Origin of the sequence: Serpentinimonas barnesii (genome assembly GCF_000696225.1) — a bacterium.
In the GTDB taxonomy this organism is placed as follows: domain Bacteria; phylum Pseudomonadota; class Gammaproteobacteria; order Burkholderiales; family Burkholderiaceae_C; genus Serpentinimonas; species Serpentinimonas barnesii.
This window is the reverse complement of record NZ_BAWN01000013.1, coordinates 107,837-198,940: the sequence shown is the minus strand read 5'-3', so window position 1 is coordinate 198,940 and position 91,104 is coordinate 107,837. Positions and strand designations below refer to the sequence as shown.

Annotated in this window: 86 protein-coding genes and 1 tRNA gene (1 of these 87 running past the window's edge); 59 read left to right on the top strand and 28 right to left on the bottom strand. The window is 66.9% G+C overall.

The features are described from left to right. A partial coding sequence (locus SRAH_RS12875; RefSeq protein WP_206741110.1) for a hypothetical protein occupies positions 1-263 on the top strand: 263 nt, incomplete at its 5' end. 9 nt (positions 264-272) lie between these two features. On the opposite strand, the gene SRAH_RS04920 is transcribed toward SRAH_RS12875, so the two are convergent. After that, positions 273-1,685: a Fic family protein gene (locus SRAH_RS04920; RefSeq protein ID WP_029462239.1), complete on the bottom strand. Its 1,413-nt coding sequence runs from the start codon at positions 1,683-1,685 to the stop codon at positions 273-275. 166 nt (positions 1,686-1,851) lie between these two features. Between SRAH_RS04920 and SRAH_RS04915 the strand changes: the two genes are divergently transcribed. The 4 genes from SRAH_RS04915 (at position 1,852) to SRAH_RS13240 (ending at position 4,163) form a co-directional block, all read left to right on the top strand. Then, positions 1,852-3,183 (top strand): ATP-binding protein, encoded by a 1,332-nt coding sequence (locus tag SRAH_RS04915; protein ID WP_029462238.1) that lies wholly within the window; start codon positions 1,852-1,854, stop codon positions 3,181-3,183. A 153-nt stretch (positions 3,184-3,336) separates the two neighbouring features. Beyond that, positions 3,337-3,537: an antitoxin PaaA2 family protein gene (locus tag SRAH_RS04910; protein ID WP_052369093.1), complete on the top strand. Its 201-nt coding sequence runs from the start codon at positions 3,337-3,339 to the stop codon at positions 3,535-3,537. Positions 3,538-3,599: 62 nt separating this feature from the next. Further along, entirely contained in the window at positions 3,600-3,908 is a 309-nt protein-coding gene (locus tag SRAH_RS04905; RefSeq protein ID WP_045476174.1) for a type II toxin-antitoxin system RelE/ParE family toxin, read from the top strand. A gap of 9 nt (positions 3,909-3,917) precedes the next feature. Then, a complete protein-coding gene (locus SRAH_RS13240) occupies positions 3,918-4,163 on the top strand; it encodes a hypothetical protein (RefSeq protein ID WP_149028929.1) in 246 nt (81 codons plus the stop codon). Here SRAH_RS13240 and SRAH_RS04895 read toward each other — a convergent pair. Both SRAH_RS04895 and purU read right to left on the bottom strand, forming a co-directional pair. Next, complete coding sequence (locus SRAH_RS04895) at positions 4,144-5,028, bottom strand: LysR substrate-binding domain-containing protein (protein ID WP_029462234.1); 885 nt, start codon at positions 5,026-5,028, stop codon at positions 4,144-4,146. The genes SRAH_RS13240 and SRAH_RS04895 overlap by 20 nt on opposite strands. Further along, a complete protein-coding gene (gene purU, locus SRAH_RS04890) occupies positions 5,028-5,876 on the bottom strand; it encodes a formyltetrahydrofolate deformylase (protein WP_029462233.1) in 849 nt (282 codons plus the stop codon). Before purU ends, SRAH_RS04895 begins: the two co-directional genes overlap by 1 nt. Before the next feature lie 110 nt (positions 5,877-5,986). On the opposite strand from purU, the gene glmU reads away from it, so the two are divergent. After that, positions 5,987-7,390 (top strand): bifunctional UDP-N-acetylglucosamine diphosphorylase/glucosamine-1-phosphate N-acetyltransferase GlmU, encoded by a 1,404-nt coding sequence (glmU, locus tag SRAH_RS04885; protein ID WP_029462232.1) that lies wholly within the window; start codon positions 5,987-5,989, stop codon positions 7,388-7,390. A 33-nt stretch (positions 7,391-7,423) separates the two neighbouring features. On the opposite strand, the gene SRAH_RS04880 is transcribed toward glmU, so the two are convergent. After that, a complete protein-coding gene (locus tag SRAH_RS04880; RefSeq protein ID WP_029462231.1) occupies positions 7,424-7,882 on the bottom strand; it encodes an SH3 domain-containing protein in 459 nt (152 codons plus the stop codon). Between the two features lie 68 nt (positions 7,883-7,950). On the opposite strand from SRAH_RS04880, the gene glmS reads away from it, so the two are divergent. Beyond that, positions 7,951-9,873 (top strand): glutamine--fructose-6-phosphate transaminase (isomerizing), encoded by a 1,923-nt coding sequence (gene glmS / locus SRAH_RS04875; protein ID WP_029462230.1) that lies wholly within the window; start codon positions 7,951-7,953, stop codon positions 9,871-9,873. A 161-nt stretch (positions 9,874-10,034) separates the two neighbouring features. Here the strand turns inward: glmS and SRAH_RS12595 are convergent, their stop codons facing one another. After that, positions 10,035-10,262, bottom strand: coding sequence for an addiction module protein (locus tag SRAH_RS12595; protein ID WP_197537853.1), 228 nt, complete (start codon positions 10,260-10,262; stop codon positions 10,035-10,037). A gap of 238 nt (positions 10,263-10,500) precedes the next feature. On the opposite strand from SRAH_RS12595, the gene secA reads away from it, so the two are divergent. The 4 genes from secA to SRAH_RS04850 are packed head-to-tail and all read left to right on the top strand — an operon-like array spanning position 10,501 to position 15,986. After that, complete coding sequence (secA, locus tag SRAH_RS04865) at positions 10,501-13,263, top strand: preprotein translocase subunit SecA (RefSeq protein ID WP_029462228.1); 2,763 nt, start codon at positions 10,501-10,503, stop codon at positions 13,261-13,263. Between the two features lie 21 nt (positions 13,264-13,284). Then, a complete protein-coding gene (gene argJ, locus SRAH_RS04860; protein ID WP_029462227.1) occupies positions 13,285-14,514 on the top strand; it encodes a bifunctional glutamate N-acetyltransferase/amino-acid acetyltransferase ArgJ in 1,230 nt (409 codons plus the stop codon). A 48-nt stretch (positions 14,515-14,562) separates the two neighbouring features. Further along, entirely contained in the window at positions 14,563-15,477 is a 915-nt protein-coding gene (locus SRAH_RS04855; RefSeq protein ID WP_045476172.1) for an ATP-binding protein, read from the top strand. Next, positions 15,474-15,986, top strand: coding sequence for a (deoxy)nucleoside triphosphate pyrophosphohydrolase (locus tag SRAH_RS04850; RefSeq protein ID WP_045476170.1), 513 nt, complete (start codon positions 15,474-15,476; stop codon positions 15,984-15,986). The genes SRAH_RS04855 and SRAH_RS04850 overlap by 4 nt, the downstream gene beginning before the upstream one ends. Here the strand turns inward: SRAH_RS04850 and zapD are convergent. From zapD to SRAH_RS04835, 3 genes are read right to left on the bottom strand one after another with little or no spacing between them, the layout of a single operon-like run. Next, on the bottom strand, positions 15,951-16,706 hold the full coding sequence (gene zapD / locus SRAH_RS04845) for a cell division protein ZapD (protein WP_029462224.1): 756 nt from the start codon (positions 16,704-16,706) through the stop codon (positions 15,951-15,953). The genes SRAH_RS04850 and zapD overlap by 36 nt on opposite strands. Before the next feature lie 7 nt (positions 16,707-16,713). Beyond that, positions 16,714-17,352, bottom strand: a complete 639-nt coding sequence (coaE, locus tag SRAH_RS04840; protein ID WP_029462223.1) for a dephospho-CoA kinase — start codon at positions 17,350-17,352, stop codon at positions 16,714-16,716. A gap of 28 nt (positions 17,353-17,380) precedes the next feature. Continuing rightward, positions 17,381-18,277: a prepilin peptidase gene (locus SRAH_RS04835; RefSeq protein WP_029462222.1), complete on the bottom strand. Its 897-nt coding sequence runs from the start codon at positions 18,275-18,277 to the stop codon at positions 17,381-17,383. A 181-nt stretch (positions 18,278-18,458) separates the two neighbouring features. Here SRAH_RS04835 and SRAH_RS04830 point away from each other — a divergent pair, with 181 nt between their 5' ends. Together SRAH_RS04830 and SRAH_RS04825 are read left to right on the top strand one after the other, a co-directional pair. After that, positions 18,459-19,304 carry a KilA-N domain-containing protein gene (locus SRAH_RS04830; protein ID WP_029462221.1) on the top strand — a complete coding sequence of 282 codons (846 nt, stop codon included), beginning with the start codon at positions 18,459-18,461 and terminating at the stop codon, positions 19,302-19,304. An 11-nt stretch (positions 19,305-19,315) separates the two neighbouring features. Continuing rightward, positions 19,316-20,605, top strand: coding sequence for a glycerate kinase type-2 family protein (locus tag SRAH_RS04825; RefSeq protein ID WP_029462220.1), 1,290 nt, complete (start codon positions 19,316-19,318; stop codon positions 20,603-20,605). A 6-nt stretch (positions 20,606-20,611) separates the two neighbouring features. Here the strand turns inward: SRAH_RS04825 and SRAH_RS04820 are convergent, their stop codons facing one another. From SRAH_RS04820 to SRAH_RS04775, 10 genes are all read right to left on the bottom strand, one after another. After that, complete coding sequence (locus SRAH_RS04820; protein ID WP_029462219.1) at positions 20,612-21,577, bottom strand: metallophosphoesterase family protein; 966 nt, start codon at positions 21,575-21,577, stop codon at positions 20,612-20,614. Beyond that, positions 21,574-22,644, bottom strand: a complete 1,071-nt coding sequence (locus tag SRAH_RS04815) for a diacylglycerol/lipid kinase family protein (RefSeq protein WP_045476233.1) — start codon at positions 22,642-22,644, stop codon at positions 21,574-21,576. Before SRAH_RS04815 ends, SRAH_RS04820 begins: the two co-directional genes overlap by 4 nt. A 40-nt stretch (positions 22,645-22,684) precedes the next feature. Beyond that, positions 22,685-23,773, bottom strand: a complete 1,089-nt coding sequence (locus tag SRAH_RS04810; protein WP_029462217.1) for a DUF3616 domain-containing protein — start codon at positions 23,771-23,773, stop codon at positions 22,685-22,687. A gap of 90 nt (positions 23,774-23,863) precedes the next feature. Then, on the bottom strand, positions 23,864-24,520 hold the full coding sequence (ureG, locus tag SRAH_RS04805; RefSeq protein ID WP_029462216.1) for an urease accessory protein UreG: 657 nt from the start codon (positions 24,518-24,520) through the stop codon (positions 23,864-23,866). Continuing rightward, complete coding sequence (locus tag SRAH_RS04800; RefSeq protein WP_045476167.1) at positions 24,517-25,236, bottom strand: urease accessory protein UreF; 720 nt, start codon at positions 25,234-25,236, stop codon at positions 24,517-24,519. Before SRAH_RS04800 ends, ureG begins: the two co-directional genes overlap by 4 nt. 9 nt (positions 25,237-25,245) lie before the next feature. Beyond that, on the bottom strand, positions 25,246-25,761 hold the full coding sequence (ureE, locus tag SRAH_RS04795) for an urease accessory protein UreE (protein ID WP_369403336.1): 516 nt from the start codon (positions 25,759-25,761) through the stop codon (positions 25,246-25,248). Positions 25,762-25,780: 19 nt separating this feature from the next. Then, positions 25,781-27,526 (bottom strand): urease subunit alpha, encoded by a 1,746-nt coding sequence (ureC, locus tag SRAH_RS04790; RefSeq protein WP_029462213.1) that lies wholly within the window; start codon positions 27,524-27,526, stop codon positions 25,781-25,783. A 35-nt stretch (positions 27,527-27,561) separates the two neighbouring features. After that, the gene (locus SRAH_RS04785; RefSeq protein ID WP_029462212.1) at positions 27,562-27,867 is read right to left on the bottom strand and encodes an urease subunit beta; all 306 of its coding nucleotides are present in this window, start codon (positions 27,865-27,867) and stop codon (positions 27,562-27,564) included. Between the two features lie 10 nt (positions 27,868-27,877). Beyond that, positions 27,878-28,054, bottom strand: a complete 177-nt coding sequence (locus SRAH_RS12785) for a hypothetical protein (RefSeq protein WP_171816029.1) — start codon at positions 28,052-28,054, stop codon at positions 27,878-27,880. 17 nt (positions 28,055-28,071) lie between these two features. Next, a complete protein-coding gene (locus SRAH_RS04775) occupies positions 28,072-28,374 on the bottom strand; it encodes an urease subunit gamma (protein WP_029462211.1) in 303 nt (100 codons plus the stop codon). A gap of 127 nt (positions 28,375-28,501) precedes the next feature. On the opposite strand from SRAH_RS04775, the gene SRAH_RS04770 reads away from it, so the two are divergent. The 6 genes from SRAH_RS04770 (at position 28,502) to urtE (ending at position 35,346) form a co-directional block, all read left to right on the top strand. After that, positions 28,502-29,518 (top strand): LuxR C-terminal-related transcriptional regulator, encoded by a 1,017-nt coding sequence (locus SRAH_RS04770; RefSeq protein WP_045476158.1) that lies wholly within the window; start codon positions 28,502-28,504, stop codon positions 29,516-29,518. Positions 29,519-29,682: 164 nt separating this feature from the next. Then, on the top strand, positions 29,683-30,966 hold the full coding sequence (gene urtA / locus SRAH_RS04765; protein ID WP_029462209.1) for an urea ABC transporter substrate-binding protein: 1,284 nt from the start codon (positions 29,683-29,685) through the stop codon (positions 30,964-30,966). A gap of 18 nt (positions 30,967-30,984) precedes the next feature. Beyond that, complete coding sequence (gene urtB / locus SRAH_RS04760) at positions 30,985-32,607, top strand: urea ABC transporter permease subunit UrtB (RefSeq protein WP_076606983.1); 1,623 nt, start codon at positions 30,985-30,987, stop codon at positions 32,605-32,607. A gap of 19 nt (positions 32,608-32,626) precedes the next feature. Further along, complete coding sequence (urtC, locus tag SRAH_RS04755) at positions 32,627-33,757, top strand: urea ABC transporter permease subunit UrtC (RefSeq protein ID WP_029462207.1); 1,131 nt, start codon at positions 32,627-32,629, stop codon at positions 33,755-33,757. Beyond that, complete coding sequence (urtD, locus tag SRAH_RS04750; RefSeq protein WP_029462206.1) at positions 33,754-34,629, top strand: urea ABC transporter ATP-binding protein UrtD; 876 nt, start codon at positions 33,754-33,756, stop codon at positions 34,627-34,629. The genes urtC and urtD overlap by 4 nt, the downstream gene beginning before the upstream one ends. A 12-nt stretch (positions 34,630-34,641) precedes the next feature. Further along, positions 34,642-35,346, top strand: coding sequence for an urea ABC transporter ATP-binding subunit UrtE (gene urtE, locus SRAH_RS04745; RefSeq protein WP_029462205.1), 705 nt, complete (start codon positions 34,642-34,644; stop codon positions 35,344-35,346). 34 nt (positions 35,347-35,380) lie between these two features. Here urtE and SRAH_RS04740 read toward each other — a convergent pair whose 3' ends face one another. The 3 genes from SRAH_RS04740 to SRAH_RS04730 all read right to left on the bottom strand — a co-directional run bounded on the left by SRAH_RS04740 (position 35,381) and on the right by SRAH_RS04730 (position 38,114). Beyond that, the gene (locus SRAH_RS04740) at positions 35,381-36,211 is read right to left on the bottom strand and encodes an urease accessory protein UreD (RefSeq protein ID WP_029462204.1); all 831 of its coding nucleotides are present in this window, start codon (positions 36,209-36,211) and stop codon (positions 35,381-35,383) included. A 116-nt stretch (positions 36,212-36,327) separates the two neighbouring features. Continuing rightward, a complete protein-coding gene (locus SRAH_RS04735; RefSeq protein WP_029462203.1) occupies positions 36,328-37,785 on the bottom strand; it encodes a tripartite tricarboxylate transporter permease in 1,458 nt (485 codons plus the stop codon). A 26-nt stretch (positions 37,786-37,811) separates the two neighbouring features. Next, the gene (locus SRAH_RS04730) at positions 37,812-38,114 is read right to left on the bottom strand and encodes a tripartite tricarboxylate transporter TctB family protein (protein ID WP_029462202.1); all 303 of its coding nucleotides are present in this window, start codon (positions 38,112-38,114) and stop codon (positions 37,812-37,814) included. 177 nt (positions 38,115-38,291) lie between these two features. Between SRAH_RS04730 and SRAH_RS04725 the strand changes: the two genes are divergently transcribed. Then, the gene (locus SRAH_RS04725; protein ID WP_045476229.1) at positions 38,292-39,272 is read left to right on the top strand and encodes a Bug family tripartite tricarboxylate transporter substrate binding protein; all 981 of its coding nucleotides are present in this window, start codon (positions 38,292-38,294) and stop codon (positions 39,270-39,272) included. Between the two features lie 39 nt (positions 39,273-39,311). Here SRAH_RS04725 and SRAH_RS04720 read toward each other — a convergent pair whose 3' ends face one another. Next, positions 39,312-40,424, bottom strand: coding sequence for an ABC transporter ATP-binding protein (locus tag SRAH_RS04720; RefSeq protein WP_029462200.1), 1,113 nt, complete (start codon positions 40,422-40,424; stop codon positions 39,312-39,314). Between the two features lie 42 nt (positions 40,425-40,466). Here SRAH_RS04720 and SRAH_RS04715 point away from each other — a divergent pair, with 42 nt between their 5' ends. Both SRAH_RS04715 and SRAH_RS04710 read left to right on the top strand, forming a co-directional pair. Continuing rightward, positions 40,467-42,107: an ABC transporter permease gene (locus SRAH_RS04715; protein ID WP_045476156.1), complete on the top strand. Its 1,641-nt coding sequence runs from the start codon at positions 40,467-40,469 to the stop codon at positions 42,105-42,107. A gap of 81 nt (positions 42,108-42,188) precedes the next feature. Further along, positions 42,189-43,427 carry a cyclic di-GMP phosphodiesterase gene (locus tag SRAH_RS04710; RefSeq protein WP_029462198.1) on the top strand — a complete coding sequence of 413 codons (1,239 nt, stop codon included), beginning with the start codon at positions 42,189-42,191 and terminating at the stop codon, positions 43,425-43,427. 6 nt (positions 43,428-43,433) lie between these two features. On the opposite strand, the gene SRAH_RS04705 is transcribed toward SRAH_RS04710, so the two are convergent. The 3 genes from SRAH_RS04705 to SRAH_RS04695 form a co-directional block, all read right to left on the bottom strand. Then, positions 43,434-43,508: transfer RNA gene (locus tag SRAH_RS04705), tRNA-Arg, on the bottom strand. A gap of 42 nt (positions 43,509-43,550) precedes the next feature. Then, a complete protein-coding gene (locus SRAH_RS04700; RefSeq protein ID WP_029462197.1) occupies positions 43,551-44,741 on the bottom strand; it encodes a vWA domain-containing protein in 1,191 nt (396 codons plus the stop codon). A gap of 27 nt (positions 44,742-44,768) precedes the next feature. Then, the gene (locus tag SRAH_RS04695) at positions 44,769-45,611 is read right to left on the bottom strand and encodes an AAA family ATPase (RefSeq protein ID WP_029462196.1); all 843 of its coding nucleotides are present in this window, start codon (positions 45,609-45,611) and stop codon (positions 44,769-44,771) included. A gap of 142 nt (positions 45,612-45,753) precedes the next feature. Between SRAH_RS04695 and SRAH_RS12000 the strand changes: the two genes are divergently transcribed. Genes SRAH_RS12000 through SRAH_RS11990 form a run of 3 tightly spaced genes read left to right on the top strand, consistent with a single transcriptional unit; the run spans position 45,754 to position 50,160 of the window. Further along, positions 45,754-47,814, top strand: coding sequence for a TonB-dependent receptor plug domain-containing protein (locus SRAH_RS12000; RefSeq protein ID WP_149028928.1), 2,061 nt, complete (start codon positions 45,754-45,756; stop codon positions 47,812-47,814). A gap of 46 nt (positions 47,815-47,860) precedes the next feature. After that, on the top strand, positions 47,861-48,808 hold the full coding sequence (locus SRAH_RS11995; protein ID WP_149028927.1) for a type 1 periplasmic-binding domain-containing protein: 948 nt from the start codon (positions 47,861-47,863) through the stop codon (positions 48,806-48,808). Continuing rightward, complete coding sequence (locus SRAH_RS11990) at positions 48,805-50,160, top strand: GGDEF domain-containing protein (RefSeq protein WP_052369087.1); 1,356 nt, start codon at positions 48,805-48,807, stop codon at positions 50,158-50,160. Before SRAH_RS11995 ends, SRAH_RS11990 begins: the two co-directional genes overlap by 4 nt. On the opposite strand, the gene argH is transcribed toward SRAH_RS11990, so the two are convergent. Further along, positions 50,157-51,641 (bottom strand): argininosuccinate lyase, encoded by a 1,485-nt coding sequence (argH, locus tag SRAH_RS04675; RefSeq protein ID WP_149028926.1) that lies wholly within the window; start codon positions 51,639-51,641, stop codon positions 50,157-50,159. The genes SRAH_RS11990 and argH overlap by 4 nt on opposite strands. Positions 51,642-51,738: 97 nt before the next feature. On the opposite strand from argH, the gene SRAH_RS04670 reads away from it, so the two are divergent. The 5 genes from SRAH_RS04670 (at position 51,739) to SRAH_RS04650 (ending at position 57,340) form a co-directional block, all read left to right on the top strand. Then, the gene (locus SRAH_RS04670; RefSeq protein WP_369403335.1) at positions 51,739-52,614 is read left to right on the top strand and encodes a LytR/AlgR family response regulator transcription factor; all 876 of its coding nucleotides are present in this window, start codon (positions 51,739-51,741) and stop codon (positions 52,612-52,614) included. A gap of 100 nt (positions 52,615-52,714) precedes the next feature. Next, complete coding sequence (gene hemC, locus SRAH_RS04665) at positions 52,715-53,716, top strand: hydroxymethylbilane synthase (protein WP_029462191.1); 1,002 nt, start codon at positions 52,715-52,717, stop codon at positions 53,714-53,716. 47 nt (positions 53,717-53,763) lie between these two features. Next, complete coding sequence (locus SRAH_RS04660) at positions 53,764-54,609, top strand: uroporphyrinogen-III synthase (protein WP_369403334.1); 846 nt, start codon at positions 53,764-53,766, stop codon at positions 54,607-54,609. Further along, a complete protein-coding gene (locus SRAH_RS04655; RefSeq protein ID WP_029462189.1) occupies positions 54,606-55,997 on the top strand; it encodes a uroporphyrinogen-III C-methyltransferase in 1,392 nt (463 codons plus the stop codon). The genes SRAH_RS04660 and SRAH_RS04655 overlap by 4 nt, the downstream gene beginning before the upstream one ends. A gap of 17 nt (positions 55,998-56,014) precedes the next feature. Next, positions 56,015-57,340: a heme biosynthesis HemY N-terminal domain-containing protein gene (locus tag SRAH_RS04650; RefSeq protein ID WP_029462188.1), complete on the top strand. Its 1,326-nt coding sequence runs from the start codon at positions 56,015-56,017 to the stop codon at positions 57,338-57,340. 19 nt (positions 57,341-57,359) lie between these two features. Here the strand turns inward: SRAH_RS04650 and SRAH_RS04645 are convergent, their stop codons facing one another. Further along, complete coding sequence (locus SRAH_RS04645) at positions 57,360-57,941, bottom strand: DUF2062 domain-containing protein (RefSeq protein ID WP_029462187.1); 582 nt, start codon at positions 57,939-57,941, stop codon at positions 57,360-57,362. A gap of 116 nt (positions 57,942-58,057) precedes the next feature. Here SRAH_RS04645 and SRAH_RS04640 point away from each other — a divergent pair, with 116 nt between their 5' ends. From SRAH_RS04640 to hisD, 21 genes are all read left to right on the top strand, one after another. Next, positions 58,058-58,819 carry a pseudouridine synthase gene (locus SRAH_RS04640; RefSeq protein WP_029462186.1) on the top strand — a complete coding sequence of 254 codons (762 nt, stop codon included), beginning with the start codon at positions 58,058-58,060 and terminating at the stop codon, positions 58,817-58,819. Positions 58,820-58,835: 16 nt separating this feature from the next. After that, positions 58,836-59,762, top strand: coding sequence for an EI24 domain-containing protein (locus tag SRAH_RS04635; protein WP_029462185.1), 927 nt, complete (start codon positions 58,836-58,838; stop codon positions 59,760-59,762). Beyond that, complete coding sequence (locus SRAH_RS04630) at positions 59,759-60,580, top strand: competence/damage-inducible protein A (RefSeq protein WP_029462184.1); 822 nt, start codon at positions 59,759-59,761, stop codon at positions 60,578-60,580. The genes SRAH_RS04635 and SRAH_RS04630 overlap by 4 nt, the downstream gene beginning before the upstream one ends. Before the next feature lie 199 nt (positions 60,581-60,779). Further along, entirely contained in the window at positions 60,780-62,195 is a 1,416-nt protein-coding gene (gene glnA / locus SRAH_RS04625; RefSeq protein WP_029462183.1) for a type I glutamate--ammonia ligase, read from the top strand. Between the two features lie 131 nt (positions 62,196-62,326). Next, on the top strand, positions 62,327-62,962 hold the full coding sequence (locus SRAH_RS04620; protein WP_052369086.1) for a hypothetical protein: 636 nt from the start codon (positions 62,327-62,329) through the stop codon (positions 62,960-62,962). Between the two features lie 9 nt (positions 62,963-62,971). Next, a complete protein-coding gene (gene glnL / locus SRAH_RS04615) occupies positions 62,972-64,063 on the top strand; it encodes a nitrogen regulation protein NR(II) (RefSeq protein ID WP_029462181.1) in 1,092 nt (363 codons plus the stop codon). Positions 64,064-64,140: 77 nt separating this feature from the next. Beyond that, positions 64,141-65,670 carry a nitrogen regulation protein NR(I) gene (gene ntrC, locus SRAH_RS04610; protein WP_029462180.1) on the top strand — a complete coding sequence of 510 codons (1,530 nt, stop codon included), beginning with the start codon at positions 64,141-64,143 and terminating at the stop codon, positions 65,668-65,670. 336 nt (positions 65,671-66,006) lie between these two features. Beyond that, positions 66,007-70,752, top strand: a complete 4,746-nt coding sequence (locus SRAH_RS04605) for a glutamate synthase-related protein (RefSeq protein ID WP_029462179.1) — start codon at positions 66,007-66,009, stop codon at positions 70,750-70,752. Positions 70,753-70,782: 30 nt separating this feature from the next. Beyond that, complete coding sequence (locus SRAH_RS04600) at positions 70,783-72,258, top strand: glutamate synthase subunit beta (RefSeq protein WP_029462178.1); 1,476 nt, start codon at positions 70,783-70,785, stop codon at positions 72,256-72,258. Between the two features lie 103 nt (positions 72,259-72,361). Next, the gene (locus tag SRAH_RS04595; RefSeq protein WP_029462177.1) at positions 72,362-73,198 is read left to right on the top strand and encodes an ABC transporter ATP-binding protein; all 837 of its coding nucleotides are present in this window, start codon (positions 72,362-72,364) and stop codon (positions 73,196-73,198) included. Further along, positions 73,195-73,977, top strand: a complete 783-nt coding sequence (gene mlaE / locus SRAH_RS04590; RefSeq protein ID WP_029462176.1) for a lipid asymmetry maintenance ABC transporter permease subunit MlaE — start codon at positions 73,195-73,197, stop codon at positions 73,975-73,977. Before SRAH_RS04595 ends, mlaE begins: the two co-directional genes overlap by 4 nt. Before the next feature lie 11 nt (positions 73,978-73,988). After that, positions 73,989-74,489, top strand: a complete 501-nt coding sequence (mlaD, locus tag SRAH_RS04585; protein WP_029462175.1) for an outer membrane lipid asymmetry maintenance protein MlaD — start codon at positions 73,989-73,991, stop codon at positions 74,487-74,489. Positions 74,490-74,525: 36 nt separating this feature from the next. Then, positions 74,526-75,341 (top strand): MlaA family lipoprotein, encoded by an 816-nt coding sequence (locus SRAH_RS04580; protein WP_082210066.1) that lies wholly within the window; start codon positions 74,526-74,528, stop codon positions 75,339-75,341. 60 nt (positions 75,342-75,401) lie between these two features. Beyond that, positions 75,402-76,061, top strand: coding sequence for an MlaC/ttg2D family ABC transporter substrate-binding protein (locus SRAH_RS04575; protein ID WP_029462173.1), 660 nt, complete (start codon positions 75,402-75,404; stop codon positions 76,059-76,061). Positions 76,062-76,066: 5 nt separating this feature from the next. After that, a complete protein-coding gene (locus tag SRAH_RS04570) occupies positions 76,067-76,387 on the top strand; it encodes an STAS domain-containing protein (RefSeq protein ID WP_045476147.1) in 321 nt (106 codons plus the stop codon). Positions 76,388-76,413: 26 nt separating this feature from the next. After that, positions 76,414-77,400 (top strand): ABC transporter ATP-binding protein, encoded by a 987-nt coding sequence (locus tag SRAH_RS04565; RefSeq protein WP_029462171.1) that lies wholly within the window; start codon positions 76,414-76,416, stop codon positions 77,398-77,400. Next, a complete protein-coding gene (locus SRAH_RS04560; protein WP_029462170.1) occupies positions 77,397-78,152 on the top strand; it encodes an ABC transporter permease in 756 nt (251 codons plus the stop codon). Before SRAH_RS04565 ends, SRAH_RS04560 begins: the two co-directional genes overlap by 4 nt. 5 nt (positions 78,153-78,157) lie before the next feature. Next, positions 78,158-78,409 (top strand): BolA family protein, encoded by a 252-nt coding sequence (locus SRAH_RS04555; RefSeq protein ID WP_029462169.1) that lies wholly within the window; start codon positions 78,158-78,160, stop codon positions 78,407-78,409. 45 nt (positions 78,410-78,454) lie between these two features. After that, positions 78,455-79,783, top strand: a complete 1,329-nt coding sequence (gene murA, locus SRAH_RS04550; RefSeq protein WP_029462168.1) for a UDP-N-acetylglucosamine 1-carboxyvinyltransferase — start codon at positions 78,455-78,457, stop codon at positions 79,781-79,783. Next, positions 79,780-80,520 carry an ATP phosphoribosyltransferase gene (gene hisG, locus SRAH_RS04545; RefSeq protein WP_045476144.1) on the top strand — a complete coding sequence of 247 codons (741 nt, stop codon included), beginning with the start codon at positions 79,780-79,782 and terminating at the stop codon, positions 80,518-80,520. Before murA ends, hisG begins: the two co-directional genes overlap by 4 nt. Beyond that, positions 80,517-81,875 carry a histidinol dehydrogenase gene (hisD, locus tag SRAH_RS04540; RefSeq protein ID WP_045476141.1) on the top strand — a complete coding sequence of 453 codons (1,359 nt, stop codon included), beginning with the start codon at positions 80,517-80,519 and terminating at the stop codon, positions 81,873-81,875. Before hisG ends, hisD begins: the two co-directional genes overlap by 4 nt. 42 nt (positions 81,876-81,917) lie before the next feature. On the opposite strand, the gene SRAH_RS04535 is transcribed toward hisD, so the two are convergent. Then, positions 81,918-82,886, bottom strand: a complete 969-nt coding sequence (locus SRAH_RS04535) for a MerR family transcriptional regulator (protein WP_029462165.1) — start codon at positions 82,884-82,886, stop codon at positions 81,918-81,920. A 260-nt stretch (positions 82,887-83,146) separates the two neighbouring features. Between SRAH_RS04535 and SRAH_RS04530 the strand changes: the two genes are divergently transcribed. The 8 genes from SRAH_RS04530 to SRAH_RS04495 all read left to right on the top strand — a co-directional run. Continuing rightward, positions 83,147-84,526 (top strand): NAD(P)/FAD-dependent oxidoreductase, encoded by a 1,380-nt coding sequence (locus SRAH_RS04530; protein ID WP_082210071.1) that lies wholly within the window; start codon positions 83,147-83,149, stop codon positions 84,524-84,526. Beyond that, complete coding sequence (locus tag SRAH_RS04525) at positions 84,523-85,296, top strand: DUF1365 domain-containing protein (protein WP_029462163.1); 774 nt, start codon at positions 84,523-84,525, stop codon at positions 85,294-85,296. The genes SRAH_RS04530 and SRAH_RS04525 overlap by 4 nt, the downstream gene beginning before the upstream one ends. Positions 85,297-85,490: 194 nt before the next feature. Next, on the top strand, positions 85,491-86,702 hold the full coding sequence (locus SRAH_RS04520) for an SAM-dependent methyltransferase (protein WP_082210070.1): 1,212 nt from the start codon (positions 85,491-85,493) through the stop codon (positions 86,700-86,702). Then, the gene (locus tag SRAH_RS04515) at positions 86,699-87,376 is read left to right on the top strand and encodes a chalcone isomerase family protein (protein WP_082210065.1); all 678 of its coding nucleotides are present in this window, start codon (positions 86,699-86,701) and stop codon (positions 87,374-87,376) included. Before SRAH_RS04520 ends, SRAH_RS04515 begins: the two co-directional genes overlap by 4 nt. A gap of 15 nt (positions 87,377-87,391) precedes the next feature. Continuing rightward, positions 87,392-88,675, top strand: coding sequence for an MFS transporter (locus tag SRAH_RS04510; protein WP_029462160.1), 1,284 nt, complete (start codon positions 87,392-87,394; stop codon positions 88,673-88,675). 6 nt (positions 88,676-88,681) lie between these two features. Then, positions 88,682-89,446: an SDR family NAD(P)-dependent oxidoreductase gene (locus SRAH_RS04505; protein ID WP_029462159.1), complete on the top strand. Its 765-nt coding sequence runs from the start codon at positions 88,682-88,684 to the stop codon at positions 89,444-89,446. Positions 89,447-89,475: 29 nt separating this feature from the next. Then, positions 89,476-89,925: a nuclear transport factor 2 family protein gene (locus SRAH_RS04500; protein WP_029462158.1), complete on the top strand. Its 450-nt coding sequence runs from the start codon at positions 89,476-89,478 to the stop codon at positions 89,923-89,925. Positions 89,926-89,957: 32 nt separating this feature from the next. Then, a protein-coding gene (locus tag SRAH_RS04495) for a cryptochrome/deoxyribodipyrimidine photo-lyase family protein (RefSeq protein ID WP_029462157.1) crosses the window boundary here: on the top strand, positions 89,958-91,104 show its 5' portion. The gene runs 512 nt beyond the window's last position; the window shows 1,147 of its 1,659 coding nt (coding positions 1-1,147); it begins with the start codon at positions 89,958-89,960; its stop codon lies beyond the right edge, outside the window.

The window sequence follows — 91,104 nt, the reverse complement described above, 5'->3', positions numbered from 1 at the left end:
TGGTGGCTTCCCTTCACATGGCGCAATTCCCAGCCGTCGGCTTCGAGCATCTTGATGACTTGTCTGCTGTTCACGGTGGTTATTATAACCACCAAATGGCGAAAACGGTGTTAGACCCCGGTTTTGCGGTGGCGAGAATCCGCACCACCGTTCGGGCTGAGCTTGTCGAAGCCACGGCAAACCCTTCGACAGGCTCAGGGCGAACGGCGGACTCAGGAGCAGCGGTACCGTTCGGGCTGAAATCCGCCCATCCTGGATCCTAGGGGGCGGAATCAGGCTTGGTCTTGCGCGTGCTGCCACGCGTTGTACTCCGAGCGCCGCAGTCGGTACCGCGCGATGCTGCCTTCGTGCAACTGTTGGAGTGCTGCCGCAAGCAACTCCCTGAAGGCTGCCTGGTCGGCTTCTGCGGCGTGATCCTGTGCCACTTCGGCAATCACCGCAGGGCTGGGTTGCCGTAGCCCCTTGACGACCGTCTGCACCGCCTGAATCAGCGCCTCGCGGTACTTGATCTTCAACGGGTCGGGTTCGACCATGGTTTGCGCGATGGCCAGATAGCGCTGGCAGGAGCGTTCATAGGCCCAGACGAATACATCGCGCAACAACTCGATCTGCTTGAGTTCATACACCCCCAGCGTCCCCTCGATATAGGCGTGCTCCGGCACATCGATGAAGGACAGCGGGCAAAGGTTGTGCTTGAAGAGCGGAATGTTGGCACCGATGCGCGAGACGCGCTTGTTCACATCTTCAAACGGCTGCAGGTAGGGCAATTGCACCATCAGGAAGAAGGCTTGCTCGAACGGATCGGGAATGGCAGCGGCCTTGTCCAGCAGCTGCATAAAACAGTCCTCAATCACCTGCGGTAGTGCCAGCGGATGAAACACGGTGCCCGAGATATCCACCGGGCGCCGGCGCAAACGGCCACTGGCCTGCGGGTCATGTATCAAGTCCTGTGACAGCACCGCATGCAGGTTTTTGAAGGTGAAAGTATCAAAGCCCACCTCATCTGCATTTTCGATCAGCATTTCGATAGCAGCCTTGTGGTTCAGGATCATCTGCGTTTCGATGGCATCCTTGCCCTTGGCGACTTGGCCCAACTCGATCAGATTCAGGGTGTCAAGCCGGCTGTAGGTGTTGCCCTCCAGCTTTGACGAAGCCCACGACAGGTCAACCAGCAGTCGGCCCAGGATGTCCCGAGCGTAGGTGCCTGCTGGCCGCTCATTGGCAGAGGTGCGCCCCATTTCGTGCAGCTGACGTCGCAGCGACTCGGGCAGGTAGAAGGTCGCGCCGGGCTGATAGTTTTGCAGCAACTCGCGTTGGTAGCCGACCGGCCTTCGATGCATCAGCGGGCGTCGAACCTGATCGCGAATGGCCGCTCCTGCGGGTGACACTGGGACATACAACTCAGACTCGGCCGTTGCCGTGGTGGTGAGTGTCATCGAAGCGCTGGCCGACACGACGCTGCCGGACATCCGTTTGTAGACCAAGGCGATGCTCTCGCCCTCGGTGCTCACGCGCTGCGCATCGATCAGCTTCTGTAGGCGCCGCTGCAATGTGCGGCGGTTGGGCTTGTCACCCCGACGCCGTCCGATCTCGGCCTCGATGGCGGCGATGCCAATGCCGCTCGGATGCGCCGAGATGATGGATTCGATCAGTTTAAGTTCTTCGTTCAGCGTGGCGCGTGGCATCGGATGGGGCTCCTAGCGGTTAATCTGTCACGCAATGTCGTGCAGGAGTGACAAGGCGCGACAGCATTATGTCGTAAAGTGTGCACGGCTTACCACTGCCCGGCCAGCCGACAGTGCGCTTTATTTATCTTTTTTAAAAGGATAATAAGCTGTAGAATAGTCCTTCATGGAAACACACTTTCGCAGCATCGTGCGGCAGAAAATTCTGGATGCCCAAGCGGCACCCGTGCCGGTGCTGACTGCGCGCGATGTGTGGCTGCCCGCCGTAAAAGGCAAGGCGCTGGCCGTGATAGGAATGCGCCGCGCGGGGAAAACCAGTTTTTTGTGGCAGTTGCTGGCTCAGCGCCTGGCGCAGGGGGTGCCGCGCGAGGGCCTGCTGTACTTCAACTTCGAAGACGAACGGCTGGCCGAGCTGCAGCTCAGCGACCTCGACCTGCTGCTCGATGAGTACTACCGGCTCCACCCCAACTGGCGCGATGCCCGGCGCTGCACATTTTTTCTGGATGAAATCCAGCGCGTGGACGGCTGGGAACTGTTCGTGCGCCGACTGCTTGATAGCGAGAACATCGAACTTTTCGTGTCGGGTTCCTCGGCCAAACTGCTGTCGCGCGAAGTGGCCACCAGCATGCGCGGGCGCGCCCTCGAGGCCATCGTCACGCCATTTTCGTTCAGGGAGGCCTTGCGCCATGCCGGGCGGGAGCCCGCCAAGCCCGCCAGCCGCCTGACCAAGGCCGAGCGCTCGCAGTTGGACCATGCTTTGGCCAATTACCTGCAAAACGGCGGCTTCCCCGAAGCACAGGGGCTGGACCTGCGCAGTCGGTTCGAACTGCTGCGCAACTATGTGGACGTGGTGCTGCTGCGCGACGTGGTCGAGCGGCACAACCTCAGCCAACCCCAGGTGCTGCGCTGGCTGGTGCAGCAGCTCTTGGGCAATGCGGCCGGATCGTTCAGCATCAACAAGTTTCACGCCGACTTGAAATCGCGTGGTGTGGCGGTCGCCAAAGACACCTTGCACCAGATGCTGGCGCATCTGGAAGACACATTTTTGCTAAGCAGCGTGGAACTGGCCAGTGATTCTGTGCGCCGACGCCAGGTGAACCCGCGCAAAGTTTATCCAGTCGATACCGCATTGGCGGCATTATTTGACAAGTCTGGCAAAAGCAATACCGGCCATGCACTCGAAACGGTGGTTTTGCACGAGCTCCTGCGCCGAGGAGCCACCGTGGGCTACGTTCACACCCCGGCCGGATTCGAGCTCGACTTCCTTGCCACCTTGCCCGACGGGCAGCAATGGCTGGTGCAGGTCTGCATGGACTTGGCCGACCCCGAGACACGGGAGCGCGAGGTGCGCGCCCTGCTCGACGCCCGCCCGTGCTGGCCCAAGGCCCGTTGCCTGCTGGTGGCCCTGTGGGTGCCACCGGTGGTGCCCCTGCCAGCAGGGATTGAACTGCACCCCGCTGCCCAGTGGCTGCTGGAGCCTCAAATTCTGCTTCAGTAGCGGCTATGAATATTGCTCCAATGCTCGGGCACAGAGCCGTCAAATGTGCAGCCACGTTATCGAGGATGCGGCCGAGGCGCGGCTGCGGGGGTAGCACGTTTTCAAATTTTTATGCGGTGTAAAATCTGATTCCAAACACATAAGGAGTGTGCCATGGGCAGCATGACCCTTGAACAGCAAGCGCTCAACCCCCGTGACGATGCCCGGGAGCAAGTTTTGCGCGAAGCGCAAGAAGCCAGTGCCTACGCGAAGTGGCTGGCCAAAGAGATTCAGGAATCGATCGACGACCCTCGGCCTAGCGTTGCACACGATGAGGTCATGTCGCGCCTAGAGGCCCGGATTGCGCGCCACTAGGCGGCAGTGGGCAAACGCGTATGAAGCAGCAGCCGCAACCGCACGAGCCGGCCAACTGACCGATGGCAAAGGCCAAGGCCCCTTATCACATCGTTTGGCGACCGATGGCCGAGGCCGACCTAGACGGCATCATGGACTACATCGCCCAAGATAACCCGACTAGGGCCGAGGCGTTCGGCCAGCAGTTGCGCGACAAGACATTGCCGCTGGCCCAACATCCGAAACTGGGCCGCACCGGTCGGCCCGGCTTACCGGCTTTCGTGCGCGAGCTGGTCGTGCATCCAAACTACATCGTTTTCTATCGCGTGCTGGCCGATGCCGGCACCGTCGAGATATTGAGAGTGAAACACGTGGCGCAGAAAATGCCTTGACTTGGTAACGTGCTGGGCTCATCGGGCTCGGTGCTGCCCAAGTTTGGCCAGCAGATACGCGACATCGCCATCGAGCTCAGCCGCCTGCGCCCCGGCGAAAATGGCCAGCAACAGGCCAGGAAACCCTTCGAGCACCGCGCGCAAGCAGGCATCAGAATCGCTCGTGGCGGTGGGTGTCGGGGCGGGTGCTTCGGTCATGGCCGCACTGTACAAGAAATGCGATTGCCGGTGCCCCTCACCCCAGCGCCTTCTTAAGCCATTCAGCAAAGGCCGCGCACTCCCAGCGCTCCATGGTGCCGGTGCGCCAGCACAGGTAGTGCGCGTGCGGGCTGGGCACGGGGGTGCGGTAGGGTTCGGTTTCGCCCAGGCGCACCAGCGAGCCGTTCTCGAGCCACGGCGCGCCTAGGCGCAGCCGCACCAGCGCCACGCCCATCCCGGCGGCGGCGCCATCGCACATGAGGCCGATGTCGTTGAACTGCGAGCCTTCGCTGGGTTCGGGCCAGTCCAGGTGCTGGGCCGCAAACCAGGTGCGCCAGGGCTCCAGCGGGCTGCGCAGCAGGGGCACGCCCTCTAGGTCTGACGCGGCTTCGAAGGGGCCGTGTTCGCGCAAAAAGGCGGGTGAGGCCAGCGGCAGCACGGCGTCTTTGACCAAGCAGATATGCTCGACATCGGCGTAGCGCCCGGTGCCAAAGCGGATGGTGAGGTCGGCGTCTTCGGCCACCACGTCGAGCAGCGGAATGCTGACTTGCAGCGTGAGGTCGATCTCGGGGTAGGCCATGGCAAACTGCTGCAGGCGCGGCATGACGAGCGAGCGCGCAAAGGTGGGCGTGACCGCCAGCCGCAGCTTGCGCCGCCCGGGGCTGGGCTGGTGGCTGGGGAAGCGCTGCAGCGCCAGCAGCCCTTCGCGCACATGGGCCAGGTATTCGCTGCCCTCGGTGGTGAGCGAAAAATCGGCCCGGCCAAACAGTTTCACGCCCAGCACCAGCTCAAGTTGCTTGACACGGTGGCTGACGGCGCTGGGGGTGACGCACAGCTCTTCGGCCGCCTGCGTGACGCTGCGCAGCCGCGCCAAGGCCTCGAAGGTGAGCAGGCACTGGATGGGGGGGATGCGAACGGCCATCAGCGAAACACCACGGTCTTGTGGCCATTGAGCAGCACCCGGTGTTCGCTGTGCCATTTGACGGCGCGTGCCAGCACCGCGCATTCGGTGTCTTGCCCGCTGGCGGCCAGGTCTTCTATGCTCAGGCTGTGGTCCACCCGGGCCACGTCTTGCTCGATGATGGGGCCTTCGTCGAGCGCGGCGGTTACGTAATGCGCCGTGGCCCCGATCAGCTTGACGCCGCGTTGGTGCGCCTGGTGGTAGGGTTTGGCGCCCTTGAAGCTGGGCAAAAAGCTGTGGTGGATGTTGATGGCGCGCCCGGCCAGTTGCTCGCACATGCCGTCCGACAGGATTTGCATATAGCGCGCCAGCACCACCAGCTCGGCCTGCTCTTGCTCGATCAGTTCGAGCTGGCGCGCCTCCACCTCGGCCTTGAGGCCGGGGCGCAGCGGCAGGTGCTGGAAGGGGATGTTGTAGCTGGCGGCGAGCTGGTAAAAATCGCGGTGGTTGCTGACAATGGCGCGGATGTCAAGCCGCAGCAGGCCCGATTTCCAGCGAAACAGCAAATCATTCAGGCAGTGGCCCTGCTGGCTGACAAAGATCACGCAGCGCATGGGTTCGTGCCAGGCGTGCAAGCCCCAGTGCATCTGGTGCGCCTGCGCCAGCGCCTGCACCTGCTGGCGCAATTCGGGCTCGGGCAGGCGCTCGCAGACGAACTGCACGCGCATGAAAAACAGGCCGGTGGCGTGGTCGTTGAACTGCGCCGCTTCTTCAATGTTGCCGCCGTGCTGCAACAAAAAACCCGAAACGGCATGCACGATGCCGGGTTTGTCTGGGCACGAGAGCGTGAGCACATAGGTCGCATTCATGCGGCGATTGTCGCTGAAGGGGGGCGGAGGCTTGCAGGTGCCGACGCCTGAACACGGATAATTTGGCCCCAAGGCAGCGCCTATGCTGCAAACAACAACGGAGTTTGAGGATGGATTTTGCGCTCGACGTGGTGGTGCTCGCTGCCGGCAAGGGCACGCGGATGAAAAGCCGCTGGCCCAAGGTGTTGCAGCGCCTGGGGGGCCAGCCCCTGCTGGCGCACGTGTTGCAGCAGGCGGCGCAATTGCAGGCGCGGAAGGCGGTGGTGGTGACCGGTCACGAGGCCGAGCAGGTGGAAGCGGCGCTGGCCGACTGGGGCGCCGCCCTGCCGCTGTTGCTGCGCAGCGTGCGCCAACAGCCCCAACTGGGCACCGGCCACGCGGTGCAGCAGGCGCTGCCGCTCTTGCCCGACGACGGGGTGACGCTGGTGCTCTCGGGCGATGTGCCCCTGACCGAGGCCGCCACCCTGCGCGCGCTGCTGGCGCTGTGCGCGGGCCAGCAACTGGCGCTGCTGACGCTGCGCCTGCCCGACCCGAGCGGCTACGGCCGCATCGAGCGCGCCCCGGATGGCAGCGTGCAAGCCATTGTTGAGCACAAAGACGCCAGCGCGGCGCAATTGGGCATAGACGAAATCTACAGCGGCATCATGGCCGCCCCGACGCGGCTGCTGCGCCCCTGGCTGGCGCAACTGGACAACCGCAATGCCCAGGGCGAGTATTACCTCACCGATGTGGTGCGCCACGCGCGCGCGGCGGGCTGCCCGGTGCAGGCGCACCGCATAGACGACGCGCTGCAGGTGGCGGGCGTAAACAGCCCGGCGCAACTGGCCGAGCTCGAGCGCGCCCTGCAGCGCCGCCAGGCCGAGCGCCTGATGGCCCAGGGCGTGCGGCTGGCCGACCCGGCGCGGCTGGACGTGCGCGGCCGCCTGCACTGCGGGCAAGATGTGGAGATTGATGTGAACTGCGTATTCGAGGGCGAGGTGCACTTGGGCGACGGGGTGCGCATAGGGGCCAACTGCGTGATTGCGCAGGCGCGCATCGAGGCCGGGGCGCAGATTCTGCCCTTTAGCCACATCGACGGCCAGCGCGACCCAGTGCAGGTCGGCCCTGGCGCGCAAGTGGGGCCTTTTGCGCGCCTGCGCCCCGGCACCCGGCTCGGGCCCGAGGTACACATCGGCAACTTTGTCGAGGTCAAAAACTCTAGCTTGGCCGCCGGAGCCAAGGCCAACCACCTGGCTTACCTGGGCGATGCCACGGTGGGCGAGCGCGTGAACTACGGCGCGGGCAGCATCACCGCCAACTACGACGGCGCGGCCAAGCACCGCAGCGTGATCGAAGCCGACGTACACGTGGGCAGCAACTGCGTGCTGGTAGCGCCCATCACCCTGGGCGCGGGCGGCACCATAGGGGCCGGATCGACCCTCACCAAAAGCACCCCGCCGGGCGCGCTCACGGTGGCGCGCGGCAAACAGATCAGCCTGCCGGGCTGGCAGCGGCCCAAGAAGGGCAAGGGCTGATAGAAGGGCAGGGCGGCGTATGCAAGATCGGGCTCACCAGCCCCAGACCAGTTCGCTGGCCACCCAGGCGGTGCCGCGGCCGTCGGGGCGCTGCACCTGCACCCAATCGCCCTGGCGGCGGGTGGTGCGCAGAATGTCGCCATAGTTGGCGGTGTGCACCACGCGGTGCTGGGTGCCGGGGCCGGCGCGCAGGTTGGCGCGCGGGCTGCGCACGATGTGGTGCGGGGTGTCGCCCACCACGCTGCGCGACACCCAGCCTTGGTCGCCTTCAAAGTCTTGCACGCGCAACCAGTCGCCACGGCGCTCCAGCACTTGCAGCGGGTAGCCTAGCGAGAGGCGCCACAGCACGTCGGCGTCGGTGCTGGGAGCGGCGCGCATGTTGATGGTGGGGTTGCGCGCGCTCACCAAATCTTGCGCCCACACCGGGGCCAGCGCGGCCAGCCCAAGGGCGGCGGCAAGGAACAAAAGGCGGATGTGGGCCAGCCAGGGCATGCGTGAAACTCCTTGTTTTGCCGTTAGCATCGACAACTTCCATTCTATGCTCAAGAAAGCAATCTTATATGTGTGGCATCGTGGCGGCGCTGGCGGCGCACAACATCGTTCCTGTGCTGGTGCAGGGTTTGCAGCGGCTCGAATACCGGGGCTACGACTCCTGCGGGCTGGCGCTGCAGGGCGCAGGCGGTTTGCAGCGCAGCCGCAGCACGGCGCGGGTGGCCGAGCTGCAGGCCCAAGTGCAGGCCGACGAGTTGGCTGCCCACAGCGGCATTGCGCACACGCGCTGGGCCACGCACGGGGCGCCGGCGCTGCACAACGCGCACCCGCACTTTAGCCACGGCCCGGGCCAGCACGCCCCCGGTGACGAGGCCGCGCTGGGCCCGGCGCGGGTGGCGCTGGTGCACAACGGCATCATCGAAAACCACGAGGCGCTGCGCGCCGAGCTGCAGGCGCAGGGCTATGTGTTTTCCAGCCAGACCGACACCGAGGTGATCGCGCACCTGGTCGATGCGCTCTACCAGGGCGACTTGCTGGCTGCGGTGCGCGCCGCGCTGGCGCGCTTGCATGGCGCCTACGCGATTGCGGTGCTGCACGCGGCCGAACCGCAGCGGCTGGTGGGCGCGCGCGCCGGCTCGCCGCTGGTGCTGGGCCTGGGCAGCGGCGTGGACGCTGGCGGGGAGCCCAGCGGACTGAGTGCGCAGTACCTGGCCAGCGATGTGATGGCGTTGGCTGGCGTGACAGACCAATTCGTCTATCTGGCCGAAGGCGATGTGGTCGATCTGCAGCCGGGCGGCTACCTGATTGTGGAGCGCGGCGGCCAGCCGCAAAGCCCGGCGCAGCGCCCGGTGCGCACGGTGCAGGCGCACAGCGGGGCGGCCGAGCTGGGGCCGTACCGGCACTATATGCAAAAAGAGATTTTCGAGCAGCCGCGCGCGCTGGCCGACACGCTTGAAGGCATCGAGGCCGTGGGGCCGGATTTGTTCGACGGGCTGGGCGAGCGAGCGGCAATTGCCGCCGAGGTGTTTGGGCAGATCGACCGGGTGCTGATTTTGGCCTGCGGCACCAGCTACTACAGCGGCTGCGTGGCCAAGTACTGGCTGGAAGACTTGGCCGGCTTGCCCACCCAGGTCGAGGTGGCCAGCGAATACCGCTACCGGCGCAGCGTGCCCGACCCGCGCACGCTGGTGGTGGCGATCAGCCAAAGCGGCGAAACCGCCGACACCCTGGCCGCGCTGCGCCACGCGCAAGGCTTGGGCATGGTGCACACGCTGGCGCTGTGCAATGTGAGCACCAGCGCGCTGGTGCGCGAATGCGCGCTGGCTTACCTGACGCGCGCCGGGGTGGAGATTGGGGTGGCCAGCACCAAGGCCTTTAGCACCCAGTTGGCGGGGCTGTTTTTGCTCACGCTGGCGCTGGCGCAAGCGCGTGGCCGCCTGAGTGCCGCCGAGCAGGCCGAGCACCTGCACGCCATGCGCCACCTGCCGCTGGCGCTGCAAGCCGTGCTGGCGCTGGAGCCCCAGCTCATCCAGTGGGCCGAGGCCTTTGCGCCCCGCGAGCACGCGCTGTTTCTGGGGCGCGGCCTGCACTACCCGATTGCGCTCGAAGGCGCGCTCAAGCTCAAAGAGATCAGCTACATCCACGCCGAGGCCTACCCGGCCGGTGAGCTCAAGCACGGCCCGCTGGCGCTCGTGACCAGTGCCATGCCGGTGGTGGTGGTGGCCCCCAACGACGAGCTGCTGGAAAAGCTCAAGAGCAATATGCAGGAGGTGCGCGCGCGCGGCGGTGTGCTGTATGTGCTGGCCGACGCCGACAGCCACATCCAAAGCGCCGAAGGCCTGCACGTGATCCGCCTTCCCGAGCACTACGGACCCTTGAGCCCCATTCTGCACGTGGTGCCGCTGCAACTGCTGGCCTACCACACCGCGCTGGTGCGCGGCACCGATGTGGACAAGCCGCGCAACCTAGCCAAGAGCGTGACGGTGGAGTGAGGGCGGTGCCGCCCCGGCTCAATCGAGCTGCAAGTGGCGCTCGATGCTCTTGGGGCGTTGGCGGCAATCGAGAAAGTAATCGCCCAACCCGGGCCGTTGGCGTTAATAGAAGCGGCGCCCAGCATCCAAATCGTCAAGCGCCAGCGTCAGCAGGCGGATCTTCATGCCCGGCTGCGCGAACCCAAAACCAGCTTGGCTGCATCCCAATCGATGAAACGCGCGCTGCCATCCGCCAAAGCGGTTTCGGCACGCTGCAGGGCTTGGGCGTGCCAAGCAAACTGGGTGCCGCCCTCAAGGGCCGCCGGCGTTTGCAGCAGGGAGTCCCACAAGGCCTCCATCAGGCGCAGCTTTTGCTCAACCGGCAGGGTGTCGATGTCGTTGATGCTCACAGGAACCTCCTTGGGTGCACGGGCAGCGCACGAGCCCATGGTAGCAAAAAACACCTGCACATGGTGCCCCTGCAACTGCGGGCCTACCACACCGCGCTGGTGCGCGGCCGTGGCCGCCCCGGCGCGGCTAAAATGCCCAGTTGGCGCAAACATGCGTCTGCCACGGCCTGGCGTGTTTCCAGGCAGGCCCACCTTTTTTCCCCACTCGCGCCTGCGGGCGTGAGCCGAGCCTTCAGCCATGCCCCTCAAGTTCCTGACCCAGCTCTTTGGCAACCGCAACGAGCGCCTGCTCAAGACCTACCGCAAGACGGTGGCCCGCATCAACGCGCTCGAGAGCCAGTACGAGCAGCTCTCCGACGCCCAGGTGCAGGCCAAGACGGCCGAGTTCAAGCAGCGGCTGGCGCAGGGCGAGACGCTCGATGCGCTGCTGCCCGAGGCCTTTGCCACGGTGCGCGAGGCCAGCAAGCGCGTGCTCAAAATGCGCCACTTCGACGTGCAGCTCATGGGCGGCATGGCGCTGCACAGCGGCAAGATTGCCGAAATGCGCACCGGCGAAGGCAAAACCCTCACCTCCACCCTGCCCATTTATCTGAACGCGCTCACGGGCCAGGGCGTGCACGTGGTCACCGTGAACGACTACCTGGCCGGGCGCGATGCCGAGTGGATGGGGCGCATCTACAACTGGCTCGGGCTCTCGGTCGGGATCAACCGCTCGCAGACCACGCGCGAGCAAAAGCAGACCGCCTACGGCGCCGACATCACCTACGGCACCAACAACGAATACGGCTTCGACTACCTGCGCGACAACATGGTCTACGAGGCGCGCGACCGGGTGCAGCGCGGCCTGCACTACGCCATCGTCGATGAGGTGGACTCGATCCTGATCGACGAGGCGCGCACGCCGCTCATCATCAGCGGCCAGGCCGAAGACCACACCGACGAATACATCGTCATCAACAAACTGGCCCCGCTGCTGGAGCGGCAAGAGGGCGAGGAAGACATGCGCACCGGCGAGGGCGTGATCAAGCCGGGCGATTTTTTGGTCGATGAAAAGGCGCACACCGTCAACCTGACCGAGAGCGGGCACGAAAAGGCCGAGGCGCTGCTGGCCCAGGCCGGGCTGCTGACCGAGGGCGCCTCGCTCTACGACCCGGCCAACATCGCGCTGCTGCACCACCTGGTGACGGCGCTCAAGGCGCACCACCTCTACCACCGCGACCAGCAGTACGTGGTGCAAAACGGCGAGATCATCATTGTCGATGAATTCACTGGGCGCCTGATGGTGGGGCGGCGCTGGAGCGAGGGCCTGCACCAGGCGGTGGAGGCCAAGGAGGGGGTGCGCATCCAGCCCGAAAACCAGACCCTGGCCTCGATCACGTTCCAGAACTACTTTCGCCTCTACGACAAGCTGGCCGGCATGACCGGCACCGCCGACACCGAAGCCTTCGAGTTCCAAGAAATCTACGGCCTGGAAACCGTGGTGGTGCCGCCCAACCGGCCGAGCCAGCGCCACGACGAGCTCGACCGCGTCTATAAAACCACGCCCGAGAAATACCAGGCGGCGCTGGCCGACATCCAGGAATGCCTGCAGCGCGGCCAGCCGGTGCTGGTGGGCACCTCGTCGATCGAGAACTCCGAGATCATCGCCGAGCTGCTCAAAAAAGCCAAGCTGCCTTTTGAGGTGCTCAACGCCAAGCAGCACGAGCGCGAGGCCGACATCATTGCCCAGGCCGGCCGACCCGGTGCCATCACCATCGCCACCAACATGGCTGGGCGCGGCACCGACATCGTGCTGGGTGGCAACCTAGAAAAAATGTGCGCCGCCATCGAGGCCGACCCGGCCCTAGACGAAGCCGCGCGGGCCAGCAAGATCGCCGCCGTGCGCGCCCAGTGGCAGGCCGACCACGAGCGCGTCAAGGCGCTGGGGGGCTTGCGCATCATCGCCACCGAAAGGCACGAGAGCCGGCGCATCGACAACCAGTTGCGCGGCCGCGCCGGGCGCCAGGGCGACCCCGGTTCGAGCCGCTTCTACCTCAGCCTAGACGATTCGCTGATGCGCATTTTCGCCGGCGACAAGGTGCGCGCCATCATGGAGCGCTTCAACATGCCCGAGGGCGAGGCGATCGAGCACCGCATGGTCACGCGCTCGATCGAGAACGCGCAGCGCAAGGTGGAGGCGCGCAACTTTGACATCCGCAAGCAGTTGCTCGAATACGACGACGTGGCCAACGACCAGCGCCGCGTGGTGTATCAGCAGCGCAACGAGATCATCGATGCGCAAGAGGTGTCGGAGCAGATCGGCAACCTGCGCAGCGGCGCGATCACGCACGTGGTGCGCCAGTTCGTGCCGGCGCAGAGCGTGGAGGAGCAGTGGGACTTGCCGGGCCTGGAAAAAACCCTGGCCGAAGAGTGGGGCCTGCACCTGCCGCTGGTGCAGCAGGTGCACGAAGCCAGCGAGATGGACGACGCCGACGTGGTCGAGAAAGTGCTGCAGGCCGCGCACGCCCACTACGCGGCCAAGGTGCAACTGGCCAGCCCGGGCAGCTTTGCCGCCTTCGAGCGCGTGGTGCTGCTGCAAAACCTCGACAGCCACTGGCGCGACCACCTGAGCGCGCTCGACTACCTGCGCAAGGGCATCCACCTGCGCGGTTACGCGCAAAAGCAGCCCAAGCAGGAATACAAGCGCGAGGCGTTCCAGTTGTTCTCGCTGCTGCTCGACCAGGTGCGCGGCGAGGTCACGCGCATTTTGATGAACGTGAAGGTGCAGACGCCGGAGCAGGTGAGTGCAGCCGCGCAGGAGCTCGAAGCCGCCGCCGAGCGCCTGAGCAACGTCACCTACACCGCCCCGAATGAAACCGGCGAAGCCGAGACCGTGGCCGACAGCGGCCTGCTGGGTGGCCGCGCCACCCCGGCCGATGCGCTGCCGCGCGTGGGCCGCAACGACCCCTGCCCCTGCGGCAGCGGCAAAAAATACAAGCACTGCCACGGCAAGCTGGCCTGAGCGCAACCGAAAGACACCGCCATGCCTGTGAACTGGACCGCCCCATCCGCCGCCAGCCTGCACCCGGTGCCCGGGGTGCGCATTGGTGTCACCGAAGCCGGGGTGCGCAAGCCCAACCGCAAAGACCTGACCGTGCTGCTGCTCGACCCCGGCAGCGCCGTGGCCGGGGTGTTTACGCGCAACCGCTACTGCGCCGCGCCGGTGCAGGTCTGCCGCGAGCACCTAGAGGCCGGGGCCGCTATCCGGGCGCTGCTCATCAACACCGGCTGCGCCAACGCCGGCACCGGCGAGAGCGGCTTGGCGCACGCGCGCCAGACCTGCGCCGCGCTGGCCCAGCGGCTGGGCCTGCAGGCGCAGCAGGTACTGCCTTTTTCCACCGGCGTGATCATGGAGCCGCTGCCGGTGCAGCGCGTGATCGACGGGCTTGATGCCGCGCTGGCCGACGCCCAGCCCGCGCACTGGTTGCGCGCCGCCGAAGGCATCATGACCACCGACACCGTGGCCAAGGCCGCCAGCCGCCAGGTGCAGATCGGCGGCCAGACCGTGACCCTGTCTGGCATTGCCAAGGGCGCGGGCATGATCCGCCCCAATATGGCCACCATGCTCGGCTTTGTGGCCACCGACGCGCGCATCCAGCCCGCGCTGCTGCCCGAGCTGGCGCTGCGCTTGGCCGAGCGGTCGTTCAACCGCATCACCATCGACGGCGATACCTCCACCAACGACTCTTTCATTCTGATCGCCACCGGGCAGGCGGCGCACGCCGAGATCACCGACTTGGCCAGCCCCGACGGCCAGCGCCTGCTGGCGGCCCTGACCGAGCTGGCGCAGACGCTGGCGCACGCCATCGTGCGCGACGGCGAGGGCGCGACCAAGTTCATCACGGTGCGCGTGGAGGGCGGGCGCGATGCCGCCGAATGCCTGCAAGTGGCGTATGCGATTGCGCACTCGCCGCTGGTCAAAACCGCCTTCTATGCCAGCGACCCAAACTTGGGCCGCATCCTGGCGGCGGTGGGCTACGCCGGCATTGCCGACCTGGACCAAAACCAGATCGAGCTGCACCTGGACGACGTACACGTGGTCACGCAGGGCGGGCGCCACCCCGGCTACACCGAGCAAGCGGGCGCGCGCGTGCTGGCCCAGAGCGAGATCACCATCCGCGTCGGGCTGGGCCGGGGCGTGGCGACCGAAACGGTCTGGACTTGCGACCTCAGTCACGAGTACGTGAGCATCAACGCCGATTACCGCTCCTGAAGGCGCGCCGCCCGCGCCGCCCGTGCCACCTGCTGCCACCGCATCCGCATGAACGAAGCCTTTGAACGCCTGTTGCAGCGCGCCGAATCCCTGCTGGCGCGCATCGAAGCGGTGCTGCCGCAGCCCCTGAGCGCGCCCGACTGGGGCGCGGCGCTGGCCTGGCGCTACCGCAAACGCGGCGGCCACGGGCTGCTGGAGCCGGTGCGCCACATCGGGGCCATGGCGCTGTCTGACCTGCAAGAAATCGAGCCGCAAAAAGAGCGCCTGGTGCGCAACACGGCGCACTTCGTGCAGGGGCTGCCGGCCAACAACGTGCTGCTCACCGGGGCGCGCGGCACCGGCAAAAGCTCGCTCATCCGCGCCAGCCTGCACGCCTTTGCGCCGCAGGGGCTGCGCCTGGTCGAAGTGGACAAGTCCGACCTGACCGACTTGCCCGACATCGTGGCGCTGGTGGCCGAGCGCCCGGAGCGTTTCATCGTTTTTTGCGACGACCTGAGCTTTGAGGACGGCGAGCCCGGCTACAAGGCGCTCAAGTCGATGCTGGACGGATCGGTGGCCGCCAGCAGCCCCAATGTGCTGATTTACGCCACCAGCAACCGGCGCCACCTGCTGCCCGAATACCAGCGCGACAACCTCAGCCACCAACGCGACGAAGACGGCGAGCTGCACCCCGGCGAAGCGGTGGAAGAAAAAATCTCGCTCTCGGAGCGTTTCGGGCTGTGGATTAGCTTTTACCCTTTCAGCCAAGACGAATACCTGGCCGTGGTGCGCCAGTGGCTGGGCCATTTTGGCGTGCCCGAGGCGGCGATCGAGGCCGCGCGCACGCAGGCGCTGGTGTGGGCGCTTGAACGCGGCTCGCGCAGCGGCCGGGTGGCCTACCAGTTTGCGCGCGACTACGCCGGCAACCACCCGGGCAACGCGGTGGCGGGGTCTGGCGCAACCGCAACCCAACCCCATCCATGAGCGCGCCCCCGGTGCTGGTGGTGGATGCCCAGCAGCCGCGCGCGCCGGGGCACGGCCAGCGCCTGATCGAGGTGGCGGTGGGCGTGGTGTTCGACGCCCAAGGGCGGTTTTTACTCACCAGCCGCCCGCCGGGCAAGGTGTATGCGGGTTACTGGGAGTTCCCCGGTGGCAAGATCGAAGCGGGTGAGGGCGTCGCGCAGGCGCTGCAGCGCGAACTGCACGAGGAACTGGGCTTGCGCATCGGCGGCGTGCAGCCGTGGCGCGAGCTGCGGGTGGACTACCCGCACGCCTTGGTGCGGCTGCAGGTGGGCCTGGTGCGCGACTGGGACGGCCCGCTGCAAATGCGCGAAGGCCAGCAGCACGCCTGGCAGACTTGGCCGGTGCAGGTGGCGCCGCTGTTGCCAGGCTCGGTGCCGCTGTTGCAGTGCTTGCAGCAGCACGCGCCCAGCCCGCACGGCCAGGCCAGGCCGCCCTTAGGCGCAGAGGGTAAATTCCAGCTCGGCTTCTGAGGTGCTTGCCAGTTGCGGCTTGCCGCTGCTGCCCCACTGCAGCAGGCGCACCGCAAAAAACATGCGGTTGCCGCTGATCTCGGGCACCAGTTGCAGCGCCGGGTCGATCCACAGCCGCAGCAACTGGTAGGTTTTGCCTTGGGCCAGGTTTTGCTGGAACTGGCCGCCCAAGGCCATCACCTTTTGCGGGTGCGCCGATTCGCGCAGCACGCTCAGCAGCACCTGCACCGGGTCGAGCAGCGGCGCCAGCGACTGCGCCCAAAGCTGCAATTCTTGCTGGCGCTGATCGGGGCTGCGGTGCTGCCAGTCGTGGTAGGCGGGCAAGTCGAACTCGCAGGTGCCCCCCGGAATGGCGATGCGGCTGCGCACCGCCGCCAGCCATTCGTTGTCGGCCAGTGACTGGCCGATCTTGCCGCACTCTTGCAGGGCGGCGTATTGGGCCTCAAGCCGGGCGATGAAGGCTTCGAGCGCCGCCTCGGAAATGGCCGGATTGCCGCGGTAGCCGAGGTACTGCTGCTTGAGGCGCTCCAAGTCTTTGAGGATTTCGGTTTTCAGGTCGGAGCGGGCGCCGACTTCGAGCAGCTCGAACAGGGTGTGCAGGGCAAAGTGATGCGACAGCGCCGATTCTTGGGCGCTGAGCTGGCCCAGCCGGTCGGCCAGACGCTCCAACCGCAAGTAGGTGCGGATGCGTTCGTTGAACGGGTACTCGTAGAGGATCACGCTTCGATCATAGCCCGAATCGGCGCCGTTGCTCGGTGTAAGCGCGCTGCACTTGCGCCTGCAATTGCGCCAGGGTGGTGGGGGTGTCGTTGGCTAGCACCACATCGGCCAGCGCCAGCCGCTCGGCCCGGCTGGCTTGTGCCGCCAGCACCGCCTGCACCTGCGCCAGCGGCCAGCCGTTGCGTTGCAGCACGCGTGCGGTTTGGGTCTCGGGCGAGCAATCGACCACCCACACCGCATCGACCTGCTCGCGCCAGTGCGGGGATTCGGCCAGCAAGGGCAGGTCGAGCACCACGCAGTCGCTGCGGCCCTGCAGCCGAATGTCTGCACAGCCCTGCTCGATGGCGGCGCGCACCAACGGGTGCACGATCGCCTCCAGCCGCTGGCGCGCCTCGGGCTGGGCAAACACCAGCGCGCGCATTTGCTCCCGATCCAGCGCCCCATCGGGCCCGATGAAGGCCGGGCCAAAGGCGGCGCGGATGGGTTCGATGGCGGCCCCGCCGGGGGCGGTGCAGGCACGCGCCAGCGCGTCGGCGTCGAGCACAGTCGCGCCCAGCGCTTGCAGCATGGCCGCGACGGTGCTCTTGCCGCTGCCGATGCCGCCGGTCAGGCCGATGCGCCAGGGGGGGTGGGGGTGGCTGCGCATGGTTTGCAAGGTGAGGGGTTGGCGTGGCCTAGAGCCCGACCCAGCCCAGCAGCGTGTCTGGCCCCAGCACCAGCGCCAGCAGGGCGCCAAAGGCCAGAAACGGCCCAAAGGGCACGTAGCCGCCCTCGCGCAGGCCGCTGCTGTACTTCATGGCCAGCCCGACCACGGCCCCCAACAGCGAGGCCAGCAGCAGGATCGGGATCAGGGCCTGCCAGCCCAGCCAGGCCCCGAGCGCCGCAAAGAGCTTGAAATCGCCATAGCCCATGCCCTCTTTGCCGGTCAGCAGCTTGAAGGCCCAGTAGATCGACCACAGCGACACATAGCCCACCACCGCGCCCCAGAGCGACACCTCCAGCGCAAGGCCGCTCCAGCCCAGCGCCGCCGCCAGCAGGCCGGCCCAGAGCAGCGGCAGCGTGATGTCGTCGGGCAGCAGCGTGGTGTCCCAGTCGATGAAGGCCAGCGCCAGCACGGCGGCCACAAAACCCATCCAGGCCAGCACCGGCCAGCCCGGGCCGTGCAGGTGCATCACATAGGCAAAGCCCAAGCCGGTGAGCAGCTCCACCAGCGGGTAGCGCAGCCCAATCGGGGCGGAGCAGGCGCTGCATTTGCCGCGCAACAGGGCGTAGCTGAGCAGTGGGATGTTGTGGTACCAGGCAATGCCGGCACCGCAGGCCGGGCAGCGCGAGCGCGGCGTGACCAGGTTGAGCGCCGGGGCTTGCGCCGCCGCAGCCGGGGCGCCCAACCCTGAGCCCGGCAGGGTGGATGGGGTGGTGGCCGGGTGCATCTCGGCGCATTCGGCGGCCCAGCGCCGCTCCAGCATGATCGGCAGCCGGTGGATCACCACATTCAGAAAGCTGCCAACCAGCAGGCCCAGCACGGCGGCCAAGCCTATGCCCAGCGGGCCGGTGAGGATGTCCAGTGGCATGGTGCGACGAAAAGAGTGGAAGTGCTGGAAGTGTAAACGGGGCGGGGGTGTTGCAGAGCAGTTGATTAATGATAGAGTCGCGCGTGGTGGATGGCGCCTTTTGGGTGTCGTGCGTTGCTTGGTAGGCCATTGATTTAATTATTGAAACTTGGTTTTTTGAGGCTCCTCGAACGGATACAGGATGAAGAATCGCATCATCAAGGTCAAAGGCACAGAGGTCACGATCGCCACTCGGAACGAGCACGACTACCTCTCGCTGACTGATATGGTGAGGAACTTCGACGGCGGCAGCGCCCTGATTGAGCAATGGCTCAAGAACAAGGACACCGTGCTGTTCTTGGGCGTGTGGGAGCAACTCAACAACCCAGGGTTTAATTCCATCGAATTCGAGGGAATTAAAAACGAGGCTGGGCGCAACAGCTTTTTCCTGTCGGTTAAAAAATGGATCGAGGTCACCGCCGCCATCGGCCTGCATGCCAAGGCGGGGCGGTATGGCGGAACCTATGCCCACAAGGACATCGCTTTCGAGTTCGGCTCCTGGCTCAGCCCGGAGTTCAAGCTCTACCTCATCAAGGAATTCCAGCGCCTCAAGGATGAAGAATCCCGCACCACTTCCTTGGAGTGGAGTTTTCAGCGCACTTTGGCGAAGGTCAATTACAAGATTCACACCGATGCCATCAAGGAGCGGCTGATCCCGCCGCTTCTCACGCCGAAACAGACCGGCATCATCTACGCCAGCGAAGCCGACTTGCTCAATGTCGCCCTGTTCGGCATCACGGCGGCCCAGTGGCGACAGGACCATGCCGACCAGAGCGGCAACATGCGGGATGCGGCCACGCTGGAACAACTGGTGGTCTTGTCAAATCTCGAAAGCATCAATGCGGTGCTGATTCATCAAGGGCTGGCCGCTCCAGAGCGGCTGGCACAGTTGAACGCCGTTGCCATCACGCAGATGCGTTCGCTGGTTGGACTTAATGAAATCAAGCAACTGAGTGGCCCAAAGGCCGACAAAAGGCGCAGTCGGTGACTGAATTCGCTTTGAATGCCCCCGCCCCCCTGCTGCGCCAGCTCTTTGCCGCCGCCGTGGCCGCCGCGCAACCGGCGTTGTGCCTGCCGCCGCATTTGCCGCGCGCGGCCGAGATCGGCTCCGGCCGCCTGTGGGTGGTGGGGGCGGGCAAGGCCTCGGCGGCCATGGCCCAGGCGGTCGAGGCGCACTGGGATGGCGACCCGCAGGCCTTGGGTGGCTTGGTGGTGACGCGCTACGGCCACGAAGCGCCGTGTTCGCGCATCGAGATCGTGGCGGCGGCGCACCCGGTACCCGATCTGGCGGGCTGGCATGCTGCCGAGCGCGTGCTGGCCAGCGTGCGGGGTTTGAGCGCGGCCGATACCGTGCTGTGCCTGCTCTCGGGCGGCGGTTCGGCGCTGTGGCCGCTGGCGCTGCCTGGCCTCACGCTGGCCGAGCAGCAGGCGCTGGCGCGCGCCATGTTGGCCAGCGGCGCCCGCATCAGCGAGATCAACTGCCTGCGCCGGCATCTGTCGGCGCTGCAGGGCGGGCGGCTGGCGGCGGCGTGTTACCCGGCGCGCGTGCTCACGCTGCTGATCTCGGACGTGCCCGGCGACGACCCGGCCGACATCGCATCCGGCCCCACCGTGCCCGACCCCAGCACCTGCGCCGACGCGCTGGCGATTGCGCAGCGCTACCGCCTGCCCCTGCCACCGGCCGCGCTGGAGCTGCTGCACAGCGGGCGTGGCGAAACGATTAAACCGGGCGATGCGCGGCTGGCACGCAGCGAGCTGCGCTGGCTCGCCACCCCGCAAATGGCGCTGGAGGCTGCGGCCAGCGCCGCGCGCGCCGCCGGTTTTGAGGCGCACATCCTGAGCGATGCGCTGCAAGGCGAGGCGCGCGAAGTGGGCCAGGTGCTGGCGGCGCTGGCGCGCCAGATCGCGCAGCGCCAGCAGCCCTTTGCCGCGCCCTGCCTGCTGCTTTCGGGCGGCGAGACCAGCGTGACGCTGCGCACCCCCAGCCCCGGCCAAGGCGGGCGCAACGTCGAATGCCTGCTGGCCTGCGCGCTGGAGCTAAACGGCCAGCCCGGTGTCTATGCCCTGATGGCCGACACCGACGGCATCGATGGCAATGGCCCCGCCGCCGGGGCGCTGATCGGCCCCGACACGCTGGCGCGCGCGCAGGCCTTGGGGCTGGATGCCCGGCACATGCTCGACCGCCACGACGCGCACGGCTATTTTGCGGCCTTGGGCGACGCGCTGCACAGCGGCCCCACGCGCACCAACGTGAACGACTTTCGGGCGCTGCTGATAGCCCCGGCCTGACCCCAATCAAGCCCGCGCGGGCCAGACTTCGGTCACCAGCGCCCGCACAAAGGCGCGCTGCGCCGCCGCGTAGTCCCACTGCTCGATCAGGCAGCAGCCGGGGCTGGCATGTGGCGCGCCCCAGCGCAGCAGGTTCACCGAGTTGGGCAGGCCCTCGCGCAGCCGCGCCGACACCGCGGTGCCCGCCTGCACCGCCCACAGCGGCCGTGCCAAGCCGGGAACGGCCCGCACATAAGGCAGGTGGATGTGCCCGCCCAGCACCAGATCGGCACCGGCAGCGGCCCAGCGTGGCAGCGCCGCTTCGTGCCCGCGCAGGCGGTTCACCACATCGCTGGCGCGGATCACGGCCACCGGCTGGTGCACCACCACCACCCGCAACTGCGCCGCGCTGGCCGCTTCGAGCCGCTGCGCCACGCGCTCGATCTGCGCGGCCGATACCTCGCCGTGCTTGTGCCGCCAGGGCCGCGTGGTGTTGAGGCACAGCACCAGCAGCTCGGGGCTGTCGTGTATGGGTTCGAGTTCTGGCCCAAAGGCCGCTAGGTGCTGGGCATAGGGGCGGCGCAGGCGCGTCCAGAGGTCGAACAGCGCAATGTCGTGGTTGCCGGGCACGGCCAGCCACGGCGCGCTTGGCAGCCTGTCGGACTTGGGAAGCGTCGGCTGCAAATCGACCGCAGCGGCCCATTTTGCACCGTCTTCTGGCCCCATAGCCGGGCTATGGGGCGGCGAACCCGGCGCAAACTGGTCTCTCTGGGGCCGATTTTCGCTCTCGACGCCCCAAGTCCGACAGGCTGCTAGACGCTCCATGAAGGCGCGAGCGGCGCGAAACTGGGCCGGCCGCGCGCGCTGCGTGATGTCGCCCGAGAGCAGCAGCAGGTCGGGGTGCTGCTGCTGCGCGAGCTGCACCAGCGCCTCCACCACCGGCGGCTGCTCGGTGCCAAAGTGGGTGTCCGAAACCTGCAGCACGAGGCTCATGCCACAGACACCCCGGCTCTGGCGTCGGCCTTGGCGGCCGGCATAGACGCGGGGTTTGAAGCCGGTTCCTGCGGCGGCGGCATCAGCAGGAACAGCGGCCGCTCCAGCACGCGAAAGTCCAGCGGGGCGCGCATGCGGGCCACTTCACCGTCGTAGGCCACCTTGACGCCGCGGCGGCCGGGGGTGAGCGTGGGCCGCACCACCAGGTGCTCGAATTCGAAGTGTTCCACGCTCGGCGCCTCGCCCAGTGAGCCCAGGGCGCCGCGCAGCATCAAACGCAGCATGGCCAGCGTGCCAATCGGGCGCAACATCACCGCCGTGATGTGGCCCGCGCTGGTGGCGAGCAGGTGGGCATGGGCGGGCTTTGCTGGCGGGTTCTCCGCATCGCTCCCCGTTGCGCCTTCCTGCGGATGCACCCCCAGATGCTGCAACTGCAGCCGGTTGTTGCCCACGAACAGCACCAGTGTGCGCAGGTCGCGCGCTGTGGTGCCCTGCTCGATGTGCAGGCGCAACTGGCGCTGCGCGCGCAGCAGCGTGACGCAGGCGGCCCAGAACGCGACCCAGCGGCTGCGCCCGAAGCGCGCCTTGTAGGCCTCGCGGTCTTCCAGCAGATCGGGGTACAGCCCCATGCTGGCGTTGACCAAAAACACGCGCTGGTTGATGGCCGCCACCTGCACCGGCTGCGCGGCCCAGCCCAGCAACTGCTGCACCGCGTCAGCCGGGTCGGCGGGGATGCCGTGCGTGCGCGCAAAGTAGTTGAAGGTGCCTTGCGGCACCACCCCCATGGCGCAGCCCGCCGCGTGGGCATACTGCGCCACCGTGTTTAGGGTGCCGTCGCCGCCCACCGCCACCACTGCCGTGCGGCTGGCCAGCGCCGTGGCCGTGGCTTGTTGCGCCACCTGGGCCAGTTCGGCCGGCTGGCAAAAGTGCAGATCTCCGCGCCGCCCAGCGGCCTGCAGCGCGGCTTCGATGAGCGCGCGCTTGCTGTCGGAGGCGCTGCTGCCCGAGGCCGCGTTGATGACGAACTGCAGCGGCGCGGCCGGGTCGATGGCGGGGCAGGCCGTCATGGCGCGGTCCAATCCGGGCGCAGGGTGTGGGCGTGCGCGCTCAATCGTGGCGCAGCAGATCGCCAAAAACGGTGTGCTCGCCCTCCCGGCGATCGGCCCCCGGCGCGTCGTAGAGCACCAGCCAGCTTGGCTTGCGCCCGGCCAGGGCGGGCGGCAGGTCGCACAGGGCTTCGGCGCGGTTGCTGCCTTGGCCGTGCGGCAGCGCCACCGACTCGCTCAACGCAGACTCGAAGCGCACCGGCTCTTGGTTGGCCACCAGCACCGCCTTGGCCGCAGGCCATTTGAAAACGCGGATTTCGCCGTTGAGCACCATCGTCGGGCCCGCCAGCAGGTAGAGGTCGTCGCCATAAAAATGCAGGTCGCGCACGCCCAAGCCGTCGAGCTGCAGGAAGTGCTTGCGCAGCAGCGTGCCGCTGGCATCGAGCGGCAGCAGGCGCAGCTCATCGCCGCGCGCCTCGACCTCGATTTCGAGCAGCGACGACCAGCCACGCAGCACCGGCCCGCGCAGGCCCAGCAGCAGGCGGCGCCCAAACACCGCCAGCCCTTCGATGTCAAAGCCGTTGTCCTTGCCGGGTATGGCCAGGTAGGGGCCAAAGTGCGGGTCGGTGGCCAGCGCACGGGTGAGCAGGTTGTTTTGGGCATCGCCCTTCAAGCGCAAGGCGCGGCGACCATCGGCGGCCAGCCGCACCAAGCCGGGCACCCCATCGGCATCGGGCTCGATCGGCAGGCAGGCCAGCAGGCGCCGGTTGCCGTCGAGCGAGAGCTTGGCCAGCCGCTTGGCGTTGTCGGCGTGGCCGCGCTCGGGTTTGGCGTTTTTGCGCTTGAGGCCATGCGAGCCCACCACCCACAAAAAGCCCTCGGCCACGGCCATGCCTTCGAGGTCGGCCTCTTCATCGGGCGCGCCGGGCAGGTCCAGCAAATCGGCCAGCGGAAAATCGTGCGGCTCGCCAAAGCGCAGCGTTTCGCGCCCCACCGGCTCCAGCCGGCGCAGGCGCTCCACGCCGCAGGCTTCGTCTCCCGCCACCCAGAGCCAGTCGCCCGTAAAGGCCGCCCCCGAAAGGTTGGATTTGACCAAACAGTCGGCCGTAAACTCCAGCCGCACGGCGTTGGCGCTTCGGGTGTTGGGCATGGGGTGTTGCTCCTGAACGGGTGCGGCAGGCGCACGAATGGCTCAGGTATAGCACAGATTGGCGGCGCGCCCTAGGCGCTGGCGGCGCATCTACCGCAGCAGACCGCGTTGTTCGATGAAAGCGACCACGTCCGCCACACCTTGCAAGGTTTTGAGGTTGGTCATCAGCCACGGGCGGCGCACGGCGTCTGGGCGCATGCGCGCGGTGTCGGTTTGCATCACCTCGAGGCTGGCGCCCACGTGGGGGGCCAGATCGATTTTGTTGATGATCAGCAGATCGCTTTTGGTGATGCCCGGCCCGCCTTTGCGGGGAATTTTTTCGCCCGCCGCCACGTCGATCACGTACAAGGTGAGATCGCTCAGCTCGGGGCTGAAGGTGGCGGCCAAGTTGTCGCCCCCGCTTTCAATGAAAACGATGTCTGCATTTGGAAACTGCGCCAGCATGCGGTCAATGGCTTCGAGGTTGATCGAAGCGTCTTCGCGAATCGCGGTGTGCGGGCAGCCGCCGGTTTCTACGCCCATGATGCGCTCGGCGGGCAAGGCGCCGCTCAGGGTGAGCAGGCGCTGGTCTTCCTTGGTGTAGATGTCGTTGGTGATGGCGACCAACTCGTGCTGTCCGCGCATGGCCTTGCACAGCATTTCGAGCAAGGTGGTTTTGCCGCAACCGACCGGCCCCCCGATTCCGACGCGCAGCGGGGGCAGGGTTTTGGTGCGGCCCGGTATGTGGTGCAAAGCGGCAGGATTCATGATCTGAACAGACGGGAGTATTGGGTTTCGTGGCGGGCCGACAGAATGGCCCACATCGGGCTAAAGGCTTGGCGTTGCGCGTCATGGGTTTGCAGCGCCTCGGTGACGGCCTGGGGAATCGATAGGCACACTTGGGCCAGCACGCGTTGGCCGGCGCCTTGGCCCAAGGGTATGGCCTTGATGGCGGCTTGCACCATGTTTTCAGCCCAAGCAAACGCCGCACACAGCACACCCGCACGCACTGGGGCGGTGGAGGGCAGGCGCAGCCACAAACCGTAGGCAAAAGCCACCGGGTAGGTGGGGGATGCAAGCGATTGGGGCAGCCCTGCAGGGGGGCATTCGGGCAAGCGCAAGGTCTTGACCCATTCCATCAAGGAGCGCCCCATCTGCTCGCTTTGCAGCCGCAGCTCGGCGCTTTCGCGGGTCAGGCGCACCCATTGATCGAGTGCTTGCAGGCGCTCCCAGTCGCTGGCGCGCCAGGCCGTCAAGGCTTGCCCGAGCACCGCCAAGTCGCAGCGGGCCTGCGTCAGCCAGAGTTGATCACACAGCCAGTCGGCGGCGCTGGTCTCGTCGTGCACCAGACCGGCATCGACCGCGGCTTCCAGCCCTTCGGAATAAGAGAAGCCGCCAATCGGCAAAGTCGGAGAGGCCATCCAAAGCAGCGCGAGCAAGCTGTCGTCGTCGTGCATGGGGACGGTTGGGGAGGAGGGTGGCATGGTTGCGCCTCAGCCGTGGTCGTGCGCGCAGCCGTGCGCATGGGAATGGGCGTGGGCGTGGGCGTGTGCCCCGCTGCGGCCTTGCTGCCCGTAGGCGCCGGCCTCGGGTTCAAAGGGTGCCTGCAATGCCTCAAGGTGCAAGCCCATGTGCGTCAACATCTCGGCCAATACATGGTCGGGCTCAATTTGCAGCCACTGCGCTTGCAACTCGGTGGGCACATGCCGGTTGCCCAAATGGTAGGCGGCCCGCACCAAATCCAAGGGCTGGCCCTGCCGGGGGCAGGCGCTGATGCGCAACACCGCCTGCGGTGCGGCCAATACGCGCAACAGGGTGCCGTCTTGGGTGAGCAGCGCGTCGCCACCGCGCAGCACCTGTCCGCGTGGCAGGAACACCGCCACCGGGCGACCTTGCGAGTCGGTGCATTCGAAACGGCTTTTTTGGCGCAGGTCCCAATCCAGCGTGAGGCAGGCGGCGCGCCTCAAGACGGGGGCCGCGAGCCCTTGGGCTGCGGGAATGCATCGCATGGCTTGCAGCATAAGGCGCTCAGAACAAAAAATAACGCTGCGCCATGGGCAGCACCTGCAGCGGCTCGCAGCTCAGCAGCAGGCCATCGGCGCGCACGGCGTAGGTTTGGGGGTCGATCTCCATCACCGGCAGGTAGTCGTTGTGCACCATTGAGTGCTTGGTGGCCGTTCGGCAGCCCTTAACGGCCACCAGCGGCTTTTGCAAGCCATAACGCCGACCCACATCGGCGGCCAAGGCGGCTTGCGAGACAAAGCTCAGCGAGGTCTGGTGCATGGCGCGACCAAAGGCGGCAAACATGGGTTGGAAATGCACCGGCTGCGGTGTGGGGATTGAGGCGTTCGGGTCGCCCATGGCGGCGGCGGCGATCAAGCCACCCTTGAGGATCACGGCCGGCTTGACACCAAAAAAAGCCGGTTTCCAGAGCACCAGATCGGCCCACTTGCCCACCTCCAGCGATCCGATTTCGTGGCTGACGCCGTGGGTGATGGCCGGGTTGATGGTGTATTTGGCAAGGTAGCGTTTGACGCGGAAGTTGTCGTTGCGGCTGCTGGCCTGGACCTCGCCGCGCTCTGACGAAGGGGGTGCGAGCCAGCCGCGTTGCAGCTTCATTTTGTGCGCCGTTTGCCACGTGCGCGTAATGACCTCGCCCACCCGTCCCATGGCTTGGCTGTCGCTGCTCATGATGCTGATGGCCCCGAGGTCGTGCAAGATGTCTTCGGCGGCAATGGTTTCCTTGCGGATGCGGCTCTCGGCAAACGCCAAATCCTCGGGTATCGATTGGTCGAGGTGGTGGCAGACCATCAGCATGTCAACGTGTTCGTCGAGCGTGTTGACGGTGTAGGGTCGGGTTGGGTTGGTCGAGGACGGCAGCACATTGGCCTCGCCCACCACCTTCATGATGTCGGGCGCGTGCCCGCCGCCGGCACCCTCGCAATGAAAGGAGTGGATGGTGCGGCCCTTGAAGGCAGCAATCGAGTCTTCGACAAAGCCCGATTCGTTGAGCGTGTCGGTGTGAATTGCCACCTGCGTGTCGGTGGCTTCGGCCACATCGAGCGCGGTGTCGATGGCGGCCATGGTGCTGCCCCAGTCTTCGTGCAGCTTGGTTCCGATGGCGCCCGCCTCGATTTGTTCGAGTATGCCGCGTGGCTGGCTGGCGTTGCCCTTGCCCAAAAATCCAAGGTTCATGGGAAACGCATCGGCGGCCTGCAACATGCGCTCCATGTGCCAAGGGCCGGGTGTGCAGGTGGTGGCGTTGGTGCCGGTGTTCGGGCCGGTGCCGCCGCCGGTCATGGTGGTGATGCCCGACATCAGGGCGTGCTCGATCTGCTGCGGACAAATGAAATGGATGTGGCTGTCGTAGCCCCCGGCAGTGACGATTAGGCCCTCGGCCGCCAGCACCTCGGTGCCGGGCCCGATGAGAATGTCGACGCCGGACTGGACATCGGGATTGCCCGCCTTGCCGATGCCCACGATGCGGCTGCCCCGAATGCCGATGTCGGCTTTTACGATGCCCCAGTGGTCGATGATCAGCGCGTTGGTGATGACCAGATCGACCGCCCCTTCGGCCCGGCTGCGCTGGCTCTGACCCATGCCGTCGCGGATGGTTTTTCCGCCCCCGAATTTGACCTCCTCGCCATAGCCGCCGGCGCGCAGGGTGCAGTCGGCTTCGACTTCGATGATCAAATCCGTGTCAGCCAGCCGCACGCGGTCGCCCACGGTGGGTCCCAGCATGTCGGCGTAGGCGGTGCGAGAAAGGGTTGCCATGTTGCGAAGGACTCCTGCGGTGGGTGGGGAAGTTTTTAGAGTGGGCCTTGAACCTGGCCCAAAAAGCCGTACACCACCCGGTCGCCGCCCAGATCCACCAGTTCGACCGTGCGTTGCTGACCGGGCTCGAAGCGCACGGCGGTGCCGCTGGCAATGTTTAGGCGCATGCCGCGTGCAGCCGCCCGGTCAAACACCAGCGCCCGGTTGACTTCGGCAAAGTGGTAGTGCGAGCCGACTTGGATCGGGCGATCGGCGCTGTTGCCCACCACCAGCGCAAGGGTGCGCCGACCGGGGTTGAGTTCGAGTTCGCCGGGCTCAAGGAAATACTGGCCGGGGATCATTTCGACCCTTTCATTTGCGCAAACACCAGAGGGCTGCCCCCACCACCACGATGGCCGCCACAGCCAGCAGCCCAGACAAGTCGGAGGCATGCCAGTGCGGCCCAAGCAGCCCATGGCCTTCATGGGCCCACGCTGGGGTCAGGGACAGGCAGGCAGCCAACAGTATTGGGGTGCGCAAGGTTTTCATCGTCATCGCTCCTGCAATCAAGTAATGGGTTGGTGCACGGTCACCAATTTGGTGCCGTCGGGGAAGGTGGCTTCGATTTGAATCTCGGGAATCATCTCGGGCACGCCCTCCATCACGTCGGAGCGCCCCAAAACGGTGCGGCCTTCGCTCATCAATGCGGCCACCGTTTTGCCGTCGCGTGCACCCTCTAGGACGGCGGCCGAGATCAGCGCCACCGCCTCCGGGTAGTTGAGCGCCAGCCCGCGCGCACGGCGGCGTTCAGCCAGCAGGGCAGCGGTAAAAATCAGCAGCTTGTCTTTTTCACGCGGTGAGAGTTCCATGTGCATTTCCAAGCAATCTGCATGCCAAGCCCAAGGCGATTGAGTCGAAACCGTGGCGCTTGGACGATTGCGGTGGTTCTTGGCCCGGCTTTTGCATCGTATGCGGGCGCAAGCTACCGGAGCCGCTATGTCAAAACCACACATTCGTCAACCCACGCCCCCTGTGGTGTTGCTCGCCACACCTGCCTGCGAACCCTTGGAGGCGATGCAGGAGGGGCTCGAAGAATCAGGCTATCAGGTGGATCTGGTTCACGATGGCGGCTTGGTGCCGCAACGGGCGGCGCAGATGCAGCCAGATTCGATCGTGTTGGCGGCCGAATGGCCTGCTGCCAGCGGGCTCGACTGGGTGCGCCGGCTCCGGCATTCCAGCGCCACCAGACACCTGCCGGTGCTGCTGTTGCTCAACGACGGCAGCCAGGCCAGCGTGGCCAGCGCTTACGAGGCCGGCGCATCCGACCATTTGCTGATGCCCGCCCGCATGACCGACTTGCTGGCGCGCTTGCAGGTGCACTGTCGGGCCGCGCGGGCCGCACGGGCCCAGGAGCATGTGAACCGCCAGGCCTTGTCGGCGCTTGATGCGTTTGGCTACGCCAGCCTGAACATCCGGCTGCATGATGCCAATTTGCTTTGGCACACTCCCTTGGCCCAAGAGCTGCTGTGGCGCTACTTTGGCACGCGGCCACCCGTGGTGCCAGAGCCGGTGCTGCGCTGGATGAAAAAAAACCTACAGGGCGGTGTCACCCCAGCCGGGCGGCTGGGTGAGTTGGCGCGCATGCATGTGGACCGAGGTGACTGCCGTTTGAGCTTGCGCTTGCATGGCAGCATGTGCGAGGAGGGCGAGCCGGCAGAGCCTGAGCGGCACGATGGCTGGTTGGTGGTGATGGCGGAGCAATCGATGGCCGTTACCCAGCAAAGTCTGGGCCAGTGTTTTGGTCTGACCGCGCGCGAGGCCGAGGTGCTGTACTGGGTCACGCAAGGCAAGACCAACCGCGACATAGGCGACATTTTGGGTTCTAGCCCAGCTACGGTGAAAAAGCACACCGAGAGGCTGTACGCCAAGCTGGGCGTGGAAACCCGAACGGCGGCGGCGGCTATGGCACTGGGTCGCGGCGGGCGCGGGCACGCGGCTTCATTGCTGCACTAGAAGCGGGGGTCGGTTCTTGCCCAAGACCGATTGCGTACGCCATCCGGCGTACAGACAGCGGGCCCCGGCTTGCCTACCATGAAGTCTCGATCACGGCCCATCTGCCCAGTCTAGCCCCGCAGGTGAACCGGGAATGTTTGGCTTGCAAACCGGAGTTTTGAATGATGCAGCGACGCACCACCTTAAAAGCAATTTCTGCCGCAGCGGCCGCCAGCAGCGTGGGCGCTTTGGGCGCCAGCGCAGCCCTTGCCAACACCAATGCGCCGATTCGAATCGGCGTTTTGCACAGCTTGTCTGGGACCATGGCCATTTCCGAGACGGTGCTCAAAGACACCGTGCTGATGGCGGTTGAAGAAATCAACGGTCGCGGCGGGGTGCTGGGCCGCAGGCTGGAGGCCGTGGTGGTCGATCCCGCCTCCAATTGGCCCCTGTTTGCCGAGCGCGCGCGCCAATTGCTCACGCAAGACCGGGTGGCGGCTGTGTTTGGCTGCTGGACCTCGGTGAGCCGCAAGTCCGTGTTGCCGGTTTTTGAAGAGCTCAACGGGCTGCTGTATTACCCGGTCCAATACGAGGGCGAAGAAATGAGCCCCAACGTGTTTTACACCGGTGCCGCCCCCAACCAGCAGGCCATACCTGCCGTGGAGTACCTCATGAGCCCCGACGGCGGGGCGGCGCGTCGCTTTGTGCTGCTGGGCACCGACTACGTGTATCCGCGCACCACCAACCGCATCCTGCGCGCCTTTCTGCGCTCCAAGGGTGTGGGCAGCGCCGACATCATGGAGGAATACACGCCCTTTGGGCACAGCGACTACCAGACCATTATTGCCCGCATTCGGCAATTTGCGGGTCAGGGCGTCAAAACTGCGGTCATTTCCACCATCAACGGCGACTCCAATGTGCCCTTCTACCGCGAGTTGGGCAATCAGGGCTTGCGCGCCACCGACGTGCCGGTGGTGGCCTTTAGCGTCGGTGAGGAGGAGTTGCGCGGTGTCGATACCCGGCCCCTGGTGGGGCATTTGGCGGCTTGGAACTACTTCATGAGCCTGCAAAACCCCGCCAATACCGAGTTCATCCGCAAATGGACGGCCTTTGCGCGCGCCCGCAACATTGCGGGTCACCGTGAGCGCCCGCTCACCAACGACCCGATGGAGGCCACCTACATAGGCATCAATATGTGGCGACAGGCGGTGGAGCAGGCCCGCTCGATCGAAGTCGATCGGGTGCGAGTGGCCATGCGCGGGCAGACCTTTCAAGCTCCCAGCGGTTTTCAGGTGCGCATGGACGACCGCAACCACCACCTGCACAAGCCCGTCTTCATTGGTGAGGTGCGTGCCGACGGGCAATTCAACGTGGTCTGGCGCACCCGCACCACGGTTCGGGCACAGCCTTGGAGCCCGTTTATTGAGGGCAATGACCGCCGCCCCGAAACCCCGCAGCGCACCCGCTAAACCCAAGCGAAATCCGCAATGTCAGTCACGACCACACCGTTTGCAAGCAGAAGGCGCCTGGGCTGGTGCCTGCTGTTTCTCTGGACGTTCTGGTCGGCTGCGGCGCATGCGCTCAGCCCCGAAGACGCTTGGGCCTTGGCAGAGGGCGAGACCGCAACACGCATCGAGGCGCTGAATCGGCTGGCTTTATCAGACAGTCAGCGCGCTCACGAGCTGATACGGGCGATGGCACGCGAATCGGTGCAGGTGCAGGGGCAGCAGGTGTTGATCGAAGACAAGGGGCGCTGGACCGACGCCGTAACCGGTGCGGCAGTTGACGGTGCGGGCGCTGTGGCGGTGATGATCAACAACCGGCTGCGCAACGCCTTGGAGCAGTCGCTGGCTGTGTTGGATTTGTTTGACCCCGATCCCGGGCGCCAGCAGGCGGCAGCGCAGCGGCTGCGCGAAAGCCAGTTGACGCGCCCCGATCCGGTGCTGGCGGCACAGATTGAGCGCGCCTTGTTGCCCCCATACGGGCAGCGCTTGGCGGCACCAGCTCAGCTGGTGTTGGAGCAGGCGCAAGCCGTGGCTAGGCTGGGCAGCAGCGACGCGGATCAGCGCTTGGCGGCGGCTCAGGTGCTGGCCGAACTGGGGCAGCCCTTGGTGCGCAACCGCCTAGCCGAACAACTGGAGCGAGAGCGCGACCCGGCGGTGCAACAGGCCTTGCGCACGGCGGTGGCCGCTATAGACCGTTCGCTCGCACTGGCCGAGGTGGTGCGGCAGGTGTTTACGGGCATCAGCCTGGGCTCAATATTGCTGTTGGTCGCGCTTGGTTTGGCCATTACCTACGGGCTGTTGGGCGTCATTAACATGGCGCACGGCGAGCTGATCATGATCGGCGCTTACGCCACCTTTGTGGTGCACGCCTTGTTTCAGCAGTTTCTGCCGGGTTGGTTCGAGTGGTATTTGCTCGCCGCCCTGCCGATTGCCTTCTTGGCGGCCGCGCTGGTGGGGGCGCTGATGGAGCGCGGCGTGATTCGCTGGCTCTATGGGCGCCCGCTCGAGACCTTGCTGGCGACTTGGGGCCTGAGTTTGATATTGATTCAATTGGTGCGCAGCAGCTTTGGTGCGCAAAACGTGGCCGTGGTGAGCCCGCAATGGATGAGCGGCGGCATTGAAGTGATGAGCGGCCTGACGCTGCCATGGAACCGAATTTTCATTATTGCATTTGCCGCTGCGGTGGTGATCGGTGTGGCGCTGTTCATAGGGCGCACCCGTATGGGTCTGTTTGTTCGCGGTGTGACGCAAAACCGGCCCATGGCGGCCTGCATGGGCGTTAATACGGCACGGGTGGATACCATGGCATTTGCTTTTGGTTCAGGCATTGCCGGGCTGGCGGGCGTGGCAGTCAGCCAAATAGGCAACGTGGCGCCGGATTTGGGGCAGCAATACATCATCGACTCTTTTATGGTGGTGGTTCTGGGCGGGGTAGGGCAGTTGGCTGGGGCCGTGTATGCCGCGCTGGGCTTGGGCATAGTCAATAAATTTATCGAAGGTTGGGCTGGTGCGGTGCTGGCCAAAATCGCCGTGCTGGTGCTGATCATCCTGATCATCCAAAAGCGCCCCCAAGGACTCTTTGCGCTCAAAGGCCGCTCTGCCTAGGGCAAGCGCCAGAACCGACATGCTGCCCACTTCTGCACACAGCCCATTGACTGCGCCCAGCAAGCCCCTATTCGGCCGGGCCGGGTGGGCGGCTATGGTGAGCGCCGGTTTGCTGGTGTGCGTGGTCGTGCCTTTGCTCAATCTGTGGGTGCCGCCCGACCATGCCCTGCACCTGAGCGATTTCATGGTGGGCCTACTGGGAAAAATCCTCACCTACGCCATTTGTGCGCTGGCCATCGGCATGATCTGGGGCCAGGCGGGGATACTCTCGCTCGGACACGGTCTATTTTTTGCCCTAGGCGGGTACGTGATGGGCATGTACCTGATGCGCCAGATCGGTGCCGATGGCGTGTACGGAAGTGCCCTGCCCGACTTCATGGTATTTTTGGGCTGGACCGAGTTGCCTTGGTATTGGGCCTTGTCTCACAGTTTCATCGCCACGCTGTTGCTGGTGGTGTTGGTGCCCGGCGGTCTGGCATTTTTGTTTGGTTACTTGGCTTTTCGCTCTCGCATCACGGGCGTGTATTTCTCGATCATCACCCAAGCGCTGACCTTGGCAGCCATGCTGCTGTTCTTTCGCAATGAAACGGGTTTTGGTGGCAACAACGGGTTTACCGACTTTCGCCGAATTTTGGGCTTTCCGCTGGCCACAGCAGAAATGCGCGTGATTTTGTTTGCCACTTCGGGTGTCACGCTGCTGGGTTTTGTGTTGCTGGCGCGCTGGTTGCTGCTGTCAAAATTTGGGCGCGTTCTGCACGCCATCCGCGACGCCGAAAGCCGCGTCATGTTTTGTGGCTACAACCCCTTGCCCTACAAGCTGAGCATTTGGGTCATTTCTGCCGCCATGTGCGGTGTCGCGGGGGCGCTCTATGTGCCGCAGGTGGGGATTATCAACCCCAGCGAAATGAGCCCTGCCAACAGCATCGAGATGGCAATATGGGCTGCCGTCGGTGGCCGCGCCAGTTTGATAGGCCCGATCGTGGGGGCTTTTGTGGTCAACGGAGCCAAAAGCGTGCTGACCGTGAGCTTCCCAGAATTTTGGCTCTTTTTCTTGGGCGCTTTGTTTATCGTGGTCACGCTGTTTATGCCCAACGGGCTGGCGGGCGTGGCGCAGCAGGCTTGGGGCAAACTCAGGAGGGTGCGCGCATGACCCCCGATTTGCTCGACCACGGCGCCCGGCGCCTGCAGGCAGCCCAGGCGCGCGCGCAGTCTGCGCCGGGCGGCTCGGGTGGACGCGCGGCGGGCTATGCCCACCCCTTGCAAGCGGGTGTGGTGGACGTCAGCCACGGGCGCATTTTGTACCTCGAAGACGTGACGGTGAGCTTTGACGGGTTTCGGGCTCTCAATAAGCTCAGTCTGGATATTGCGCCCGGCGAGCTGCGCTGCATCATTGGCCCCAATGGGGCGGGCAAGACCACCCTAATGGACGTGATAACTGGCAAAACCCGGCCCGATTCGGGTACGATCTATTTTGGCTCTACCATTAATTTGTTGCGTCACAGCGAGCCCGAAATCGCAGCCCTGGGCATAGGTCGCAAATTCCAGAAGCCCACGGTGTTTGAGAATTTGACGGTGTTTGAAAACCTCGAGCTGGCCTTGGCCTGCCACAAGGGTGTCTGGTCCAGCATGCGCTTTAAATTGAAGGCCGAACAGCAAGATCGCTTGGGTCAGGTGCTGCACACGATCGAGTTGAACCAGCAATGCCACGCCGCAGCGGGCGCTTTAAGCCATGGGCAGAAGCAGTGGCTGGAAATCGGCATGCTCTTGATGCAAGAGCCCAAGTTGCTGTTGCTCGATGAACCGGTGGCTGGCATGACCGATGCCGAAACCGAGCGCACTGCCGAGTTGTTGTCGCAGCTGAAGCAACATCACTCCTTGATTGTGGTGGAGCACGACATGGGTTTTGTGCGCTCCATCTGTTCCAAGGTGACGGTGCTTTGTGAGGGCGCGTTGTTGGCCGAGGGCACGCTTGATGAAGTGCAGGCTGATGAGCGCGTGATTGAAGTGTATTTGGGCCGATGAGGCACGCCAGCCATGTTGATCATTGATCAATTGCACCAGTATTACAGCGGTGCGCATATTTTGCGCGGAGTCAGCCTGCAGGCGCGCCGGGGTGAGATTACCGTGGTGTTGGGGCGCAACGGAGTCGGCAAAACCACCTTACTCAAATGCCTGATGGGCTTGGTCCCGATCCGCAGCGGCCGTATCGAATTCGACGGCCAATCGCTGCTGCAGGCCACGCCCTACCAGCGCGCTCGCGCGGGCATAGGTTACGTGCCGCAGGGGCGCGAAATATTCTCCCGCCTGACGGTGCAAGAAAACCTGCTCATGGGATTGGCGATCAAAAGCGCCAAGGCGCCCATTCCGCCGGCATTGTTCGAGCTGTTTCCGGTGCTGGCTCAAATGAGTGGGCGCCGGGGGGGCGATCTTTCGGGCGGGCAGCAGCAGCAATTGGCCATAGCCCGCGCCTTGGCGGCCGCTCCTGGCTTGCTGGTGCTTGATGAACCCACCGAAGGCATTCAGCCCAACATCATCAAAGACATCGGCCGCGTGCTGCAGCATTTGGCCAAGCACGGGCTCGATGGGCAGCCGATGGCGATCATGTTGGTCGAGCAGTATTACGATTTTGCAGCGGCGCTGGCTGATCGGTTCGTGGTGATGCAGCGCGGTGAAGTGGTGGCCGAGGGCAGCGGTGAGGATATGGAGGCGGCCAATATCAGCAAATTGGTCGCGATTTAAGGCATTCCGTTGCGTATGGCCACGCAATGGCGACTCAGGTTTGCCAGATGCGGGGCTCTGCCAGTTGTGCGCCCCACGCGCAGGTGCGCACGCTGCGCCATGCGGCTTTCAAGGTTTGCATCACCGGCTCCACCAGGGGCCCCAGCGCCCGCACCACGAGCACCCTTTCGTTGGGGAAGGTGGTGCCAGAGCGCGTTGCGGTAGGGCTTTGGGCGAGCGTTTCCCGCACGGTTTGCAACAGGACTTCACGCGTCTGCGCAGGCCAAGGGCTGCCGCTGGCCAGCACCAAGGTGCCCAGACAGCGCTGACCCGCCAGACCCAAGGGCGAGTCAAGCAGGCGCTGGTCGAGGGCGTCGATCCGGCCCTGATCAAGCCAACAGTCCTTGATTTCGATGCGTTGCTGCAGGCAGCCAGAATTAAAGGGCTTGCCCGCGACCGGTAGCCCCAGCGCAGTGACTTCCCATGCCAGCAGTTGGGCATCTGGTGCCAGTTGGGCGCGCAAGGAGTTGCTGGCGTTGCAGCCAGGGTAGGCAAGGGTTTCCATGGGCAGCCATTCCAGCCTAGCCCCTTCTTCGAGTTGAATGTCGATCGATTGCTCTGCAAGCGGCCCCAGTGAACGGTAAAAGCGCGTGGCGCCGGGGGTGGTCAGCAGGGCGTGGCAAGTGGCTTCGGCATGGATGCGGATATCGAGTCGGTCGCCACCCACGAGTCCCCCCGGGGGGTGGATCAAGACGTTGTGGCACAGGCCCGGCCCTTGCGGGTAGTGGCTGTGAAATATGCGCAGCGGCCCCAGATGTTTGTGCGTCACAGTGGTGGTGTCGTGGCGGCGCTGGTAGCGCAAGTCGAGCGTGGCGTTCCATGGCATAGGGGTATGGGCTGTGAGGGTGGCGCGGGTGCGAACGGGGGGCTTGCTGGGTTGGCAAGCAATATCGGTGCCACCGTTTGGCGCTGCCTCGCCCTATGTTTGGATGCATAGCGTACTCAGCCCCTGTTTGGCCCGCGCACCCACAACAGCCACAACGGCCGCAACAACAGCAGCAAGGCCACCGCCAACACCGGCAGCACCAGCGGTTGCGCCAGCAGCTCCATGCCGTCGCCGCGCGCGTGCATGAAGGCGCGGCGCAGGTTGTCCTCGAAAATGGGGCCCAGCACGGCGCCAAAGACGATTGGGGCCAGCGGGTATTCGGCCTTGCGCAGCAGGTAGCCCAGCAGCCCGAACACTGCCAGCAACAACACATCAAAGGCCAAGCGGCTTTGTGCGTACACCCCCAGCACGCTGATGACCACGATCAGGGGCGTGAGCAGGCCCAGTGGCAGCGCCAGCAGACGCACCCAGACGCCGATCAGCGGCAGGTTGAGCACGATCAGCGCCAGATTGGCCAGCACCATGCCCCAGATGATGGCCTCGAACAGCTCGGGCGAGCGCTCAAACATCACGGCCCCGGGGGCGATGCCGTGCAGCATGAAAGCCCCCAGCAGCACCGCCATGGCCGGGTTGCCGGGCAGACCGAGCCCAATCAGCGGCACCAGCCCGGCTTGGGCCGAGGCGTTGTTGGCGGCCTCTGGGCCGGCCACACCCGAGAGCGCACCGTGCCCGTACTGGGCCCGGTCGCGCGCCATGCGCCGCTCCAGCGCCAGGCTCATCATCGAAGCCAGCAGGGTTTTGCCGCCCGGTAGCATGCCCACCAAAAACCCGACTGCGGTGCCGCGCAGCGCCGGTGCCAAGCTGGCTTGCAGTTCGCTGCGCCTTGGCCACAGGCGCCCGATGGGGGCGATGTGGCTGCTGGCGCGCAAGCCCGCGTGGCTGGCCAGCACTTCGCCGAGGCCAAACAGGCCGACGATCAGCGGCACCAGCCCGATGCCGTCGCGCAACTCGGCCAGCCCAAACGTGAAGCGCGGTGCGCCGCCGCCAAAGTCGGTGCCGACCAGTCCGAGCAGCAGGCCCAGCAGCAGCATGGCCAGTGCTTTGCGGTGCTGCCGCTGCCCAATGCACACCAGCGCCACTGCGGCCAGCAGCACCAGCGCCGCCACGTCGGCCGGCCCCAGGCCCAGCGCCAGCCGCGCCAGCCAAGGCGTGAGCCCAGCCACCAAGGCGGCGCTGAGCAGGCCTGCCAACAGAGAGGCCAGCGCCGCCACCGCAAGCGCCACCCCGGCCTGGCCCTTGAGCGCCAGCCGGTGCCCCTCTTCGGCCGTAACCACGCCCGAGGCTTCGCCCGGCAGCTTGAGCAAAATGGCGGTGGTGGAAGACCCATACTGGGCCCCGAAATAAACCCCGCACAACAGCACGATGGCGGCGTGCGGTTCCATCACGAACGAGACGGGTAGCAGCAGCGCCATGGTGGCGGCTGGGCCGATGCCGGGCAACACGCCAACCAGTGTGCCCAAGCTTGCGCCCAACAACGCCGGGCCGACCAGCGCCAGAAGCAATTCCAGATTCATTCAAATTCAGCCGCGCGGCCCAGTGCTCAGGTCAGGGTTGGCCACGGCCAGTTGGCCAGTCCAGCCAGCCACGGTGTCAAGACTGGCGGCGGCAATTGAAATGGCACTTGCAAGCCCAGTACGAACAAGGCCAGCAGCAGCAGCGTCAGGCCGCAGGCGATCAGGGCCGCTGGCAGCCAGCGATTGCCGGCTGCATACAAGGCCAGCAGGGCCAGCAGCCAGGTCGAGAGCGCCACCCCCGCCACTGGTGCCAGCAGGGCAAACGCCAGCACGCCCGACAAGGTCAGCAGGGCGGGGCCGAAGCGGCCAGCGTTGGCAGGATCGGCCACGCAGGAAGGCGCTTGGGTGCAATTTGGTTGATTATTATTAACGAGAACGATTTGCATTAGCAAGATTTTATGCTGTAATCCCAGTTCCGTCAAGTCGCCATGGCAGTGGGCATTTTTTGGGGTCAGCTTGAATGCCGTGGCCAGTGGCTGCACCCTTTTCATGACTTGGAGTTTTGCATGAGCACCCGCCGTACCCTCTTAAAAGCCGCCACCGCTGCAAGCGCTGTGCTGGCCGCCCCGACCTATCTGCGAGCCCAGGGCTTTCCCTCGCGGCCGCTGCGTCTGATCGTGGCCTCTGCCGCTGGCGGCAACGCCGATGTGGTCACGCGCCTGATGGCGCCCGAGCTGGAACAGCGCCTCGGTCAGCGCATCGTGGTCGAGAACCTGGCCGCCTCCTCGGGTATGCAAGGCACCGAGGCGGTGGCGCGTGCCGAGCCCGACGGCCACACGCTGCTGGTGGGCACGGCTTCGCAATTGGTGTTCAACTTGGCGCTGTTCGACCCCATGCCTTTCGATCTTGTGGGTAGCCTGCGCGGTGTGGCCATGATCAACAAGGTGCCGCTGGTGTTGCTGGTCAACCCCAACGACCCGGCCACCTCCATGCGCGAGTACGTGGCGCGCCTGCGTGCGGCGCCGGGGCGCTACCAGTACGGTTCTGGTCCGCGTGGCACCACCACCCACATCACCGGGCTGATGTGGGCGCGCGCCGCTGGCCTTGAGGTGCAGCACGTGCCCTACCGTGCCGGGGCCGAAGGGCTGCGCGACCTCATGGCCGGGCGCATTTCGCACCAGTTCGATGTGGCCGTCACCGCCATCCCGCACGTGCAATCGCGCGCCTTGCGTGCGCTGGCCGTGACAGGTAGGCGGCGCCTTCAGGTGCTGCCCGATGTGCCCACCGCCGCCGAGCAGGGCTTGCCGGGCTTCGAGGGCTTTACTTGGAATTCGATCGCCGCGCCGGTGGGGACGCCGCAGCCAGTGTTGGAGCGCCTGAACCGCGAAATTCAAGCCGTGCTTGAAGTGGCGGCGATACGCGAGCGCTTGGTCGGTTGGGGTTCGGAATTCTCCGGCCCCATGAGCCCGGCGCAAGTCGATGCCTTTTACGCCGAAGACCGCCGCATCTGGGTACCGTTGGTGCGCGAAGCCAGCCGCTCCAGTTGACTGGGGGGGTGGCGCGCACCGTTGCACTGAACAGGCGCCCTAATTGCCGTTGCAGGCCACCGCCTGCGCCGGCGGGGCCCCGGCGGCAGCACCGCGCTCGAAGGTGACGACGTGATCGACCGCCGCCCGGATGCCGATCCACTCACCCAAGTCGTGGTCGTGGTGCGAGGGCACGTGCGTGAGCACGGTTTCGCCGCTGGCGAGTTGCAGGGTGTAGAGGAATTCGGAGCCACGAAACGATTTGCGCACGATGCGCGCTTTCACCGGCGCGTCGTCGTCGTGGACGATGTCGTCGGCGCGCAGCAGCACATCGCACAGGCCGCCGGGGTAGGCGCTGGGCAGCGGGCATTCGGCCACGTCTTGCAGCGCCCCCATCGGGGTCAAGACCCGGACTTCGGCGCCCAGGCCCGCAATTTGCGCCGGCGCAAACACCCCATGGCCAATGAACTCGGCCACGAAGCGCGTGGCCGGGCGGTGGTAGAGCGTGTAGGCGCTGTCCCACTGGTGCAACTGGCCCTGGTGCATGACGCCGATCAGGTCGCCAATGGCAAAGGCTTCCAGTTGGTCGTGCGTCACCAGCAGCGCCGTGGCCCCTGCGGCCTTGAGGATGGCGCGCACCTCGTGCGCCAGGCGCTCGCGCAAATCGACGTCGAGGTTGGAAAAGGGCTCGTCGAGCAACAGCAAACGCGGGCTGGGAGCGAGCGCGCGCGCCAGCGCCACGCGCTGCTGCTGCCCACCCGAAAGCTCGTGCGGGTAGCGCCCCTGCAGCCCCTCCAGGCCAACCAGATTCAGCACCTCCTGCACCCGCTGCAGCCGCTGCGGCTTGGGTAGGTGGCGCAGGCCAAAAGCCACGTTGGCGCGCACATCCAAGTGCGGAAACAGGGCGTAATCTTGGAACACCATGCCGATGCGTCGCGCTTCAGCCGGCACGTGCTGCGCCGCGCGGCTCACCACCTCGCCGCCCAGTGCGATCTGCCCGCCGCTGGCGCGCTCCAGCCCGGCCACGGCGCGCAGCAAGGTGGTTTTGCCGCAGCCCGAGGGGCCGATCAGCACGCCGATCTGCCCCGCTTCGAGCCCAAACGACACCTCGCGCACCGCGGGCTGAGCGGTGTGGGGGTACTGAACCGAAAGTTGGGTCAAGTGCAGGAACATAGGTGCTTATTGTAGATAATTGTCGTTCTCATTCAAATACCCATGTCTGCACCCCATCTTCCCCATTGGCCGCGCCTGTCGGCCGTCCTGCTGCAACTGCTGGTGCTGATGGTCGGTCTGTTGTTGGCGCTGCCGGTGCTGGCGCTGGTGCTGGCTTGGTGGCAGCTCGACGCCGCCTCGATCGAGCTGCTGCGCCACATGGCCGATACCGTGCTGCCGCGCTACATTGGCACCAGCTTGCTGCTGTGCCTGCTGGTGGCGCTGGGGGCGGGGCTGCTTGGCATGGCCACGGCCTGCGCCGTGACGCTGTACGACTTCCCAGGGCGGCGTTTTTTTGAGTGGGCGCTGCTGCTGCCGCTGGCCGCACCGGCCTATGTGGTGGCCTTTGCCTACACCGATTTTTTGCAGTTCTCCGGCCCGCTGCAGGTGTTCTTGCGCGACACCTTTGGGCTGCAGGGGCGTTTGTTCCCGGAAATCCGCAACGTCTGGGGCGCGGCCTGGGTGTTCATCTTCACGCTCTACCCCTACGTCTATCTGCTGGCGCGCACCGCCCTGAGCGAGCGCGCCACCCAGCTGATGGAGGCGGCGCGCCTGCTCGGGGCCCCGATGCGGCGGCGCATCTGGGAGGTGGCGCTGCCGCTGGCGCGCCCGGCCATTGCGGCGGGCATTGCGCTGGCGCTGATGGAAACGCTGGCCGACATCGGCGTCACGTTTTACTTTGGCATTCAGACTTTTAGCACCGGCATTGTGAGCGCTTGGAAGGTGATGGACGACCGCTACGCCGCGGCCCAACTGGCCACCATGCTGCTGCTCACGGTGGCGCTGCTGCTGTGGGTGGAGCAGCGGGCGCAGCGGCGCATGCGCTTTGCCGCGCCGCGCGGGGGCCGGGGTGGCCAGGCCGAGGCGCAGCCGGTGCGCCTGCACGGGGCTGGGCGCTGGCTGGTGTGGGCGGTGTGCGGCTTGCCGATTTTGTTTGGCTTTGTGCTGCCGGTGTTGTTCATGCTGCGCCCGCTCATCGGCGGCTGGGAGGTCTTGCCTTGGAGCGGCTTCCTGGAGTGGGGCTACAACAGCCTGTGGCTCTCGGGGCTGGCGGCGCTGCTGGCCAGCGCGATTGCGCTGGGCCTGAGCTTTATGCAGCGCGCCCAGCCCAGCCGCATTGGGGGCGCCGTCACACGGGTGGTCAGTTTGGGCTACGCGGTGCCGGGGGTGGTGATCGTGATCGGCATTTTGCTGCCGGTGGGCTGGTTGCAAACGGCGGCCCCGGGCAGCGGGGTGGGGTTTTGGGTCACGGCCACGGTGCTGGGCATCGTCTGGGCCTATTTGGTGCGCTTCACGGCGGTGGCGCTGCAATCGGTGCAAAGCGGCTACGCGCGCATCCCCAACAGCCTGGACGATTCGGCGCGCATGTTGGGCAGCACCGGCCCGGCGCTGCTGTGGCGGGTGCACCGGCCGCTGCTGCTGCGCTCCATCGCCGCCGCCGCGCTGCTGGTGTTTGTGGATGTGATGAAGGAGCTGCCCGCCACCTTCGTGCTGCGCCCCTTTGGCAGCGACACGCTGGCGGTGGTGGCGTTCCAGTTGGCGCGCGACGAGCGCTTGGGCGAGGCCGCGCTGCCCTCGCTGGCGCTGGTGTTGGTGGGGCTGGTGCCGGTGATTTTGCTCAGCCGCACCTTGCGCCGCACTTAAGGGCGGGCCTAGGCGCTAGGCCTGCACCCACCCTATACTTGGGTGCAACACCGTTCGTCGCCCGCGCCTGTCACCGCCCCCATGCCAACTCCGAAGCTGAAAAAAATCCCGACCGCCGAGGTGCGGCTGGGCATGTACATCGAGTCGTTTTGCGGCTCTTGGATGGACCACCCGTTTTGGCGCAGCAAGTTCGTCATCACCGACGCGCACGACCTGCGCCTGGTGCACGAGTGCGCGATCACCGAGGTGCTGATCGACATCAGCCAGGGCCTCGATGTGCTGGCGCCGCCCACCACCGCCGAGGCCGCCGAGCAGCCACAGGCCCCGGCAGCGCCTCCGCCGGCCCCAGCGCCCGACACCGAGGCGACCACGATGCGGCAAGAGTATCAGCGTGCCGCCGCGATTTGCAAAGCCGCCACCGGGGCGGTGCGCCACATGTTTGCCGAGGTGCGCATGGGCCGCGCCATCGACCAGGAGGTGGCGCGCCAGGTGGCCGAGGAGATCACCGATTCGGTGCTGCGCAACGGCGGCGCCCTCATCAGCCTGGCGCGCCTGAAAACCGCCGACGACTACACCTACATGCACTCGGTGGCGGTGTGCGCGCTGATGGTGGCCTTGGCGCGCCAATTGGGCTTGAGCGAGGCCGAAACGCGCGCAGCGGGTTTTGCGGGCCTGATGCACGACCTGGGCAAGGCCGACGTGCCCTTGGAGATGCTCAACAAACCCGGCCGCCTGACCGAAGACGAGTTTGCCCAGGTGCGCCTGCACCCGGAACATGGGCACCGGCGTTTGTTGGCCGCCGGAGTCGATGACCCGATTGCGCTCGACGTCTGCCTGCACCACCACGAACGCATCGATGGCAAGGGCTACCCCAAGCAGCTCGCGGGCGAGGCCATCAGCCGCATGGCGCGCATGGGGGCGGTGTGCGACGTGTACGACGCCATCACTTCCAACCGGCCCTACAAAGAGGGCTGGGACCCAGCCGAATCGCTGGCCAAAATGGCGCAGTGGACCAACGGCCACCTCGATCCCGCAATTTTCCAGGCCTTTGTGCGCAGCCTCGGCATTTACCCCACGGGTTCGCTGGTGCGGCTTAGCAACGGCAAGCTGGCGGTGGTGGTGGAGCAGTCGGGCGCATCCTTGCTCAAGCCGATCGTCAAAACCGTGTACTCGATCCGCAGCCAGGAGAGGGTGCAGCCGCAACGGATTGACCTGTCGGCACCCGACAACCGGGTGCAGATCGAAAAGCGCGAAAACCCCACAGACTGGCAGATCCCCGACCTCGACGCGCTCTGGATGGACGAGCTGGCGCAGCCCTGATCCGCGTGGTCCCACCGACAGGAATCGAACCTGTATTTGCCGCTTAGGAGGCGGCCGTTCTATCCATTGAACTACGGCGGGCGCTAGGCGTGGGGGATTATCCCCGAAGCCCGTTGGCGGGCGCTATTTCGAGAGCACCCGCATGGCCTCTTCGAGCCCGCGCAGTGTGAGCGGGTACATGCGCTGGCCCATGAGCTGCTGGATTAGCTCGATGCTGCGCTGGTAGGGCCACAGGCCCAGCGGCTGCGGGTTGATCCAGGCGTGGCGCGGGTAGTGGCGCGTCAGGCGCTGCAACCACTCGGCCCCGGCCTCGGCGTTGGCGTATTCGACGCTGCCCCCAGGCTGCAGGATTTCGTAGGGGCTCATGGTGGCGTCACCGACAAAAATCAGCTTGTAGTCGCGGTTGTAGGTGTGCAGCAGGTCGAGGGTGGCGGTGCGTTCGCGGTGGCGGCGCTGGTTGTGCTTCCAGACAAAGTCGTAAACGCAGTTGTGAAAGTAGTAAATCTCGAGGTGCTTGAACTCGGCCTTGGCGGCCGCAAACAGGGCCTCGACCTGCTGCACGTGATCGTCCATGCTGCCGCCCACGTCGAGCAGCAGCAGCACCTTGACCAGGTTGTGGCGCTCGGGCACCTGGCGCAGATCAAGCCAGCCCGCGTTGGCGGCGGTGGCGCGGATGGTGTCGGGCAAGTCGAGCTCGAGTGCGCTGCCTTGGCGCGCAAACTTGCGCAAGCGGCGCAACGCCATTTTGAGGTGGCGCGGCCCCAGCGGGGCGCTGTCGTCGTAGTCGCGCCAGAGGCGCTGCTCCCAGACCTTGACCGCGGTGCGCTGGCCGCCCGCCCCACCGATGCGGATGCCCTGTGGGTTGTGGCCGCCGTGGCCAAAGGGGCTGGTGCCACCGGTGCCGATCCACTTGTTGCCGCCGGCATGGCGGCCTTGCTGTTCTTCCAGGCGCTTTTTGAGCGTCTGCATCAGCTCGTCCCAGTCGAGCCGGGGGGCGTTGGCTTTTTGTTCGTCGCTCAACAGGCGTTCAAGTTCTTGGCGCAGCCAGTCGGCCGGGATGTCGCGCGCGCCCTCGCCCGTGAGCGCCTGCACGCCCTTGAAGTGGGCCGCGAAGGCGCGGTCAAAGGGGTCGAACAGGGTTTCATCCTTGACCAGCGTGGTGCGCGCCAGGTAGTAGAAATCGTCGAGCGAGCAGGCCTCGGGGTTGGCGGGGCCGACCACGCCCGCTTGCAGCGCCTGCAGCAGCGTCAGGTATTCGCGCACCGACACCGGCAACTTGGCCGCGCGCAAGGCGTAGAAAAAATCGATCAACATGGCTGGGGCCGCGCTACCCGGGCCGCGTCAGCGGTGGCGCTGGTTCATGAACACCAGCCGCTCCAGCAGGCCGGCGTCTTGCTCGTTTTTGAGCAGCGCCCCCACCAGCGGTGGCACCACCAGTTGCTGCTCTTGGCCCAGCAGCGCCTGGGGCGCAATGCCTTCGGCCAGCAGCAGCCGGATCCAGTCCAGCAGCTCCGAGGTGCTGGGCTTTTTCTTCAGGCCCGGCAGTTGGCGCAGCTCCAGAAAGGCTTTGAGTGCTGCCGCCAGCAGCTCGTCTTTGAGGTCGGGGAAGTGCACGCCCACGATGCGGCGCAGCGTGGCCGGTTCGGGGAACTGGATGTAGTGGAAAAAGCAGCGCCGCAAAAAGGCGTCGGGCAGCTCTTTTTCGTTGTTGGAGGTGATGAACACCAGCGGCCGATGCCGCGCCCGGATGGTCTGGCGCGTCTCGTAGCAGTGGAACTCCATGCGGTCGAGCTCGCGCAGCAAGTCGTTGGGGAACTCGATGTCGGCCTTGTCGATTTCGTCGATCAGCAGCACCAGCGGCTGCTCGGCCGTGAAGGCCTGCCACAGCACCCCTTGCACGATGTAGTTGCCAATGTCGCGCACGCGCTCGTCACCGAGCTGCGAGTCGCGCAAGCGGCTCACCGCGTCGTACTCGTACAAGCCCTGCTGCGCCTTGGTGCTGCTCTTGATGTGCCACTGCAGCAGCGGCAGGCCGAGCGCGGCGGCCACTTCTTCGGCCAGCAGGGTTTTGCCGGTGCCGGGTTCGCCTTTGATCAGCAGCGGGCGCTGCAAGGTGATGGCGGCGTTGACGGCCAGCAACAAATCGGGGCTGGTGACGTAGTGGGGGGAGCCGGTAAATTTCATTGCGGGGTGCAGGAGGGTCAGGCCGTTGCAGAGAGCGGACAAAAAAGGAATAAGGGGGGTGAGGACACGGATTATGGTAGCGCCAAAGCGCCTACACAGAATAGAATGATAAATTTAAGGCTTTATCGCGCCTGCACCCACCATGAAGCAGACCCAGCCCCCACCGCAGCCACCCGCTGCCCGCCATCGGCTTTGCGGCCACGGCGGCTGTGCCGCCGCGCCCATGCAGGCGCCGGTGTATGCGCTGGCCAAGGTGGCGCTGCTGGGCGTGCTGGCTTGGGTTGGGGCGGTGCAGGCGCAGCCGGCGCCACCGCTGGAGCTGCTTGCGCAAGCCGAGCCCGATTTTTTTTCCGATCAGCTGCCGCAGCAGGTGCTGTCGGTGACGCGGCTGGCGCAGCCGCTGGCCGACGCACCCGGTGCCGTCACGGTGCTGGACCGCCAGACTCTTCGCCGCTCTGGGGCGCGCACCGTCACCGAGGCGCTGCGCCTGGTGCCGGGTTATATGGTGGCGGGCTACAACGGGGCCAACCTGATGGCGGCCTACCACGCGCCGCTGGATGAATACGGGGTGCGCAGCCTGATTTTGGTCGATGGGCGCTCGCTCTACAGCCCCAGTTTTGTGGGTGGGGGGTTTCGAGCCCTGAATGCGATGCCGATCGAAGAGGTCGAGCGCATCGAGGTGCTGCGCGGCACCAACTCGGCCGCTTTTGGGGCACACGCCTTGTTTGGCGTGATCAACGTGGTCACGCGCCACACGCTCGACACGCTGGGGCAGGCGCTGGTGCTCAACGCCGACGGCGCCGGCGTGGCCGATGCCTATGTGCGCCTGGGCTGGGGCGAGCCGGGCTGGTCGCAGCGCCTGAGCGTGAGCCGCAGCGCCGACCACGGCCTGCGCGACCTGCACGACAGCCAGCAACGGCTGCAACTGCTCTGGCGCGCCGACATCAAACCCGGCCCCGCCAGCGAATGGATGCTCCAAGCCGGCTTGAGCGAATGGGATGCGGACGACGGCTTCCCGGACAATGCAGGCGATCCGCAGCGCGATGTGAATCTGCGCAAGTCCCATGCGCTGCTGCAATGGAACCACGCCCCACAAGCCGACGCCACCTGGAAAGCCACCCTGTCGTGGGACGAGGAGCGCTTTGCCGACCGGTTTGTGTACCGTGCCCCGGGCACTTTGTTCAACGCCCCGGTTCCCTTTATTCCCATAGCGGTCAATCTGGGCTACCAAGAGCGGCGGCTTGCGCTGGAGTTGGAGCACACGCGGGTGGTCTCGCCGAGTTGGCGCTGGGTGTTGGGGGGTGGGGTGCGCGACGACAGCACTTTTTCGCCGGCGCAGTTTGCCACCACCGAGCGCGTAGCGGTGCGCGATTGGCGCGTGTTTGGGCACGCCGAATGGGCGCCCGCTCCGGGCTGGCTGGTCAATGCGGGTCTGTTTGCGGGCGATCGCAGCGACACCGGCAGCTACCTGGCCCCGCGCCTGATGCTCAACCACGAGATCGCGCCTGGCCACACGCTGCGCGCCGGGCTGACGCGTGCCGAGCGGCCGCCGCTTTTGTTCGAGCGCAGCGCCGATGCGCGCTATTTTTTGCCCGATGGCCGCTTTGCCGCCAGCACCTACCGGCCCAACTTCGCCTTGCGCAACGAGGTGCTGCACACCCGGGAATTGGGCTACCACGCCAATTTGGCCCAAGGCCGCGTCAACCTCGACGTGCGGCTGTACGAGGAGCGTCTGCGCGATTTCATCCAGTTTAGGCAGATTGACAGCTTGGCGCGCCAGTACGTCAACGCACCCGGTTTTACGCTGCGCGGGCTGGAGTACCAGCTCATCTGGCGGCCCAGCGAGCGCACCGAGTGGCGGCTGAACCAGTCCTTTAACCAAATTCGCTGGCAACAGCCCGGGCCCATCGGGCGCACGCCACCGTCGCGCATGAGCACGGTGGCCTGGTTTCAGCGCCTCGACCACGGCTGGGGCCTGTCGCTGATGCTGCATGAGCGCTCGGCGATGGCGTGGCGCGGTGCGGCCAGCGCGGTGGGGTCCAGCACCCGTGTCGATGCCCGGCTGGCGCGCGAGTTCGACTGGGGCGGTGCGAGCGCCGAAGCCGCCGTGGCGCTGCAGTCCCTCACCGGCGACATCGACGAGTTCGTGCCCCAGCGGCCTAGCAGTCGGCGTGTCTATGCGAGCTTGCGCCTCGAATTCTGAGCCCGCTGACCTGTCCCGGCGCGCAGCGATGCTGGCCGGGGCGGGTTTGCTGGGCCACCTCGCGAGCGCCGACCTGTGGGCGCAAGGGGTGGCCGGCGCCATGGCGCAGCCCGCCGCAGCCCCGGCCCCACTGTGGGTGGTGTTGTCGGAGCGCAACGCGGCCCAAGAAGAAGCGCTGCGCGTCTTGCGTGGCGGCACGGCGCTGCCCCTGCAAGCCGGTCTGTGGTCCGATTGGGCGCAGTGGGAGCAAATGGGTTCGGGTGCGGCCCTGATGTTGTTGGGCGCACGCGCCCTTGCGGCTTGGGCGCAGCGTCAGCCGCCCCTATTGCCCGCCGTGCCTTGGGTCGCGGGCTTGCTGTCGCAGTCGGCTTGGGCGGGCTTGCCGGCTGCGGTGCGCAACCAGGCGCATGCGGCTTGGTTGGACCAGCCGCTGCCGCGCTTGGCCGAGCTGCTGCGGCTGGCCTTGCCCGACCGCTCGCGGGTCGGGGTGCTGTTTGGTCCCGCCACCCGGGCGTGGCGTGCGCCCTTGCACGAGGCCTTGCAGCAGCGCCAGTGGCAGATGCAGTCGGCGCAGTTGCACGAATCCGACGGCCCAGCCGAACTTTTTACCGCCCTGAGCCGCGTGCTCGATGGCAGCGAGGCCTTGCTGCTCTTGCCCGACAACCAGGTGGTGCAACCGAGCCAGTTCCAGAATCTGCTCATTGCCGCCTACCGCCAGCGCCTGCCAGTGGTGTCTTTTTCGCAGGCCCATGTGCGCGCCGGAGCCACCATGGGCCTCTTTACCACGCCGACCCAAGCGGCGCAGCACATGCTCGACTTGCTGCGCCACGCGCAACAACCCGGGGCCAGGCTGCGCCAGCAATGGGCGGCGCAGTTCGAGCTGGCCATCAACGAGCCGGTGGCGCGGTCGCTCAACTTGCAGTTGCCCTCGGTGGCCATGTTGGCCGGGGCCCTGATGCAGCGCAGCGGCGCACCTGAGGGGGCCACGCGATGAGCCCCGACCCGATGCTGCGCCAGATGCGGCTGCGCCTGTGGCTGGCAGCCGCCTTGCCTGCGGTGCTGGTGGTGCTGGTGCTGTTGGCCTTGTTTGTGCAGCGCCATGGCCACGAACTGCTGCAGGCCAAGCAGCACCAGGCGCTGGCAGTGGCCAAGCAACTGGCCAGCCAAGCCGAGTTTTCCTTGTTTGCCGCCGACGTGCAGACCTTGCAGCGGCTGGCCGCCACCACCAAAGACAGCGATGCGGACATTGTGGCGGTGGCGCTGCGCGCAGCCAATGGGCAGTTTCAGGCCGGTGCGGGGCGCTTTGGTGCCGAATTGCCCGATTTCACGGGCAACCGCGTGCACCTCAACGGCGAGCGCCTGTGGGTGATCCACGAGGTGCGGTCCGACTTGGTGGCGGTAGATGACTCGCTGGCGGCCGGTTTGCTGGAGTCGGGGGCGGCGGAGCCGGTGGTGCTCGGTTTCGTGGCGCTCGAATACGATTTGACGTCGCTGCAGCGCAGCAGCCAGCAACTGCTGTGGTGGGCGCTGGCCGCCACCGGTTTGGCCGTGGTGCTGGCGGCGCTGCTGTCGGCCCTGATTGCCTCCAGCGTGACGCGGCCGGTGGCCCACATCAGCGACGTGGTGCGCCGCATCGGCAGCGGGGAGCTGCAGGCACGGGCCGAGCTGGCCCGAGCCGGTCTGATGGCCCAGTTGGCCAGCGGCATCAACCGCATGGCCAGCCAGGTGGCGGTTACGCAAGAAGACCTCAAGCTGCAGGTGCAGCAAGCCACCGAAGAGTTGCGCCTGCAAAAGCTCGAGGCCGAGCGCACGGCGCGCACCGATGGCCTGACGGGCTTGCTGCGCCGGCGCGCCTTCATCGATCTGGCCGAGGCCGAAATCCAGCGCAGCCTGCGCTACCAAGACCCGCTCTCGTTCATCATGTTCGACGTCGACCACTTCAAGGCCATCAACGACACCCATGGCCACGCCTGCGGCGATGCGGCCCTGGTGCACTTGGCTGAATTGCTGCGCGAGCAGATGCGCGACTCCGATCTGCCGTGCCGCTGGGGCGGCGAGGAGTTTGTGGTGCTGCTGCCGCGCACCGGCGCCGATGTGGCGCGGCACGCGGCCGAGCGCATCCGCAACCACTTCGAGGCCAACCCGGTGCGCTGGGAAGAGAGCAGCCTGCGTGTCACGGCCAGCTTCGGTGTGGCCGCCTTTGATGCCCGCGACCTCAGCCTCTCGAACATGGTGGCACGCGCCGACATGGCGCTGTACCGCGCCAAACGCAATGGCCGCAACCGGGTTGAGGTGGCCGACTACGAAGGCTGGGCGGCGGGAGGCCTTGGGCAGCCCGCGGCTTAGCTTGGCTGGTTTTGCGGCCCGGTTGCCCCAAACCCCAGCCGCGCGCGCTGGCGCGCCAGTTGCAGCCGCACCTGGGCTGGTGCGGTGCCGCCCACGGTCTGGCGCGCCTCCAGCGAGCCGCGCAGGCTCAGCGCTTCGTAAACGTCGGGCCCGATCAGCGGGTGAAAGCCCTGCAGCACCGCCAGCGGCAGCTCGGCCAAATCGCAGGCGTGGCTGCTGGCGGCCTTGACGGCGTGCGCCACGCACTCGTGCGCGTCGCGAAAGGGCAGCCCTTTTTTCACCAGGTAGTCGGCCAGGTCGGTGGCGGTGGCGTAGCCCTTTTGCGCCGCCTGCTCCATGGCGGCGGCGTTCACGCTCAGGCCCCCCTGCTTGAGGCCGGTGGCCGGGTCGGGCTGGCCGCCGATCATCTCGGCAAATATGCGCAGCGTGTCGCGCAGCGTGTCGACGGTGTCGAACAGCGGCTCTTTGTCTTCTTGGTTGTCTTTGTTGTAGGCCAGGGGCTGCGCTTTCATGAGCGTGAGCAGGCCCATCAGGTGCCCGACCACGCGCCCGGTCTTGCCGCGGGCCAGCTCGGGCACGTCGGGGTTTTTTTTCTGCGGCATGATCGAGCTGCCGGTGGTGAAGCGGTCGGCGATGCGCACAAAGCCAAAGTTCTGGCTCATCCAGATGATCAGCTCCTCGCTCAGGCGGCTGATGTGCACCATGCACAGGCTGGCGGCGGCGCAGAATTCGATGGCAAAGTCGCGGTCGCTCACGGCGTCGAGGCTGTTTTGGCACAGTTGCGGCTGGCCCTGTTCATCGACCATGCCCAAGCTGCGCGCCACGCGCTCGCGGTCCAGCGGGTAGCTGGTGCCGGCCAGCGCCGCGCTGCCCAGCGGCAGCCGGTTGGTGCGCCGGCGCACCTCGGCCAGGCGTTCGGCGTCGCGCGAGAACATCTCCACATAAGCCAGCAGGTGGTGCGCAAAGCTCACCGGTTGCGCCACTTGCAAGTGCGTAAAGCCGGGCAGGATGACCTCGACATGGCGCTCGGCCACCTCCAGCAGCGCGCCTTGCAGCTCGCGCAGCAGCGCCTGCAGGGCGTCGATCTCGTCGCGCAGCCACAGCCGCACGTCGGTGGCGACCTGGTCGTTGCGGCTGCGGCCGGTGTGCAGGCGCTTGCCGGCGTCGCCCACGAGCTGCGTCAGGCGCGCCTCGATATTCAGGTGTACGTCTTCGAGCTCGAGCTTCCACTCGAAGCGGCCGGCTTCGATTTCGGCCCCGATGGCGGCCATGCCGCGCTCGATGGCGGCTTGGTCGGCGGCGCTGATGATGCCTTGCGCCCCCAGCATTTCGGCGTGTGCCAGGCTGGCGCGGATGTCGGCGCGCCAGAGGCGCTGGTCAAAGCCCACACTGGCGGTGTAGCGCTGCACCAGCGCGCTCATGGGCTCGCTGAACAGGGCCGACCAGGCCTGGGTTTTGTTGTCGAGTGGGTTGGCAGTCATGGGCGGCGCGGGTGAGGCAAAATGGGCAAAAATAGGTGCATCTGGGCCATGCCGCATGTGCGGGGCCGACTGGGTGCGGGTTACAAGGCGATTTTACGTGGCCCGCTTGGCGGTGCACCGGGTGGGGTGCATCGGGGTGCAAGGGGTCGATTGCTGCATGGGGGCTGACGTGGCATTGCGGGTGTTGCTGGTCGATGACGAAGCGCTGGCGCGGGCGCGGCTGCGGGCGCTGCTCGATGAGCTGTGTCTGGCGGGTGCGTGCGCAGTGGCCGAAGTGGGCGAAGCGGCCAACGCGGTGCAGGCCATGCAGCAGTTGCAGCGCGCGGCGTGGGATGTGCTGCTGCTCGACATTCAAATGCCCGGCCTCGACGGGCTGCAACTGGCCGAGCGCTTGCGCACCCAGCAAAGTGACCGGCCCAGCGACTGGCCGCCGCCGCCGGCGCTGGTGTTCGTGACCGCGCACACCGAGCACGCGCTGGCCGCATTCGAGCTGCAAGCCATCGACTACCTCACCAAGCCGGTGCGGCGCGAACGCTTGCAGCAGGCGCTGGACAAGGCGGCGCGCTGGCGGCTGGCGGCGGGCACGGGCAGCGCCGCAGCGAACGGGGCTGTACAGGCCCTGCCCCCCGAGGCGCTCACGATCCACGAGCGCGGCGGCTTGGTGCGGGTGCCGCTGGCCGACATCCTCTACCTCAAGGCCGAGAGCAAGTACCTAACGGTGCGCACCGCAGCCCAAGCCTATCTCTACGAGGGCTCGCTAAACGAGCTGGAGCAGGCGCACCCCGGGCGCTGGCTGCGCATCCACCGCAACGCGCTGGTGGCGCGGCACCGCGTGCGCGCGCTCGAAAAAGCCGGCGCGCAATGCGGCCACGACGAGCCCGAGGGCTGGCTGTTGCGCCTAGATGGCGTGCCCGATGCGCTGGCGGTCTCCAGACGGCAGTTGCCGCTGGTGCGCGAACTGCTGGGCGCCTAGTGGCTGGGTGCACCGGGCGCAGCGGATAATCGCGAGTAAGCCAACACCGCGCGTGCGCCGCCCCCAGTTCGCATCCGCCCCTTCATTGCAGCGTGCCACCATGACCCTTGCCGCTTCCCGCACCCTCACCATCGCCACCCGCGAAAGCCGCCTGGCGCTGTGGCAGGCCGAACACGTGCGCGCCTTGTTGCAACAGCACGGCCATGCGGTCGATCTGCTGGGCATGACCACGCTGGGCGACCAGATTTTGGACCGCTCCCTAAGCAAAGTGGGCGGTAAGGGCTTGTTCGTAAAGGAGCTGGAGCTGGCGCTGGAGCAGGGCCGCGCCGACTTGGCCGTGCATTCGCTCAAAGACGTGCCCATGGAGCTGCCGCCCGGCTTCGAGCTGGCGGCGGTGCTGCAGCGCGAGGACGCGCGCGACGCCTGGGTGTCGCCGCACTGCGCCGGGCTGGCCGAGCTCCCGCACGCGGCCGTGGTGGGCACCTCCAGCCTGCGCCGGGTGGTGCTGCTGCGCGCCCTGTTGCAGGAACTGGGCCGCAGCGATGTGCGCATCGAGCCCTTGCGCGGCAACCTCGACACGCGGCTGCGCAAGCTCGACGCGGGGCAGTACCACGCCATCGTGCTGGCGGCTGCGGGCTTGGTGCGGCTGGGGCTGGAGGCGCGCATCCGGCACCGCTTCGACCCTGGGCAGATGCTGCCGGCGGCCGGGCAGGGCGCGCTGGGCATCGAGGTGCTGGCCAGCCGGCCCGAGTTGGCGCAAGCCCTGCAGCCGCTGGCCCACGGCCCGAGCTGGGCGGCGGCGGCGGCCGAGCGCGCCGTCTCGCGCACCTTGGGCGGCAGTTGTTCGATGCCGCTGGCGGCCTATGCCACCTGGGTGCAAGCGCCCGCGCAAGAGCGCCTGCAAGCCGGCGGCACGCTGCATTTGCAGGCCGCTTGGGGCGAGCCGGAGGGCGCGCCGCTGCTGCTGCGCGCCAGCGCCAGCGCCAGGGTCGAGAGCCTGGCGGCAGCCGATGCGCTTGGGGTGCAAGTGGCGCAGCAGCTGCAACGCGCCGGGGCCCGGGTGGTGGGCCCTAGCAGCCAAGCCAGCGCCCCGGCGGTTTGAGGCGCTGCCCGGCGCCGACCTGACATTGCGCTGCCTTGGCCCCTTCTATGCCAACCCTTCCCACGCCAGCCCTGTCCGCGCCACCCCTGTCCGCGCCACCCGACGCACGCGCCGGCAGCGGCCCGATGCTGCTCGTAACCCGGCCGGCGCGCGAGGCGGGCGTTTGGGTGCAAGCCCTGCACGCGGCGGGCTGGTCGGCGGCGCAGGCGCTGCCCTTGATCGACATCGCACCGGTTGCCGATCCGGCGGCGCTGCAGCAGGCGCGCTTGCAGGCGGCAGACTGCGACGCCCTGATGTTCGTCAGTGCCCAAGCGGTGCAGGGTTTTTTTGGCCCCGATGCGCCACAGGCGGCCGCGCTGACGGCGCGCTGCTGGGCCCCGGGCCCCGGCACGGCGGCCGCGTTGCAAGCCGCTGGGGTGCCGATGGGGCTGATCGACCAGCCGCCCCCCCATGCGGCGCAGTTTGATTCCGAAGCCCTGTGGGCCGTGGTGCAGCCGCAACTGCACCCCGGGCACCGGCTGCTGCTGGTGCGCGGCCAGTCGGCCGACGGTCGCACCGGCCGCGATTGGCTGGAGCGGCAGTGCCTGGCGCAGGGTGGGCACGTGCTCGCTTGCGTGGCCTACCGGCGCTGCGCGCCGCAGTGGGATGCGGCCACCGCGCAACGGGTGCGCGAGTGGGTGCGCCAAGGGGCGGTGTGGTTGTTTAGCAGCTCCGAGGGCTTGCAGCATCTGTCGCAGTTGCTGCCGGGCCAGTCGTGGGCGCAGTCGCGTGCGCTGGTGTCGCATCCGCGCATCGCCTTGTCAGCACGGCAACAGGGTTTTGGCGAAATAATCACCCACCGGCCCGCGCTCGACGATTTGTTGCGCGCCCTGTCTGAACTGCCCAACCCATGACCGACCCGTCCCTCCCTGCCGCGCCCGTTTCCCCTGGGGGCGCTGCGGCACCTGATCCAGCGCCACCGCCGCCGCCTGCATCGGCAGGCGCGGGCAGCGCCAGTGCGGGCGCGACACCCGCTGCTGCACAGGCTGCACAAGCTGCACAAGCTGCACCGTTGCAGCGGGCGGCCCGTCCGGGCTGGCCGGCGCCGCCGCAGTGGCTGCTCTGGGCGACCTTGGTGCTGGCGCTGGCGGGTCTGGCTTGGACCTTTACCCTGCTGCAACGCATGGAACGTGGGGAGCAAGAAATGGCCCGCCGCGCCGCCGACAGCTTGGCCGAGGCGGTGGCGGCGCGCGAGCTGGCCGCAGCGGCCGAGGCCAAGTCTCAAGACCTGGCGGCGCGGCTGGGCGTGGCCGAGTTGCGTTTGTCGGAAGTGGCGCTGCAGCGCAGCCAGCTCGAAGAGCTCATGCTCACCGTGGCGCGCACGCGCGATGACAGCCTGGTGCACGACCTCGAAGCCAGTGTGCGCTTTGCCCAGCAGCAAAGCCAGCTCTCGGGCAGCGTGCAGCCGCTGATTTCGGCGCTGCGCGGGGCCGAGCAGCGCATCGCCCGTGCGGCCCAACCGCGCCTCAACCCGGTGCAGCGCGCCATCGCGGCCGACATCGAGCGCCTGCAAGCCGCCCAATGGGTCGATGCCCCTGCGCTGGCCCAGCGTCTCGATGGCTTGGTGCGGCGCGTGGACCAGTGGCCACTGCTCAATCAGCCTTTGCCGGCTGCCGGGGTGTACCAACCCCTTGGTCAACCGGCCCCGGCGCAGGCGGCCCCAGGGGTTCTGCCACAGGAGCCGGTGCCGCCAGCCACCGAGGCCGCTGCAGCCACCCAAGCCCTTGCTGGCGCACCCGACATCCCGCCTGCGGCGGCGCCCCCAGCCGCCGCCGAAACCGCCCCAGTGGCCCACGAAGCCACTGCAGCCGCCGCCCCAGGGGCTACCGAAGCCTCGATCTGGGCCCGTGCCTGGGGCTGGGTCGGGCAGACCGGCAGCGGGGCGGTCACATGGCTGTGGCAGTGGGTGCGCCAAGGTGGCGCCGACCTGGTTCGCATCAGCCGCATCGACCAGCCCGAGGCCGCCTTGCTGGCGCCTGAACAGGCCTATTTTTTGCGAGAAAACATACGCCTCAAGCTGCTCAGCGCCCGCTTGGGCCTGATGGCGCGCCAATTTGATGCCGCGCGGGCCGATGTGCAAACCGTGCAGGCGCTGGTGCAGCGCTACTTCGACCCCGCCGCCGCCGAAACCCAGCGCGTGCTCGACACCTTGGCGCAGTTGCAAAGCGATATGCAGCAGCCCGAACTGCCCCGGCCCGACGACACGCTGGCGGCGTTGCAAATTGCCGCCGGTGGCCGCTAACAGGGGCATCCACCGCCATGAAAAACGTGATCTGGTTCTTGCTGCTGGCCGCAGTCGCGGTGCTGGTGGCTTTGCTGGTGGGGGACAACCAGGCCGTCGTCAGCGTGTTTTGGGCACCTTGGCGCATCGATATGTCGCTCAACCTGGTGCTGATCGGCTTGTTGCTGGGCTTCGTGCTGCTGCATCTGGCGCTGCGCGGCATTGCCTTGCTGCGGGGGCTGCCGCAACGGGCCCAGCGCTGGCGCCTGCGCCAGCAAGAAAAGGCGGTCTACGTCGGCTTGCTCGAGGCCCTGATCCAGCAAATGGCGGGCCGTTTCGTGCGCGCGCAAACCAGTGCCGAACAGGCGCTGCAGGCGCTCGAGCGCATGCCAGCGGCCACGCTCTCCCACCAAAGCCGCTGGTTGCTGCTGGCGCGCCTGCTGCTGGCTGAGAGTGCGCACAGCTTGGGCAATGCCGGGCGGCGCGATGCCGTCATTGAGGCGGCGCTGGCCGAGCCCGCATCCGATGCGGCGACGGTGCGCGAGGCGGCCCTGTTGCGTGCCAGCGCCTGGGCCATCAAGGCACGCGACCCGGTGCAGGCGCGCGCCTGGTGGCAGCAGTTGCCGCAAGGTGCGGCGCGGCGCATCCAGGCGCTGCGGCTGCGCCTCAAGCTGGCGCAACTGGAGCAGGACAGCCCGGTGGCCATTGACACGGTGCGCCAACTGCGCAAGCACAAAGCCTTTTCGACCGTGGCCGCAGCCAGCTTGCTGCAGACGCTGGTGAGCGAGGCGCTGCAGCAAACCCACGACGCCGAGCAGTTGCTGCGCGTCTGGAAGGGGCTCGATGCCCGGGAGCGCGCCGACGCTGGGCTGGCGCTGCAGTTTTTGCGGCAATGGGTGCGGCTGCGGCCAAGGGGGGAGGGAGCTGCCGATGGTGTGGCTGGCGCAGCCGATGCGGCGCTAGGGCACTTGCCAGAGGGCCAGCGCTGGCGCGACGAGGCCTTGCAAACCCTCATGGGCGCCTACACCCAACTGGATGGCGCCGCGCAATACCGCTGCATCCGGGTGCTGCAAGATTTGCTGCCCGAGCTCGGTGCGGGCTGGCTGGCGCAACTGGACGCGGCACAGGCGGCCCGCCCGGCCGATGCGGGGCTGCAATACCTCGCCGGGCAGGCGCTGATGCAGCGCCAGCTCTGGGGCAAAGCCAACCAGATGCTGCAGCAGGCCAGCCGCAGCCTGCAAGATGCGGCCTTGCGCCGCCGCGCCTGGCGCGCCTTGGCGCAATTGGCCGAACAACGCGGCGATGAGGCGGCGGCGCAGCAGGCTTGGAAGCAGGCCGCGCTATGCGAAGCAGCGGGGCTATAAAGGCGGCCGCAGACAGAGATCAATCCGGATTGCGCATTTTGCGCAAGCGCTGCCGCCGCGCCAGCCGCACCCGCAGCGCCCAGATGGCGCTGACCCCAAAATACACCGTCAAGCCGAGCGTGACGGCCAAAATCGACAAGCCCACGATCAAGGGCTTGCCGATTTCACCCACCCGTTGCCAGCCCTGATTGATCTGTTGCCCAAGACTCAGTTCTGTGGCGCGTGCGTGGTCTTGGGCCTTGCGCTCGACGATGCGCGCCAATTCCTCCTCGGTGGCGGCGTCTTCTCGCAAAATGACGCGGCCCAATTCGTAAGCCGCGTAGTAAACCGGGGCGAAGGTGATGGGGTTGGTCACCAGCGTGCTGGCCGCCGCTGCGGGCAGGTGGGCGCGCAGCAGCACCGAAGCAATGGCCGAGGCGGGAATTTGCGCCACCGGGATCAAAAGCCCAAAAAAAACCCCGATCGCCATCCCCAGTGCCACGCCCTTGCGGCTCAGGTGCCACAGCCGTGGGTGCCCCAGCCAAGGCCGCAGCCAACGCAGCCAGCGGTTTTGCAGCAGGCTGTCCTTGGCCGGCATGAGTTTTTTGAGGCGCTCGAGCATGAGGTGGGCGTGGTGGCGGTGGCGGCAAGGACGGCGCAGAGTTTGCCCCATTTTCGCTCAAGCCGGTGCACCCTTTGTGGCGCAAAACACAAGCATCCGCGCTATGCTCAGGCCCCATGCGATTGGATGCAATTTTATTTAGCCAAGGCTTTGGTACGCGGCGCGTTTGCAGCGGCCTGATCGAACAAGGCTGGGTGGCGCTGGGCGAACCCAGCCAAATCTGCCGCGACCCCGGCTTGCCGTGTGAACCCGAGGGGCTGGTTTTTTGGGTGCAAGGCCAGCGCTGGGAATATCAGCGCCTGGCCTACCTGATGCTGCACAAACCGGCCGGCACCGAGTGCTCGCAAAAACCGGGGGCTTGGCCCAGCGTGTACACCTTGCTGCCGAGCGCGTTGCGCCAGCGCCCGGGCGGCGCCGCCTGCGGGGTGCAGGCGGTGGGGCGGCTCGATCAAGACACCACCGGCCTGCTGCTGCTCAGCGACGACGGCGCCTTCATTCACCGCCTCTCGTCGCCGCGCCACCACGTGCCCAAGCTCTACCAGGTGGTGTGCGAGCAGCCCGTCGGGCCCGAGATGGTGCGCCGGCTGCTGCAAGGCGTGCTGCTCGAAGGCGAAGCGCAGCCGGTGCGCGCCGCCGCCTGCACGGCCACCGGATCGCACCGCCTCGACTTGACCCTGACCGAGGGCAAGTACCACCAGGTCAAGCGCATGCTGGCTGCGGTGGGCAACCGGGTGCAGGCGCTGCACCGCAGCCGCATCGGGGTGCTGGAGTTGCCCGCCGACCTGGCGCCAGGCACGTGGCGCTGGTTGACGCCGCAGCAGGTGCAGGCCCTGCAGGCCAAGCAGCTTGCGCCGGCCGAGCGCCCCGGCGCCGCCTGATACACAATTGGCCCCTATGCGCTTGGCCCTCGATTCCTTTTGGCGTGCACTGGCTTACAGCCTGCACCCGCGCGTCATCGCTTGGTCTTTCATTCCGCTGTTGCTGATGGTGCTGGCGGCCTTTGCGCTGGGCTATTTTTATTGGGATGTGGCCATCGCGGCGGTGCAGCTCTGGCTTGAGCAATGGGCGCTGGTGGTGTTTGCCCTGCAGTGGCTGGAGACGGTCGGGCTGGGTTTTCTGCAGGCGGTGCTGGCGCCGCTGATCGTGCTGCTGCTGGCCACGCCGCTGATCGTGCTCGCAACCCTGTTGCTGGTTGCCGTGGTGTTGACGCCGGTGGCGGTCGAGCTGGTGGCGCGGCGCCGTTTTGCAGGTCTGGAGCGGCAGCGCGGCGGCTCGTGGCTGGGCAGCTTGGGCTGGTCGCTCGGGCACAGCGCGCTGGCCTTGTTGGCCTTGCTGATTTCCCTGCCGCTGTGGCTGATTCCGCCGCTGGTGCTGGTCCTGCCGCCGCTGATCCTGGGTTGGCTGACCTACCGCGTGCTGGCCTTCGACGCCTTGGCCGAGCACGCCAGCCGCGCCGAGCGGCACGCGTTGCTGCGCCGCCACCGCACGGCGCTGCTGCTGATGGGGGTGTTCAGCGGTTTTTTGGGTGCGGCGCCCAGTTTGCTGTGGGCCTCGGGCGCCATGTTCATTGCCATGGCCCCGCTGCTGGTGCCGCTGGCGGTGTGGGTGTACACGTGGGTGTTTGCGCTGGCCTCGCTGTGGTTCGTGCACTACCTGCTGGCGGCGCTGCAGGCGCTGCGCGCAGAGGCACAGCCGTCCATGCCGACGCAGCAGCACCTTGATGCGGCCACCGCCGAGCCGGTGCGCGCGCCCGAGCCGGCCGCGCTCCCCTTTAGCCCATCCACCACGCCGGCTCCAGCTTCGGTCCCAAACCAACCATGAACCCCGCCCCCCGCTTTGGCTTGCTCGTCGTAGGCGATGAAATTTTGTCGGGCAAGCGCGCCGACAAACACCTGCCGCGTGTAGTCGAGTTGCTGGGCGCCCGCGGCCTGAGCTTGGCGTGGGCGCGCTTTGCACCCGACGACCGGGCCGCGCTCACCGCCACCTTGCGCGAGGCGCTGGCGGGCCACGACGTGGTGTTTTGTTGCGGCGGCATCGGGGCCACGCCTGACGACCACACCCGCCAGGCAGCGGCCGGCGCGCTGGGGGTGGGGCTGCAGTTGCACCCGCAGGCGCGTGAGTTGATCCAGGCGCGGCTGCGCCACCTAGCGGCCCAGCAGGGCCAAGTCTATGAGCCCAACCGGCCCGATCACCTGCAGCGCCTGCAAATGGGCGAGTTTCCGCTGGGCGCGCGCATCATCCCCAACCCCTACAACCAGATTCCGGGCTTCACCTGCACCAGCCCCAGCGGTGCGGTGCTGCATGCCGTGCCCGGTTTCCCGGTCATGGCTTGGCCCATGATCGAGTGGCTGCTGGAGCAGCACTACGCCCCGTATTTTCAGCGCGGGGCATGGGGCGAGCGCTCGGTGATCGTGTTCGAGGGCATCGAGGGCCAGCTCACGCCGCTGATGTTGCACATCGAGGCCGCGCACCCGCCGTGCAAGGTGTTTAGCCTGCCCAGTGTGGACCATCCCGAATTCGGGCGCCACCTCGAGCTCGGCGTCAAGGGGCCGATCGGGCCCGTGCAGGCGGCCTACGCCGATCTGCTTGCCGGATTGCGGGCCGCCGCCGCCCGCTTAGGCCCCGAGTTGGTGCGCTGAGCCCATGTTGCGCACCATTGCACCATGTTGGTGCCGCCGGACGCCCCAAAATGGTGCCTATCTGGCAGGCGCGGGAGCAGCCCCCTTTTTTGTCAGTGCGCACCGCACGGCGCGCTGGCGTGTCACCAAGCTGGCACACTTGCTGCTATAAACTGGGCACCGATTTCCAACCCCTTTCAATGCAACCGGAGAATTCAAGATGGGCAAAAGCGTCGCCGACGTGATGAGCATGGTGCAAGACAACGAAGTCAAGTTCGTTGATTTCCGCTTCACCGACACCCGTGGCAAAGAGCAGCACGTAACGGTGCCGATCTCGCATTTCGACGAAGACAAGTTCAGCTCGGGCCACGCCTTCGATGGCTCCTCCATCGCGGGCTGGAAGGGCATCGAAGCCTCCGACATGCTGCTCATGCCGGACCCGAACACGGCCCAGATCGACCCGTTCTTTGAAGAAACCACGCTCTTTTTGCAGTGCGACGTGGTCGAGCCCAGCGACGGCAAGGCCTACGACCGCGACCCGCGCTCGATCGCCCGCCGCGCCGAAGCCTACCTCAAAGCCTCTGGCTTGGGCGACACCGCCTACTTCGGCCCCGAGCCCGAGTTCTTCCTGTTCGACAACGTGCGCTGGAGCACCGAGCCGGGCCGCAGCTTCTACGAAATCGAAGAGTACGAGGCCCCCTGGAACACCGGCACCAAGCTCGAAGGCGGCAACCGCGGCCACCGCCCGCGCACCAAAGGCGGCTACTTCCCGGTGCCCCCGGTGGACAGCACGCACGATATGCGCGCCGAAATGTCGCTCATCCTCGAATCGCTGGGCATTCCGGTCGAGGTCTTTCACCACGAAGTGGCTGGGGCCGGCCAGTGCGAGATCGGCACCAAGTTCTCTACCTTGGTCGAGCGCGCCGACTGGACGCAAAACCTCAAGTACGTGGTCTGGAACGTGGCCAACAGCTACGGCAAAACCGCCACCTTCATGCCCAAGCCCTACCACGGCGACAACGGCAGCGGCATGCACGTGCACCAGTCGGTCTGGAAAGGCGGCAAAAACCTGTTTGCCGGTGACGGCTACGCCGGCCTGAGCGACTTTGCGCTCTACTACATCGGCGGCATCATCAAGCACGCGCGCGCGCTCAACGCCATCACCAACCCCGGCACCAACAGCTACAAGCGCCTGGTGCCGCACTTCGAGGCCCCGGTCAAGCTGGCGTATTCGGCCAAAAACCGCTCGGCCTCGATCCGCATCCCCTACGTGGCCAACCCCAAAGGGCGGCGCGTGGAAGCGCGCTTCCCCGATCCGCTGGCCAACCCCTACCTGTGCTTTGCGGCGCTGCTCATGGCCGGCCTGGACGGCGTGGAAAACAAAATCCACCCCGGCGAAGCCGCCACCAAAGACCTCTACCACCTGCCGCCCGAAGAGGACAAGCTGGTGCCCACGGTCTGCCACAGCCTCGACCAGGCGCTGGGCTACCTCGACCAAGACCGCGCCTTCCTGACCAAGGGTGGTGTCTTCACCGACTCCATGCTCGATGCCTACATCGAGCTGAAGATGGGCGAAGTCACGCGGGCCCGGGTCGAAGTCACCCCGACCGAGTTCGACCTCTACTTCAGCAACTAAAGCGCTGCCGTTGCCGCTGTGCCGTCGCCGCCCCCTCGCGTTCGGGGGGCTTCGTGCCTGCGGTTTGGGGGCGCTGCTGCTATCATGGCCCCATGATGCACAAGGCTAGGTCGAATATGGGTGCGCGTGGGATGTGGCTGCTGCTAGGGGCGGCTGCGGCCGTGCTGTTGCCGGCGCCGGCGTTGGCGCAGAGCCAAATCTGGCGCTGCGGCAACGAGTACACCAACCAACCGGGCGAGCGCCCCGAAGCGCGCGGCTGCCGTTTGCTGCAAGGCGGCAACCTGAGCATCGTCGAGGGGCGCCGGCCTGCAGCCGCCCCGACACCGGGCGCAGCCTCCTCCAGCGCCGCCCCGCGCACGCCCGCCACCAGCGCCGAGCGCCCCCCCAGTCAGCGCGTCGATCGCACCGAGCAGCAGGCGCGCGACCGCGATGCCCGCCTCATTTTAGAGACCGAACTGCGCCGCGCCCAAGAGCGGGTGCGCGAGCTGCAAGCCGAATTCAACCAAGGCCGGCCACAGCCGCTGCCCCACGAGCGCGGCGACGCAGCGCGCTTGCAAGAACGCACCGAAGAGCTGCGCCGCCGGCTCGATCGCGCACAAGGCGACGTGACGGCGATCGAGCGCGAGCTGGCCCGCCTGCCCGCAGCGCCGGCATCAGCGCTGCCCGCAGCGGCCGGGTCGGTGCCCAGACCTGCGACCGGTTCTACGGCGGGTGCCGCTGCCGGGCAGTTCATCGCACTGCCCCCGGCGCCGGCGCCCATGCGCTAAGCCCTGCCCATGACGGCCCCACGGCAGCACCCTGCACCCGCCGCGTGCCATGGGCCGCAATACCAGGCGCTTGACCGGCTGGCCACCTTGGTGTCAGTGATCGATGCGGCGGGCGCCATCCGCTTTGCCAACAACGCGCTCGAAGACGCCATCGGCTTGTCCAGGCGCAGCCTGACCGGGCTGGCCTTGGCCGACTGGTTCAGCGAGCCCAACCTGCTGCAAAACGCCATCCAGGGCGCCGTCAGCCACGAATACGCCGTCATCCGCTACGACGCCAGGTTGCAGCGCCTCAACAACGAGCCGCTGCCGGTGCACGTGGTGCTGGCCAAATCTGAGCACGGCGGCGAGCTGGTGGTGGAGCTGCTGCCGCTGGAGCAGCAAACGCGCCTAGAACGCGAACAACGCCTGCACGAACAGGCGCACGCCAACAAAGAGCTGATCCGCAACCTGGCGCACGAAATCAAAAACCCGCTCGGCGGCATCCGGGGCGCGGCGCAGTTGCTGCAACTCGAGCCCGATGCCCGCGAATTGGCCGAATACGCCCAGGTCATCATCCACGAAGCCGACCGCCTGCAGGCCTTGGTCGACCGCTTGTTGGCGCCGCATCGGCGCGCCCGGGTGGTCGATGAGGTCAATATCCACGAGGTTTGCGAGCGGGTGCGGGCGCTGGTCTTGGCCGAATACCCGCGCGGCTTGCGCGTGCGGCGCGATTACGACCCCTCGATCCCCGAGTTTCGCGGCGACCGCGAGCAGCTCATCCAGGCCGTGCTCAATTTGGTGCAAAACGCCGCCCAAGCCCTGCAAGCGCGCCGGGCCGCAGGCGACGCCGAGATCGTGCTGCGCACCCGGGCGCTGCGCCAAGTCACTTTTGGTCGCCAGCGTTACCGATTGGCATTGGAATTGCATGTGATTGACAACGGGCCCGGCGTGCCCGAAGCGATCAAAGACCGCATCTTCTACCCCCTGGTATCGGGGCGCGAAGGCGGCTGTGGCCTGGGGCTGACGTTGGCACAAACCATCGTGCAGCAGCACCACGGTCTGATTGAATGCGACAGCGTGCCGGGCCGGACCGATTTCAAACTGCTCATTCCGCTGCCCTGAGCCCGGCTCCCACTTGCGCAGGGCCATGGGGCAACAGGGCCAGCAGACGGCGCAGACACCCGCAAAGGAACGCAGGCATGAAACCCATCTGGATAGTGGACGACGACCAGTCGATCCGCTTCGTGCTCGAAAAAGCGCTGCAACGCGAGGGCCTGCCCACGCGCAGCTTCAGCCAGCCGCGCGAGGTGATCGAGGCGCTGCTGGCCGGTGACGACGCCGGCCCGCAGGTGCTGGTGAGCGACATCCGCATGCCGGGGGGCAGCGGGCTGGATTTGCTGCAACAGGTCAAGCAGCGCGTGCCGGGCCTGCCCGTCATCATCATGACCGCCTATTCCGACCTCGACAGCGCCGTGGCCTCGTTCCAGGGCGGTGCCTTCGAGTACCTGCCCAAGCCCTTCGACCTGACGGCGGCGGTGGATCTGATCCGCCGCGCCATGCAAGAGAGCCAGCGCGAGCAGGTGGCCGAGGAGGGCGCAGACGCAGCGCCCGAGATGCTCGGCCAGGCCGGCGCGATGCAAGACGTGTTTCGGGCTATCGGGCGTTTGTCGCAAAGCCTGGTCACGGTCATGATCACGGGCGAATCGGGCACCGGCAAAGAGCTGGTGGCGCGCGCGCTGCACAAGCATTCATCGCGTGCGCGTGGGCCCTTTGTGGCCATCAACACCGCTGCCATCCCCAAAGACCTGCTCGAGAGCGAGCTGTTTGGGCACGAGCGCGGGGCCTTTACCGGCGCCCAAACCATGCGCCGTGGCCGCTTCGAGCAGGCCGAGGGCGGCACCTTGTTCCTGGACGAAATCGGCGACATGCCTTTTGAGCTGCAAACCCGCTTGCTGCGGGTGCTCTCGGACGGCCAGTTCTACCGCGTCGGCGGCCACAGCGCCGTCAAGTCGCAGGTGCGCGTGATCGCCGCCACGCACCAAAACCTGGAGCAGCGGGTGCGCGAGGGCGCCTTTAGGGAAGATTTGCTGCACCGCCTCAACGTCATCCGCCTGCGTCTGCCGCCGCTGCGCGAACGGCGCGAAGACGTGCCGCTGCTGACGCGCCATTTCTTGCAGCAAAGCGCCAAGCAGCTCGGGGTCGAAGCCAAGCGCATCAGCACCCCGGCCCTGCACGCGCTGGCCGAATTTCCGTTTCCGGGCAATGTGCGCCAGTTGGAGAACATCTGCCACTGGATCACCGTCATGGCGCCGGCCCAGGTGGTGGAGCGCAAGGACTTGCCACCCGAGGTGCTGCAAGCCGTGGGCCTGCCAGCCGCAGGGGGTGGCGTTGCGCTGGCCCCTGTGGCCCCGTCCACATCAAGCGCACCCGCTGCGCCAGCGGTGGCAGGGTTTGATGCGGCCCCGGGCGCCGCTGCCACTGCGGCCCCAGCGGCCCCAGCGGCCAGCGCGGGCCCGCCCACTTGGGAAGCCGACCTGTATGCCGAGGCCCACGCGCTGTTGCAGGCCGGGCGCAACGAGGTCTGGGACGCCCTGCTGCGCCGCTTTGAGGCCCAGTTGCTCGAAGCCGCGCTGGCGCACACCCACGGCCGGCGCATCGAGGCGGCGCAGCAGCTCGGCATCGGGCGCAACACCCTGACGCGCAAACTGCAGGAGCTGGGCTTGGGCTAGGGAGTCCGCTCCGGCCGCACCTCGACCCGGGCGTGGCCGCCGGGGGCAGATGAGGGTTTCAGCCGTGGTGTTCATAGGCCCCGTTCCTTGATGAAGGTTTTGATCTTGGGCTCGCCGGCGATCACATACCTGCTTCAGCGCTTGACAGCCAGCGCAGCTCGGCCATGGCGGCGTGGCCCTGCACTTGGGTGCTTAGCACTTTTAAATCTGTCCCCAATTATATTGATGATGTGCTTGTCTGCAACTAAATGGGGTCTGACCCCAATTATTGGGCTTGGCAGCCGCGCCTATTTCGGCTAAGCTAGCAATCCTTTTTCACCGCATCAGGAGCCGGCCGTGACGCCATCCCTCGAAATCGATCAGTTGCGCCAACATGGCTTGTACGACCCGGCGCACGAGCACGACGCCTGCGGCGTGGGCTTTGTGGCCCACATCAAGGGCCAAAAAAGCCACGCCGTGGTGCAGCAGGGCCTGCAAATTTTGGCCAACCTCGACCACCGCGGCGCCGTGGGGGCCGACGAGCTGATGGGCGACGGCGCCGGCATTTTGCTGCAACTGCCCGATGCGCTGTACCGCGCCGACATGGCGCGCTTGGGCTGCACCCTGCCGCCGCCGGGCGAGTACGGTGTGGGCCTGATCTTTTTGCCCAAAGAGCACGCCAGCCGCCTGGCCTGCGAGCAAGAGCTCGAGCGCGCCATCCGCGCCGAAGGCCAGGTGCTGCTGGGCTGGCGCGACGTGCCGGTCAACCGCGACATGCCGATGTCGCCCACGGTGCGCCAGACCGAGCCGGTGATCCGCCAAGTCTTTATCGGCCGCGGCGCCGACGTGATCGTGCAAGACGCGCTCGAACGCAAGCTCTACGTGATCCGCAAAACCGCCAGCGCCCACATCCAGGCGCTCGGGCTCAAGCATGGCAAGGAATACTACGTGCCCAGCATGAGCAGCCGCACCGTGGTCTACAAGGGCCTGCTGCTGGCCAACCAAGTGGGCGACTACTACCTCGACCTGCAAGACCCGCGCTGCGTCTCGGCGCTGGCCTTGGTGCACCAGCGCTTTTCCACCAACACCTTCCCCGAGTGGCCGCTGGCGCACCCTTACCGCTACGTGGCGCACAACGGCGAGATCAACACCGTCAAGGGCAACTTCAACTGGATGCGTGCGCGCGAGGGCGTGATGAGCTCGCCGGTGCTGGGCGCCGACCTGAAAAAGCTGTACCCGATCAGCTTTGCCGGCCAGTCCGACACCGCCACCTTCGACAACTGCCTCGAGCTGCTGAGCATGGCCGGCTACCCGCTGGCGCAGGCGGTGATGATGATGATCCCCGAGCCGTGGGAGCAGCACACCCTGATGGACGCGCGCCGGCGCGCCTTCTACGAATACCACGCCGCCATGCTGGAGCCGTGGGACGGCCCGGCCTCGATCGTCTTTACCGACGGACGCCAGATCGGCGCCACGCTGGACCGCAACGGCCTGCGCCCCTCGCGCTACTGCGTCACCGACGACGACTTCGTCGTCATGGGTTCCGAATCCGGCGTGCTGCCCATCCCCGAGAGCAAGATCGTGCGCAAATGGCGCTTGCAGCCGGGCAAGATGTTCCTGATCGACCTGGAGCAGGGCCGCCTGATCGACGACGAGGAAATCAAGGCCAGCCTGGCTTACAGCAAGCCCTACCAGCAGTGGATCGAGAACCTGCGCATCCGGCTCGACGACGTGACGCACCCCGAAGCGGGCAGCGCCGAGGGCCGCCAGGTGCTGAGCGAGGAGTCGGCCCGCGCCGCGCTCGACAGCCCAGACGCGGCGCTGCTCGATATGCAGCAGGCTTTTGGCATGACGCAAGAGGACATCAAGTTCCTCATGGCCCCGATGGCGCTCAACGCCGAAGAGGGCATAGGCTCCATGGGCAACGACAGCCCGCTGGCGGTGCTCTCCAACAAAAACAAGCCGCTCTACAACTACTTCAAGCAGTTGTTTGCGCAAGTCACCAACCCGCCGATCGACCCGATCCGCGAGGCGATTGTGATGTCGCTGGTATCCTTCATCGGCCCCAAACCGAACCTGCTCGACATCAACCAGGTCAATCCGCCGCTGCGGCTCGAAGTCGGGCAGCCGGTGCTGAATCCGGCCGACATGGGCAAGCTGCGCGAGATCGCCACCCGCACCGGCGGCAAGTTCAAGAGCAGCACCATCGACATCTGCTACCCCGTGGCCTGGGGCAAAGAGGGGGTGGAGGCCAAGCTGGCTTCGCTGTGCGCCGAAGCGGTGGATGCGATCAAGGGCGGCAGCAACATCCTGATTTTGAGCGACCGCGGCGTGAGCGCGCAGCAAGTGCCCATTCCGGCCTTGCTGGCGCTCTCGGCGGTGCACCAGCACCTGGTGCGCACGGGGCTGCGCACCAGCACCGGTCTGGTGGTGGAAACCGGCTCGGCGCGCGAGGTGCACCACTTTGCGCTGCTGGCGGGCTACGGTGCCGAAGCGGTGCACCCGTGGCTGGCGATGCAGACGCTGGCGGCCATCCACCAAGACCTCAGCGGCGATTTGTCGGCTGACAAAGCCATTTACAACTACGTCAAGGCGGTCGGCAAGGGCTTGTCGAAGATCATGTCCAAAATGGGCGTGAGCACCTACATGAGCTACTGCGGGGCGCAGTTGTTCGAGGCCATCGGGCTCAACAGCGCCACGGTGGACCAGTACTTTGCCGGCACCCCGACCCGGGTTGAGGGCATCGGGGTGTTCGAGATCGCCGAAGAGGCTATACGCACCCACCGCGCCGCCTTTGGCAGCGACCCGTTGCTGGCGCAGATGCTCGACGCGGGCGGCGAATACGCCTGGCGCGCGCGCGGCGAAGAGCATATGTGGACGCCCGATGCCATTGCCAAGCTGCAGCACGCCACCCGCAGCAACCACTTTGGCACCTACAAAGAGTACGCGCAGCTCATCAACGACCAGACCCGGCGCCACCTGACGCTGCGCGGCCTGTTCGAGTTCAAGGTCGATCCGGCGCGCGCCATCGCGCTCGACGAGGTGGAGCCGGCCAGCGCGATCGTCAAGCGCTTTGCCAGCGGGGCCATGTCGCTGGGTTCAATCAGCACCGAGGCCCACGCCACGCTGGCGGTGGCCATGAACCGCTTGGGCGGCAAGAGCAACACCGGCGAGGGCGGTGAAGACCCGGCGCGCTACCGCAACGAGCTCAAAGGCATCCCGATCCAGGCCGGGCAGACGCTGGCCTCGGTGATCGGTGCCGACAAGGTGCAAGCCGACGTCCCGCTGCAAGCGGGCGATAGCCTGCGCTCCAAAATCAAGCAGGTGGCCTCGGGGCGCTTTGGCGTTACGGCCGAGTACCTGGTGAGCGCCGACCAGATCCAGATCAAAATGGCCCAAGGGGCCAAGCCGGGCGAGGGCGGGCAGTTGCCGGGCGGCAAGGTGTCGGAGTACATCGGCTTTTTGCGCCACTCGGTGCCGGGTGTGGGGCTGATCAGCCCGCCGCCGCACCACGACATTTACTCGATCGAAGACCTGGCGCAGCTCATCCACGACCTGAAAAACGTGAACCCGCGCGCCGATGTGTCGGTCAAGCTGGTCTCGGAAGTGGGGGTGGGCACCATCGCCGCCGGGGTGGCCAAGGCCAAGGCCGACCATCTGGTGATCGCCGGGCACGACGGCGGCACTGGGGCCTCGCCCTGGTCATCGATCAAGCACGCCGGTTCGCCGTGGGAGATCGGGCTGGCCGAAACCCAGCAGACGCTGGTGCTGAACCGCTTGCGCGGGCGCATCCGGGTGCAGGTCGATGGGCAAATCAAGACCGGCCGCGACGTGGTCGTGGGGGCGCTGCTGGGCGCGGACGAGTTCGGCTTTGCCACCGCCCCGCTGGTGGTGGAGGGCTGCATCATGATGCGCAAATGCCACCTCAACACCTGCCCGGTGGGCGTGGCCACGCAAGACCCGCTGCTGCGAGCCAAGTTTGCCGGCCAGCCCGAGCACGTGGTGAACTACTTCTTCTTTGTGGCCGAGGAGGTGCGCCAGATCATGGCCCAGCTCGGGGTGCGCCGCTTCGATGAGCTGGTGGGTCGTGCCGATTTGCTCGACACCCGGCGCGGGCTGGAGCACTGGAAGGTGCAGGGGCTGGATTTTTCGCGCCTCTTTTACCAGCCACCGCTGCCGGCCACGGTGGCGCGCCGGCACGAAAGCACGCAAGACCACGGCCTGGGGGTGGCGCTGGATGTGCGCCTGATCGAAAAATCGCGCCCGGCCATCGAGCGCGGCGAGAAGGTGCACTTCATCGAGAGCGTGCGCAACGTCAACCGCACCGTGGGGGCGATGCTCGCGGGTGCCGTGACGCGCGCCCACCCTGAAGGGCTGCCCGACGACACCATTCGCATCCAGTTCGAGGGCACCGGCGGCCAGTCCTTCGGGGCCTTTGCCTGCCGCGGCATGACGCTCTACCTGATCGGCGACGCCAACGACTACACCGGCAAGGGGCTATCGGGTGGGCGCATTGTGGTGCGCCCGAGCATCGAGTTTCGTGGTGACGCGGCGCACAACACCATCGTGGGCAACACGGTGCTGTACGGCGCCACCAGCGGCGAGGCCTTTTTGCGCGGCGTGGCGGGCGAGCGCTTTGCGGTGCGCCTGTCGGGGGCCACGGCGGTGGTGGAGGGCACCGGCGACCACGGCTGCGAATACATGACCGGCGGCACCGTGGTGGTGCTGGGCCAGACCGGGCGCAACTTTGCCGCCGGCATGAGCGGCGGCGTGGCCTATGTGCTCGATGAAGACGGGCAGTTTGCCCAGCGCTGCAACAGCGCCATGGTGCGGCTCGAGCGCGTGCTCAGCACCGCCGAACAAACGGCGGCCAGCGCGCCCGGCACCTGGCACCGCGGCCAGAGCGACGAGGCGCAACTGCGCAGCCTGATCGAGGCGCACCTGCGCTGGACCGGTTCGGCCAAGGCGCGCCAGGTGCTGGACCACTGGGCCGTGAGCCGGGCCAAGTTCGTCAAGGTCATGCCCACCGAGTACCAGCGCGCCCTGGGCGAGCTGCATGCCCGCAACGTGGCCGCCAGCGCCCCTGTGGCCGTGGGCGTTTGAGCCGCAACCCGCATACAAGGAACTGCCATCATGGGAAAAATCACCGGCTTCATGGAGTTTGAGCGCCTCGAAGAGGGCTACAAACCGGTGCCTGAGCGCCTGACGCACTACAAAGAATTCGTCATCGGGCTGGACGCCGCGCAGGCGCGCCAGCAAGGGGCGCGCTGCATGGACTGCGGCACCCCCTTTTGCAACAACGGCTGCCCGGTCAACAACGTGATCCCCGATTTCAACGATCTGGTCTATCGCGACGACTGGAAAAACGCCAGCGCGGTGTTGCACAGCACCAACAACTTTCCCGAGTTCACCGGCCGCATCTGCCCGGCCCCCTGCGAAAGCGCCTGCACCCTGTACGTGAACGGCGACGCGGTGGGCATCAAGTCGATCGAGCACGCCATCATCGACCGCGCCTGGGAGCAGGGCTGGGTGCAGCCGCAGGTGGCGGCCAAGGCCAGTGGCAAGTCGGTAGCCATTGTCGGCTCCGGCCCGGCCGGGCTGGCAGCGGCGCAGCAGCTCGCGCGCGCGGGCCACGCCGTGACGGTGTTCGAGAAGAACGAGCGCGTGGGCGGCCTGCTGCGCTACGGCATCCCCGACTTTAAGCTGGAAAAATCGCACATCGAGCGCCGGGTGGCGCAATTGCAGGCCGAAGGGGTGCGCTTCGAGACCGGCGTGCTGGTCGGGGCCATGCCGAGCGAAGGCCCGGGGGCCAAGGTGCAAAACGAGGCCAAGCGCAGCATCAGCGCCGCGCAGTTGCAAGCCGACTTTGACGCCGTGCTGCTGTGCGGCGGCAGCGAACAAAGCCGCGACCTGCCGGTGCCGGGGCGCGAGCTCGACGGGGTGCATTTTGCGATGGAGTTTTTGCCGCAGCAAAACAAGGTCAACGCCGGCGACAAGCTGAAAAAGCCAATCCGCGCCGAGGGCAAGCACGTGATCGTCATAGGCGGGGGCGACACTGGGAGCGACTGCGTGGGCACCAGCCGCCGCCACGGTGCCGCCAGCGTGACCCAGTTTGAGGTGCTGCCCATGCCGCCCGAGCAGGAAGACCGCAGCCTCACCTGGCCCTATTGGCCGATCAAGCTGCGCACCAGTTCCAGCCACCAAGAGGGCTGCGAGCGCGCCTTCGCCATTTCGACCAAGGCCTTTACGGGCAGCAAGGGCAAGCTCACCGGCCTGACCACGGTGCAAGTGGAGCTGCAGGGCGGCAAGCTGGTCGAAATCCCCGGCACCGAGCAGCAGCACAAGGCCGATCTGGTGCTGCTGGCGATGGGCTTTACGCACCCGCTGGCCCCGGTGTTGGAGGCTTTTGGGGTCGAGAAAGACGCGCGCGGCAACGCCCGCGCCCACACCGAGGCCAGCGGCGGCTACGCCACCAACGTGGCCAAGGTCTTTGCTGCGGGTGACATGCGGCGCGGCCAGTCGCTGGTGGTGTGGGCCATCCGCGAAGGGCGGCAGGCGGCGCGGGCGGTGGATGAATACCTCATGGGGCATTCGGACTTGCCACGCTGAGAGCGGCCCGGTGCGCTTAGGCATTGGGATGATCGGCGGGCTGGGCTGGGCTGGGGCTTTCCCTTATGATCACCGCTCTGGTGCCACACGGCCCACCCCTTGCATGAACCCCGCTGCAGAACCCCCGCTGGTGCAATTTAACGCGGTGCGCTTTGGCTACGCCGAGCGCCCCATTCTCGACGGCCTATCGCTGGCGCTGCCGCGTGGCCGCGTCACGGCGGTGCTGGGCGCTTCGGGTGGCGGCAAAACCACGCTGCTGCGCCTGATCGGCGGCCAGCAGCGGGCGCAGTCGGGGCAGGTGCTGTTCGACGGCCAAGAGGTGGGCGCACTGGGCAACCAGGCCCTGTACGCGGTGCGCCGGCGCATGGGCATGCTGTTCCAGTTCGGGGCCTTGTTCACCGACCTGAACGTGTTCGACAACGTGGCCTTTCCGCTGCGCGAGCAAACCCGCTTGTCCGAAGCGCTGATTCGCGACATCGTGCTCATGAAGCTCGACGCCGTGGGCTTGCGCGGCGCGCGCGCGCTCATGCCCTCCGAAATCTCGGGCGGCATGGCGCGCCGGGTGGCGCTGGCGCGCGCCATCGCGCTCGACCCCGAGCTGGTGCTCTACGACGAGCCCTTTGCCGGGCTGGACCCGATCTCGCTGGGCACCATCGCGCGCCTGGTGCGCCAGCTCAACGACGCCATGGGCCTGACCAGCGTGCTGGTCTCGCACGACGTACACGAAACGCTGGCGATTGCCGACCACGTGGTGGTGCTGGCCAATGGCCGGGTGGCGGCGCAAGGCAGCCCGGAGCAGGTGCGCCAGAGCAGCGACCCGCTGGTGCACCAGTTCATCCACGCCGAGCCCGAGGGGCCGGTGCATTTTCATTACCCGGCGGCTTCCGCGGCCGACGATTACGGCTTGGGCACGACGACCACAGGCGGAGGCCGCCCATGACGCAAAAAGCGCTGTCGCAAATCGGCCTGTCGGTGCGCCTGTGGCTGGCCAGCTTGGGCTTTGGTGCGCGTTTGCTGCTGCGCCTGTTTGCGCTGCTGCCCACGGTGCTGCGCCGCTACGCGCTGCTGCGCGACCAAATCCACTTTTTGGGCAACTACTCGCTGGCCATCATCGGCGTCTCGGGCCTGTTCGTGGGCTTTGTGCTGGCGCTGCAGGGCTACTACATCCTGAACCAGTTTGGCTCCACCGAGGTGCTGGGGCTGCTGGTGGCGCTGAGCCTGATCCGCGAGCTCGGGCCGGTGATCGGGGCGCTGCTGTTTGCGGGCCGCGCTGGCACCTCGCTCACGGCCGAAATCGGCCTCATGAAAGCCGGTGAGCAGTTGAGCGCCATGGAGATGATGGCCGTTGACCCGATTGCGCGCATTTTGGCGCCGCGCTTTTGGGCCGGGGTGATCGTGCTGCCGGTGCTGGTGATGGTGTTCAGCGCGGTCGGCATCCTCGGTGGCTGGCTGGTGGGTGTGCCGCTGCTGGGCGTCGATGGCGCGGCCTACTGGGGCCAGATGCAAAATGGGGTCGATGTCTGGGCCGATGTGGGCAACAGCCTGGTCAAAGGCTTGGTGTTTGGCGTGGCGGTGACCTTCATCGCGCTGCTGCAGGGCTATTTGGCCACGCCCACGCCCGAAGGGGTGGCGCGCGCCACCACGCGCACCGTGGTAATGGCTTCGTTGGCGGTGCTGGGGCTGGACTTCGTCCTGACGGCGCTGATGTTTGGCGTGTAAGGGATAAGCAAATGCAAAGCTCGGTCAAAGATGTGTGGGTGGGTTTGTTCGTGCTGCTGGGCGCGCTGGCGCTGCTGTTTTTGTCGCTGCAATCGGCCAATTTGTTGCAGCTCAGTTGGCAGCCCACCTACCAGGTGACGGCGCGCTTTGACAACATCGGCGGCCTGCGCGCCGGGGCCACGGTGCGCAGCGCCGGGGTGGCGGTGGGGCGGGTGCAAGAAATCACCTTCAACGACCAGACTTTTCAGGCCGACGTCACGCTGGTGCTGGAGCAGCGCTATGCTTTCCCGCGCGACAGCTCGTTCCAGATTCTCACCAGCGGATTGCTGGGTGAGCAGTACGTGGGCATCGTGCCCGGCGGGGCCGACGAAAATCTGGCCGATGGGGCCACCATCACGCTGACGCAGTCGGCCATCGTGCTGGAAAACCTGATCGGGCAGTTTTTGTTCAACCGCGCCGCCGAGCCGGAGGCCGCTGCGGGTGGGGGAGAAGGCGGAGCGGGTGCGCAGTAGCCTGCGCTGCATTTGAAGAAAGCCACAGGGATAACCATGACAACTTTTGCACACCAAACCGGGGCGGCTGCGCCCCATACCGGCAGCTTGGGTGCCGCCCGCCTGTGTTCAGCCCGCCTTGGCGCCCCAGCCGCCCTGCTGGCGTTGCTGCTGCTCAGCGGCTGCGCCACCGGCCCCGACGCCAACCCCCAAGACCCGCTGGAGCCGCTGAACCGCCAGGTGCAGCGCTTCAACGACGGCGTGGACCGCACCATCGCACGCCCCTTGGCGGTGGCCTACCGCGACACCGTGCCCTCGCCGCTGCGCACGGGGGTTAACAATTTCTTCAACAACCTGCGCGATTTCTGGTCTTTCGTCAACGCCAGCCTGCAGGCGCGCCCGCAAGAGGCGGTAGAAAACTTCACCCGCTTCAAGGTCAACACCTACTTTGGTTTTGGCGGCGTGCTCGACGTGGCCACCGAAATGGGCGTGGAGCGCACCCCGCTCGACTTTGGCCATACCCTGGGCCGCTGGGGCGTGCCGCCCGGGCCTTATCTGGTGCTGCCGCTGCTGGGCCCCTCCACCGTGCGCGACACCATAGGGCAGGTGGCGGACCAAAACGCCGACCCCATCGGCACCGTAGAGCCCAGCGCCGACCGCGCCGCGCTCACGGTGTTGCAAATCACCGACAACCGCGCCGACCTGCTGCCCGCCACCGACATGGTGGACCGCATTGCGCTGGACCGCTACAGCTTCATCCGCGATGCCTATTTGCAACGCCGTGCGGCGCAGATTCGCACCGAGGAGTTCCCCGACGAGGAGCCCGCGCCTGCCGCATCCCCCGCTGCCACCAGCGCACCCACGCCCCAGTAACAGAAGTAAGCGCTGGTTAAGCGCCCGTTTTGCCGCTGCGCCTTGTTGCACAATTGCCCCATGAACTCCCAATCGATCTTTTTTCCTGCGCCCTTGGCGCGTCGCCAAGTCCTGTGCGGGCTGGGTGCTCTGGCAGCCGGCTTGGCGCTGCCGGCTTGGGCGCAAACCTTGGAAGCCCCCGATGCGCTGATCATGCGCGTGGGCGCCGAGGTGATGCGCCAGATCAAGGCCGACCCGGTGTTGCGCAATGGCGACATCGACCGCATCATGGTGCTGGTCGATGGCCTGCTGATGCCGCACGTCAACTTCAGCCGCATGACCGCCTCCGCCGTGGGGCGCTTCTGGCGCCAGGCCACGCCCGAGCAGCGCACCCGGCTGCAAGACGAATTCAAGCTGCTGCTGGTGCGCACCTACTCGGGCGCCCTGAGCCGCCTGACCGACCAGGTGCTGGTGCTGCGCCCCAGCCGCTTCACCCCGCAAGACGCCGAGGTGGTGGTGCGCACCGAGCTGCGCGGGCGCAGCGAACCGATCCAGATCGACTACCGGCTCGAACGCACCCCGCAGGGCTGGAGGGTGTTCGACTTCAATGTCATGGGCATCTGGCTGGTAGACACCTACCGCAACCAGTTCACGACTGAGATCAATGCGCGCGGCATCGATGGCCTGATCGCCTCGCTCACCGAACGCAACCGCGCCGGTGCGGCGGCGGCGCGCTCTTGAGCCCCATGAGCGCTGGCTCCCTCTCCGACTTGGTCCAAACACCCGCCTTGCCCCCACTGCCCGAGCGCCTCACGCACGAGCAGGCCGACGCCTACGTGCTGCGCTGCCAAGTGGCGATCGAGGGCGGCAGCGCGACCGATCCCGGTGCCGTGTGGCCGCTCGACGCCGCTGCCTTGCAGCACTTCGATTCCTCGGCGCTGGCCGCGCTGCTGGCGGTGTCGCGCCTGCTGCAAGCGCGTGGCGGCCGCTTGCAGGTGCAGCACATGCCGCTGCGTTTGCGCGAGCTGGCGGCCCTGTACGGGGTGAGCGAATTGCTGGCGGCGTAAAATGGTCAGTTTCGCCGCGCCGCTCTATGCCCTCAACCCCCGTCGCCCCTGCCGCCATCTCGTTTCAGCAGGTTTGCAAAGTCTATCGCAGCGCTGGCGCTGAGTTGCAGGCGCTCGACCACGTCACCTTCGACATAGCGCCGGGCGAGTTTTTTGGCCTGCTCGGCCCAAACGGCGCCGGCAAAACCACCCTCATCAGCATTTTGGCCGGCCTGGCACGCGCCAGCAGCGGGCGCGTGAGCGTGCTCGGCTCCGACGTGGCCGCCGACTACGCGCAGGCGCGGCGCAAGCTCGGCGTGGTGCCGCAAGAGCTGGTGTTCGACCCCTTCTTTACCGTGCGCGAGGCGCTGCGCTTTCAGTCGGGCTACTTTGGCATTCGCGGCAACGAGGGCTGGATCGACGAACTGTTGTCGGGCCTGGGGCTGTCCGACAAGGCCGGGGCCAATATGCGCCAGCTCTCCGGCGGCATGAAGCGGCGTATGCTGGTGGCGCAGGCGCTGGTGCACCGCCCGCCGGTGATCGTGCTCGACGAGCCCACCGCGGGTGTGGATGTGGAGCTGCGCCAAACGCTGTGGCAGTTCATTGCCGGGCTGAATCGCCAAGGCAGCACGGTGCTGCTCACCACCCACTACCTCGAAGAAGCCGAGGCGCTGTGCGGGCGCATCGCCATGCTCAAGCAGGGGCGGGTGATTGCGCTGGAGCGCACCTCGGCGCTGCTCAAACGCGCCAGCGCCAAGGTGCTGCGCTTCAAGACCGATCAAGCCCTGCCCGCCACGCTGGCGGCGCAGGCGCGCGTGACCGGGCGCATCGTGCAGTTGCCGCTGCCCGATGTGGCGGCGCTGGAGCGCACCCTGGCCGATTTGCGCGCCGCCGGCTTGCAGCCCGAAGACATCGAGATCAGCCAAGCCGACTTGGAAGACGTGTTCCTCGACCTGATGCGCGAGGGGGCTGAGTTGCCCGACCCGAACGCCGCCCAGCCCACACAGGCCCAGCCCCAGGAGGCTGCAGCATGAGCGGCTGGCAAACCCTGTTCTACAAAGAGGTGTTGCGCTTTTGGAAGGTGGGCTTCCAGACCGTGGCAGCGCCGGTGGTTACGGCCTTGCTCTATCTGCTGATCTTCGGCCACGTGCTGCAAGACCATGTGCAGGTGTTCGACGGCGTGGCCTACACCAGCTTTTTACTGCCCGGCCTGATCATGATGAGCGTGCTGCAAAACGCCTTTGCCAACAGCTCGTCGAGCCTGATCCAGAGCAAGGTCATGGGCAACCTGGTGTTCGTGCTGCTCACGCCGCTGTCGCACTGGGCTTGGTTTGTGGCCTATGTGGGTTCGTCGATCGTGCGCGGGCTGGCGGTGGGCTTGTGCGTCTGGCTGGTCACGGTTTGGTTCGTCGGCTTTTACATGGTCTATCCGCTTTGGATTTTGGTGTTTGCCGTGCTCGGGGCCGGTCTGCTGGGGGCGCTGGGCGTGATCGCCGGGCTCTGGGCCGACAAATTTGACCAAATGGCGGCGTTTCAAAACTTCCTCATCCTGCCCGCCACCTTTTTGAGCGGCGTGTTCTACTCCATCCACTCGCTGCCGCCGTTTTGGCAGTTCGTCAGCCACCTGAACCCGTTTTTCTACATGATCGACGGTTTCCGCTATGGCTTTTTCGGCCAGGGTGATGTGTCGCCTTGGCTCTCGCTGGCGGTGCTCGGGGCCGCCTGGCTGCTCGTGGGTGGGCTGGCCCTGCACCTGCTCAAAAGCGGCTACAAACTCAGACACTAAACACCATGACCGCGCAAGAACTGCAATCCCTCATCGCTGCCCATCTGGACTGCCTGCACCTGGAGGTGAACGGCGATGGCCGGCACTGGTACGCCGTGGTGGTTTCGCCCGCCTTCGAGGGCAAGCGCCTGATTGCGCGGCACCAGATGGTCTATGCCGCCATGGGCCAGCGCATCCAGCGCGACGAGGTGCACGCCTTGTCGATGCAGACCCACACCCCGGCCGAGTGGGCGGCGCGCCAAGCAAGCGCCGCCTGATTCAAACCCAAGCACCCGCGCACCCCCAACCCTCAAGCCCACCCCATGGACAAACTGCGCATACACGGCGGCCAGCGCCTGAATGGCGAGGTGCCGATTTCCGGCGCCAAAAACGCCGCCCTGCCCGAACTCTGCGCCGCCTTGCTCACCGATGAGCCCGTGACGCTGCGCAACGTGCCGCGCCTGCGCGACGTAGCCACCATGCGCCGCCTGCTGGAGCACATGGGGGTGCAGGTGCAAACCCACGGCGAGCGCGGCGGCATGACGCTGCAAGCCGGTGCGGCGCTGGAGCCGCTGGCGCCCTACGAGCTGGTCAAGACCATGCGCGCCTCGGTGCTGGTGCTCGGGCCGCTGCTGGCGCGGCTGGGGCGGGCGCGGGTGTCGTTGCCGGGGGGCTGCGCCATCGGTTCGCGCCCGGTGGATCAGCACATCAAGGGCTTGCAGGCCATGGGGGCGCAGATCGCCATCGAGCACGGTTATATGGTGGCGCAGTTGGCGCCGGGGCAGACCCGGCTCAAGGGTGCGCGCATCGCCACCGACATGATCACCGTCACCGGCACCGAAAACTTCCTCATGGCCGCCGCGCTGGCCGAGGGCGAGACGGTGCTGGAAAACGCCGCCCAAGAGCCCGAGGTGAGCGACCTGGCCGAGCTGCTGATCGCCATGGGGGCGCAGATCGAGGGCCACGGCAGCAGCCGCATCCGCATCCAGGGCGTGCCGCGCCTGCACGCCGCCGAGCACGCGGTGGTGGCCGACCGCATCGAGGCCGGCACCTTCTTGTGCGCCGTGGCCGCCTGTGGCGGCGCGGTGCATCTGCGCCACGCACGCGCCGAGCACCTCGAGGCGGTGATTGAAAAGCTGCGCGAGGCTGGCGTGTCGGTGCAAGCCAGCGACGACGGCCTGCAGGTGCAATCGCCCGGCGCGGCCTTGCTGCGCGCGCAGAGCTTTCGCACCACCGAATACCCGGGCTTTCCCACCGATATGCAGGCCCAGTTCATGGCGCTCAACGCCGTGGCCCAGGGCAGCAGCAGCGTGAGCGAAACCATTTTCGAGAACCGCTTCATGCACGTGCACGAGCTGCAGCGGCTGGGGGCCAAAATCCGCATCGACGGCCGCTTGGCGCTGATCGAGGGGCTGGCGACACCGGGCGGCGCTGTTGCGGGCGCGGCGGCGGGTGCCGAGGGTGCAGCGGCGCGGCTCTCGGGTGCTACCGTCATGGCCACCGACTTGCGCGCTTCGGCCAGCTTGGTGATCGCCGGGCTGGTGGCCGAGGGCGAAACCGTGGTGGACCGCATCTACCACCTCGATCGCGGTTACGATCAAATGGAACTCAAACTGCGCGCCTTGGGCGCCCAAATCGAACGCATCGCATGAACGCGAACACCCTCACGCTGGCCTTGTCCAAGGGCCGCATCTTCGACGAAACCCTGCCGCTGCTGCAAGCCGCGGGCATCGAGGTGCTGGAGCACCCGGAGCGCTCGCGCAAGCTGATTTTGCCCACCAACCAGGCCGCGCTCAAGGTGGTGCTGGTGCGCGCCTCCGACGTGCCCACCTACGTGCAGTACGGCGGTGCCGACCTGGGCGTGTGCGGCAAAGACACCCTGCTCGAACACGAGGCCGAGTGGGGTGGGGCGGCCCACGTCGGGCTGTACCAGCCGCTCGATCTGCACATTGCGCGCTGCCGCATGAGCGTGGCGGTGCGTGCCGATTTCGACTACGCGCGCGCCGTGCGCCAAGGGGCGCGCATCCGCGTGGCCACCAAATACGTGGCGATTGCGCGCGAGTTCTTTGCCAGCAAGGGCGTACACGTGGACCTGATCAAGCTCTACGGCAGCATGGAGCTGGCCCCTTTGACCGGGCTGGCCGACGCCATCGTCGATCTGGTCTCGACCGGCAACACGCTCAAGGCCAACCAGTTGATCGAGGTCGAGCGCATCATGGACATTTCCTCGCGCCTGGTGGTCAACCAAGGCGCGCTCAAGGTCAAACGCGCCTTGTTGCGGCCGCTGCTGGATGCGTTTGCGCGGGCGGCTGGGGCGTCTCAGGCCCCTGATGCCGCGCAAGCTGCCACGGCGCCAGCGGCTGCCACGCTGCCGGGAGCGGTGGCATGAGTGCATCCGCACCCGCACCCGCACCGGCCGCCCTGCAAGCGCGCCCCTTGCGCCTGAGCACGCAAGCGCCCGATTTCGAGGCCCGCTTGCAGCAGCGCCTGCACTGGTCGGCCGAGGCCGACGCCGCCATCGAGCAGCGCGTGCTCGAAATCATCGCCGACGTGCGCCGCCGGGGCGACGCCGCCGTGCTCGACTGCACGCGCCGCTTCGACCGCCTGCACGCCCCCGACATGGCGGCGCTGGAGCTGCACCCGGCCGAACTGCAGGCCGCTTTCGAGCAACTGCCGGCCGCCCAGCGCGAGGCGCTGCAGCAAGCCGCCGCGCGCGTGCGCCACTACCACCAGGCCCAACTGCAAGCCTGCGGCCAGAGCTGGAGCTACCGCGACGCCGACGGCACCCTGCTCGGGCAGAAGGTGACGCCGCTGGAGCGCGTGGGCATCTACGTGCCGGGCGGGCGCGCCGCCTACCCTTCCTCGGTGCTGATGAACGCCATTCCGGCCCAGGTGGCCGGGGTGAGCGAAATCGTCATGGTGGTGCCCACGCCCGACGGCCTCAAAAACCCACTGGTGCTGGCCGCCGCCCACGTGGCCGGCGTCACGCGCGCCTACACCATCGGCGGCGCGCAGGCGGTGGCGGCGCTGGCCTATGGCACCCAGAGCGTGCCCAAAGTGGACAAGATCACCGGCCCCGGCAACGCCTACGTGGCCAGCGCCAAAAAGCACGTGTTTGGCCAGGTCGGCATCGACATGATCGCCGGCCCGAGCGAGATTCTGGTGCTGGCCGACGGCAGCACCCCGCCCGACTGGGTGGCCATGGACCTGTTCAGCCAGGCCGAGCACGATGAGCTGGCGCAGTCCATCCTGCTCTGCCCGGACGCCGCCTACCTCGACGCGGTGCAGCAGCAGATCGACGCCCTGCTGCCGCAGATGCCGCGCGCGGCCATCATCGCCGCCAGCCTCAATGGCCGCGGCGCCCTCATCCACACCCGCAGCCTGGAAGAAGCCTGCGCCATCAGCAACCGCATCGCGCCCGAGCACCTGGAGGTGGCCTGCCGCGACCCGCAGCGCTGGGAGCCGCTGCTGCACCACGCCGGGGCGATTTTTCTGGGGGCCTACACCAGCGAGAGCCTGGGCGACTACTGCGCCGGCCCGAATCACGTGCTGCCCACGGCCGGCACGGCACGCTTTTCCAGCCCGCTCGGGGTGTACGACTTCCAAAAACGCAGCAGCCTGATCGAAGTCAGCGCCGCCGGGGCGCAAACGCTGGGCCGCATCGCCAGCGTGCTGGCGCACGGCGAGGGCCTGCAAGCCCACGCCCGCGCCGCCGAGATGCGCCTAGTGGGCGGCGCCGCCTAGGCGGCGGGTCAACTCGGGCGGCCGCAGGCCGGCAGCACCCACTCAGGCCCCAGCCTGCGCCGCAGCCGCACGCCACTGCGCCACCAAGGCCTCAAGCTCGCAGGCGCGGCGCACGGCGCTCACGCCCGCAGGGAGGCGAGGCGAGCGCAGCACCGGCGCATTGCCGCCCACCCAAAGCGCCACGCCAGGCGGCAACTGTTCGCGCAACTGGCGCAAGGCGGCCAGCACCTCATTGGGCGCTTGGGTTGCGCTAAAGCTCAGCGCCACCGCGTCGATCTGCAACTGCTGCGCCGCAGCCAGCACCTCTGGCACCGGGGTGTTGGGCCCCAGCGGGTAGCGCTGGCAGTGCTGCAGCGCCAAAAAGCACTCGGCCATGAGCAGCCCGAGGGAGTGGTTTTCGTTGGGCAGCGTGGTCAGCAGCACCCGGGGGGGGTGGGTCGGGTGGCTTTGCTGATCCAACTGCGCCAGCGCCTGGCGCAGCACCGATTGCACGATCTCGCTGTGCAGGTGCTCCTGGAACACCGAAATCTGCTCATTCAGCCACGCCTGCCCTACGGCCACGCTCAGCGGCACGATGCAATCCTCGATCGTTGGCCCCAGTCCGTGGCGCAGCAAGTGCCCTTGCAACTGCTGGCGCAGCGCCTCGGTCTGGTTGGCTTGCAAGGCGCCCAGCCACTGCTGGCGCAGAGCGGAATCGAGCGCCGGTGCTTGGGCCTCGGGCGGCACCTGCTGCTGCAGCACGGTTTGCATGCGGGCTTGCAGCTCGGCCTCGGGCAGGGGCACCACCTGGTGCGGGCGCTGGCCGGCATCGAGCAGGCGCTTGATCAGGCGCAGGCGTTGCAACTGCGCTTCGTCGTAGCGGCGCTCGCCGTGCGCATCGCGGTCAGGGGTGGGGAAACCGTAACGGCGCTCCCAAACGCGCAGCGTGTCTTTGCCCAAGCCGGTGTCGCGCTCGACGTCTGCAATAGACAAAACGAGCGCGGCGGAGATGGGTGAGGTGCGCTTCAACATGGCTGCAGATGATGCCACAAAAGCCTGGATTGGCCTAATCAAACCAGCGAACTGGGCCAATTCCATGAAAAAGCCTTTACTTATTAAGAGGTTGCCATGCGTAAGGGGGGTCGCATGAGCGCCTCGATGGTGCCATTTTGGGCCTGCGCTTGCAGCCTGGTCGGTTTTCGCGCATACTATGTTTGTCTAAGACAAATACAGGAGCCGCCATGCACCCACCCGCCCTCGATCACAGCCACCCAGCACCCGCTGCGGCCCCGCTGCGGGTGGCCGTGGTGGGATCGGGCATTGCCGGGCTGGCTGCCGCCTACGCCCTGCGCACGCACGCGCACGTGACGCTGTTTGAGGCCGGCGATTATTTTGGCGGTCACACCCACACCGTCGATGTGAGGCTGCCTGGCCCCGATGGTGCGCCGATCACGCACGGGGTGGACACGGGTTTTTTGGTTTTCAATGAGCGCACCTATCCGCGCCTAATCGCTCTGCTGGCCGAACTCGGGGTGCCCACGGCAGCGTCCGAGATGTCGTTTTCGGTGCAGGTGCCCCCCGGTGGTGCGGCGGCACAGGGCGCGCGCCGGCTGGAGTGGAGCGGCAGCAACCTGGCCACGGTGTTTGCGCAGCGGCGCAATCTGCTGGATGCGCGTTTTTGGGGCATGTTGCGCGACCTGCTGCGCTTCAACGCCCTGTGCACGCGCTTGGCACAAGGCGACGCCGAGGCCAGCGAGTTGCAGCAGCCCTTGCAGGATTTTTTGCAGCAGCACCGCCTGGGCAAGGCCTTTCGCGACTGGTATTTGCTGCCCATGCTGGGCTGCATCTGGAGCTGCCCGACCGACCAAATGCTGCGCTTCCCGGTGGCGACCCTGATCCGGTTTTGCCACAACCACGGCCTGATTCAAATCAGCAACCGGCCGCAGTGGTTTACGGTGCGCGGTGGGGCGCGCCAGTACGTGCAAAAAATCGTGGCCAGCCTGCCCGATGCGCGCCTGCAGACCCCCGTGCAGCGCATCGAGCGCGACGCGGGTGGCGTCTGGCTGCACAGCCGCAGCGGGCGCGAGCGCTTCGACCGCGTGGTGCTGGCTACCCACACCGACCAGGCCTTGGCGCTGCTGGCCCAACCCTCGGCGCAAGAGCGCGAGCTGTTGGGCGCCATCCGCTACCAGGCCAACCGCGCCGTGTTGCACACCGACGCCTCGGTGCTGCCGCAACGGCGCAGCGCCTGGGCCTCGTGGAACTACGAGCGCGCGCCAGATGCCGGCAGCGAGTCGGCCCGGGTCTGCCTGCACTACCTCATCAACCGCTTGCAACCGCTGCCCTTTGCGCAGCCGGTGCTGGTTTCGCTCAACCCGGTGCGGGAAATCGATCCGGCCCAGGTGCTTGGGGCCTTCGATTACGCGCACCCGGTGTTCGATCTGGCCGCCATTGCCGCCCAGCGCCGCTTGGCCGAGCTGCAGGGGCAGCAGCACACCTGGTTTTGTGGCGCCTGGGCGGGTTATGGGTTTCATGAAGACGGGCTCAAGTCCGGCCAGGCGGCGGCGCAAGCGCTGCTGCGCGCCGCCGCCTTTGGGCAGGTCGGCCAAAGCCATGCCCTGCGCCCCAGTCAGGCGCAGCCGCACCCGCTGCGGCAAGAGGTGCCCGCGTGAGCGCGCCGCCGCGGGCCTACGTCGGCCTGGGCCAGGTGCGCCACACGCGTTTGCGCCCACGCCGCAACGCCTTTGTCTACCCGACCTTTTTTTTGCTGCTGCCCATGCGCGCCTTGGCGCAAGCCGCCCCGGCGCTGGCACTCAACCGCTGGGCCCCGATCAGCTTTTACGACTGCGACCACGGCGACGGCCGCGGGCCTGAGCGCGGCGGGGCGCTGGCCTGGATCGAGCAGTTGCTGCACGAGCACGGCATTGCCGACGCCGACGGCCAAATCTGGCTGCACTGCTACCCCCGGGTGTGGGGCCACACCTTCAAGCCGGTGAGCTTTTGGTACTGCGAGCGCGCCGACGGCAGCCTGCGCGCCGTGCTGGCCGAGGTCAACAACACCTTTGGCGAGCGCCACTGCTATTTGCTCGACCAGCCGCACGAGGGCCAAGAATGCAGCGCCCGCAAGGTGTTTCATGTCTCGCCCTTTTGCCAGGTGCAGGGCCAGTACCGCTTTCGCTTCATGCGCCGCCTGCACGGCGCGCAGCCACGCACGGTGGTGCGCATCGACCACGACGACGTCGCCGGCCCCTTGCTGCAAACCAGTGTCAGTGGGGCCTTGCAAGCGCTTGATGCCGCCAGCCTGCGCCAGGCGCTGTGGGCCCATCCGGCCCTGACGCTGCTGCTGCTGGCGCGCATCCACTGGCAAGCGCTGCGGCTGTGGCTCAAACGCACCGGTTTTCAGCGCAAGCCCGCACCGCCCCAAGCCTTTGTCAGCCAGTAAAGCCCCAGCATCACCCCCTTGCACCAGGAGAGTCTGCCGTGAACAGCAAATCGGTCCCATTTGATGCCCCGCGTTCCAGCGCCCTCTCGGCCGCGCTCGGTTCCTGCGCCTCGCCCACGGGGTGGCAGGGTCAGCCTGCGTCCGCTTCAGGGGCACGCCGCGCACCGGTGCCGCGCGCACCGTGGGCCGCGCGCATGCTGCAGCGCCTGTTGCAGCAGTTGCAGCACGGCCGCCTCACGGTGCATTGGCCCGATGGGCAGATTGCACACTATGGGCCGGTCGGGCAGGGCGCCCCTGCGGCCCACGCTGCGGCCCCTGTCGGCGGCGCACCCATCGAGCTGCGCGTGCACGACTGGCGCGTCTGCGCGGCCGTGCTCAAGTCGGGTGACATCGGGTTTGGCGAAGCCTACCTGGACGGCCAGTGGGATACGCCAGACCTGGCCGCCTTGCTGCGCCTGCTGCTGCGCAACCGGGCCGTGCTCGAACGCCTGATCCACGGCCACTGGGCCGGGCGGCTGCTGCACCGGCTGCGCCATCTGCTCAACCGCAACACGCGCGCCAACAGCCGCAAAAACATCCAGGCCCATTACGACCTCGGCAACGACTTTTACCGCCTCTGGCTCGACCCCGGCATGAACTACTCCAGCGCCTGGTTCCAGGGCCAGCCCAAGGGCGATTTGGCGGCGGCCCAGCGCGCCAAGCTGAGCCGCGCCCTGCACCTGGCGGGCGTGCAGCCGGGCCAGCGCGTGCTTGAAATCGGCTGCGGCTGGGGTGCGCTGGCCGAGCAAGCGGCACAAGAATTTGGGGCCCACGTCACCGGCATCACCTTGTCGGGCGAGCAACTGGCCTACGCGCAGCAGCGCATGCAGGCGCTGGGCTTGGCGCAGCAGGCCGATCTGCGCTTGCAAGACTACCGCGACCTCCACCTAGGCCCCGGCCAGGCCCCTTTCGATGCCATATGCTCAATCGAAATGGTGGAGGCCGTGGGGCGCGAATACTGGCCCACCTACTTTGCCGCCGTGGCGCGCTTGCTCAAGCGCGGCGGGCGCGCCTGCATCCAAAGCATTGTGATTCGGGACGAGCTGTTCGAGCCCTACGCCGCCTCCACCGATTTCATCCAGCAGCACGTGTTTCCCGGCGGCTGCCTGCCCAGCGCGGCCGAGTTCAGGCGCCAAGCAGCGCTCGCCGGCCTGCGCGTGGTCGATGAGCTGGCCTTTGGCGCCGACTACGCCGAAACCTGCCGCCGCTGGCACAGCGCCTTTTTGGCGCAGCGCCAGGCCGTGCGCGAGCAAGGGTTTGATGCGCGCTTCGAGCGCCTGTGGGCCTTTTACCTGGCCTACTGCGAAGCCGGGTTCGACCAAGGCGACATCGACGTGCTGCAGTTCACACTGGAGCACGCCCCATGAGCCCTCTGCACACCCTGCCTGCCGCAAAGCGGCCCAGCCAGAACAGCCAGCCGCCAGCGCTGGAGCAACCGGGCCGGCGCGCGCTGTTGCGCCAGGGGCTGTGGCTGTCCGGCGCAGCCGCTGCGGTTGGCCTAGGCGCCACCCGAGCCGAAGCAGCCAGCGCAGACACCGCCACCGCCCCTGCACCAGCCACCGGCCCTGTGGCCGCTGAACCCTCGCCCGTGCCAGGTTTGCGCTGGTCGGGGCAGGGCTTGCTGCGGGTTTGGGGCTTTGAGGTGTATCGGGCCCGGCTGTGGGTTGGGCCGCGCTTCCATCCGGCCAATCACGGCTCCGACGCCGTGGCGCTGGAGCTGGAGTACCTGCGGGCTTTCAGCGCGGCCTCGATCGCCAGCCGCTCGATCGAAGAGATGCAGCGCCAGCAACCCATAGCCCCCGAACAGGCCGAGCGCTGGCAGCGCGCCCTGCAAGCCGTGCTGCCCGATGTGCGCGCGGGCGACCGCCTGCTGGGCCTCTACCAGCCAGCCCTTGCGGTGCAGTTTCGCCAGCCCAACCGGGTGCTGGGCACCGTGCCGGATCCGCTGTTTGCACGCCTGTTTTTTGGCATCTGGCTGGCTCCCACCACCTCCGAGCCGGGTTTGCGCGCGGCCTTGCTGGGCTTGCCCCAGCGCGGCTGAAGGCGGGCCCGAACCATGTCAACGGCCGCCCAGTCCGCCGACTTAAACTGGCGCGGCACCCTGGCCTACGGGGCGCTGGGCTTTCCGCTGGCCTTCGTGGCGCTGCCGCTGTATGTGCTGTTGCCGCACCACTACGCGACCGAGTTTGGGGTGGCGCTGGCCACCCTCGGGGCGCTGCTGCTGGGCGCGCGCCTGTTGGATGCCGTGGTGGACCCCTGGCTCGGGCGCGCCAGCGACCGCCTCTACGCCCGCTCCCCCCGGGCGGTGCTGGGCACCGGGTTGGTGGCGGCGCTGCTGCTGGCGCTGGGTTTGACGGCGCTTTTTTTTCCGCCGGTGCGCGAAACGCAAGCCCTGCTGCTCTGGGCTTGGGGGGCGCTGGTGCTGTCGTACCTGGCTTTTAGCTGGCTGGGCATTTGCCACCAGGCCTGGGGGGCGCGGCTCGGGGGCGACGCCCCCACGCGCTCGCGCATCGTCGCCTGGCGCGAAGGGGCTGGGCTGTGCGGCGTGGTGACCGCATCGCTGCTGCCCTCGCTGCTGGGCCTGCCGGTGATGGTGGCGGTGTTTGCCGTTGCGCTGGCGCTGGCCTGGTGCGCCTGGGCGCTGGCGCCGCGGCCGCCGCTGGGCTGGCTGCGCCAGGGCGTCGGAGCCGCCGAGCTCTGGCAGCCGTGGCGCCAGCCGGGCTTTAGGCGCCTGATGACGGTGTTCATCTTCAACGGCATTGCCAGCGCCATACCGGCCACGCTGCTGCTGTTTTTCATTCAAGACCGCTTGCAGCTCAGCGACGCCATGCAGCCGCTGTTTTTGGGCAGTTATTTTTTGGCGGCGGCGCTCGGCTTGCCGCTGTGGGTGCGGCTGGTGCGGCGCTGGGGCCTGGTGCGCACCTGGCTGGGCGCGATGGTCATGTCGGTGGCCGTGTTTGGCTGGGCGGCCACCCTAGGCGCGGGCGATTGGCAGGCGTTCTTGCTCATCTGCATCTTGTCTGGGGTGGCGCTGGGGGCCGACCTCACGCTGCCGCACGCCCTGCTGGCTGGCTTGATCCAGCGCCAAGGCGACCACGGCGCCCGCGAAGGGGCCTACTTTGGCTGGTGGAGCTTTGCCGCCAAACTCAATCTGGCGCTGGCCGCTGGCCTGGCGCTGCCGCTGCTGGGCTGGTGGGGCTACGCGCCGGGTGACAGCAGCGCCCAGGGTTTGCAAGCCCTCTCGTGGGCCTACGCGCTGCTGCCGTGCGCCCTCAAACTGGTGGCGGCTGCCTTGCTGTGGTTTTTTTGGCGCCGCGACCCCATGTTGCAACAAGCCTAAACGCATATGAATCCACCCATCAAAGATTGGCAAGGCCGCACCGTGTGGCTGGTTGGCGCTTCCAGCGGCATCGGGCGCGCACTGGCCAGTGCCTTGCATGCGCGCGGGGCGCGTGTGGTGCTGTCGGCGCGCCAGGCGCAGGCGCTGCAAGATTTCGTGGCCCAGCACCCCGGCAGCCTGGCTTTGCCGCTGGACGCCAGCGACCCGGACCAGGTGCGGCACGCGGTCCAAACGCTGCTGCAAGCCGGGCCGATCGACTTGGTGTGCTACCTCGCGGGCTACTATCAGCCCATGCGCGCCAGCGACTTTGATCTGGCGCAGGCGCTGCGCCACCAAGAGGTGAACCTGAGCGGGGCCTGGTATGTGCTCGATGCCCTGTTGCCGGCCCTGCTGGCGCGCCGCGCCGGGCACATCAGCTTGGTCAGCAGCGTGGCGGGTTTTCGTGGGCTGCCCAAGAGCCTGGCCTACGGCCCGACCAAGGCGGCGCTGATCAACCTGGCCGAAACCCTCTACCTCGACCTGCACCCCCAAGGGCTGGGCGTGAGCCTGATCAATCCCGGCTTCGTGGCCACCCCCATGACGGCGCAAAACGATTTCACCATGCCCGCGCTCATCACGCCCGAGCAGGCCGCAGCGGCCATATTGCAAGGCTGGGCCGCGGGCGACTTTCACATCCACTTCCCCAAGCGCTTCACGCGCCTGATGCAACTGCTGCGCCTGCTGCCCTACCGCTGGTATTTTGCGCTGGTGCGCCGCGGCACCGGCCTTTGACGCAAACCCAATCTATAGCCCGTCCCATCATGAACCCACACCAAAGCGCGGTGGCCGAACTGGTGCAGTTCTACCAGCAGCTCAGCCCCGCCAGCCTGGCCCAACTGGGCCGCCACTACGCGCCCGATGCGCGCTTCAAAGACCCCTTCCACGAGGTGCAGGGCGTGCCCGCCATCGAGGCCATTTTCCGGCACATGTTTGCGCGCTTGCAGCAGCCGCGCTTCGTCGTTACCGAATGCGTGGTGCAGGGTGACCAGGCTTTTTTGCTGTGGGATTTCGAGTTTCGCTTTGCCAGCCGGGGCCGCTCGGCCAGCGCGCCTGCCGTGCAAACCATACGCGGCTGCAGCCACTTGCGGCTCGATTCTGCGGGCCGCGTGCTGCTGCACCGCGACTACTGGGATGCCGCCGAAGAGCTCTATGCCAAGCTGCCTGTGCTGGGCGGCTTCATGCGCTGGCTGCAGCGCCGGTCGGCGGCCTAAGCCGCGCGCTTTGCAGCCCAAGCGGTGCGCGCATGGCCTACCACGTGCTCTGGTTCAAGCGCGATTTGCGCCTGCACGACCACGAAGCCCTGGTCCATGCGGCGCAATGTGCGGCTGCCGATGGCCAATCGGTGCTGTGCCTGTACGCGCTCGAACCCAGCCTGTGGGCGCAACCCGATGCCGCCGCCTTGCACTACACCTTTTTGCGCGAGTGCTTGCAAGACCTGCAAACCGATCTGCAAGCGCAAGGAGCGGCTTTGCTGTTGTGGGTGGGTGAGGTGTTGCCCGCGCTGGATTGGCTGCAGCAGCACGCGGGCGTAGCGGCCCTGCATTCGCACCAAGAAACCGGCAACGCGCACACCTACGCGCGCGATCGCGCCGTGGCGCGTTGGTGCCGCGCCCACCAGGTGCCGTGGCACGAGCAGGTGCAGTTTGGCGTGCTGCGCCCCCTGCGCCTGCGCAGCCAGTGGTTGCCGCACTGGCAAGCCCAGATGGCGCGACCCACCTTTGCGCAGCCCGCCCAGGTGCGCTGGGCCAGCGCCGGTGACCTCGCTCGTGGTGGCGTGGCGGCGGCACTAGCCGATCCCAGCAGCTTGGGGCCCGGCGCGCCCTGCGCCGTGTGGCAGGTGGCCGACTTGCCCCCGGCCAGCGCCTTGGGGCTGGACCCTTGGCTGGCGCCGCTGCGCCAGCGCGGCGGGCGCCAGCAGGCATTGCAAGACTGGGAGCGCTTTGCCCACAGCGGCAGCGCCGCCTACCGGGGCGGCATTTCCTCGCCCTTGAGCGCGCCCACGGCCTGTTCGCGCTTGTCGGCGCATTTGGCCTTGGGCGGCTTGAGCCTGCGCGAGGTGGTGCAAGCCACCCGCTCGCACATGGCCGACCCCGGCACTTCGGCGCGCCAGCGCCAGGGTTTGGCGGCTTTTTTGAGCCGGCTGCATTGGCACTGCCACTTCATCCAAAAGCTCGAAAGCGAACCGGCGCTCGAACACGCCAACTTGCACCGTGGCTACGACGGTTTGCGCGAGCCCGACTGGAACCCCGCGCATTTCGAGGCGCTGATGCAGGGCCGCACCGGTTGGCCGATGGTCGATGCCTGCGTGGCCATGCTGCGCCAGACCGGTTGGCTCAATTTTCGGATGCGCGCCATGCTGGTGTCGGTGGCGGCTTACCCCCTGTGGCTGC

Bases quoted from the DNA above. Each gene is read 5' to 3' on its own strand.
- urtD (WP_029462206.1), top strand. From the start codon at position 33,754: ATGACCCCCGATTTGCTCGACCACGGCGCCCGGCGCCTGCAGGCAGCC.
- SRAH_RS04775 (WP_029462211.1), bottom strand. From the start codon at position 28,374: ATGGAACTCTCACCGCGTGAAAAAGACAAGCTGCTGATTTTTACCGCT.
- urtC (WP_029462207.1), top strand. From the start codon at position 32,627: ATGCTGCCCACTTCTGCACACAGCCCATTGACTGCGCCCAGCAAGCCC.
- SRAH_RS04810 (WP_029462217.1), bottom strand. From the start codon at position 23,773: ATGCCCAACACCCGAAGCGCCAACGCCGTGCGGCTGGAGTTTACGGCC.
- SRAH_RS04720 (WP_029462200.1), bottom strand. From the start codon at position 40,424: ATGTTCCTGCACTTGACCCAACTTTCGGTTCAGTACCCCCACACCGCT.
- SRAH_RS04570 (WP_045476147.1), top strand. From the start codon at position 76,067: ATGAGCGCTGGCTCCCTCTCCGACTTGGTCCAAACACCCGCCTTGCCC.
- SRAH_RS04710 (WP_029462198.1), top strand. From the start codon at position 42,189: ATGCCAACTCCGAAGCTGAAAAAAATCCCGACCGCCGAGGTGCGGCTG.
- SRAH_RS12000 (WP_149028928.1), top strand. From the start codon at position 45,754: ATGAAGCAGACCCAGCCCCCACCGCAGCCACCCGCTGCCCGCCATCGG.
- SRAH_RS04565 (WP_029462171.1), top strand. From the start codon at position 76,414: ATGCCCTCAACCCCCGTCGCCCCTGCCGCCATCTCGTTTCAGCAGGTT.
- SRAH_RS04735 (WP_029462203.1), bottom strand. From the start codon at position 37,785: ATGAATCTGGAATTGCTTCTGGCGCTGGTCGGCCCGGCGTTGTTGGGC.
- urtE (WP_029462205.1), top strand. From the start codon at position 34,642: ATGTTGATCATTGATCAATTGCACCAGTATTACAGCGGTGCGCATATT.
- mlaD (WP_029462175.1), top strand. From the start codon at position 73,989: ATGCAAAGCTCGGTCAAAGATGTGTGGGTGGGTTTGTTCGTGCTGCTG.
- SRAH_RS04645 (WP_029462187.1), bottom strand. From the start codon at position 57,941: ATGCTCGAGCGCCTCAAAAAACTCATGCCGGCCAAGGACAGCCTGCTG.
- SRAH_RS04635 (WP_029462185.1), top strand. From the start codon at position 58,836: ATGCGCTTGGCCCTCGATTCCTTTTGGCGTGCACTGGCTTACAGCCTG.
- SRAH_RS04515 (WP_082210065.1), top strand. From the start codon at position 86,699: ATGAGCCCTCTGCACACCCTGCCTGCCGCAAAGCGGCCCAGCCAGAAC.
- SRAH_RS04620 (WP_052369086.1), top strand. From the start codon at position 62,327: ATGTGGCTGCTGCTAGGGGCGGCTGCGGCCGTGCTGTTGCCGGCGCCG.
- SRAH_RS04580 (WP_082210066.1), top strand. From the start codon at position 74,526: ATGACAACTTTTGCACACCAAACCGGGGCGGCTGCGCCCCATACCGGC.
- SRAH_RS04815 (WP_045476233.1), bottom strand. From the start codon at position 22,644: ATGACGGCCTGCCCCGCCATCGACCCGGCCGCGCCGCTGCAGTTCGTC.
- hisD (WP_045476141.1), top strand. From the start codon at position 80,517: ATGAGTGCATCCGCACCCGCACCCGCACCGGCCGCCCTGCAAGCGCGC.
- SRAH_RS04520 (WP_082210070.1), top strand. From the start codon at position 85,491: ATGCTGCAGCGCCTGTTGCAGCAGTTGCAGCACGGCCGCCTCACGGTG.
- SRAH_RS04560 (WP_029462170.1), top strand. From the start codon at position 77,397: ATGAGCGGCTGGCAAACCCTGTTCTACAAAGAGGTGTTGCGCTTTTGG.
- mlaE (WP_029462176.1), top strand. From the start codon at position 73,195: ATGACGCAAAAAGCGCTGTCGCAAATCGGCCTGTCGGTGCGCCTGTGG.
- SRAH_RS04700 (WP_029462197.1), bottom strand. From the start codon at position 44,741: ATGTTGATCGATTTTTTCTACGCCTTGCGCGCGGCCAAGTTGCCGGTG.
- SRAH_RS04895 (WP_029462234.1), bottom strand. From the start codon at position 5,028: ATGGCCGTTCGCATCCCCCCCATCCAGTGCCTGCTCACCTTCGAGGCC.
- ureG (WP_029462216.1), bottom strand. From the start codon at position 24,520: ATGAATCCTGCCGCTTTGCACCACATACCGGGCCGCACCAAAACCCTG.
- SRAH_RS04915 (WP_029462238.1), top strand. From the start codon at position 1,852: ATGGAAACACACTTTCGCAGCATCGTGCGGCAGAAAATTCTGGATGCC.
- glnL (WP_029462181.1), top strand. From the start codon at position 62,972: ATGACGGCCCCACGGCAGCACCCTGCACCCGCCGCGTGCCATGGGCCG.
- SRAH_RS04630 (WP_029462184.1), top strand. From the start codon at position 59,759: ATGAACCCCGCCCCCCGCTTTGGCTTGCTCGTCGTAGGCGATGAAATT.
- SRAH_RS04850 (WP_045476170.1), top strand. From the start codon at position 15,474: ATGAGCGCGCCCCCGGTGCTGGTGGTGGATGCCCAGCAGCCGCGCGCG.
- coaE (WP_029462223.1), bottom strand. From the start codon at position 17,352: ATGCGCAGCCACCCCCACCCCCCCTGGCGCATCGGCCTGACCGGCGGC.
- secA (WP_029462228.1), top strand. From the start codon at position 10,501: ATGCCCCTCAAGTTCCTGACCCAGCTCTTTGGCAACCGCAACGAGCGC.
- ntrC (WP_029462180.1), top strand. From the start codon at position 64,141: ATGAAACCCATCTGGATAGTGGACGACGACCAGTCGATCCGCTTCGTG.
- SRAH_RS04770 (WP_045476158.1), top strand. From the start codon at position 28,502: ATGTCAAAACCACACATTCGTCAACCCACGCCCCCTGTGGTGTTGCTC.
- murA (WP_029462168.1), top strand. From the start codon at position 78,455: ATGGACAAACTGCGCATACACGGCGGCCAGCGCCTGAATGGCGAGGTG.
- urtB (WP_076606983.1), top strand. From the start codon at position 30,985: ATGTCAGTCACGACCACACCGTTTGCAAGCAGAAGGCGCCTGGGCTGG.
- SRAH_RS04555 (WP_029462169.1), top strand. From the start codon at position 78,158: ATGACCGCGCAAGAACTGCAATCCCTCATCGCTGCCCATCTGGACTGC.
- SRAH_RS04905 (WP_045476174.1), top strand. From the start codon at position 3,600: ATGGCAAAGGCCAAGGCCCCTTATCACATCGTTTGGCGACCGATGGCC.
- SRAH_RS04740 (WP_029462204.1), bottom strand. From the start codon at position 36,211: ATGCCATGGAACGCCACGCTCGACTTGCGCTACCAGCGCCGCCACGAC.
- SRAH_RS11990 (WP_052369087.1), top strand. From the start codon at position 48,805: ATGAGCCCCGACCCGATGCTGCGCCAGATGCGGCTGCGCCTGTGGCTG.
- SRAH_RS04820 (WP_029462219.1), bottom strand. From the start codon at position 21,577: ATGAGCCTCGTGCTGCAGGTTTCGGACACCCACTTTGGCACCGAGCAG.
- SRAH_RS04660 (WP_369403334.1), top strand. From the start codon at position 53,764: ATGCCAACCCTTCCCACGCCAGCCCTGTCCGCGCCACCCCTGTCCGCG.
- hemC (WP_029462191.1), top strand. From the start codon at position 52,715: ATGACCCTTGCCGCTTCCCGCACCCTCACCATCGCCACCCGCGAAAGC.
- SRAH_RS04880 (WP_029462231.1), bottom strand. From the start codon at position 7,882: ATGCCCTGGCTGGCCCACATCCGCCTTTTGTTCCTTGCCGCCGCCCTT.
- SRAH_RS04715 (WP_045476156.1), top strand. From the start codon at position 40,467: ATGTCTGCACCCCATCTTCCCCATTGGCCGCGCCTGTCGGCCGTCCTG.
- glnA (WP_029462183.1), top strand. From the start codon at position 60,780: ATGGGCAAAAGCGTCGCCGACGTGATGAGCATGGTGCAAGACAACGAA.
- SRAH_RS04575 (WP_029462173.1), top strand. From the start codon at position 75,402: ATGAACTCCCAATCGATCTTTTTTCCTGCGCCCTTGGCGCGTCGCCAA.
- SRAH_RS04505 (WP_029462159.1), top strand. From the start codon at position 88,682: ATGAATCCACCCATCAAAGATTGGCAAGGCCGCACCGTGTGGCTGGTT.
- SRAH_RS04830 (WP_029462221.1), top strand. From the start codon at position 18,459: ATGAAGAATCGCATCATCAAGGTCAAAGGCACAGAGGTCACGATCGCC.
- SRAH_RS04855 (WP_045476172.1), top strand. From the start codon at position 14,563: ATGAACGAAGCCTTTGAACGCCTGTTGCAGCGCGCCGAATCCCTGCTG.
- SRAH_RS04510 (WP_029462160.1), top strand. From the start codon at position 87,392: ATGTCAACGGCCGCCCAGTCCGCCGACTTAAACTGGCGCGGCACCCTG.
- SRAH_RS04535 (WP_029462165.1), bottom strand. From the start codon at position 82,886: ATGTTGAAGCGCACCTCACCCATCTCCGCCGCGCTCGTTTTGTCTATT.
- SRAH_RS04600 (WP_029462178.1), top strand. From the start codon at position 70,783: ATGGGAAAAATCACCGGCTTCATGGAGTTTGAGCGCCTCGAAGAGGGC.
- SRAH_RS04650 (WP_029462188.1), top strand. From the start codon at position 56,015: ATGAAAAACGTGATCTGGTTCTTGCTGCTGGCCGCAGTCGCGGTGCTG.
- ureC (WP_029462213.1), bottom strand. From the start codon at position 27,526: ATGGCAACCCTTTCTCGCACCGCCTACGCCGACATGCTGGGACCCACC.
- SRAH_RS12785 (WP_171816029.1), bottom strand. From the start codon at position 28,054: ATGAAAACCTTGCGCACCCCAATACTGTTGGCTGCCTGCCTGTCCCTG.
- SRAH_RS04800 (WP_045476167.1), bottom strand. From the start codon at position 25,236: ATGCCACCCTCCTCCCCAACCGTCCCCATGCACGACGACGACAGCTTG.
- SRAH_RS04835 (WP_029462222.1), bottom strand. From the start codon at position 18,277: ATGCCACTGGACATCCTCACCGGCCCGCTGGGCATAGGCTTGGCCGCC.
- SRAH_RS04640 (WP_029462186.1), top strand. From the start codon at position 58,058: ATGCGATTGGATGCAATTTTATTTAGCCAAGGCTTTGGTACGCGGCGC.
- purU (WP_029462233.1), bottom strand. From the start codon at position 5,876: ATGAATGCGACCTATGTGCTCACGCTCTCGTGCCCAGACAAACCCGGC.
- SRAH_RS04595 (WP_029462177.1), top strand. From the start codon at position 72,362: ATGAACCCCGCTGCAGAACCCCCGCTGGTGCAATTTAACGCGGTGCGC.
- SRAH_RS04785 (WP_029462212.1), bottom strand. From the start codon at position 27,867: ATGATCCCCGGCCAGTATTTCCTTGAGCCCGGCGAACTCGAACTCAAC.
- urtA (WP_029462209.1), top strand. From the start codon at position 29,683: ATGCAGCGACGCACCACCTTAAAAGCAATTTCTGCCGCAGCGGCCGCC.
- glmS (WP_029462230.1), top strand. From the start codon at position 7,951: ATGTGTGGCATCGTGGCGGCGCTGGCGGCGCACAACATCGTTCCTGTG.
- argH (WP_149028926.1), bottom strand. From the start codon at position 51,641: ATGACTGCCAACCCACTCGACAACAAAACCCAGGCCTGGTCGGCCCTG.
- ureE (WP_369403336.1), bottom strand. From the start codon at position 25,761: ATGCGATGCATTCCCGCAGCCCAAGGGCTCGCGGCCCCCGTCTTGAGG.
- SRAH_RS04910 (WP_052369093.1), top strand. From the start codon at position 3,337: ATGGGCAGCATGACCCTTGAACAGCAAGCGCTCAACCCCCGTGACGAT.
- SRAH_RS04500 (WP_029462158.1), top strand. From the start codon at position 89,476: ATGAACCCACACCAAAGCGCGGTGGCCGAACTGGTGCAGTTCTACCAG.
- SRAH_RS04655 (WP_029462189.1), top strand. From the start codon at position 54,606: ATGACCGACCCGTCCCTCCCTGCCGCGCCCGTTTCCCCTGGGGGCGCT.
- SRAH_RS04695 (WP_029462196.1), bottom strand. From the start codon at position 45,611: ATGAAATTTACCGGCTCCCCCCACTACGTCACCAGCCCCGATTTGTTG.
- argJ (WP_029462227.1), top strand. From the start codon at position 13,285: ATGCCTGTGAACTGGACCGCCCCATCCGCCGCCAGCCTGCACCCGGTG.
- glmU (WP_029462232.1), top strand. From the start codon at position 5,987: ATGGATTTTGCGCTCGACGTGGTGGTGCTCGCTGCCGGCAAGGGCACG.
- SRAH_RS04725 (WP_045476229.1), top strand. From the start codon at position 38,292: ATGAGCACCCGCCGTACCCTCTTAAAAGCCGCCACCGCTGCAAGCGCT.
- SRAH_RS04920 (WP_029462239.1), bottom strand. From the start codon at position 1,685: ATGCCACGCGCCACGCTGAACGAAGAACTTAAACTGATCGAATCCATC.
- hisG (WP_045476144.1), top strand. From the start codon at position 79,780: ATGAACGCGAACACCCTCACGCTGGCCTTGTCCAAGGGCCGCATCTTC.